This window comes from Anaerobiospirillum sp. NML120448 (genome assembly GCF_023050945.1).
Taxonomy (GTDB): domain Bacteria; phylum Pseudomonadota; class Gammaproteobacteria; order Enterobacterales; family Succinivibrionaceae; genus Anaerobiospirillum.
This window is the reverse complement of record NZ_JALKIM010000008.1, coordinates 1-88,816: the sequence shown is the minus strand read 5'-3', so window position 1 is coordinate 88,816 and position 88,816 is coordinate 1. Positions and strand designations below refer to the sequence as shown.

Sequence of the window (88,816 nt, the reverse complement as noted above, 5' to 3'; positions counted from 1 at the left end):
GCTCTAAAGCTATAGAGAATGGTTTTTCACTATAAAAAAGTGCATTTTTGTTAAACTTTTTTTAAATGTTAAAAATAAGATAAAAAAGCCAGTTATGAGTGGTTTTTAGTCTTTTCCCAGGAAAAAATTTAAAAAAAAGTTAAAAATTTAGAAAAAAAGTGTTGACTGTGATTTTAGATTCGCTATAATGAGCGCCGTTGTCACGACGACAACAACTCTTAAGAAAGTTGATTAGGGGTATAGCCAAGTGGTAAGGCAACGGGTTTTGATCCCGTCACGCCCTGGTTCGAGCCCAGGTACCCCTGCCAATCAACCTTAAGAACTTGGGGTATAGCCAAGCGGTAAGGCAGCGGATTCTGATTCCGCCATTTCCAAGGTTCGAATCCTTGTACCCCAGCCATTGGCAGGTGTGGCTATGTAGCTCAGTTGGTTAGAGCGCGGCACTCATAATGCTGAGGTCACTGGTTCAATTCCAGTCATAGCTACCATACACCATCAAATAACACCAAGAGATTAACTCTTCGGTGTTTTTTTTGTTTTTGGGCTATACAAAATTTCTTGTTAGAAAAATCAACGAGCCCTACCTTTCCTCTCTACTTTTCCCTGATCTCCCATTCACCATACAGCCAGCCAAACAGCTCCAGCTACAGTTCCAGTTCTCGCTACAGCTCAAATCTCAGCATCTGCATCAGTGTCAGCATTGCTATCAAAACTTATTTCTTCTAGCTCTGCTAGCAGTCAATCATTGCAGTCATTCACACTACAAGGGCCTATCGCTTATATTGCTTGGTTAACCAAAGCATACGTAGCTTCTTATTATCAGCACTACAAGTGCCTTTCCAAGTGCTCCAGCGCATGCAGTAAAGGCTGCAATGCTATGTAGGGCAAGCTAGAGCTATGTTGGGAGCTGGCTTTGCCATTACTCGTTTAATGGACGCTGTAGGCTCATGATTAATTTAGTAGCTAAAGAGGTTGGCAACAAATGGCTAATAGCTATTGGTACTACACGAGTTCTTGCTTTTGATTATGGGGGCGCATTCATATTAGGTGCTAGGAAGTCTTGAGCGTGATGAGCATGAAGGCGCACGGCTAAGCTTGATTGCCACAAGCAGTTGCTGCTATGACTTTGGAGTTGAGGTTGGAATTGGGGCTGTGGTTGGGGCTGGGATCTGGGGAAATGGTTTGCCTGGAGGAATGTAGGGTGGCAGGGCAGGAAGGCTGAGCCATTAAAAAGACCCAAAGGTTTTGACTCCTTTGGGTCTTTTGTTTTTTAGCAATCGATGTAGGCACGATAGTGACTACTGTAGTGCTAGCGATTGCGAATAGAGCGCTCCATGCTCTGAATTACGTATTCGGTATTGGCTGCGTGACGCTCTAAGTTACCAATACGGTTATCAAAATTGGTTAATTCTTGTTGTAAGAATTGATAATCATTGCCTGTCTTGCCTACAACGTTTTGCATAGCGCTAACTTCAGCGTTGAGACGACCATACTCAGCACGTAAAGTCTCAAGCTCACGTGACATATCAAGTAAGTTATTTTCCATATTAACCATACGGTTTTGCATGGAATGAACATCAGTGGCGGTAGAGTAGGTGTGAAGAGAGTCTTTTTGAGCCTTAACGTTAATTGATAAGAAAACCAATTGAATAGCAATAACGATAATAGCTAATGTCAATGCGCCTGAAATAATGATTAAAGGCTTGTTACTTTTAAAATCCATATTACACTCTCATGCCAAAAAATATGTCGAAAAGAAAACTGAGCTGATCTGCTAAAACATAGGCCCATAGAAAATTAAAGCAATTAATACATAGCAAAAAGCTTTAATTGGTAAAACTAATAATACCTAAGTAGATATGAAAGCAGGCGTGCTTATATCACAGTTTAATATATCTAGGAAATACTTAAACTAAAATCCTGCAAATGTTAATTGTTATCAGACAGTGCACAACATAATAACGGCTTATTATATTATGCTCTCTTGAATTTGTGATTAAACCTACATCATAAAAGGGCTAAATTTACTCAAAATTAGTAATAAATCACAGTTTTAGCACACAGTTTAGTCACTATAGTGCTGTTAGACCATGGATCTGAAAATATTCTAGGTGCTCAATAAGAGAGCAAAATTAAGCCTCAAATGCCTGCCTCTAGCAATAAGTATTTAATGAAAATTTAGTCTAAAGACTCCTTAAATAGATTACGCATGTGGGCAAAATTTAAATAAGTACATGTACCTTGTCCAAGGTCAAAGCAACATATTGAGTCTTAGGTTTTTTTTAAGGATAAGGGCAGTAAATTTGTAGATTACCTACTCAGCTAATGTCTAAAGTTGAGGGGATTTAGTTCAAGGGGCATTAGGGCGTAAAAGAATGATTAAGTATTTGAGTTACTAATTTTGTGCTAAGGAAAAATACGCTAAGTTAACTTGTTTTTTTTAAAAGTAGGGCAAACTTAGGGGGTTTTGGGCATTGTTTGGCAATAAAAGCTTTATTTCATCATGTTTTGCTTAAGTTTTGTCGTTTGGTCAGGTAGTTTAATTTTGTGTATATCTGCTCATAAGAAGTTAAGGGTGCAGAAGCTGTAATAATTGAAAATTTAAAAATTTTTAAAAATTATTTTAAAGATTAAAGATGGCTTTCGATTGCTACTTAGCACCATTATTGATAGTAAATTATCAATATAAATAGATTCATTGAGGCACATTGCTAAGTATTAGCTAAGTAGAAGATATTTAAATATAACCATACCAAGCAACGAACCTAGCAAGATAGATTGCTTCCTTAATATGTGAGTTTATATGTGATAAAAGGAGTGGTTCGTAATTTAAGTTAAAGTTTTTAAAAGGGAGTGCTGTCCTATGAATAAGTTAGCTGTTATCGTTAGTGCTAGTGCCTTAGCCTTAGCTTCCTCTGTTGCTTTTGCTGCTCCAAATGCCCCAGCTGGTTTTGGTGCGCAACAAGCACAACCATCTAATCCTGTTGGTTTTGCAGCCCCAGGTAGCACTGTAACCACAGTACAAGATGTTATTCAGAACAGCTATGACGATCAATATGTATCTTTAACTGGTAAGCTCACTAACTACTTAGGTTATGACAAGTATGAGTTTGCAGACAGCACTGGCAAAATCGCTGTAGAGTTAGATGATGACCGCAATTGGTCTCACATTGGTAAGGATCAGCTTATTACCATTTATGCAAAGGTAGATCGTGATCTTAACTCCGTTGAGCTCGAAGTAAAAGAAGCCACCCCAGCTAAGTAATTATTGCTTTACTTAAAATTTACTAACAACAATTAAACAAATACTAACACCCTTGTCTTAAATAATTATGAGGGGCTTAGGAGAAAGAATTATGAAACTTTTAAATGCTTTACTTGTAACTGCTGCTTTAGGTGTAAGTGCTGCTGCTTTTGCTGGTCATGGTCCACATCCATCAGGCCCACAAGGTTTTGATAATCCAAACGTTGGCACTGTAGCCGCTGTTTCTAAGAATGCATATGATGATCAATGGGTAACTTTACGTGGTCGTTTAACCAACTACTTAGGCCACGAGCGTTACGAGTTTACCGATGCTACTGGCTCTATTGAGGTTGAGTTAGATGATGATCGCGATTGGTCATTTGTTTCCAAGGGTCAATTAATTGATATCGTGGGTAAGGTTGATAAAGACTTTTTAAGCACTACTATCGAAGTTAAGAAGATTGTTCCTATTGAGCGTGGTGGTGCACAAGCTCCAGCTCCACGTGGCCCACAAGGTATGTAAAATTTAGAATTTTTTCCTTGTACAGACGTATTACAAAAGCCTTTCTATATTGACTGTAGAGGGGCTTTTTTTATGGCTAAAATATCTTTGGTCTATTTTAGTGCAATACATGGTAAGTTAGCTGTAACTGTGCCTTAAAATTGAGCAAAATCGTAAAAAAGTCGCAATGAAAAAGACTGTCTGTAATTGACTATATAATGAAGATCCTTAGCTTTTAAGCTTAAAGATTTTAGTGTTTGGTCTTTGCTAATCTGTAAGTAAAGTCTTATTCTATTAGCTCTTTTTAATCCAGCTCAAAACATAATAGGCTCTTTTTTATGACTTTAATTATTCCTAGAGTTGCTAATTTAGATAAGGTTGAAGCCAATTACGCCAAATTTTTACAAGCCTTGGCTGACCATGGTTTTAAAGGTGAAATTGAAGATCGTTATGCTGCTCGCTTATTAGTAGCTACTGATAATTCTGTCTATCAAAAAATGCCTCAGGCTGTGGTGTTTCCTCGTGATAAGCATGATGTAGTCACCATTTTTAAAACAGCTAATGATCCTCAATTTAAATCTATTGTGCTTACTCCTCGTGGTGGCGGTACAGGCACCAATGGCCAATCATTAAGTAGGGGCGTGATTATTGATATGTCCCGTCATATGAAGGGTGTATCTGACTTTGATCCTGCAAACCGTACTATTTGGGTACAAAGTGGCGTAATTAAAGATGAGCTTAATGAATTAGTAGGCAAAGAGCAGCTATTTTTCTCTCCTGAGCTCTCTACTTCATCACGTGCCACCATTGGCGGTATGATTGCTAATGATGCTGCTGGACAAGGTTCATTAAAATATGGCCGTACCTCTGAGCATATCTTAGAGGTTGAGGTGGTATTGCGTGATGGTAGTTTATGTACCTTTAAGCCAGTTAATAAAGATGAGCTTAAAGAGTGCCTCAATCGCCCTGGTTTAGAAGGTGAGATTTACCAAAAGTGTTATGCCTTATTAAAAGAGCATGCTGATGAGGTTAAACAAAACTTTCCTAAGCTCAATCGCTTCTTAACAGGTTATGACTTATTCCACGCTTACGATAAGAGCACAGATACTTTAAATTTAGCCCGCTTGATTTGTGGTGCTGAGGGTACTTTAGCTACTTTAGTAGGGGCTAAGATTGACCTTACTTTAAAGCCAAGCTACCGTGCTTTATGTGTGGTCAAGTATGAAAACTTCGACTCTGCTTTACGTCATGCCAATGTCTTGATTAAGGCTGGTGCTTTTTCAGTAGAAACTGTAGATTCTAGAGTTTTAAATTTAGCCAAAAAAGATCCTGTATGGCTCACAGTACAAAACTACATTACTGAGGTGCCTGATGCCACTATTAGTGGTGTAAATATTGTTGAGTTTAACGGCTACGATGTCGAAGCTGATAAGGCTCTGATGGTTAAGCTTTTTGAGAAAACTCAAAAAGAAGCTAAAAAGCGCCATATGGGTATTTTAGGTGCTCAAATTGTTGATACCAAAGAGGGTATTGCTGCTGTTTATGGCATGCGTAAAAAGGCAGTAGGTCTATTAGGATCAGCTGCTGGTGCTAAAAAGCTGGTAGCCTTTACTGAGGATACAGTAGTTCCTCCTGAGAACTTAGCTGATTATATTTTAGAATTTCGTGCGCTATTAGATAGTATGAATGTGACTTACGGTATGTTTGGTCACGTTGATACAGGCTTAATGCACGTAAGACCAGCATTGGATTTAACTACTGATGAAGATAAGCAAAAATTAGTAGCTATTTCTAATGGTGTAGTTGAACTGGTTAAAAAGTATGGTGGCCAGATGTGGGGCGAGCATGGCCGAGGCTATCGCTCCTGCTATGGCGAGGTCTTCTTTGGCAAGCTTTACCCTGTAGCACGTCAAATTAAAGCTATTTTTGACCCTAATAATATCTTAAACCCTGGCAAGATTTGTGTTCCTTGGGGCAATGAAAAAGATAAGCTCGTAGCGCTAGATGACCCTATGCGTGGCGACTTTGACCGCAAGATCGATATTAAGGTGCGTACTTCTTTTGAGGGTGCTTTAAACTGTAATGGTAATGGTCAATGCTTTAGCTATCAAAGAGCTTCTTTAATGTGCCCAAGCTATCGCTACTCTAAAGATCATGTCAAATCCCCTAAGGGCTATTCAGGACTGATGAGAGAGTGGTTACGCTTGATGGAGGAGCGTAAGGTTGATATTAATGCCATTGAGGAGCAATTATTAAGCTCAGCTACTCAAGACAACGCCTCTTTAGGAGCTAAGTTTGCCAACTCTTGTTCCTATTTGGGCAATTTAGTTAAGCGTACCTACAATACTATCTTTGATAAGGAAGATTTTAATCATGAGTATTTAGGACATGTTGCTACTTGTTTATCTTGTAAGTCTTGTAAGACTCAATGTCCTGCTCATGTTAACTCAGCTGAGCTTAACTCACGCTTCTTAAACTTCTATTACAGTCGCTATTTACGTCCAAGCATGGACTTTTTGTGCATGAATGCTGAGCGTACTAATCCATGGTTAGCTTTACGTCCAAAGTTTGCCAATGCTATTTTGCAATCTTCTTTAAATAAGCTCATTATGGATAAGCTCTTTAAATTTGTGGATTTACCTAAATTTAATGAGCGTACCTTAAAGCAGCAGGCCAATGATGAGGCTATTGCTGTTTTGAGCATTAAAGAGGCGCAAGCAAAGGCTGCTCATTATGATGTTATTGTGGTAGCCAATGCCTTTACTGGTTCGTATGAAGCTGATGGTCTGGTTGATTTGGCCAAATTAATTAGACTAATGGGCTTTAGGGTAGCTATTTTAAAGCCATACACCAATGGCAAGTTATTAGTGATCCGTGGTGCCCGTGCTGCCTTTATCAAAGAGGGCCGCAAGCAAGCTGAGCGCTTAGCTAGTCTATATAGCAAGGGCTTAACCTTAGTAGGTTTTGATCCTGCTTTAACCATTTGCTATCGTGATGAGTATCCAAGCTTAATTCCTAATTGCCCTGAATTTAAGGTGCTCTTACCAGAGGAGTGGCTCAAAGAGGCTTTAGTAAGTGAGCAGTTTAAGCGTAAAGAGCAAATGTTTATTAACGAGCTTAATAACATTATTGCTCAAGCTAAGTCTCCTGCTGCCAAGGAGCGTTTAGCTTTTAGCCAAGCTCACACCCAAAGTGAGGATATTGCTCCTTGCGACTATAGCTCTGACTTTTATTTATTCTGTCACTGTACTGAGCAAGCCTTAGTGCCTCTATCAGTAAAAATGTGGCAAGAGGTTTTAGCTCACTTTAATTTACGCTTATTGCCTATTCCTGTTGCTTGTTGTGGTATGGCTGGTCTGTTTGGTCATATGAAGGCTAATCAAGATGAAAGCCGTGTGGTATATGAGCAAAATTGGCAAGAGCACTTTAAGAGCCGTCCTTTTGCTCAATGTTTGGTAACAGGCTTCTCTTGCCGCTCTCAAGTGCACAGAATGGAAAACCAGCGTGCTAACCACCCAATCCATGTCTTAGCCCAACTCTTAGAACAAGCAACTAAGCAAGCTAAGGCCAGACGCTAAGCTGCATCGCTAAGCCCAAGCTTATAGCTTGGCTTAGCGCCAAGCCTAAGCTTAGCGCTGGGCTATAGCTCCAGCCCAAGCTTGCCTTGTAAGGATAGCTTGGGACTTAGTCTAAGATAAAATATTAAGCCCTGCCTTGGCTTTTTTAAGCTCAAGTTGCGGGGCTTTCTCATTTGTGTTTAATAATGAGTCGGTGCTGTTAAACTATTGGTAAGATTCAAATAATTTGGTCATAGCCAAAATTTGTTTAGGATGGATAGAAAAGAAAAAAGCTTAAGGAGTGAGTTTAGATGTTTAGTTTTAGAGAAAAAGCAATTTATGCTTTAGGATTCTTTGCTTTTATTTTCGTTGGCCCCACCATAATGTATTTAATTGCCACGTATTTTCCTATGACTTTCTTAGTTGAGGATAGCACTACTTTGTATTTAGGTGGTTTAACCTCAGCTGTAGGTTTATTCTTTGCGGTATGGTCTAATTATGAATTAGTACATAAAGGCGAAGGTGGTGCTGGCAATTTAGGTCCAGTTAAAATGATGAAGGAAACCAAGCATTTAGTAACTACTGGCCCTTATGCTATTTGTCGTAATCCTATGCATGTAGGTGTATTCTTGTACTATATGGGTTTTGCCTGTGCTCTTAATTCATTGAGCTCTCTGGTATTACCATTTGGTATTATGCTATTTGCTTACTTTGCTGCTGTGGTATTGGATGAGCCTCGTTTAAAGAAAGAATTTCCTGAGGAGTTTGCACAGTACTCAAGTCGTGTGCCGCGCTTCTTTCCTCGTATTTGGGGGCGCAAATAAGCGTTTTTTATATTATTTTTTAACTAATTTTGGATGGAGATATTCCAATGGCAGATCTTGATAAGGCTGCGTTATTAAAGCAAGTTAATGAGCTTTATAATGCTGATGACTTTATTGGCATTATTGAATTGCTTAGCCCTATGGTAGAGAACTTAGATTATGATTTAGCTCTAGAGTTAGCTCGTGCCTACATCAATACTGCTAATACTCAGGATAGTACTAATACCAATACCTTATGTACTAATGAGGAATTGTATTTAAGCGCTAATGCTCTTTTAGATAAATATGCTTTATCTGGTAAAGATCATGCTACTTATCTTTTCTATAAGGGCTATGCTTTATTTAAGTTAGGATTAACTAATGATGCTTTATTGCGTCTGCAAAGAGCCTTAAAGTTTATTAAGTTTGGCACTGAGGATAAGTTATTACCAACTATCCAGCGCATGATTTCTTTATGTGAATCCTTTGATCCTGATAATAACGACTTATCCTTAAGTAAGGATGATGAGATCACCTTAGATGAACACATTCGTTTAAACTTTGGTAAGTATCAAATCATTTTTAAGACTGATCGTTATGAGCTTATCAATGTACCACCAACTGAGGAGCGCCCATTCAACTTAATTTTAACTAAGGGCTTAGCTGGTAAGAAAATTAAAGTTCCAGCAGGAGTAGATGAGCTTACTAATAGCCGTATCGAGCTTGCTTTATGTTTGCCAAAAGAGTGGGAGTTTTCCAATAGCGAGTCTTACAACTTATGGCCAATTAATACTTTATGTGAGTTAATTAACTACATTTTAACTACTGATGAGTTTATTGGCTTTGGTTATTCTTTTGCTAAGGGTAAGCCTCTGCACCCAAGTACCGATTTTAGTGGTGGTATCTTAACTGCCTTAGGTGCTTTTGATAAGAAGGCTCAGGAGCTGACATTATCAGATAACTCCTTAGTACGTTTCTTTGAGTTAATCTTCTTATTCCCATCTGAGCTTGAGTATCGCTCTAAGCACTCAGCCTCAGAGCTATTAGAGCTCTTCCAATTAAAGAAGGTTATCCCAAGTCCAGTTCGTAAGAGAATGGATGTTTGTATTCAGGTAGTACCTGCAAACAAGATCTAGTTCCTGTAATTACAAAAAAGGCGCTGCTTAATTACTTAAGTCAGCGCTTTTTTTTGTTTTAAGCCTCAAGCCCCTTCTGCGGCTTGGGCCTTTGATATTGGGCCTTGGGCCTAGTCTTGTCCTTAAGCAGTAGCCTCAGTAGCTGATGGCTCATTAGGCTCTTCTGTAGCTTGAGCTGTAGCTGTAGCTAGAGCTTGAGACTGAGACTGAGATTCTGGTGCTAGCTCTTGCTCTTGGCTAGGAACTAGGGCAGGGTCTAAAACTGGGGCCTGGGTAGGCTCTACAGCAAGTGCTTGCTCTGTAGCTGGGACTGCTTCTTGCTCTGGAGCTGGCTCAGTTGCAGGCTCTGCTTTCTTAGCCTTGGTTTTGCGAGTACGAGTGGTTTTGGCTCGTGGCTTTTGGGTCTCGCTGTCATCGCTAGCGCTAGTGGTGCTAGCACTGCTAGTGTCTGGGGCCTCAAGGGTGGTGGAGGCAGGGTCTACAATGATTTCGTTAACTAAAATTTTATTGGACTCTGAGTTAGGCTTAAACTCTAATAAGACGTTTTGGCTTAGAGCTGGGGCATCTTTGGCAAAGTCAGAGAGCATCTTTTGTAAATTGCCCTTGCCTTGGCACAATGAGGTGGCCATGCCATCAATGTTCTTATTGAGGCTGTCTCTAATCTTTAAGAGGCCTTCAAAATCGTTGCAGATTTTAGAGCACTTTTGGTAAATCAAATCAGCTCGTTTAACAATCTCTTTATACTTATTGCCTTGATTAGCTAAAGCCCATAAGTTTCCTACAATGCGTAAAGCAGGAAGTAGGGATGATGGGGAGACTAAGTAGACATTGAGCTCTTGAGCGTAACTGTAAAGTTTGTCATTAGAGCGCAAAGCCAAAGCTAAAGCATGGTCGATAGGCACAAACATAAAGACAAAGTTTGGACTGCCATAGCGTTCAAACTCAGGATATTTCTTTTTGCTAAGCTCATCAATGTGCTTTTTAATGGAATCAATATGGCGTGATAATGCCTGATCATAGGTTTTTTGATCATTGTCATTTTGCGCATTACATAATTCGGTATAAGCAGTAAGGGAGCATTTAGCATCAATGACTAGACCACGATTTTGTGGCAGTACAATTAATACATCAGCTCTACCTTTATCGCCTTGATCATTAGTAGCAAAGCACTCTTTTATGTAGTTTTGCTCGCTGGATAGACCAGATGCTTGTAGCAAGAGCTCTAATTGTTGTTCACCCCAAATACCTTGGCTCTTGCTGCCTTGTAGCAGAGCTTTAGATAGATTTTGGGCCTGTAGACCTAAGTTTTGTTGCGCCTCATGGAGGTGCTTAAGCTCATTTTGTAAAATGCCTGCCTGCTCAGAATTGGCTTTTTGAGTGTTAGCAATTAAATTTCTAAAAGTATTAAGCTCATTTTGCAAAGGATTAATAATTTGCACCATGCTTTCATTATTAACCTTTTGTAATGATTCGCTACGCTCTTTTAAGATCTTCTCACTCATAGTATTAAGACGATGCTCAAGCTCATTTTGAGCCTGCTCAAAACGCTTTTGATCTTCTTGTCTTAATAGTTCTAAAGTGGAATTCTGGCTTTTAAGCTCGGTTTGCTCTACTACGCTATCTTGAAGGCGTTCGTTGATCTTTTTAATTTCAACGTCTTTGCCTACTAAATCAATTTCCAGCTTCTTAATATTTTCCTTGAGGGTGCTAGTTTGGGCTGCATAACCTTCTTTAAGTTCTTTAATAGTATTGTCATGCATGCTTTTAGTTTCATTTAAAGCCTTATTATGCTGCTCTTGTAAGGTATGAATATACTCTTCACGCTCAGTAAGCTTTTCTTTGAGATTTTGGCATTCAGTTTGAAGATTGGAGATCTCTTTTACCAAGGAGAGCTTTTCGCTAGTGGCATTTTCCTTATGTACTGTATATTGATGCTCGATAGAATCAAGTTCAGCCTTGAGATCTTCTACTTGCTCTTGTAAAGATTTAGATAAAGTTGCCTGTTCAATGATATTAATATCAAGCTCACTACTGCCAGACTGAATCTTAGATGCTTTTTCTTTTAAAGATAAATAACGATTAACAAATACAGCAGCTATAGCGCAAGCTATGATAGCGACTACTAGTAAAACCAAGGAAGAGGAACTGTCAAACATGAAAAATACCCATGCAAAGAAAAATAATTGTGGTTGTAGCTAAAAAAAGCAATTTAGTGGCAAATTTTAGCGCAAATTACTAATGGGATCGACAGAGAAATATGTCTTTATTGGCAGGACGCAAGCTGCGTTTTAGATAGGATTTCCCAAGCCAAGCCAAGCCAAGCCAAGCTAAGCAAAGCAAAGCAAAGCCAAGCCTTGCACAGCATGACCTGCTGTTGAGTTCTGACGTGGCATTGCCTGACATGGGACTAGTTGAATGCATGTTGCTACATGCAGCAGGGCTCAAGTTGGCAGGAGCATGGACAGAAGAGCCATGGACGGCAGTGCCATGAACGGCAGGGGCTGGGGTAGTTTGGGATTAGAGGTGCAGGTTAGTGTGGTGAGTGTTGCTGTTTGGGCATAAAAAAATCCCTGACTAAAGCTTGATGTTTAGCAGGGATTTTTTTATATGGGACTAAAGCTTATAGACTATTGCTATTTGGTTGGAATAAGAGTGTCTTTAGCTGGAGCTTTTTTAGTTGCGGCAGCGGCTTTAGCAGGGGCTGCTTTCTTAGCTGTGGTCTTAGCAGTATCAAGCTTAGTTTGGAGCTGTTGCTGTTTGAGCTCTTCGCTAAGCTTAGTCTCAACACTGCTTAAGTAGCGGTGAATCTCGATTTGAGAGCGGATCTTTGGTGAGTCTGGGTTATAAGGAACATACTCATTAGTCTGATCAGCATCAATAATACGAGATTTTTGATTATCACTTTCTTGGATCTTGAAAATGGTACGAATACGCTCACGAAGGGCAGGATCCAATACAGGGGCACCAACCTCAATACGGTAATCAAGGTTACGAGTCATCCAGTCAGCAGAGGAAATGTAAAGCTCCTCATTATTGTTATTGCAGAAAATCATAACACGTGGGTGCTCTAAGAAGCGATCTACAATGGAAGTAATGTAGATATTCTCAGATAAACCTGGAACGCCTGGACGTAAGCTACACATGCCTCTAATAATGGCACGAATCTTAACACCAGCTTGAGAGGCCTTATAAAGACGCTCAATTAAGCCTTCATCAACCAAGTTATTAACCTTGAGGTTGATATAGGATGGAAGACCCATAGAGGCATTCTCAATTTCACGATCAATCATGGCGTAAATACGCTGACGAGCGTTAATTGGGGATACTAAGAGCTTATCAAAACGTGGGCGAGTATATGGGTACTCAATAAAGTCAAATACGTTATGAACCTCTTGAGTGAGGGTTTCATTCTTAGTAAAGAGAGCAAAGTCGGTGTAAATCTTAGCTGTCTTTTCGTTAAAGTTGCCAGTACCAATATGGGCATAGCGTACAGTCTTATCACCCTCTTTACGGGAGATAATGCAGAGCTTAGAGTGAATCTTTAAGGTTGGTAGACCGAAGAGAACTTTTACGCCAGCATCAGTTAAGTGGGAAGCCCAACGAATGTTGTTAGCCTCATCAAAACGAGCCTTTAACTCCACTACTACAGTAACACGCTTACCATTATTAGCAGCATCAATTAAAGAGTCGATTACACGGCTATTACGAGCTACACGATAAATGTTGATCTTAATGGCAGTAACCTTAGGATCATAGGAAGCTTGACGTAAAAACTCAGTAAAGTACTCAAAAGAGTAGTATGGATAATAAAGGAGAATATCGCTCTTAGAAATAGCATCAAAAGCATTGATGTGATTATCAAAGGCGGTAGATAAAATAGGTGATAAAGAAGGATTCTCGAAGCTATCTGGGCCAACACTTGGGAAGGATAAAAAGTCCTTAAAGTTGTGATAGCGATTGCCAGGCATACAGGAGTCAATGTCTGACAAATGGAGCTCCTCAGTCATAAAGGCAACCATGTCCTTAGGCATAGCTCTGTCGTAAGCAAAGCGTACAGGCATAGCGTTTAAACGCTGCTTTAGAGAATTAGACATATTCTCTAACACGGACATATCAACATTACCTAATAAATCGTACTCAGCATCACGATTCATCTTAATGGAGTAGGCTTCGATAGTGTCGTAATCAAAGAAGCCCTTGAAAATGTCATCCAAACCAATACGAATAACATTATCCAAGAACATTAAGGTGGTCTCACCCTCTTGAGTAGGCATACTAATAAAGCGTGGCACTACATCAGATGGGATCTCTAATAAAGCGTGATGCACTTCCTTGCCTGTCATACGAATAAGCAAGTAAGTGTACTGGTCACGTAAGAATTGAACTAAATCAATCTTATTCTTAAAGATAATAGGATTGATGTGCTTGAGCACATGGCGCTTAAAGTAGTTACGAACCCAAGCTTTTTGATTCTCGGTAACTTCAGTTTCATCTCTTAAATAAATCTTGTTATCGGCCAACTCTTGCATAAGGGCACGATAAATACGATTCAGGTCGCTTTGGTAGCGAGATACTAAGGTTTGAACTTCCTTTAAGAGCTTAACTGCCTCAGTCTCATTACCTTCCTCTTTGTTGATAATGATTTGACGCTTAAGGTTAGCTACACGCACCTTAAAGAACTCATCTTGGTTATTAGAGTAAATGCCTAAAAAGCGAATCTTTTCAATTAGAGGAACTGACTGATCAGCAGCTTCTTGTAGTACACGACCATTAAAAGAAAGCCAGCTAATTTCCTTTGGTACTAAATCAATTTTCTTGATATCAGACATAACCAAGACCTTTAAGAAAAAAATAAAGAGATAAGTTAACGAGCTTTAAGTAGAGCTCAAACACACAAAAACTCAATAAGTGAGCTAGGTGGTATGCTACAAACAAACAGTAATAGTGTAAGAAAGCAACTTTAAAGACCAGTGTTATACAAATTATGATGTACTTAGCATCAGCGCACTTAAGGCTTAAGGCTGTAGATTATTAGGATTATGCCTGAGTGCAAGTAAGTGTTAATTAGTTTAGCTAAGAAAGTAATATAAGCTCTGGAAGTTTCAATCTCTAGCTTAACTAAGTAGCAAGATTATAAAGGGACAAAATTAAATCTGTGTTAAGAGAAATATCTCAAAACAAAAGTATAGATTAGCACTATTGTCATTACTTAGTTAAAGCCTGCCTGCTTTTGGCCATAAATAGGCTCATAATTGTGCTCTAGTGCACAAAAGTAAATCCTCTGCCCATATTCTTTTACCACCAGCATACAGCCTCTATATTTTGCCTCCTAAACACTTAGTGCCAGCCTTAATTGCTAAAGCTTAGTCCTTAGCTAAAGCCTTAGCCAAGGCCATGGCTAAGAACGTAGCTTAGACTGTCGCACTTGCCGTGCGCACCTTGCTGTGCGCATCTTGCTAAGCAGTGCCATGCAGCATGCTTAGCTGTGGCTGGCAGGGCTAAGCAGTGTAGTGCTGGGGGCTATATGACAGCCATTAAAATGGTGGTTAGGTTTAAAGTGGCCAAGGATGAGTAAGTGGTGGTTGCTTGCCCCGTGGCTGTAATGTTAGGGGCAAGCTAGCTCTTACTTGCTAAGGCAAGAGCTTAAGGCTCAGATGGAGTGGTCTTACCTTGAGAGTTGGTAGCCTCTTGAGCTTTCTTTTGAGCAGCCTGGCTGGCCTCAAGGGCTTTTTGCTCTAGGGACTTAAGCTTGGCTTCACGGTCTTTGGCTCTTTGTTCGCCAAAGCGGGCCTTAATAATGCTGCCATCAGCTGTAGCTTTTTCTTCTTGCTGCTTTAGTGATTGTTGGTGGCTTTCATGGTCTTGCTCATAGAGCTCAAGCGGCATATCCAACTCTGGATCTGGAGATTCTAGGGCGCTGATAGTGGCCTCGGTTGAGTTCAGTAAGCTTGCATTTTGCTCTTGGCTGTTAACAGAGGTAGTAGCATCTTGGAGCTGATTATTGGCTTTGATAGCTGTTTCGGTATAGCCAAGGCCCATATTTTTAGGCTGAGCTAAGGAATCTAAAGAGTTTTTTTGCTTGTTGGCACTTTGCTCTTGGCTCTGGCTATTGTAAAGGGAAATTTGACCGCCTTGCACTTCCTCAATTTTAGATTTGCTATTAACCTCGCTATCAGTAAGCGGCAGGGCACTGTTAAAGAGTACAGCATTGTCCTCATCATCTAAGATAGGCTGGGATTTAGCTTGGCTATTTTTGACTGGGATTGCGCTCTTAGCAAGGCTTTGGCCGTTGGCGTGGCCTTTGCCGTTGGCGTGGCCAGGAGCCTGGCCTTTGGCCTGATCCTGGTCGGGGTCGTCAACTTGGGAGTCAAAATGGTCGATGGCTTCTGCTGATTGATCGTCTTCGTCTTCATGTAGGCTATTTTTAGTTAGCTGTTGGTAATAAACTGAGCCTGGGTTCATTAATCCCATAAGCATTTGGCGAGCATTACGATTGCCTAAACGGGCTGATTGTTCTAACAAACGCACACCTATGCCAATAGTTCTAATATCCTGAATAAAGACTCTACCTGCTACTTCAAGACCATCCATTTCACCTTTAACATTAATAATGCGTTGTAGCCAGAAGGCACCTTGAGTAGGTTTATTAGTAGCATAGAAATAGCGAGCGGTGCGGGCGATTTTGCCTTGGCGAATAAACATGGCATTAAAGGCCCTATTATCACCTAAAAGCATAGCCTTTTGGGCACAGCGCTCAAAAGCTAGGGTAGGGGTAATCTTTTGATATAAGAAAGCACCTTTAGGATAGTTAGTCTTTGGGGTAAAAGAGCTTTGATAAGTAGCAACAATTTCATCAAGCTTACTTAGGTCGCCTAAAATACACTCAGAGCACAAATTGATAAAACGCTGGGTTTTAGTTTTAGGTTTTGGGTTAATAAGCTCTTGTCTTTGTACTTTAATTTCTTGTGAGGTTTCATCTTTAATTGAGCAGCCACTAAGTACAATAGTGGAGCTTAAAATCAAAGCTAAAGTTAATTTCAATTGGTATAACATTAACCTTTCTCCCAAGAAATTGGTCTTAATAAACAAAAAGCTTGTAGGAAATCCCACAAGCTTTTGGTTGTGTAATAAGTGGGCTACTGTTCTTGTAAGAGCCGCTTAATGAAAATAGTTAATACTATTATTCTTGAGTATTATCTACGCCATCTTGAACCACTGTTTGGTTAATAGTTGGGTAGGTAGTAGCAACATGCTCCATATCAGCAAAATCAATTTTCTGAATACTTTCATTGCCGCTATAGAAGTTATCAGGCTTTTTAAAATCGCCTTCGATATCTTTTAAGACACGACCTTCAAAAACTAACACTAAGTTAGCAATATCAGGGCGTGTCCAGCCACGACGATCAAAGTGAACATAGTACCAACGGGTATTATCAAAAGCGTCAGTGAGCATAGGGGTGCCTAAAATATAGCGCACCTGCTCAGCTGTCATGCCTTGACGTAATTGGTTCACTGCATCTTGTTCAACAAAGTTGCCTTGCTTTAAATCAACACGATAAGCACAACCTGTAAAAACAGTGCTTGCTAGTGTAATAGCGCAGATAGATAAAATTTTTTTACTAAATTTCATGAAAAATACACTCCGCGAGGAAACATGCGACTTTGTTCGCCTGAGGAATCGCGGCCAACTCCTCTTGTACGTTCAGGGAAAATATAATATTACAACCTATCTCCTAAATGAGGAGTTAGAGTAGTGCTCTCTAGGTCAATATAATAAAGTATTTAACTTAGAGAAAAATTTGAATTTTCTTTTTCTAGCTAAGAAAAATTTAGCTCATTGTACCAAAAAGCAAAAGTTTTTTATTATTTGGCTTGAAATTGCTAGGCATAGTCCCCATATGAGCTATTATTCAGTGCTGTTTTTTCCTCAGCATTGCCTAGCCTTATTGATAAGCAAGAGTTGTTGAGGAAAAAGTAGCACTAAAATTATTATTTTTTGCAAGTTAATTTGTGCAGGAACATTTCGATGTCAGATTTAGAGAAACAACAAAGCGTTGAAGATGCTATTTCTACTTTAGAGGCTAGCAAGGGTAATAGCCAAGAGCAAACTGACTATGCTGCTCGTATGGCTCAAACTTATGCTCAAAACCAAGCTGCATTTAATGCTAATGGTAATCCAGATGAGCAAAATGTCAGCACCAATGTGGATCCAAAAGAGCTAGAGGATCATGATAACAACGTTGAGTTTGTTGAGGCTGAGCCTTGCCAGGATGAGAGCGAATTACTTCGTCAAGAGTTAAGCCAGCTTCAAGGTGAAGTTGAGGTTTTAAAGCAGACTGTAGCATCTGAGCATGACAAAATGGTTCGTGCTGTAGCTGAGGCAGATAATGTTCGTAAGCGTGCTGCCCAAGATGTTGAGCGTGAGCGTAAGTTTGCTTTAGAGAAGTTTGTGAAGTCTTTAATGCCTGTTTACGATGCACTTGAGAAGGCTTTAGAGTTCTCTGATCGCAACAATGAGGCTACCAAGGCTACTATTGATGGTGTTGAGAATACCTTAACCTTATTCTTAAAAGAGTTGTCTTCTTTTGGTGTGGAGCGTATCGATCCAACTGGTCAGCCATTTGATCCAAACTTCCATCAGGCTATTTCTATGGTGCCATCTACTGAGGTGCCTAATAACCATGTTTTATCTACTATGCAAAAAGGTTTTACCTTAAATGGCCGAGTAGTGCGTCCTGCTATGGTTATTGTAGCTAAAGTTTAAATTTAGTTTTTTTTGAAAACTTTAAAGCCCAGATGATCATTCATCTGGGTTTTTTAATGAAAAGTTAAAAAAAATTGAAAAAAATTTTGCTGTATAAATGGCTTAAGAATAGTGATCTATGGGGTTGAGAGCTTAATTTTTTAAATTTTTTTGTGATCTGTACTTGAAAACGAAAGTCATGACCCCCAATTGATTAAACAGTTAGAGAAAAGAATTTTTTTAGAACCAATGCACTGTGAGCCTAAAGCAAGATGCCAAGACTTACAGCTTGCGCACCAAAGGCTCTAACTAGAATGTGACTGTTCTGATGTGAGATGAAATTACAACAGTCAACAGTGCTTGAGCGATTAGCAAAGCAGAAAAGTGTAAGACTTAACTAATGGCTGTTGGTTCTTAATACAGGTTTGATAGCGGAGAATTTATCATGGGAAAAATTATTGGTATTGACTTAGGTACTACTAACTCTTGCGTTAGTGTTTTAGATGGTGACAAGGTTCGTGTATTAGAGAACTCTGAAGGTCGTCGTACTACTCCATCTATCGTAGCTTACGCTGATGACGGTGAGATTTTAGTAGGCGATGCTGCTAAGCGTCAGGCTGTTACCAACCCAGAGAAGACCTTATTTGCCATCAAGCGTTTAATTGGTCGTCGTTACGATGACGTTGAAGTTCAACGTGATATTAGCATTATGCCTTTCAAGATTGTTAAGGCTGATAACGGCGATGCTTGGGTTGATGTTAATGGCCAGAAGTTAGCTCCTCCACAGATTTCTGCTGAAGTCTTAAAGAAGATGAAGAAGACTGCTGAGGACATCTTAGGTGAGGAAGTTACTGAGGCTGTTATTACCTGCCCTGCTTACTTCAATGATTCTCAAAGACAGGCTACTAAGGATGCTGGCCGTATCGCTGGCTTAGAGGTAAAGCGTATCATTAACGAGCCTACCGCAGCTGCTATTGCTTACGGTGAGGACAAGGCTAAGGGTGAGCAGAAGATTGCTGTTTACGACTTAGGTGGTGGTACCTTTGATATCTCCATTATTGATATCGATGAGATCGACGGCGAGAAGACCTTTGAAGTATTAGCTACTAATGGTGATACCCACTTAGGTGGTGAGGACTTCGATAACCGTATCATTAACTACTTAGTTGAAGAGTTCAAGAACCAGCAGAACATTGATTTACGTAAGGATCAATTAGCTTTACAACGTTTAAAGGAAGCTGCTGAAAAGGCTAAGATTGAGCTTTCTTCCTCTTCACAGACCGATGTAAACTTACCTTACATCACTGCTGATGCTACTGGTCCTAAGCACATGAATCTTAAGATTACTCGTGCTAAGTTAGAGGCCTTAGTTGAGGATTTAGTACAGAAGACCTTAGAGCCAGTTAAGACTGCTTTAAATGATGCTAACTTATCCGTATCTGAGATTAACGATGTTATCTTAGTTGGTGGCCAGACCCGTATGCCAATGGTTCAGAAGTTAGTAGCTGACTTCTTTGGCAAGGAGCCTCGTAAGGACGTAAACCCAGATGAGGCTGTTGCTATGGGTGCTGCTATTCAGGGCGGCGTATTATCTGGTGCCAAGAATGACGTGCTCTTACTTGACGTAACTCCATTATCCTTAGGTATTGAGACCTTAGGCGGTGTTATGACTACCTTAATTCCTAAGAACACCACCATTCCAGCTAAGAAGTCTCAGGTATTCTCAACTGCTGAGGACAACCAGCCAGCTGTTACTATTCACGTTCTCCAAGGTGAGCGTAAGCGTGCCTCTGACAACAAGTCCTTAGGTCAGTTCAACTTAGAGGGTATTGATCCAGCTCCACGTGGCATGCCACAAATTGAGGTAAGCTTCGATATTGATGCTGACGGCTTAATCCACGTATCTGCTAAGGATAAGAAGACCAACAAAGAGCAGAAGATTACCATTCAGTCCTCCTCTGGTCTTTCTGAGGAAGATATCGATCGTATGGTTCGTGAGGCTGAGCAGCACTCTGCTGAGGATAAGAAGTTTGAAGAGCTTGCAAGTGCTCGTAACCGTGCTGACAACACCATTCACATGGCTCGTAAGGAGTTAAATGAGAAGAATGTTGGCAACGAGGACAAGGCTGAGGTTGAGCGTGCTATCAATGCCTTAGAGTTAGCTGTTCGTGGCGACAATAAGGATGACATTGAGAATGCCGAGAAGAAGGTTTTAGAGTCCTTACAGGCAATCTTAGCTAAGCAGCAGCAAGCTCAAGGCAACCCAGGTGCTAATGCTTACCAGCAAGCTGACCAAGGTCAGGCTTCATCTGGCGCTGCTAAGGATGACAATGTTGTTGATGCTGAGTTCGAAGAAGTTAAAGACAACAAATAATCTTTAATTTATCTTCATAGCCTAATTAAGATAGTCCCGTTAAGTTACTTAGCGGGGCTATCTTATAGGATAGCGTCAAGAAGTTAAGACTATTTAAGTCTAATTTGCTAAGGCGGTTGGGGGCTTTTTTAAGAGCTCAAGCATTATTACTTGAGATTGTGCTTAAGAGTCGCCTTCCGCTTTTTAGTCTTTAGTGCTCAATATAGCTCACTCTTATATAGAGTGCTAAAGCCTAATAATGCACTATTAGTTTTTTGGTAAATACTAGTTATTTACCCTTAAGGTATCGAGATAAGCATGGCAACAAAGCGTGATTATTATGAGGTGCTAGGCGTACAAAAAGGCGCTACTGATGATGAAATCAAGCGTGCTTTCAAACGTTTAGCTATGAAGTATCACCCAGATCGTAATAAAGATCCTGATGCTGGTGATAAATTCAGAGAAATTAACGAGGCTTATCAGGTACTTAGTGACCCTCAAAAGCGTTCTGCTTATGATGCAGGTGGTTTTGATGCAGTAAATAACAATGGTCCACAAGGCTTCGACTTTGGTAACGCAGGTGATTTTGGCGATATTTTCGAAAGTATTTTCGGATCTGCCATGGGTGGTGGCCGCCGCCAGCGTCGTCCAACTGGCCCTGTAAGAACTAGAGGCCGTGATCTTCGTATTGTAGTGACCCTTACCTTAGAGGAAGCTGTAAAAGGCTTAACTAAGGAAGTTAAGATTAATGCTCTAACTACTTGCCCTGATTGTCATGGCGAGGGTACTAAGGATCCAAAGAGCCGCAAACCATGTCCTGTATGTCATGGACAGGGTGTTACTATTAGCACTAATGGCTTCTTTAGCGTACAAAAGACCTGTGAGCACTGTCATGGTGAGGGCTATGTAGTTACTGACCCTTGCAAGCGTTGTAACGGTCAAGGCCGTATTAGCCAGCCTAAAAACGTTAAGATTGAAATCCCTGGTGGTTTAGATACTGGTCAGTCTGTAATTGTTGATGGTGCTGGTGAGTCTGGATTACATGGTGGTCCAAACGGAGATGTTATTGCAGTAATTCAAGTTAAAGAGCACGACCTCTTTAAGCGTGATGGCGATAACTTGTATTGCGAAGTACCAATTACTTTCACCACTGCTGCTTTAGGTGGTAAGGTTACTGTACCTACTTTAGATGGCAAGCTAGCGATCACTGTAGAGCCAGGCACTCAAACTGGAACCACTTATCGCTTAGCTGGAAAGGGTATTAAGGCTACTTATACTAACCGTCCACGTGGTAATTTATACTGCACTGTAGTAGTTGAAACTCCAGTTAACTTAAATGACTACCAAAAGGACTTATTACATAAGTTAGAGCAGTCTTTTGAAAATGATGATAAACAAGACAGCAAGGTAGTTAACAGTAGCTCTAGTGCTAGTCAAAAACCTTTAAATGACTCTTTTGCTGATAAGGTTAAAAAATTCTTTAAAGAGATAGGCAAATAGTCTCTTTGAGAAGAGTCAAAAAAATTCATTAAGCTCTGCTAGTATATTGTGGTATTAGTAGAGCTTTTTTCTTAAATATTTTAGCTAGATTAATACATGCTATAATTTTGCTTGTATTAAGTTTTTATGACGCTTGGTGCTACTGATAGCATTAGGCGTTTTGTTTTTTATTAAACCGCATCTTTACGCCCTTAATATCAATGCTGTATGGAGCGCTACTTAAAGTGCAAGTAGTTAATGTCTAAAGGGCCAACGGTTAAACTATATTTGAGGTTATCATGGAACAGACCCCTATGACTGCACGTGGTGAGCAGCTTTTACGCGATGAATTAGAGCGTCTTAAGACTCAAGAGCGCCCACGTATTACCGCTGCTATTGCTGAGGCTCGTAGTCACGGTGATTTGAGTGAAAATGCTGAGTATGACGCAGCAAAAGAAGAGCAAGGCTTATGCGAGGCCCGTATTAAGGATATTGAAGGCAAGCTTGCCTCAGCTAATATTATTGATGTTACTAAGCTAGCTAAGAGCGATCCATTAAAGGTAGTATTTGGCTGCACAGTAACCTTATTGGACGTAGACAGCGATGATGAAATCACTTATAAGATTGTAGGTGAGGACGAGGCTGATATTGAGAATAACTTAATGTCTTATAAGACCCCAATTGCTAAGGGCTTATTAGGCAAGTTTGAAGGCGACGAAGTTGCTATTAAGATTCCTAAGGGCACAGTAACCTATGAGATTACTGAAGTTCAGTACATTGCCTAGGAATTTTTAATACAAAAAAAGCTTAGACACTACGGTAGTGACTAAGCTTTTTTTCTTTTAATTTAGCGAGGTAAGATGTAGCGGCTATCTTGCTTACGTTGTCTAAATAAGATAGCAATACGACCTACTACGTTAACAAGCTGAGCACCAACTGCATCGGCAGCCTGTTGAGCCTGTTCTTTACGACCCTCGCCAGCATTCAATTTAACCTTAATGAGTTCGTGGTGCTCAATAGAGCTATCAATCTCTTTAATAACGTTCTGGGAAAGACCTTCGTTACCGAGCAACACAACTGGATTTAAGGAATGAGCCTCAGCCTTTAAAAACTGACGCTGCTTTGCATTTAAAGCCATAAAAAATTCCTAAAAATAATCAGGGTTAACCCTAAATTGTCGCATATTGTAGCAAAACCAAGCTAAATTATCTAAAAAAATTCATTAGATTCTGCATTGGGTTTCTGTGCTTGATTAATCAGGTATGAGAAAATTTTTTCCAATTTAAGCGATCTTTTCTTTACTTGTGCAAAAGTATAAATGCGCATGTATAATGAAAGCTTTTATTATACTATCTAGGTAATTTCAGCTGGGAAGCTAATTTTTGGAAGGTAGACATGCCTGTACGTAAAAGAAGTGCCAGTTCAACTCGATGGCTTAAAGAGCACTTTGATGATCCATTTGTAAAAGAGGCTCATAAGCGTGGCTTACGTTCACGTGCCACCTTTAAGCTCGAAGAACTGCAGAAAAAAGATCGCCTCATTAAGATTGGACATGTGGTAGTTGATTTAGGTGCAGCTCCTGGTGGCTGGTCTGAGTACGCTGTTAAATGCGTAGGTGATACTGGTCGTATTGTAGCGTGCGACATTTTGCCTATGAGACCTATTCGTAATGTTGACTTTTTACAAGGCGACTTTAGAGAAAATGAGGTCTTTATGAAGCTTTACGACATGATTGGTGGTGGTGCTGACGTGGTAATGTCAGATATGGCCCCTAACATGTCTGGTAATAAGGCTATTGATCAACCTCGAGCAATGTTATTGACCGAACTTGCTTTGGATATGGCCCGTCGTGTATTAAAAGAGGGCGGTAGCTTTGTAGTAAAGGTCTTTACAGGTTCTGGCTCTCAAGAATTTTTAGCAGAGCTTAAAAAGGACTTCACTACCGTAAGAGTACGTAAGCCTGAGGCCTCTCGTGATCGTTCATCAGAGGTTTATATGGTAGCTACTGGCTTTAAGGGTCATGAGCTTTCAGGTGTAGCACCTGAGTTTAGTGACGACTTATAGAAAGTTTTTAATAACTTTTGTCACTAAAATAGAGCAATCAAGAAAATTAGCTAAGTTTATACAAAGCTTTTTTAGCTATAATTTCAAGGTTATTCAGAATTTTTTAACAAGAGTGATCTATTAGGTAATGCTTGTACTTAAGCATGTCCTGATAAGAGCGCAAAATGAGGAAGGAATGGCAAAAAACTTAATATTATGGCTAGTAATAGCGATTATTTTAATGTCGCTGTTTGAGTCATTTAATAGCTCTGATAACAATGGTCGTAGCATTGACTACACCAGCTTTGTAGCTTCAGTGCAAAATGACCAAGTTCAAGAGGTTATTTTTGATGGTGCAGTGATTAACGGCTCCAAGCGCAATGGCGAGCAGTTTACTACTGTGATGCCAATCCACGATAGCGCCCTTTTAGATACCTTGTTAAATCACAATGTACGCACCTCTGGCACCCGTCCTGAGGAGCCAAGCTTATTAACCTCCATTTTTGTCTCTTGGATGCCAATGATTATCTTGATTGGCGTATGGATTTTCTTCATGCGTCAAATGCAAGGTGGTTCAAAGGGTAATCCTTTATCTTTTGGTAAGAGCAAAGCTAAGCTTTTATCCGAAAACCAAGTTAAGACCACCTTTGCTGATGTGGCTGGCTGTGATGAGGCAAAAGAGGACGTAGTAGAGTTAGTAGACTTCTTACGTGATCCATCTAAGTATCAAAAGCTTGGTGGTCGTATTCCTCGTGGTGTCTTAATGGTAGGCCCTCCAGGTACTGGTAAGACCTTATTAGCTCGTGCTATTGCTGGTGAGGCTAAGGTTCCATTCTTCTCCATCTCTGGTTCTGACTTTGTGGAAATGTTCGTTGGTGTGGGTGCATCACGTGTACGTGATATGTTCGCTCAGGCTAAGAAGAACGCTCCATGTATCGTGTTTATTGACGAAATCGATGCTGTAGGCCGTAAAAGAGGCGTAGGCATGGGTGGTGGTCACGATGAGCGTGAGCAGACCTTAAACCAGTTATTGGTTGAAATGGATGGCTTTGAGGGCTTCGAGGCAGTAATTGTAATTGCTGCAACTAACCGTCCTGATGTTTTAGATCCAGCTTTATTACGTCCAGGTCGTTTTGACCGTCAAGTTACTGTAGGTTTACCTGATGTTCGTGGCCGTGAGCAAATCTTAAAGGTACATATGAAGAAAGTACCTTTAGCTGAGGATGTTAATGCTGCGCTATTAGCTCGTGGTACTCCTGGTTTCTCTGGTGCAGAGCTTGCTAACTTAGTTAATGAGGCTGCCTTATCAGCTGCTCGTGCTAACAAGCGTACTGTAAGTATGCTTGAGTTTGAGCAAGCTAAAGATAAGTTATTAATGGGTGCTGAGCGTCGTAGCTTAATTATGAACGATCATGAAAAGGCTAATACTGCTTATCACGAAGCTGGTCACGCTATTGTGGGTAAGTTAGTGCCTGATCATGACCCTGTTTATAAGGTTTCCATTATCCCAAGAGGTCGTGCTTTAGGTGTAACTTCTTACCTCCCAGAGCAAGATCGCTACAGCCAATCAAAGCAATATTTACTTTCTCGTATTAGTGCCTTATTTGCAGGCCGTATTGCTGAGGAGTTGGCTTTTGGTGAGGATGCCGTAACCACTGGTGCCTCTAATGATATTGAGCGTGCTACTGATATTGCCCGTCGCATGGTAACCCGTTGGGGCTTCTCTAAGCGCCTACCACCAATGCAGTTTGATCAAGACCAAGATCAATCTCAATACTTAGGTGGTGGTCATGTAGCTACTCTGCCAGTTTCAGACAAGACTACTTTAATTATTGATGAGGAAGTAAGCTCTATCATTAATTACTGCTACGATCGTGCTAAGACCATGCTCACTGAGAATAGAGATATTCTTGAGGCCATGAAAGATGCACTATTAAAGTATGAAACTATTGATGCTGCCCAAATCGATGATCTTATGAATCGTCGCCCATGCCGTGCACCATCAGAGGGTAATAGCTCATCAGGCTCCCATGGCCAGTCCCAGTCTCAAGGCTCTAATGGTTCTGACAGCTCCAATAGCAACTCAAGCTCCGAGCAGGCCAAGCCACAGCAGAGCCAAAATAGCTCTGCCAATGAGCAAGAGACTAAGGCTTCTGCCGATAAAGCAGCCCAGGCGACCCAAGCTGCTCCTGAGACAGCAGCTCCTGCTGCTGAGGGCGCAGACGCTAAGGCTCAAGAGCCTGAACAGGCTCAGGCTCCAGCTTCCGAGCAAGCAAAGGATGCTCCTGCTCAGGACAATGCCAGTGAGCAGAATAAGGGTTGGCCATTTAATACTCCAAGTGGCAACAAAGTTGATGATAAGAATGAAAAGAAATAATTAGCTTTTGTTCTTATGAAAAAAGGCCTAGTAGAAAATACTAGGCCTTTTTTCTTTTGGGCAGCTGCAAATTATGGCAAGCACTTTAAAAGTGCTTAGATATGTAAAATTTGAGCGCTCTCGCAACTGTAGGAGCTTTTTGCACCTAAATAGGTATTTATATTCTAGGATAGAGTAGTATTATTACTAAGTCTAGCTAATGCTAATAGTCAGGGTTTCAGGGGGATGATCGTGCGTTTACATCTAAAAGATTCTACCATTGAGCTATCAAGCACCATGATTATGGGAAATATCGACCTTAATACTGATGCTCCTCTGTCATTAGATGATATTTATGATATTGCTGAAGACTACAAGGAGTCTGGTGCTACTTTTTTAGAGTTCAGTGTTAATAAGTACGAGCAAAGGGATTGTTCTGTTGATGGGCAATTAGATATGTTGTGCGCTGCTATTGAAGCTGTAAATGATTGTGAGCTTATAGTTGGCGTTTATACCTCTAATCCTGAGATCATGACCAAAGTAGCTCAATGCGGTGCGCAATTTATTGTTGACCCTAATGCTTTACGAGCTCCAGGAGCTATTGAGGCTATATCATCAACAGGCTTAGCTGTATGCATGCTTTATGACCAACAATGCTCATTTAAAGAAGAGGATGATAGCGATCCTTGCGCTGCAGTATCTGAGTTTTTCTATGAGCGCTTAGATGCTTGCATGAATGCTGGTATTGACCGTCAAAAGATCATTTTAGAGCCTATGATTGGTGTTCATACCTCAGTTGAGTATCGTTTAAAAATCTTTGGTCGCCTTAAGACTTTTGTAAGCTTTGGTCTGCCACTTAGCTGCTCTTTACCTCGCTTAGTAGCTAATGAGAGCGAAAGTAATCCTAATGAACAAAATATGTCCATTGTCACGACAGTAGCTTTATTTGCCGAGCAACAAGGCATACGTATTATTCGTACTAAGCAAGTCTATGACATTGCCGTAGCCATTAATAGCTGGCATGCCCTTCATCAAAGTGCACGACCATTTAAGCTAACTCGTGCCATAGGTGCAAAGCTAAAAAATTTAGCTCAGGGCAAGCGTAAAGGAAATGCTAACAAATAGACTAATTGATTGTCATTAATACTAAAAAAGGCCTACAAAATTAAGTTTGTAGGCTTTTTTATGGTCAAAATTCACACCGCACCTCCCCATCATCCCCATCATCCCCACCTTAAGAAAAATAAGCCACTTGCCAAAGCAGGCCTCTGGCCAAAATAAGCAGCTAGTAAAACTAGGCAAATAGCCAACTTAGGCGCACTTTCTTAACATTCACATCTGGCATCCTTAATATCCTAGAGTATCCAATGCTATTGCATACTATATTAGTGACTACCTTAGTATTAAAGGTAGGGACAGGTGTTCTGGGGAGCTAGAGCATACTTTAACAAGATCGAAGCAGTAGATAACTTAGAGCTGGGATTGGAGCTAATAGACTTTATTAGATAATTGCGTTTTGTATGGTGTACAATTTTAGGCTATAAAAATTTATAGTGTGTGTTGCTTAGCTTTTAGCTAAGAGATAACAAGCAGTGCTTTTGAAAAAGAAAGTTTGTTGGTACAAGCATGAAATAAGCAGAGGATTAGTGATGCAAAGTTCAATTAAGCGTAAATACTTTGGTACAGATGGTGTACGTGGTCGTGTTGGTCAATTTCCTATTACTCCAGATTTTGTTATGAAATTGGGCATGGCTGCTGGCAAAGTATTGCTTAAAAATGATCAAGGCCGAGTAATTATTGGAAAGGATACTCGTCTTTCTGGCTATATGCTTGAGGCTGCACTTGAGGCTGGTTTTAGTGCCTCTGGTGTGTCTACAGTATTATTAGGCCCTATGCCTACTCCTGCTGTTTCTTATTTAACCAAAGCTTTTAGAGCTGATTTAGGCGTAGTAATTTCAGCATCGCATAATCCTTTTTATGACAATGGCATTAAGTTTTTCTCCAGCGAAGGCACTAAGCTACCTGATGAGGTAGAGGCTGCTATCGAGGAGGCTTTAGAGCATGAGCTTGCTATGGCTGAGCCTGCCTTTTTTGGCCGTGCTTATCGCCAAAGCGATGCCCCAGGACGCTATGTAGAGTTTTGTAAGTCTACCTTTGACACTCATATGAGCTTAGATGGTCTAAATATCGTTTTGGACTGCGCTAATGGTGCTACTTATCATGTAGCTCCTTTAGTATTTAAAGAGTTAGGTGCTAACGTAACTTGTATGGGCGTATCACCTAATGGCATCAATATTAATGATGGTGTTGGTTCTACTCACGTTGATAGCTTAGCTGAAAAAGTATTAGCTAATAATGCAGATTTAGGTATTGCTTTTGATGGTGACGGTGATCGTGTCATTATGGTGGATAAGCAGGGCCGTATTTTAGACGGTGATGCTTTACTTTATATCATTGCCCTAGACCGTAAATTACGCAATCGCATGAGCGGAGGTGTGGTAGGTACTCAAATGTCTAATTTAGGCTTTGAGCTAGCTTTGCAAAGACTAGGTGTAGACTTTGTTCGTAGCGCCGTTGGTGACCGTTATGTAATGGAAGAGCTATTAAAGCGTGATTGGCGCTTAGGTGGCGAAAACAGCGGTCATATTATTTGTCTAGACTATACCTCAACAGGTGATGGTATTATTTCTGCTCTACAGGTATTAAAGGCTTGTATCCGTCATAACAAGAGCTTAGAGGAGCTTACTCAAGATTTAGTAATGTTCCCTCAGGAGCTAATTAATATTCGTCTATCTACCGCTTTTGATGCTTTAAATGATGAGAAGGTTAAAGCTGAGGTTAAGGCAGTAGAAGAAATTTTACAAGGCAAGGGTCGTGTCTTATTACGTAAGAGCGGTACTGAGCCTCTTATCCGTGTCATGGTTGAGGGTGAGGATAGCTCTGTGGTTCATAATATGGCAGTACGTATTGCTGATTGTATTAGAGCTCAAACTGAATAGTTAATTACTGTGCTTTAACAGCAAAAGGCCTAGCTAAAATAGCTAGGCTTTTTTAATGAAATGGCTTTACTGCCATCAATATCTTAAAAAAGGTAATTTATCTATTCTTTGCACTTTGATTTATTGCTTATTAAAGCTTATTATATAAGATTCGCAAAACTGCTATTGTAATTTAATTACGCCTTTTGTGTGGGGACTAGTTTAAGAGCAATAGCGGTTTTGTTCGATAATCTAAGCTGTGTAGGGCTCAAAATAAGGCATGTTTGCTTTTTATTGGCAAGATAAATTTGTTCTAAAAGTGCTTTAGGTCTTGATAATTGCGGCTTTGATAGGTATTATTGCACAGCTAAAATTATCCATTTTATCTTTATGGTTTTGCTATGTACGAGATTGTAATTGTATTACTACTTTTAGTATCCATTGCTATTGTTGCTTTAATCTTAGTTCAACAAGGTAAGGGTGCTGGCATGGGCGCTTCTTTTGGTGCAGGCGCTTCTAATACCGTATTCGGTGCTGCTGGTTCAGGTAACTTCTTAACCCGCTCTACCTGGATTTTAGCTCTTGTATTCTTTGGCCTTTGTTTATTAATTGGCTACTTACAAAAGCAAGACACCAACAAAGCAGGTGACTTTACTAATATTGGTGAGGCTGCTCAAGTTGAAGAGAGCCCAGCTGATGTTCCTTCTTTAGGCGGTGATGTTCCTTTATTACCACCAACTGATACTGAAGTACCAACTTTAGAGTCTACTGATGTTCCAGCTATGGAGAGCACTGACGCTCCAGCTGTAGAGAACACTGATACTGTAGCTGCTGAGAATGCTCAGGCTGAAGATAATGCATCAGCTGAGGCTCAAGAAGGTGAGAGCGTTGTTAATGACGACACCGTAGCTACTGACGAGGAAGTTAAAGAGGCCGTAGAAAGCTCTAATAATGAAGAGCCAGAGGCTGAGGCTGAGGCAACTGACGCTCAGTAAAAAATTCTTTTTGTTAGCTAAATGTACGTAGCTAAAAGCCAACGCAGCTAACTAAAAAACTCATGAAAAAGGAGCCTTAGGGCTCCTTTTTTCGTGTCTAATATTTTTTAGAAAAAATATAGTGTTTAGTTGGCGTAATGATTTCGTCTAAAGGCATATCCCAATGCTGACCTTTTAATTCTGGGATCAACTGAAAATCATAGGCTAAACCTAAGATTAAACAATTGGCAGATACCTTTTTGAGCATACGATCGTAATAACCTCCACCCATGCCTAGGCGATCGCCTTTGTCATTAAAGCCTACTAAAGGCACTAAGATTACTTCTAAGCAGTCTGGTCTTACATAATGATTTTCATCTTTAATCGGCTCTAAGATTTTAAAGTTATTAAGGACTAATTGCTTTTCGTCATCATAACTATAAAAATCCATAATGCCTTTTAATTCAGGATTAATAATAGGCAGGCATATTTGGTGGGATTGAGCCTTTAATCTCTGATTGATAGCTATAGTATCAATCTCTCCAGAAAAGCTCATATAAGAGGCAATAGTTCTAGGTGCATTTAAGAAAGGATGGCTCATTAAGCTATCAAGTACTTTCTCAGAGCTAGTTAAGACTTCTTGTTGGTCTAAAGCCTTTCTTTGTGCACGAATTTCATTTCTTTTTTGCTTACGCCACTCTTTATACTCGCAATTGCCCGCCATAAACTTCAACCTAAAGAAAATAAAACTAAGTAAAAACAGATACTGCTATCTTACCAAAGCTTCCCCCAGTTCGCCCTAGCTTGCGCTAGTGCGCCTCTCCCTTGCGCCTGGCACGGCCAGGCCTGCGCCAGCACGTCCTGCCCTGCGTGCGCCTGTGACGCTAGCTTACGCCAGGCACAGCCTGGCCTGCATCAGGCACGGACTATCTTGCGCCTATGGCACTCCCTTGCGCCAGCTTGCCTTAGTTAGGCAGGCTTTGGCAAGAGCAAGATAGGGTAAAAGTTAAGAGGTAGTAAGGTACTTTGCTAAGACGACTATTTTTAACTGATGATGGCTCTTATAGGCCATCATATAAATGATATCAGCTTAAAGTAAAATTATAAGAGGAAAGACAAGATAGATCTTAAGAGTCAATGTTATTAAGATTACGCTTGATTCTGTGGATCAAGTTTAAAGCTTGTTCTTGGAAAGGAGTAGAGGTATCTAAGTAGCGCTGTAGTTGACTTTGGCTTTCAATGGCCGCAAGTAATGAGGCCTGCTGAGGAGTCAAGCTTGGATTGTCACGTAAGATCTTAGCAGTGATTTCTTGGATCTTGCCAACAGCACGCTGTAAAGAGTCAGCTTGGCTTTTATGGCAGCGCAAGTTAAAACTTTCACCTAGCAAAGAAACTGTTACTATCTTGATCTCATCTTTATCCATAATAATGCCACTAAAGAACTGCAACCTATCAGCGGATGTGTTTAATGGCAGCATCCTACTTATTTGTATGACTAAGATGGTGTTGCTCGAAGTCTAGCTGATGCTAGTTAAACACGTTAAAAACTAGAACTACTAAGCACTTGATTAAGAAAAGCAATTAGGCCTTCAAGAGCTGTAGTGAAAAGTAAGTGAACCTTATAGCGCTGATATTTCCCATAAAAAAGGAAATCAGGCGTTAAAACTCTGTATTGTACTGATTTTAGCTATTCTTGGCTAGCTTAATCATGAAGCAACATTATTAAGCTCACAACATATTTTATCATTTGGCTTTCATCATTAATTATTGTTGTTCACCAAGGCGCTATTTATGGGACTGGCAGGATATTTTTTTGTTAAAAACCGCTTTTCAATGTATGGCTGTGGCATAATGGAGATTTAATTGCCATTTCTTTTACTAAGCAAGAAACACATTAATTTGTTTAGTATCTTTATGCACCACCAAGCTTAGGTAAGTTTCAACCTAAGATTCTAACAGGAGCTTAAGATCGCTCCTATGATTAATTAAAGCTTTATAAGGTGAGTGGACACTCTTTATTCTATTAGAAGGTCAATAAGAGTGAGCGCTATAGATAAATAGCGTAGTAATTTTCTAATGGCATGATGCAAGCTCAATTTTCAAGAAGGGATTCTTTAAGATGCAGAAAAAGGCAGGAATGGGTCGCAATAAGGTAACACATGCAAAAGATAGCGCACGCAAGTGGCGTGATGCTTCTAGTGCTAAAAAAGGCAAAGACCCTCGCCAATCATCAGCTAACTCACGTTTTGCTCGTAGCTCTGATACTAAAGGCTCATTAGGCTATGCTGAGAAAAAGACTAAGGAGCGTGCCGAAGCTGCTAAGCGTCACGAAAAGGCTAAGATTGCAGCAGCAATTAATGGTACTGATGATGAGCGTGTAAGTGGAGTTAAACTCCATAAACTTCTTGCTAATGCAGGTATTGGTTCTCGTCGTTCTTTAGAATCTTTGATCGAAGAGGGCTTGGTTGAGGTTAATGGTAAGGTAGTCAACTTAGGCTTCCGTACTGATGATGAAAACATCACCGTTAAAATTAATGGCAAGATTGTGTACTCTCCAAAGAGCCGCAAGCTTGAGAATCGCTGCTTGATGTATTACAAGCCAGAAGGTGAAATTTCATCATTATCTGACCCACAAAATCGTCCTACTGTTTTTGACCACTTACCTCGTTTAGATATTGGTAAATGGATTAATGTAGGCCGTCTAGATTTAAATACTTCTGGCTTATTGTTATTTACTACCGATGGTGACTTAGCTCATGCTCTGATGCACCCTCGTTATGGCATTGAACGTGTATATGCTGTACGTGTTTATGGTGATGTAAGTGAGGAGCAATTAGAGCAATTACGTAATGGTGTGCTCTTAGAAGATGGTATTGGTAAGTTCGATGCCATTGAGTATCGTGGTGGTGATAATAGAAACCATTGGTTCCATGTTTCTTTACGTGAAGGTCGTAACCGTGAGGTACGCCGCTTGTGGGAAGCTGTTGGTTTACAGGTAAGCCGCTTGATTCGTATTTCCTATGCTGGATTTGATTTAGATCCACGTATGAAGTCTGGTCAGTATCGTGAGTTAACCTTAGCTGAGGTTAACCAATTGCGCTCTAAGGCCCAGTTACGTGCCTTAAAACCTGAGGAGTATGCTACTACTCCATTACGAGTCAGCGCTAGCTTAAATAAGCAGCGTAAGAACGTTTCTGCTCGTCCTAAAGATCGTGATGAGAGCCAAGAGCAAACTACTGTTGCTACTGCTAAGTTAAATCCTAAAGTGGGCAATAGCTATGGCCGTGCTGCTTTTAAAGAAAAGAAGGCTTTTAAGCTTTCTTATAGCTCTAAAGGTCGTGATGATAAGTCATCACGTGGTGGCAAGGGCTCAGCTAAGGGTTCCCAATCTAAGGGCTCCTCTGCTAAGCCTATGAGCAAGGGCCGCAAGGTTGAGTTTGGAGCTCGACCAAAGCGCTAGTAATAATTTTATTTTGATTTGTTTGCATAAAGGGCCATTAGGCCCTTTTTGTGCAATTATTTAGAGCATTTTGCTAACTTGTTAAGTGCATCTAATACTTTGCTAATTTTCAGCTCATTTTAGCTTGCTATGCTAGATATGCTTATTAGCAATTTTGGTAAGATAATTAATCTTACATAAGGTGGCAAAGAGCTTTTGATTCTTTGCTGAAAATTAAATTAAATTTTGGAATCTGTTCACTAAGTTTAGAGCTGGTATTGCTGTTTAATTTAAACTCTAATGCCATATACCTAAACTTTCTTATTAAGGTAAATATTTATGGACCCTACGGCAGTGCATCAAGTCATGTTCGATATGGCTTGGGTGTCTGATCCTACCGCATGGCTTGGTCTTTTGACCTTGGTCGTAATCGAAATTGTTCTTGGTATTGATAACCTAGTCTTCATTGCCATTCTTACTGCCAAACTACCTGAAAAGCAAAGAGATATGGCCCGCTATATTGGTTTAGCTGGAGCCTTGGGCATTCGTCTGGTAATGCTTGCCTGTATCTCGTTGATTGTGAACATGATTGAGCCTTTATTTTATATTGGCTCTAAGGGTATTACAGGTAGAGATATCATCCTGCTTATAGGTGGTGTCTTCTTGCTCTACAAGGCTGTACATGAATTGCACTCTAAGCTCGAGGGCTTTGATGAGGAGCTTAGCGTATCTAAAGCTGCTGGCTCAGCCATGTACTTAGTAATCTTACAGATTATGGTCTTGGACGCTGTTTTCTCTCTAGATTCTATTATCACAGCTGTGGGCATGGTTGATCATGTATTTATCATGATGTTTGCCGTAATTATTGCTATGTCAATAATGACCATGGCTTCACGCTTTATCACTGAGTTTGTATCCCATCACCCAACCTTAGTTATTCTGTGCTTAGGCTTCTTATTGCTCATTGGCTTTAGCTTAATTGTTGAAGCTTTAGGCTTCCATGTACCTAAGGGTTATTTATACGCTGCTATTGGCTTCTCCATTTTGATGGAAATCTTTAATCAAATCGCTCGTAAAAATACTCTTAAGCTTGGTGATGGCAACGGTAAGATTGCAATGCAAAGCCGTGAGATTGCCGCTAACTTAGTATTACGCTTATTAGGTTCTAATCAGAACCAAGTACATACTTTAAAAGAGGCTATTGTTTCTCGTACTGGTTCTGAGGTGTTTAACAACACTGAAAAAGAAATGGTCTCTCGTGTATTGCAGATTAGCTCTTTACCTATTAGAGCGGTTATGACCTCTCGTACTGATGTTAATTGCGTTGATATCTCTGACAATATTGATGAGATTATTGAAAGCTTAAAGACTATGCCAAGCTCTCGTTTGGTGGCTTATAAAGACAACCAAAGAGAAGTGCCATTAGGTTACTTAAAGCGTGATGAAATCTTAGCTACTAAGCTCTATATGGATAGTGGCGTAGTGGTACTCTCCAGTCGACAAAATACCACTCCAGAGGCTAAAGAAGCAGCTAACGCTTTAGCTCAAAGTATGGATAGAACCAATAGCGAAGCTTTATTAGAAAGTAAGATTCGTGAGCCTTTATATCTTCCTGAGACTGTATCAGTTACTAAGGCTTTAGAAGAGTTTAGAAAGTCTAAGAAAAATTTTGCTTTTGTTTTCGATGAGTTCGGTAACTTTGAAGGTATCGTAACCTTACATGACATCATGGAAGAGATTGCGGGCGAATTGCCAGATCAAACTGAGGTACCAGAGTTAGTTCGTATGAGCCCTGGTGTCTTTAAGATTGATGGTGGTGCTATTTTAAAGGACGTATCACGCTTAACTGGCTTTACCGTTCCAACCTCAGATACATACCATACTATTGCTGGCTTTATTCTTGATTACTTACAAAGAATGCCACAAGCTGGTGAGGTAATTGCTCTTACTAAGTGGAAGCTGGAAATCTTAAAGGTAGAGGAAAACACTATTGAGTCCGTTATGCTGACCAATATTGCCAAGGCCAAAGAAAACGAAAAATCTCTAGCCAAGTCCTCAAATACCACTCCTGCCAGCGCTAACCCTCCATCCCAAAGTTAGCGCCCCACCCAAGCGTAAGCTTACGCTTGCTTAAGCTAAAAAAGGCTCAGCCCCAACAGGCTGAGCCTTTTGTCGTTTTATGGCCCAAGCTAAGCTCGTACGGCTTCTTCAAGCATATTTAAAGGAGCTACCTAAGAGCACGATTGCCCAAACCATCAAAAGTATTGGTCTTAATCCTTAGCTTTGCGAGTACGCTTGGCTTTCTGTGGCTTTTCTTTAGCCACATCCTGCTCTTTCTTGATTAAGGCCTCATACATCTCAAAGAGCTTAGCAACAATATCAGACTCACTAAAGTCCTTAGTTGGGAAGCCATAGGCCTCCAATACAGCCTTATCATTAGCCAGGTGAGCCTTACGAAGCTCAATAGGCATTACAGTATCATCATACAAGTCAGCTAAAGATGAATCAGGATAAAGAGCACGGGCATCCAAAATACCTTGCGCAGTCTTTTCAATCTTAGCCTTTTGCCCCTCAGTAGGCTCTGGCCAAGGGAAATTGTTGTACACAACTTTTCCACTATAGCGATAACTATTTCCAAACCGACCACATACAGTTTTAATCCATGCTAAGTGCAATGAAGAAGTTAAAATACCAAAATGGTAAATAGTTCCTTTAGGAATTATTTGAACTAAATCACTACATAACACATCAGGTGAAAGAAATCCCATAGGAATCCATAACCTACTTTCAGGTGTTAATTTTGGAATAAGGATATAGTCATCTTTCGGCATGTTTTCAACATGGAACCTAGTCGGTTTTTCTGCTATCTTGCGTGTACTTTCACTCGTACTTTGTAATCTAAAATTACGAACAGAATTAACTCGCTCTAAGCATAGTGGCATTTTACGTAATTGAGCAGGAGAGCACTCTCCTAACCAAAGACAATATCTTGGTTTATTATTAATAAACTCTTGCGTACCATACCAAGGTTTAAAAAATTCTTGAGATAATGGCTCTTTTGCAACAAAATCATCCATTTCTTCTTTAGAAAAAAGATAATTGCCATCATCAATGGGCTTATTGCCTATACCTATTCTTGGAACATTGCATAAAGGTTTATTGGTGCTTTCTACAAAGGTGTCACTAGCATCAATTAGGTAAGCATTAATATGCTTTACCTCATTAACAACTCCTTGATCAAAAATAAACTTGTTTGCCTTTGCAGCCTCATCATCACTAAAGCCAACAATAATACAATGTACATGAGCTTTTATGTTTGCTTCACTATCCCATTGGAATGTTCTATGAGCAAAATTTATGCATAGACCAGAGGTCATTAATGGTTGCCATAAATTAGCTACTGATTCTCCTTGGCAAATAGAGTTGGTTGATACAAGGGCAGCCTGAATTGAGGTGCCTTTTATTAGGTCAAAGGTCTTTTTATACCAACCAGAGACATAGTCTAAATTTCCTGCATTTTTCCAGTATTTACCAAAAAGATTTAAAAGATCTTGCTTTTGCTCTTTTGACATAACTCTGGCACCCAAAAATGGAGGGTTGCCAATGATGTAGTTAAGCTCGGAAGGGGCAATGACTTGCGCCCAATCTAAGTGTAGGGCATTACCTTCTACAATGTGCGAGTAGTTTTTGAGAGGCAAAAAGTCGAGATCTCTTTGTACGATTTTCTCGGTTTCAGCCATCATTTGAGACTCAGCAATCCATAGGGCTGTTTTAGCAACAGTAACAGCAAAGTCGTTGATTTCAATGCCATAGAATTGGTGAATGCCTACTTTAATAGGATTGCTAAAGTCACCCAGCATGGCTTTAAAGTCAAACTCTTCTTTAATAGCCTCGTTTTCTAAGCGTCTTAAAGATAGGTAGGTTTCGGTTAGGAAGTTACCAGAGCCACAAGCAGGATCAAGGAATCTTAATCTGGCTAGTTTCTCTCTAAACTCAGATAGCTTTTGCTTACGAGGGCGAGTAGCTTTGGTATTGAGAATGGTCTTAAACTCGTCTTTGAGGTCATTCAAAAATAAAGGATCAATAACCTTGTGAATATTCTCAATAGAGGTATAGTGCATGCCTCCTTGTCTACGAGTTTCAGGGTTTAAGGTACTCTCAAAAATAGCACCAAAGATAGTTGGAGAAATTTCACTCCAGTCAAAATCATCACTGGCCTTACTTAATAAGGTGGTCTTAAGATCCTCTGTAAAATTAGGAATCTCAATGTTCTCATTAGCAAAGAGACCACCATTTACATATGGGAAGGAAGATAACTCAGCCTCCATATAAGGATCACGCTTATCATAAGGAGTATTGAGCACTCTAAACAACTCAATTAAGCTTTTACGAATTTTTGATGACTCAATAGGCGCTAAGTAGTCATGGAACATATTAGGCTTGCCAAAGATACCTGCATCTTCGGCATACATACAGAACACTATGCGAACACATAAAACATTTAAGCTTTTGAGAGTTTCTGGAGACTCAGGATTAATGTACTCTTTTAAGAGACTGTCGTAGATTAATCCCACTAAGTCGCCTGCTTTAACCGAGACCTCAAGCTCTTTTTTGATCTTGGCATTATGATCGTCAACTAAAAACTGTAGACGCTTATAATCTTTAGCAAGGTCTTTAAGTAAGATTTCCTCTGGCTCACCACTAGGGTTTTCCATGTCATACACTAAAAATGACTTGAAGTTGCTAACCACAACCCATCTTGGTCTTTTAGAGTAAGGAAGTTCACTGGCATAGCGCTTTGCTTGCTGATATGGAGTAAGAGAAGAGCCATCACTTTGCTTAATAGGTTTAAGCAAATCTTTATCCAGACTCTTTTGCTCAATAAGAACATGAGTCTTATCGATAAAGCCATCAATAAAACTAGTGTTAGATAGCTTAACTTGGTTTTCAAAGGAGATAAATTGGGCGGCGTGTTCAATACCAAAAACATTGGTAAGCAAGTCTAGCCAAAAAGGTTGAGACTCTCCTTTTTCGTATCCTTTGCCTTCCCAATTAGCTGCAAACTCAGCAGCGGCAGCCTTTTGTTGTTTGTCTGTAAGCATAAGAATGAATCTTCCTAAATCCTTTAGGCTTATTTAACAGTAAGAGCTTAATCAACAAACGCTCATAAGATAAATAAGTCGAAATTATGCCAGCTAAAGGTTAAAGCTAGAAACTACTAGCTACAGAATTATGATAGCAAATCTATACATAGATATCTTAGTTTAAGTTTAATTTTTCCGCCTAAATCACTAAATAGGCTAGCAGATAAGTAAGAGGTTAAGATGTATCTTTTGAGCTGCTGGGGGGTGTATTGAATTTATAAAGGCACATTAGCTTTGCAGTGTGGTAGCTGGTGCGGGCGCAGAAGAAGCTTAAGCGTAAGCAGGAGCTGGAGTAGGTCGGCGCTTGATTGAGCTGGCGCTGGAGTGGGATGGGAATGAAAAAAGCCTACTACGGTTAGGTGGTAGTAGGCTTTAGGAGATGTTTTTTTTGGTTGGGCCCAGAGCTGCTTTAAGTAGGGACTCTTAACTAAACAAGTGATGAGATAGGGCTATTGTCTATCTTGTGTGTGCTTTGCTTTTAGGGTGTGGCTAAAAGTACTTGTTAATAGTTGGTGTGCTTAGTATCTCTGGGCTCATAGCATGCTATTTAACGTTGAAGTTGAAATAGCGATTGGTGTTGTTAAAGGAAATATCTTCAACAATCTGGCCTAAGAACTCCATATCCTTTGGATACATGCCCTTTTCAACGAGGTTGCCGATTAAGTTACACATAATACGACGGAAGTACTCATGGCGGGTATAAGATAAGAAGCTACGTGAGTCAGTAAGCATACCAACAAAGTTGCCTAATACAGAGAGGTTAGCAAGAGAGGTCATTTGGTCAACCATGCCCTGATAGGTGTCATTAAACCACCATGCAGAACCTTGCTGAATCTTACCTTGAGCCTCTGGGCCTTGGAAAGAACCAATAGCAGTAGCAATAGCGGCATTATCAGATGGGTTTAAGGAGTACCAAATCATCTTAGGTAAGGCATCAGCCTCATTTAAAGCATTCATAAGAGCAGAGATGCCACGAGCACAAGCACGGTTATCAACGCAATCAAAGCCAGTGTCAGCGCCTAAGATCTTAAACATCTTGGTGTTAGGATCACGAATAGCACCATAGTGCATTTGCATTACCCAACCATACTTAGCATAACCCTTAGCTAAGTGAATTAAGATCATGGACTTATAAGCTTCAATCTCGTCTTCAGTTAAGCACTCGTTATTTAAGCCCTTTTGGAAGATCTGCTCTAAAACGCCTTGATCAACAATGCGGCAGTAAGCATAATCAACACCGTGATCAGATGCCTTACAACCCATTTGATTAAAGAACTCCATACGCTCATCTAAAGCAGCAAAGAACTCTTCACAGGTCTTGATAGTGCGATTGGTAAGCTTAGCAATGTGCTCTACATAGTCCTTAAAGCCATCATTTTCAATCTTCATGGCCTTATCAGGACGCCATGCTGGAACGACTTCACAAGAGCAAGGATTTTGGGCAATCTTTTGGTGCCACTCTAAGCTATCACCTGGATCATCAGTGGTAGCTACCAGCTTAACATTAGAACGCTTGATAATGCCTTGTACACGGAAGTCCTCTTGAGCAAGCTTAGCGTTACACTCTTCCCAAATTTCTTTGCAGGTCTTCTCGCTTAAGGTCTTGGTAATGCCAAAATAGCGCTGTAACTCAAGGTGAGTCCAGTGGTAAAGTGGGTTGCCAATGGCACGTGGTAAAGTCTTAGCAAATTGTTCAAACTTCTCGTAATCAGAGCTTTCCTTGCCAGTAATTAAGCTCTCTGGAACACCATTAGAGCGGATCATACGCCACTTATAGTGATCGCCACCTAACCATGCCTCAGTAATGTTCTTAAACTGGTGGTTAAGAGCGATTTGTGCTGGGTTGATGTGACAGTGATAGTCAATAATTGGCATCTTAGCAGCGTGATCGTGGAATAATTCTTTGGCAGTTTCTGTTTCTAATAAGAAATCCTGATCCATAAAAGCTTTCATAAAAGTTCCCTGTCTGTAACGTTAACTAAAAGTTAAGGCTCTTAGTCGTTAAAAATAACTTGTTATGACCTTGGCAAACTCAGACACACACAGATTTTGTCAACTAGTTTGCTTTTCTTAGTAAGTATTGGAAAGGTTTTTTGTTTAGCACTAAGGTTAATTTTAGTGCTCTATGTTTAAGAGCCAGTCACTGGCTTTTGTTAACTTGTGACTGGCCGTTAGGGATAGTTAAAAGGGTACTACTTTAAAGTTGCCTCATAACCTGCAAGCTCTGGAATAAAGCTTGAAACAGTTGGGAAGTAAGTACAAATTAAAAGTACAGCGATAATTACAAAGTAGTAAGGTAGTAATGGCTTAATTACCTTCTCAATAGTGGTCTTAGCAACCTTAACACCTACGAAGAGAATGTTACCTACTGGAGGGGTAATGGTACCGATACATAAGTTGTAAACAATCACGATACCGAACTCTACAGGGGATAAACCACACTGCATAGCAATAGGTAAGAAGATAGGGGTGAAAATTAAGATTGCTGGGGTAGTATCAAGGAAGGTACCAACAAACAATAAGAAAATGTTAATAATAAGTAAGATAACAATCTTATTGGAAGAAATACCATTTAAAAGCTCGCCTACTGCTGCTGGGATATTTACGAAAGAAATAACCCAAGACATGATAGAAGATACACCAATCAAGAGCACGATAATGCCAGTCATGGCAGCTGAATCAGCATAGATCTTCTTTAAATCAGCCCAAGTAATAGATCTGTAGAGTACAGAAAGAATTAAAGAGTAAACTACAGCTACTACAGCACCCTCAGTTGCAGTGAATGCACCAGCAACAATACCACCGATTACGATAGCAATTAAGAGTAAGGATGGTAAAGCTTCGATAGTAATCTTAGTAGCTAAAGCTAAGGTAATCTTCTGGCTATCGCCCTTGTAACCTAAACGCTTGGCAGCAATAAAGCCAACAATCATACAGCCTAAGCCCCATAAGATACCTGGAACGTAGCCAGCTAAGAACAATGCAGCTACGGAAGTACCGCCAGATACTAAGGAGTAGGTAATTAAAACGTTTGAAGGTGGAATTAAAAGACCAGTTGGTGCTGAGGCAATATTGATAACGGCCATGTAATTCTTAGAATAGCCTTCCTTTTCAGCGATAGGGCCAATAATGGTACCCATAGCAGAGGCAGCAGCTACACCAGAACCAGAGATAGCACCGAACATCATATTAGCCATGGTGTTGGTATGAGCAAAGGAGCCAGGAACCTTACCTACTAATAAACGTGCAAAGTTCATTAGACGTATAGCAATTCCTCCTCGGTTCATAATATTACCTGCAAGGATGAAGAATGGAATTGCAATTAAGGTGAATACGGAAATACCAGAGAATGTTCTTTGAGCGCCAGTTTGCAACATCATATTAAAATCAAGAGCTGCAGCACCTGCACATACAGAGGAAATGGCAATGGAAATACAAATTGGTACGCCCAAGACTAATAGGGCAACCAAGACTAATGCCATAGTTAGGCCAACGGTAATTGTCATAGTGATGCTCTCCTATTACTGCTCTTCAGTCTCAACGCCATAAGAGGCAAGATCTGGATCTTTGAGCTTCTTAACCATGTCTGCAAAATTTAAAATGCCGTAAACAAGGATAATCACGCCAGATAAAGGCAATACAGCATACATAAGACCCATGTTTACACCTAAAGAGGCAGTAAGCTGAGACATGTTTTGTGCTGCCATTACATAACCACCGTAGATTAATAAGAGAACAGCAGTGATAATTACCAATATCTCGGAGAACATGTCTAAATAGACACGCTTAGCACCTGTAAACTTGCTATATACGAAAGCCATACAGAGGTGGCCACGCTGACCAAATACGTAAGAGGCTGACAAAATAGATAGCCAAGTAAAGCTATAGGTGATTAACTCTTCAGAAATGGTAGATGGAGAGTTAAAGAAATAACGGGTAATAATCTGATAAGAGCCAATGACAGTCATCATCATAAATAAGAAGACGCAGAATGACATAATGGACTTATCGAGTACTTTGCGCAGAGCCTGCATAAGAGATCTCCTCTTAGTGAGCACATACTGACCTTACTATCTTTCATATTAAAGACTAATTGCCATAGTAATTAATAAGCTCCATAAAGATAGTAAAACTTCAAACACTCAAACTTAAACAACACAACACCAATAATTAGTAAAAACTGATAAATAAGCCCTAGAAGTTAATAATTTTTTTTGATTTTGCTAATTTTGAGCTGCACTAAAGTTAGGCCTACGAAAATTCGTAACCTATAGTTAAAATCAGAATTAGAAAAATCAGAAAATAAGATTAGGCAGGGGCCGATTGCTATTAGTTGTTACTATTTAATTGTTGCAAGTCTACTTTTAAGGTAGCCAAATAAGATGATTAATATTTGGCTACCGAATGCTAGCTTTCCAAGCTCGGCTAAAACCTATTAAGAAGCTAGCTTATTAAGCTTAAAGCTTAAAAATACTACTTGGCAGCAGCAGCGTTAGCAGCAGATGCCTCGTCATATAACTTCTTGAGGTCTGGAGTTTCGCCTAAGATCTGCTCGTGTAAAGGTAAGACTTTGTTACGGAACTCGTTAACATCAACCTCAATGAATTGAACGCCCATCTCTTGAGCCTTAGCCTTGGCCTTAGCAATAGAGTCGTGCCATGCAGCAAACTCAGCCTTTTGAGCAGCCTGAGCGGCCTCGTCAAAGACCTTGCGCTCGTCTGCACTTAACTTGGTTAAGAATGCATTAGAGGCTACTAACATGTCAGGGCACATCTGGTGCATATCGTAAGAGAAGAACTTGGTAATTTCACCGTGCTTCTGGTCAGTTAAAGCAAGCTCATTGTTCTCAGCGCCATCGATAACTGATTGTTGTAAAGCGGAGTAAACTTCACCGAAGCTCATTGGGGTAGCAGCAGCGCCGAAAGCTTGCATCATAGCTACGTTTACAGGGCCAGCTTGTACACGGAACTTCTTACCTTTTAAGTCAGCTACGCTCTTAATTGGGGTCTTAGAGTAGAAGTTACGAGTACCAGCAGTAAAGGCGGCAACAGGCTCGAAACCAGTCTTAGCGCTGTTAACACTTAATTGCTCTAAGATAGCTGGATCAGTAATGAACTTCTCGAAAGCAGATTCGGAGGTGAATAAATATGGGATGGAGAAAATAGCGTATAACTTGTCGAAAGACTCAATGTTAGCTGTGGATACTACTAAGTACTGAACAGAGCCTTGCTTAATTAACTCTAGAACCTTTTCGTTAGCGCCTAAAGTTGCATTAGGGAAAATTTGAACCTCAAACTTATCGCCTAACTTGCTCTCAACAACTTGCTTAAATGCTAAAGCACCTAAGTGGTCTGGATGGGTCTCAATCTGAGAGTGAGAAAGACGGATTACTTGCTTGGACTCGCCACCACAGCCAGTCATTAAAAGAGAAGCAACAGCAATTGCAAGAGCAGAACCAATGATCTTCTTCATACTTAAACTACATCCTCTGATAAGCAGGCTTACACAGCCTGACTAACTAAATAGCACTTGATTTTAGTTGAGTCACGCTTAGCAAAAGGATGTTTCCTCCATTATTTCAAAACAACTTATTGATATTCTTAGAATAACAATACCTAACCACAGTTGTATGCACACTACCAAATAGTAGAGTGTGACCTTTTATAAGAAAATATCTAATTTTAAGGGCACTTCCATACAAGAATATTAGCAATATGAATGGAAAAATCATTTTGCAATATATGCATTTTAAAACCATTTATAGTTATCTGTTAATTAGCTAATTTTCAAAACGTTAGCGATATCACAAAACTAGATTAATCGCGGTTTTTAGCATTACTTGTATACTAGACATCTAGTATGTATAAATTAATTATCACTAGGGTCTTAACGTCAATATTGGAGCCACTGTAGAAAAATTTTTTCAATCTCTATAGATACATACTTTTGCTATCGCTAAACAAATTGTACATGTCGAATTTTGTCAAAAAAAAATTGCAGGAATCGATAATAATCGATATTAGTAAAAACACCATCATTATCGCTCACTTTATGTTTAGGGGCGGGCGTAAGTTCGCCTTTTTACTTTTTAAAGGCTGCTAAGCTGCTAGCAAAGAAGGGAGATGTTTAGAAGAATGAATGTGGCATAAAAAAACCTTTGTCTTGCGTTTTGGGACAAAGGTTTTTTATGGTTAGCCTATTGAGGCTGTTCGTGGCAGCTTCCAGCTTTCAGCTTTGTTGCCTTTAGCCCTGGGTAGGCTTGCTAGCGGCAGGGGCTGGAGCTGGGGCCTTGGAGCAGTCCATGGAGTTGAGGGCAGCACGGCCTGAGATGAAGTATGGGATATTCTCAATCATGCGGTCAATAAAGGAGAGCATGGAAATGGTACAGCCTTTTCTGATAGAGCGAATATCTTGCTTGCTGTAGAACACACTATCATCAATACGCATATCAATGATGGCACCATCTGAAACGCTGGTTACAAAGAAAGAGTTAGTAGTTGGGTCAAAGCCAGTGGCGCTTACAGGAATATTGGTAAAGACAATAGGTAGTTTTTTAAACTCGCCAATGAGGTCATTGAGGCTCTTTTGATTGAGCATATCTTGTAATTGCTGGTAGGAAATATAAAGACCGCCTTCACTTGAAAAGTGAGCTTTCTTATTAAAGAAAATACGATCCTTACCAGTATTGTAGTTAGCAATAGTAAGTACACCTAAGATAGGGGTATTAATTTTGCCTGTCATACCAGGAGAACCAGCAGGGAATACTACGGTAGTAGATTGATAAAGCTTGTTAAGACGATTTTGAGTTTGAATTTCTCCAGTAATACCAGATTGAGTAGGGCCGTCTAAGGTTTCTCCTTCTTCTAGTACTACCTGGTTAATAGCATAATGATCACTCTTGAAAACAGTCTTAATTTCATAGGCTTGAGCAGCTTGTGTGCAAGATAATAAACCTACACATAGGGTGCTGGCAGCTAGCAGTGACTTAATAGCACTGGCAAATTTATTCTTTTTCATAAAAAAAATCCTTGACCAATCACGGCACAAGCCGTCTAAACCATTATAGACATTATCGTTTGCCTATAATATTAGTGCAAGCGTTGGATTAATAAGATAAGAGCGATGCCTAAAATTCCTTTATTTAAAGACAATATTTTAAGTTTATGAGATAATTAATATTGAGGCTTTATAAGGCTCTGCTGTGTGCTTATGTGAGTACACAGCAGAGCCTATTTTAATTTTACTAAGCTTTCGTCAAAGCCCTTAGTGCCGATTAAAAGCCTATAATAAGAAGTTTTTTTAACCGAGCTAAGAAAGGAGCATGGTGCGCCTTTAAGTAAGGAGGCACCTGAGATTTGTTATGACCAATACTAAGGTTTTATTACCATGTGAAGTCGATATCGATAAGTGTATCGCTTTAAATTCGTCTTTTAATGGTGCTCGTCTTGATTTAGATAAACTTTCCCGTTTACAAGAAAGCTGTGTTGCTATTAATGGTGATGTCTTAGCAACAGTAAATTTTGCTCAAGATGCTAATGGTTTGCGTATTGTTAAAGGTACATGTGAGGCCGACTTAGTATTAATTTGCCAACGTTGTGGTGAGCAATATGTTGAGCATGTGATCTCAAAGTTTAACTTCACTCCTGATTATGAAAAGGCAAAGGCTTGCAATATTGAGCAAAAATATGACTTTATTGATCTAGAAAATGGTATGGTCAATCTCTATGATTTAATTGAAGATGGACTAATTTTAGAGATCCCAACCGTACCTAAACATGACGAAGATGATGAGGCATGCACACGTCATGGCGATCAATGGGAGTATGGTGAACTTGATAAAGAAGCCACTACCAATCCATTTGCTGCTCTGGCCTCATTAAAAGAGTCCTTAGCAAATAAGCAGTAGTTAATTTAGCAAAATAAGATAATGATCAAATTATTATTGAAAAATTAGCTTTTTATCACTATAATACTGCGTCCGTGATCATGGCTTGGGAAAGCCTATTGTTCACGAGATTTTAAATTTTTGATCAAAAAAACATGCATAGAAACTCCTTTTAAATTGTTTAAAAGCAGTTTTTATAGCTCTTTATAGTATTTAGGAGACTATAATGGCCGTTCCACAGAACCACCAGTCCCGTTCACGTCGTGACAAGCGTCGTACTCATGATGCTTTATCTGCTCGTCAATTATCTGTTGATGCTCAGACTCAAGAGACCCACATTCGTCACCACGTAACCGAGAGCGGTTATTACCGTGGTAAGAAGGTTATCTTCAAGTAAGCCTATTTTAGGCATGCTTTAGCGCTAAAGCATAGCAGTCACTTTAGAACTGCAACAGCGGGGCATCATGGGCCCCGTTTGTCATTTTAGGGGTTTAATTAAGTTTTAATTAAACTTGATTAAGCTCCTAAACTAGCGCAATATCATTTCTTTATAAGCCTTTCTTATCCTCTCTTATCTTGATCCATCCTTTTGACAAATAAAGTTTTAGTGCTCTGTTTTTCTGAGTATATTTTGCATGCGTACTTAAGAAATTGAGCCTTGGCACACAAAGTAAGAGCAACTTTTGTTAAGCTTATTATTTATAGGACAAAAGAGCGTGGATTATAATCACCTAGGTTTGTATTTGTAATTTACCCATAGTTGCGCTCTGACTATCTTTGTCTAGATATGTCAGTTTAGGGCTGCTAAAACTTGTTTCTATTGGTTTTAAAGCTTAGTGATGCTGTTGTTTAAGATAACTTAGCCTAACTAAGTCGGTTTTTTTTATTGAGACTAGAGATGTGTCTGGCATGACACAAAAGAGTATTTTTTGCTCTGTAATATGTCAGATGTATAGCTCTCTTACATTAGAGCTTTGTGGTTTTTTATGGCAATTCAACAAGAGAGTAGCTCTGCTGAGCGTACAGTGGTAGCTTTAGATGGCACAGGTGGCGATAACAAGGATACTCGCCCTGTAGTAGATGCAGTGCGCTTTGCTAAAGCTATGTATCCTGGCTTATATTTAATTATTTTTGGCTCTACTCAGCTGAAAAATGATTTACAAAAAGCTCAGGTAGACCCTTCTTTTTATGAATTTCGCTTAGCTCAACAGGTTATTCCTCAAGATGAGGAGCCACGCTCGGTTATTAAGAACTATAGTAATTCAGCTATGGTAAAAGCCATCGAGTGTGTAAAAAACAAAGAGGCCGACTCTATGATATCAAGTGGCGGCTCTGGTCCTTTAGTTGCTCTTGCTCGCCATATTTTAGGGCTTCAAAAACTAAGCGACACTAGAATTAAGTTTAAAAATCGCCATGGTATGGTATCACGTTTAGGACAAGTAAGACCTTGTTTTGCTGCTAGAATTCCTATTGGCTCTAATCGTTTTGCCTTAATGATGGATTTAGGCGCTAATGCTAATTGTCAGGCTCAAGATCTGTTTGATTTTGCATGTTTAGGTAGTGCTTTTGCTAAAATATCGCTGGAACTTGATGCTCCTCGTATTGCTCTATTAAATGTTGGCACCGAAATGGGTAAAGGCTCGACTATGGTAAAGCTGGCCAAACAATACCTAGAGCAAGATAGAAATCTACATTTTACGGGATTTATTGAGGCTAATAGAATTTTCTGTGACGATGCTGATGTCATTATTACCGATGGTTTTACAGGAAATGTAGCCTTAAAAGCAGCCGAGGGCGTAGCTGATTTATATGCCAACGCAACGGGCTTAAAGAAATTCTTTGGTAAGATGGCTCGTCCTGAATGGTTATTGCCATGGCAATATAATGGCTCAGTGCTTTTAGGAGTAAATGGCTTAGTGATTAAATCACATGCCAGCGCAGGCAAAGAGGCTTTAGCTGTAGCTGTAGTAGAGGCAGCCCGAGCAGCTCATGCGTCTTTGGCTGATAAAGTTCAAGAAGAGCTGCTAATGATTAAATAATTTCATTGGTGTATTGTTAAGTTTTGTTAAGGGCTCTATTGTACTATGTGTAATTTGAGCCCGTAGTTTAATGCTCAGTGCTATGATAATTTTTCGTTATGGCCTACCATAATTGTAAGTTTAATGGCAAAATGTGCGATTTAGACTTTTAAACTTTCTTTTCCCCAGCAGAGAGTGGTGAAGCATTTGTATAGCAGAATTTTAGGTACTGGCGGTTATTTACCTGTCCAAGTTAGAACTAACGCCGATTTAGAGCAGATGGTTGAAACCTCCGATACATGGATTGTTGAGCGTACTGGCATTCATGAAAGACGTGTAGCCTCTGCTCAAGAGACTGCTGCCTTTATGGGTATTGAGGCGGCCAAAAAAGCATTGCAAGCTGCATCCTTAGAGGCTAGTGCCATTGATGCTATTGTGTGTGCTACTACTTCATCTCAAAATGCTTTCCCTTCTACCGCTTGTGAAGTTGCTTTGGGACTAGGCATTCAGGGTGCTATTGCTTTTGACGTAGCAGCTGCTTGTGCTGGTTTTAGCTATGCCTATAGCGTAGCTCACAATATGATTATCACAGGTCAGGCCAAGAATGTTTTAGTAATTGGCTCTGATACTTTATCTCGTGCTTGTGATCCACAAGATCGTTCTACCATCATTTTATTTGGTGATGGTGCAGGTGCCATTGTATTAGGCGCATCTGAGGAGCAAGGCACTTTAGCTGTTAAGTTATCCTCTGATCCTACTTGTGGCGACTTATTACGTCTTCCTTATCCAAAGAGAGGCACTAGCGTTAACGATGATGCTTATCTCTTTATGAAGGGTAATGAGGTGTTTAAGCATGCTGTTACTATGTTAGCTAACTTGGTAAAAGATACCCTTGATCTGGCTAATATTAGCGAGGATGAGCTTGACTTTTTAGTTCCTCATCAGGCTAATTTAAGAATTATTAGCGCTACTGCACGCAAGCTTAAGCTTGATATGTCTCAAGTAATTGTGACTTTAGATAAGCATGGTAATACCTCTGCTGCCTCAGTGCCTTTAGCTTTAGATGAGGGCGTTCGTCAGGGCCGTATTCAACGTGGTCAGACCATTTTATTAGAGTCTTTTGGTGGCGGTTTTGTTTGGGGCTCTGCTTTAGTCCGTTACTAAAATTCACCTATCAGTATTTTCTTATCTAAAAACGGCTGTACTCTCCTTAAAGTTTATTTTTATAGGAGAGTAAGCAGCCTTAAACTATTCATACTAAATCCATCCTGATATATTCCTTTGTTTTCCTATCTTGTGTGATTAAGCTGTCAATTTTAGGCAAGAACTCATATGTTCTTATTAAGATAGTGATTTAATGAAGGTGGATTAAAATAGATTTTTTAACATCGACAGGAGTCAGGTAAGCATGCGCTTGCCTGAATGAATTTATGAAGTCATTTGCAGTTGTTTTTCCAGGTCAAGGTTCTCAGTCCGTTGGCATGTTTGAGTCTTTTATGGCTAATGATATTGTAGCCAAGACTTTTGAAGAGGCTAACGACGCTTTAGGCTATGACTTAAAGAAGATTGTATTAACAGGCCCAGAGAGTGAGTTAAATAAGACTGAAATTACTCAACCAGCTATTTTAACCGCCTCAGTTGCTGCTTACCGTGCCTTAGGTAAGGCTTTGGGTGACAATTTACCTGTAGCTTGTGCTGGTCACTCTTTAGGTGAGTATTCAGCTTTAGTAGCTGCTAATGCTATTTCTTTTTATGATGCTGTGCGCTTAGTGCGTTTACGTGGTCAGGCTATGCAAGAGGCTGTTCCTGCTGGCGTTGGTGCCATGATGGCTATTTTAGGCCTTGATGACGATGTCATTGTTAATGGCTGTGCTGCTGTAAGTAAAGAGGGTGAGGCTGTTTGGGCTGCAAACTTCAATACTCCAGGTCAGGTAGTTATTTCTGGCGCTAAAGAGGCAGTGGCTCGTGCTGGTGAGTACTTTGCTCAAAACGGTGCCCGTCGTTGTGTTGCCCTTCCTGTAAGTGTTCCATCCCATTGTCCTATGATGCAAGGCGCTGCTGATAAGTTAGCTGCTGCTTTAGCTGATATTAATATTGCTCCAGCTTCCATGCCTGTTTATGCCAACGTATTGGCAGCCCCAGTAACTGAGCCTGCTGCTATTATTGATTGCTTAGTTAAGCAATTAATTGGTTCTGTTCGTTGGGTAGAAACAGTACAAAATATGAAGGCTAATGGCATTGAGGCTGTTATCGAAGTTGGTCCAAATAAGGTTCTTTGTGGTTTAAATCGCAAGATTGATAAGACCTTAATTACTGGCAATATTGCTAGCGACGAGGATATTGCTAAGGTTTTACAGAGCCTTGAGGCTTAATTTAGCACTGTAGTGGTAAGTTAGTTTAGGATTTTTTAATTATGAATTTAGACTTTTCTGGCAAGGTAGTTTTAGTAACTGGTGCTAGCCGTGGTATTGGTCAGGCTATTGCTCAGGCTTTTGCACAATTAAATGCTACTGTAATTGGCACTGCTACCTCACAAGGTGGTGCTGATAATATTACTGCTTACTTAAACGGTAAGGGCTATGGCTTAGTTTTAAACTCTTTAGAGCCAGAGACTTTTGCTGACTTCTTAAAGAGCGTAGAAGAGAAGGCTGGTGGTAGCGTTGATGTGTTAGTAAATAACGCTGGTATCACTCGTGATAATCTTTTTATGCGTATGAAAGATGAAGAGTGGAATCAAGTTATTGCTTGCAACTTAACTGCCGTATCTAAGCTTTGCCAATTAGTAATGCGTGGCATGATGAAGAAGCGCAATGGTCGCATTATTAATATCACCTCAGTAGTTGGTGAGACTGGTAATGCTGGCCAATGTAATTATGCTGCTGCTAAGGCTGGTTTAATTGGCTTCTCTAAGTCTTTAGCTAAAGAGTTAGCTCCACGCAATGTAACAGTAAACTGTGTTGCCCCAGGCTTTATCACTACTGATATGACCGCTGTATTATCCGATGAGATCAAGGAGAACTTATTAAAGGCTGTTCCTCTTGGTTGTATGGGTGCAGCTGAGGATATTGCTAATGCTGTAGTATTCTTAGCATCTGATGGTGGTAAGTACATCACTGGTACCACTTTAGATGTTAATGGCGGTATGTACTGCGTTTAATAGTTTTTTGGTAGTCTAGTTTTTTATCTAGGTAAGTATTGCCTTTGCTTGCTCTATAAGGCCTAATGAACATTACAAAAATGATACTATTAATTTGTGAACCTGAACAAATTAATAGAAATTTAGGCCTATTTTACTCTGCCTAGGCTACCAATAAGGGCAGTAATTGTATATAATCAGCCTCGAACTGTTCTTGTTGTCAATAACAGAACCGTTTGATGCTTTGCGTAATTTAGGCGATGTTGCTCTAGTAGTTGCTTTGAGATGACAATAGCTTAAAATAAGCGCTTAAACAGGGCAGGACGTGCCCTAAGAGCTTGTTTGGTGAATAGCATTAGCGTTCAGCAGCAAGACCCCGCCGACACAAGCCCATATTTTTATTGGGACTAGTAGGATTCCTAGGTTTTGCTAATAGGAATACGTCCAATATTGAGGTGGTGTTAAGTTTTTTACTTGGACCACTACGTTATTTTTTTTGCCAACTAAGGTTGGTTAACTTTAACTAAAGGACAGAAGTGCTAGCGCACTCTGACGGGTTAGAAATGAGCGATATGACCATTGAAGAACGCGTAAAGAAGATTATTGTTGACATGTTAGGTGTAAATCCAGAGGATGTAGTTCCAAGTGCATCTTTTGTCAATGACCTTGGCGCTGACTCTTTAGATACTGTAGAGCTCGTAATGGCTTTAGAAGAAGAGTTCGAGACTGAGATCCCTGATGAGGAAGCCGAGCAAATCAATACTGTTCAGGCTGCTATTGACTACATCAAGTCACACCAAGAGTAATACAAGTAGCGGTGTAAGCCGTTTTATACTTGTGTGAACCCAGCGGCGGAGCTTTTATAAGCCGAGCCGTTGGTAATTTGCAAAAGTATTAATCTTGACCTCCCATGGGACAATTTTAGTTCCTTATAAAATAGCAAGCCTTGGCTTGCTTATTTTGTTTATAGCTAAGCAAAAATTTTTTGATTGACTATAAATTGTCGTTTGTAGATCACTAATAAGTGTGATAATGTTGGTTGGTTGATTTATTGCTAAAGATTAACGCCCAAAACCGCTATGTTAAGGACAATTAGATAGTGGTGATGGTTAATCTTTATTAAACATGAGATCTAATACAAATCATATTAGATCTAGTGATTGAGACTGATAATACCATGCTAAAAGGCGTGTCCTTTTAAGAAGCATCCATCAGTCTAAGAGTGTTAAGCACAATTTTTATTTTTTTGGAGGCATTAACGGTGCAAAAGCGCAGGGTAGTAGTGACCGGTCTTGGCATGTTAAGTCCAGTGGGCAATACCGCAGAAGATTCATGGAAGGCCTTACTCGCTGGTAAGAGCGGCATTTCCACCATTGAGCATTTCGACACCAGCGCCTTTAGCGTAAAAATCGCTGGCCTAGTTAAGGATTTTAAGCCTGAAGACTGGGGTATTACTCGCAAAGACGAGCGCAAGATGGATCCGTTCATTCAGTACGGCATTGCTGCTGGATTAATGGCTTTTGAAGATTCAAAGCTACAAATCACTGAAGAGAACGCCGAGCGTTGTGGTGTTATGATTGGTTCTGGTATCGGTGGCTTAGGTCTTATCGAGCAGAACATCAATGGTTTAGCCCAAAAGGGCACTAAGGGCATTAGCCCATTCTTCGTACCTTCAACCATTATCAACATGGTTTCAGGTCATTTATCTATTCTTAAAGGCTTAAAGGGCCCTAACTTAGCCTCTGTAACAGCTTGTGCCTCAGGTACTCATGCTATTGGTTTATCTGCTCGTTTAATTGCAGCAGGTGATGCTGATGTAATGTTAGCTGGTGGTGCAGAAAAGGCCTCTACCCCAATGGGTATCGGTGGCTTTAGTGCGCTAAAGGCTCTTTCTACTCGCAATGATGAGCCAGAGAAGGCCTCCCGTCCATGGGATGAGGGCCGTGATGGCTTCGTATTAGGCGATGGTGCTGGTGTCTTAGTATTAGAAGAGTATGAGCATGCTAAGGCTCGTGGCGCTAAGATCTACGCTGAGTTAGTAGGCTTTGGTATGTCTGGCGATGCTTACCACATGACTGCTACCCCAGAGGATGGCGATGGTGCCCGTCGTGCTATGCAAAATGCAATTAAAGATGCTGGTATTGAGCCTTGTCAGATTGGTTACATCAATGCTCACGGTACCTCAACTCACGTAGGTGATATTTCTGAGTTACGTGCTGCTAAGGCTATTTTTGGTGATGCTCCTAAGAACACTGTAATGAGCTCTACCAAGTCTATGACTGGCCACTTATTAGGTGCAGCAGGCGCTATTGAGGCTATTATCACTGTATTAGCTGTACGTGATCAAATTTGTCCTCCAACCATCAACTTAGAGAATCCTGCTGAGGAAGTTGGTGACTTTAACTTAGTTCCAAACGTTGCCCTCAAGCATGACATTGAGTACGCCATTTCCAACAGCTTCGGCTTTGGTGGCACCAATGGCTCTTTAATTTTCAAGCGTATGGACTAATTACTTATTAGTTAGTTCCAAACTAAAAAAGGCTCTATGTTGTTAACAACATAGAGCCTTTTGCTTACCTAACTTATAGAAAATTAAAGACTATCGTCCTCTTGGCTAGCTCTCTTGCTCATAGCTTGCAAGGAGTCAAAAGTAAACCAATCCTTGTATTTTTGAACAATGGTTTGATGAACATTGATAATTTGGTGAAGGTGAGTAGTAATTGCCTTTTGGCAGTTTTCGATATCACGCTCTTTTAAGTAGTTATAAATTTCTTCGTGATCATCAGTAATGCCATCAACTGGTGAAACACCCTCTAAAGATAAAAAGCGAATACGATCCATTTGGCCTTTAATGCTTTGAATAGTTTTCCATGGCATATCTGACATAGAAAAAGAGCATAGACATTGGTGGAAACGATCATCTAAATTTAGATAGTTAGCACGCAAGTTATCATCATGAGCAATATTACGTTGCTGATCTAAGATCTTTTTTAATTGTCCTAAGCGGTTATTAATAACCTTTTCTTCTAAGTTTACGATATTACCAACACATTCCTTTTCAATAGCGCCACGAATAAAAGAGGTATATTCAAGCTCTTTAATACAAATGCGCTCTACTACTGAGCCACGTTGCGGCAAAATTGAGAGTAGTCCTTCATAGCTAAGGCGCATCAAGGCTTCACGTACTGGTTGACGTGACACATTAAACTGCTCGGAAAGAGCATTTTCTGAAAGAGTAGTGCCTGGCACAATAGTAGTTTCAGTAATGTGTTTTCTTAAAAAATCATAAATTTGTGGACTAATAGATTTTTGAGAAGAAATGCGAATTTTCGGTAACACAACCGTACATGCAACGGACATAAAGATCCCTTTCCTTGTCTAGATAATAGAGCTTTGCATGATCCTGACACAAAGAAAATTTAATAAAAAGTAACTTTCTTCTCTATGTCTGGATGGCCGCTAGGTAAGCTTAATATAGTATAAAAAAACGTAGCTATTATATTATAGATCTTGTTTTTATGGGCTATTTAACCACAAGCGCGCCAAAGCAAAGCTAAAATTAGCTCTTGCCATCACCAGATCAAATCACGACCAATTAGCTCCTGCCCAAGCTTGCCAATAGCTAAAAGCGTGGGCTAAGACTTGCGCAAAGCGTAGGGAGCTAGGTGCTAAGCGCAGGTAACCTAAGCGTAGGGCGCAATGCGCATGACGCAATGCGCATGACGCAATGCGCAGAGCGCAGGCCGCACTGGAGCTTAGGGGCTTGAGAGCTAAAAAAAATAGCCAGCGCAATAATGGAGGATATACACGCTGGCTATAAGTTTAAGTGCTAAAAATATATATGCTTTTTAATAACCGAACCATGAAGCTGGAGCGGTAATAATAGCTGGGAATAATAAGCAGACAATTAAGAATAAGAACTCGGCGATTAAGAATGGACCAATACCTCTTACAATCTGACCCATCTTTAAGTTACTTACTGAGCAGCCAATGTAAAGCACGGTACCAACAGGAGGTGTTAGTAAGCCTAAACATAAGTTAATAATCATGATGACAGCAAAGTAGTAAACGTCGATACCAGCAGCCTCAACGAGAGGGAATAATACTGGGGTGAAGATTAAGGTAATTGGGGTAATATCCATTACCATGCCTAAGGCTAATAACAGAATATTAAGAACAATTAACAATAAGATCTTGTGCTCAACTAAGCCTGACATGAGCTCAACTAATTGAGCTGGTACGTCAGCCATAGTAATCATCCAGCCAACAGCGCTAGCGCCGCCTACGATGAACATAACCACGCCAGTAGAGCGCATAGCATCGTAGCAAAGCTGAGGGATCATAGAGAGCTTTAATTGACGGTTAATTAAAGTAGAAACTAAGAAAGCATAAACGCAAGCTACAGCACCACCCTCGGTTGGAGTAAAGGCACCCATACGAATACCTACAATAATAATGATAGGTAACATGATGGCTGGGAGGGCCTTAATGGTGATAGGTAAAATTTCCTTAGCTGGTACCTTAACAACATCAGTAATACCGTCACGGCGTACCATAATGAACCAAGCAATCATAATGGACATACCTAATAAGATGCCTGGAACAATACCCATCACAAAGAGCTTACCAATAGAGAGGCCAGCGGTAACACCTAAAATAATCATAGGTAGTGATGGTGGAATAATAGGAGCGGTCAATGCTGAGGAGCATACTAAACCAGTAGCACGTGACTTATCATAGCCAGCTGCCACCATCATAGGGATTAACATACCGCCTAAAGCAGATACGTCAGCAATAGCAACACCAGAAAGACCAGCAAAGAGCATACAAGCTAAGATGGTAACGTAGCCTAAACCACCTCTAAATCTACCTACAATAGCTTGAGCAAATTCAATTAATTGCTTAGAAATACCACCATGCTTCATAATTTCACCAGCTAAGATGAAGAAAGGCACAGTGATTAAAATGTAGTTATCAGTTCCGCTCACTACTTGGAAAGAGAGCTGATATGGAAGATCGCCCATATCTAAGAACCATAATAGGATTAAGCAACAAATAAAGAGCACAATGGCAATAGGCATACCTGTAAACAAGAGAGTAAACAGTGAGCCTAAGAAAATAAATAATTCCATGGAACCTTACCTCTTATTTATCAGAGTCTGATGGCTTGTTTTGGGCAGCAGCTTCTGCCTTGCTAATGTTTTCTTGATCAGCACTATCAGCAGTTAGGGCGTTGGCTTCTTTAGCTAAGCGCTCTAAAGTGGCATCGTCATGCTTTAATAAAGCTAAGTCCTGCTTAATATGAGCAACGCTAATTACAGAGCAAGCGAAAGTACCAATAAGGACAGCTAAAATCATTACTGAATAAGGGATACCAGTTACCTGACCTACGGTAGTAGTATCGATGTAGTATAAATAAGAGCCATAGCTTAAGGTTAATAACACAATAAGGGAGACAACTTCGAATACTACAGAGAAGTAAATGGCTTGTCTTGGAGTTAAGCGATCGGTCACTGTGGTAACACGAATATGGCCACGAGTAAACCAAACAGACACAATACCTAAATAGATGGCCCATAAGAACAAGTATCTAACAAGCTCTTCTGTGATAATGATGCCTGAATTAAAGAAATAGCGTAGGGCGGTATTGGCAAATACAAAGCCCACCATGGTTAGAAGCAAGGCACAGCACAATCCTTTGTTGATGGTACTGGCAATTTTGATCAGATTTTCCATAAACAAATACCTATACAATTGTGGCAAAAAGTTGGGAAAATTAGTTCAGCTAACTTAATAAGATACGGTTGCTTGTGTAAATGCGGGCTTTAAGTACTTTTTGTGATAATTATGTGCTCGAGCACTTTATAAATTTTGGGCGTAGTAATCCCAAGGTAAGAAAAACTTACTTAGAATAAAAGCTTATAAAATGGAGATTTAATTATCAGAAAAAATGCTTTTAGCCGAGGTGCTAACCAAAAGAGCTAAGCTAATTGTCTTTTTAAATGTGTACGAGCACTTTATAAAATTAAAAAAAAGAGCTCTGTTGATTAATACTTTTGAGTGTCTGCGGTGAGCTTTGGTCTGAATCAAGCTCTTGATTAAAAGAAAATTAGCGCTTAAGTTGCTTGAAACTTGTTACTTAAGCTAGGCGCAGGGGCCTAGCTTAAGGGCTAGGACTAGTGCCTAGCCTTTAAATAAATTGAAGCTAAAAGTTATTATTTCTTAGCTGGATCTACGCTAGCGCAGTAGTCACGGATAGCCTTAGAGCCTGGAACCTCAGCGTCAAACCAATCCCATGCAGGTTGAGCTGCCTTAACCATTTGATCCTTAAACTCTGCACTTGGAATAGTGATAGTTACGCCATTTTGCTTGAAGAAAGCAACAGTATCAGCCTCATCCTTCTCTGAGATTTCCCAGTTGTACTTAACAGCGTTGTCCATTGCAGTATCGAACCAAGCCTTAGCTTGATCGTCTAACTTGCCGTACCACTTGTCGTTAACTAACACGAAGGTTGGGGAGAAAATGTGGCGGCTTTCAAGCATGTACTTGTTAACTTCCCACCAGCCCATGGACTTAACCATTGAGTATGGGTTATCTTGGCCATCTACAACCTTGGTCTCTAAAGCAGTGTAGAGCTCAGTAGCTGGGAGAGGAGTTGGGTTAGTGCCTAAAGCCTTGAATAATTGTACGAATACTTCATTTAATGGAGTACGGATCTTCATCTTACCGAGTTCTTTCATGTTGGTTACAGGGAAAGAAGAAGAAATCTGACGGAAGCCATTTACAATTACGCCAGCAATACGAGCGCCTGAGTTAGCGGTGTAGTCACCCTCAAATTGCTTCATGCCACCAGATAAGAATACTTCACGTGCGTGATCCCAACCATTAATAACAAATGGCTGCTCCCAAGCACCAATCATTGGCTCATCATTCTTAATTAAGCCACCAACTTGTGCAATCTGGATAGTGCCTCTCTTGCACAATTCCATGATCTTCTCTTCACCGCCAGCTTCGTTATTTGGCTTTAAGGTAACCTTAAATTGGCCGTCGGATACTTGCTCGAGCTCATTTTTGAAGTGCTCCATCATTCTGGAGTTTGGATGATCAGGACCAAAGTAACCTGCAAAAATAACACGATAGCTCTTAGCTTGAGCAGCACTTAAAGGGGTAGCAGCTAAAACAGCGGCAGCACCTACAGCTAAAAGAGACTTTAATAACTTCATGCGACAATCCTCAAATCACAATAATAAGCACCGCTATCCAACGATCAAATAGTGGGATCCCAATCTTTTTGGGATGTGTAAAGAATATCCAAAATACAGACATATGTTTGAGGGGTGCATCACACTTTGCACTATTTGCTAAAAATAACTTGCAAAAAATAGGGGGTAGATATTGCCGATTTTTGGCATAAGAATGCATCATAGCGGCATCTTGTATACAAGGATTCAAGATTGTTTGATTTGTTAAGTAGATCACAGTTTTGTGCGTATTGCTTAACTAATAACTTTTATCCCTATATAGCGATAAAGCCCTTATTTAAAGCCATTCATAAACAGTTTACTTTTATGCGCTATTATTTAGATAACTTGCTCAAAATGAATATTTCTTTTAAATTATGTGACAGACAATCAATTATTACTTAGTCATTGTATTGTAGGATCCAAGTTAACAAGTTTAATGCAGTTAATATGTTGAGTACGCTTAACTTTCTTTGGCGTTATCAGTACATAAAGTGAGGTTTTTCATGAAAGCATGTGTTCTCCATGGTAAGGGTGATATTCGTTTTGAAGATATTCCAGAGCCAGTTATCAAGGAAGCTGATGAGGTTAAAGTTAAAATTTTAGCTGGCGGTATTTGCGGTTCTGATCAGCACTACTATACCGAAGGCGGCATTGGTACAGCTATTGTTGTCCGTGAGCCTATTGTTATGGGTCATGAAGGCTGCGGTATCGTTGAGGAAGTTGGCGCTAATGTCGAGGGCTTAAAGGCTGGCGACATGGTAATTTTACGTCCTGCTCGTCCATGTTTTGATTGTGAGTACTGTAAAGTAGGCAAGTATTCTTATTGCTTAAATATGCGTCACTTAGGCTCTGCTGCTACCTTCCCTCATGTACAAGGCTTATTCTCTGAAAAGGTAGTAGTACACAAGGCCCAATGCCGTGTAGTTAAGAACATGAAGCCTGAGGTGGCTGCTTTTGCTGAGCCTTTAGGTATTGCTTACAACGGTGTACATTGTTTAGGTGATGTGATTGGTAAAAATGTTTTAGTAATGGGTGCAGGCCCAATCGGCTGCTTATGTGCTGCCGCTGCTAAGACCTTAGGTGCTGATCGTGTAACTGTAGTAGACATTAGAGATCAAGTATTAGACATTGCTCTTAAGATGGGTGCTGATGAGGTATGCAATTCTAAGAGCAATCCAGAGCAAATTGAGAAGTGGTGTGAGAACAAGGGCCACTTTGATTGCTGTATTGAAGCCACTGGTAATGGTTTTGCTGCTACTCAAGCTATGAAGATGACTCGCCCTGAGGGTGTAGTATCTCAAGTAGGTATGTATGGTTCTGGCCACCAGCCAACTGACTTTGGCGCATTTGCAGTTAAGGGCTTAAAGTGGGTATCAGTATTCCGTTTCTATGAGGAATTTGGTCCATGCGTAAGTGCCTTAGAGCGTGGCTTAATTGATCCTCTTCCTTTATTAAGTGCTTCTTATGAGGCCAAGGACATCCAAAAGGCTATGGATGCTGCCTTATCCCCAGAGACCATGAAGGTTCAAATCCACTTCTAAGAAGCAAAGAACAGCTAAGCAAAGCAGAGCCCAGCTGAGCAAAACAAAGCTAAGCTAAGCTAAGCTGGGCACAGCGCAGCACTGTCTTGCTAAGCTATAGCCAGGCTATGCTAAATAAAATAATTTCATGCGATAAGAGAAATCATATTTTAGGCACCTTAGTAATTTTTATTGCGGGTGCCTAATTTATTAGTAGTTATCTATAGTTTTTGCGGACTTAACATCGTGGGTAAAAAAGCAGAGCAATTCATAACAAAGCTCAAAGCTCAATGGTGTCACAATGGTTCAAGCTCGTAGATGGAGTAACTTGGATCCAAGGATCCAGTATTAATTTCACCGCTATTTAAGCTTATTTAACGAGAAAGAATTAACTTTGGTAGTTTAAAAAGCTCACATTCTTAAGCTTTGATAGTTTTGTTTTATTTAAAAAAAGCGTATGCTAACTATAAAACTAAGTTACAACTGGGCTACTAGTGTCCTTGAGCCTATATGCGCTATGGTTAGTATGAAAAAAATTTGATGAGAGTTGCCGCCTACAGCTCTATATTTCACTTACTTAAATTTACGGAGGATGCGCCTCAATTAGTCTTTTATGGGTTAATAGGGTGCTTTGATATTATGGAACTGCCAAGACTACGCTTATCTACCAAGTCCACCATATCTGCACAAATTTATGTGTTTTTACGATATCAGATCACCTCTGCCAATATTCGTCCTGGCTCTACTATTTCTGAAAACGAATTATCTGCTCATTTTAAAGTGTCTCGTCAGCCTGTGCGTGAGGCTTTAAACTCTTTAGAGCATGATGGTTTAATTTCTGTGATCCCACAAAAAGGCACTGTAGTTAAGAAGATTTCTGTTAGTGATTTAAAGCAAGTAGTGTTTATTCGCTCCTCATTGGAGTGTTCTAGTATTGATAACATTGCTAAGTTATCAGTAGGTAAATACACCAAAATCCTTAATAAGCTCAAAGACAATTTAGAAGAGCAAAAGAATAAGAGCGATCCTAATAATTTAGCAGGCTCATTTTTGCCTTTGGATGATAAATTCCATGAGCTTATTTGTTCTTTTTCTGACTGTGCTATGACCTGGCAGGTAGTGCAATCATGTAAGGGACAGCTTGATCGTATTCGTTATTTATCTATGGGTGTAGAGTCGCCTTTAGAGGGCTTAATTAGCGATCATGAGGCTATTTTAAAGTGTATTGAGAACTATGACTTTGAAAAAGCTAAAGAGCTGTTAAATAGCCATTTGCATGAGGTTATGATTACTCATAAACCCATTAAGAAGAAATATGCTGAATGGTTTGAAAGTGATGACAATTAGACTTTAAAATAAAGCCCCTAATTAAAGTAATTAGGGGCTTTATTTTTATTAATCATCAGAAAAAGAGCTGCTGCCATCGCTAAACCAATCGCTGTAACGCTTCATAATTGGTTTGTGAGTCTTAATAATTTGGCTTAAATGCTCAGTTAGGAGCTCTAAGGTGCCATCAATATCATTGGCCTTTAGACGCTCAAAGATCTCATCGTGCTCATGGGTAACACCATCGGCATGACCTTCTGTTTCAAAGGATAAGAAACGGATACGATCCATTTGTCCTTTAATACTTTGAATAGTATTCCAGGCCATTGGAGCATTGGATAAAGCACAAAGACGCTCATGGAATAAATCATCTAAGCTTAAGTAATTAGACTTTAAATTATCGTCATGGCTAATATTGTGCTGTTGGTCAAGCACCTTTTCAATTTGATTGAGACAATGTCTCTTAGTGCGCTCATCAAGTTTAGTAATGTTAAGTACACATTCCTTTTCAATAGCAGTACGCACAAAGACAGTTTGCACTAATTCACTTACTGAAATGCGTTCAACAATAGAGCCTCTTTGAGGTAATACTGATAATAAGCCCTCATAGCTTAGGCGCATTAAAGCTTCACGAACTGGTTGGCGTGAGACATTAAAATGAACTGATAAAGAGTTCTCTGAAAGTAGAGTGCCTGGCTTAATGGTGGTCTCAGTAATGTGCTTACGTAAAAAGTCGTAGATTTGCGGGCTGATGACCTTTTTAGGATAAAGCCTAAGTTTAGGAAGGTTTACAGTGTTAGCAACTGACATAAATAGGATTCCTCGAAAAAAGTGATCATCGATAAAGCGTTGGTAAGGATAAGCAAGGGAAGAACTGTTGCAAAATGTATCCAAACAATAAGTAAAGCTCTAGTTATTGTAAACTAACCAGCTAGTACTAAACACTAGTGTACTAGTTGCTAGTTATGTTTGTTATTTGATATTTACATTGAAAATATAGCTAATAACCTTATTATAGTATATGACTAAAAACTAGTATGCTAGTAGGGAATGTTTTTTTAATTACAAATCTGTTTGTTAGCTCACAAAAGCTAGGCAAAAGATAGGCAAAAGCACCAGCCCTCAAGAGCCTATCTAGCCCAAAAAGCGCCAGTCTAAGCGTCAATGTTAGCTCAAACTACTAACAGCATAAGTATATTGAGCAAACAGTAACACATAGCCTGCAAAGAGCAATCTGCAAAGAGCAATCTGCGTCCATCTTCCACCTTCAGCCTACTGATGTGCAGTTTATTAGCCAGGCTTTTTTGCTGATTCACATTGCTTATAATTTAGTGCCCTAGCATGAGCTTGAATGACATATAGGGTAGACGTGGTAGTAGTGGCTATAAAGGCCCATAGGAGCCACAGTAGGACTTAGAAGCCCATAGTAGTGATGATAGGAGAGATAGCCAATGTGGTCATGGTAGTTATGGTAGGTTTTAGTGGAGTTTAGTTATGAAAAAAGCCTAGCTTAATACAGCTAGGCTTTTTTAGATTAATCTTAATCTATTTCTTTTTAATTAGAAGTCGGCATTGCGTGGGGTACGTGGGAATGGAATAGCATCACGTACGTTGCCTACACCAGTAATATAGACAATTAAACGCTCAAAGCCTAAACCGAAGCCTGAGTGAGGTACGGAGCCATAACGACGTAAATCACGGTACCAGTAGTAGGAGTCCTTGTTTAAGCCCATTTCTTCCATGCGCTTATCTAAGAGCTCAAGACGATCCTCACGCTGGGAACCACCAATGATCTCACCAATGCCTGGGGCTAATACGTCCATGGCAGCTACAGTTTTACCATCGTCGTTTTGACGCATGTAGAAGGCCTTAATGTCCTTTGGATAGTTCTTAACTACTACAGGAGACTTAAAGTGCTCTTCAGCTAAGTAACGCTCGTGCTCGGACTGAAGGTCGATGCCCCACTTAACTGGGTTTTCAAACTTCTTGCCACACTTTTGTAAAATCTCAATGGCATCAGTATAGTCAACCTGAGCAAAGTCAGCCTTAATGAAGTCCTCTAAACGAGTGATAGCATTCTTATCTACTCTTTCAGCAATAAAGGCCATATCATCAGCACGCTCGGTTAAGATGCGCTTAAATACGTACTTAAGCATATCCTCAGCTACAGCTGCGCAACCATCAAGGTCGGTAAAGGCCATCTCAGGCTCTAACATCCAGAACTCGGCTAAGTGACGAGTAGTATTGGAGTTTTCAGCACGGAAAGTTGGGCCAAAGGTATAAACCTTAGAGTAAGCACAAGCATAGGTCTCAACGTTTAACTGACCAGATACGGTTAAGTAAGCATGCTTGCCAAAGAAGTCCTCACTGTAGTCAACCTTGCCCTGATCATTCTTAGGGAGATTTTCTAAGTCAAAGTTAGTGACAGTAAACATTTCACCTGCACCCTCACAGTCAGATGCAGTAATGATAGGGGTAGAAACCCACATAAAGCCACGCTCTTGGAAGAAAGAGTGTAAAGCGTAGGCTAAGGAGTTGCGGATACGCATTACAGCGCCAATTAAATTAGTGCGTGGACGTAAGTGAGCATACTCACGTAAGTATTCTACAGAGTGGCGCTTAGCAGACATTGGGTAGGTATCAGGATCTTCAACAAAACCTAATACTTGTACCTTAGTAGCCTTAAGCTCAACATCCTGGCCCTGACCTTGAGACTCAACTAACTGACCTTCAACCATTACTGAGCATGAGGTAGTAAGTTTTAATACTTCGCTCTCGTAATTGCTCAAATCAGAGGAAACTACGACCTGAAGATTATTGAAGCAGGAGCCATCATTTACAGCCAAGAAAGAAAAGCCAGCCTTAGAATCACGGCGGGTACGGATCCAACCGCCAACAGTGATGGTATCACCTACAGTGCACTGATGGTTTAATACATCTTTGATAGAAACAAGAGACATTGAACTGCTCCAAATTAATAATAGCTAGGTTAGACACATGCTCTATTGCTGCTAACCTTTAAATGATGCTCTTAATGCGCTTATTTAATTATGCGCTTTGCAAAAAACGATCTTAAGATCCTAAGATAGCTAAGCTAAGTATGCAAGCGCAAAAATAAAAGATTTTTGATTATAAAACAAAAAGCGAACCTAAAGGTTCGCTTTTGTAAAATAGTATTATTCCATAAGTAAGTAGCATCAAAATGATGCTCTTACTTGATTATTTGTTAGCTTGAGACTGTTCTTGAGCGTTGCTCTTACCCTGCTCAAATGGCTTATCTTGCTCACCTTGACAAGCAGTTGCTTGTGCCTCGGCCTCGGCCTCTTCGGCCTTGGCAGTGCCAGTAGCGGCTGCGTCAGTAGCTGCATCAGCAGCTGCGCTAGCAGCGGTAGCTGCTGTTGCGGCTTTGGCATCTTGGGCTGCTTGTAAGGCATCAAACTCTTGCTCAAGCTCTTTGGCCTTTTGAGCTGCTGCTTCTTTTTGCTCTTGTAAGATTAAGGATTCTTCAACTAAGTGGCCATTTTTGCACTTAACAGTGAACATACCACGTGGACGATTGCTCTTAACACCTACAATTAAAGCTGGTAGTTTGTTTTGATTGTGCTCTTTCATATAGCGATTGATTTCGTGAGCTGGAGCCTCACCAACTAAACGAGATTCAATATGAATAAGACCAAACTCAGGGACATCAATAACGCCTTTAATTACAGTAATGCCTCTTACTGGCTCACAAGAGTCAACCTCAGCCTCAATATAAGTACCATTATTTAATAGGCTTTTAATGCGGCTGGCAATAAAGAAAGACTTAACAGCCATGATAGCAAACAAGACAGCCATAAACATTTGTAAATAGCCATCTTGACCCTCAGAGCGTACATAAAAAGCCAATGAAAGTGCAATTAAAGTAATTAAAACGTAAATCACGCCAAAGACAAATTGAGCTGTGCCTACACGTGGCTCAAAAGATTGGCTAGAACGAACATGAAAAGCCATAGTAAATACCTAAAATACTAAACAAAACTCATAATATTAATTTAGAAAGAAAAATTAATTCTGTAGTTAGCGCAATACACTCACTAAGCCAGAGTAGCTATTGCTTGGATGGAATGAAACCAACTCTTCATCTTCAGTAAAGTGGACGGTTAAAGCGCAAGAACCTTGTAGTACTAACAAAGAATTGTTGGTCATAGAGTCAATGCTGGCATCGCCTACTAAGTTTACTGGAACCTCTAAAGATAGTTGTTGCTTTTCATTAGGGGCAATATTTTCATTAGTGATCTTTTTACTTAAAGTAGCCACTTTGACATTATTTAAGAACACATCAGCATCGATAGCCTTAATTGGCAAAGCACTTTGAGACTTATGCTCAATAGTGTAGCTAATTACGAATTTAGGCTGATCGTCTTGATTAGAAAGGCTCAGACCTTCAACTTTAAGCTTAGGGGTGCTAGCACCTTCTGGTAAAGATGAAGCACAAGATGTTAAAAACAGCGCAGTAAGAGCTAAGAGTACATACTTAAATGATGAGATGAATTTAGCCATGGTATTAAAAACAAAATAATAGCAACTAAACAGATACTGTTTAGCTAAAAGGGCATCCTCGTAAGCTTAATTTGTAATTTAGGATAGTAAGGGCAGCAAAGGCAAGGATAGGATTCATAGCAAAGGTTTGATTAGTGCTTACAACTAAGCTTAGGTGAGCTTTGCTTAAAAAAACTCGAACCGTAATCATGACAGTCTATCCCAAGGCTAGTATTAACAAGCCACTGTAAGTTTACGGTTCGAAGTTTTATTTTAGCATTAATGAAATATTTTGTGATGAGGGCTGATTTAAAGAAAGAGCCTATTTTAGGCTTTAAATGATAATAAGTATTATTTTACAAGCGTAAGCCAACAAAAGTTGTGGTAGTGGAGAGTTTAGCTTTGGGACTTTGCTGCTTTGGTGATTTGTTTCTTTGGCAATGAACAAGTTCTTAGAGGTAGCTGTGAAATTGCTGTAGGGGTAATGGTTTGGTGGGGCGAGGAGAGATTTTGGGCGCAATAGGGGCGCAATAGGGGCGCAATGATAGAGTTAATGGTAGATAATAAGCAAAACTAACGATCGTCTTTAAAGCATGTGCAGATACAGTTTTATTAGGATGCCAGCCACCCCTATGCAAGATGACTGGCGACATTGTAGTTGTTAGTATGTTTTTTAATCTAAATTCAGTAAAAATACAATAGGGTTGGAAAAATTACTTAACTGTAGCTATTCATGTTCATGAAACTAACCATTAAGTGGAACTGACTCTTATCGTATTTAGAACAGTTTTCATCCTAGTATTTTTTCTTAACTTGTACCTATCACCTAGACTTGAGTGATAGGCACCGTTTAGCCTTTAGATTTTTTTCCTAAGTTAAATAAATAACTGAGGAATGTACAAGGATAGGAAGTAACCACCGACTAGTAACCAAACAAAGAGTAGTAAAGCTAGTACAAATGGTTTGGCTCCTGCGGCCTTAAACTTGTCGATACTGGTTTCAATACCCAAAGCTGTCATAGCCATGGTAAGAAGGAAAGTATCGAGATATTCAATAGTGCTATTGAAAGGTATATCTTTAACATTAGTTACACCTACATATTCTCCAATTAAAGTATTGAGAGCAATAATCACGATAAAACCAATGGCAAAATATGGAATAGTGATTTTAGTGCGCTCTTTTACCGCATTGTTGCCGTCAGTGTTTGAGGCTTTATTACGTTGATATGAAAGGGCAATAGCCATTACTACAAGCACTGGTGCCAAGAGCATGACGCGAATCATCTTAGTAATAGTAGCTGTGCCTGCAATACCTAAAGTATCTGTAGGATCCATAGCATTGCCAGCTGCGGCTACGTGTGCCACCTCATGTAAAGTAGCGCCAGTATAGATAGCTGTTCCAATATCGCCTAAGTCATTTAACCAGCCAGAGTGATACATAACTGGATATAAGAACATCGCAATAGTTCCGAAAATTACCACTGTTGAAACTGCAACAGCGGTGGTATGACTAGGGCATTTAACTACTGATTCTGCGCCTAATACAGCAGCTGCACCACAGATAGCACTACCAGTTGATGTCATTAGTGTAGTTTGGCTATCCATTTTTAACAATTTGCCCAGGGCCATACCAATGCCCAGTGTGCCGATGACTATAATAAGGTCTACCACAATGGCAGGAAGTCCTACAGCATAAACATCCGATAAAGTTAGTCTAAAACCATAAAGCACAATACCTGTACGCAACACTTGCTTTGTACAGAATTTAATTCCTGGAACCCATTCTTGAGGTAACTTACTTCTTAAAGTATTCGCATAAAGAGTTCCTAAGAGGATACCTACAATTAAAGGACTTAAGGATAAGCTTTTAACTACTTGCAGTTGAGAAATGTAAAAAGCTGCCAATGAAAATAAAGCGACCAATAACACACCATTAAGGGTGTTTGCACGATGTCCTTTTTTAAACATTTGTTTCCTACTAATAAAGAATTAAAAATGCATAGTAAAGTGAGTACTTAGCTCATCTTTAAGATGTGGTTGTAAGATACGCTAACTTTGCCTAATGATCTAATGATATTTAACTATCTCTCATAACAAAAAGTTATAATGACTACTGATTTTTACTTGCAATGATTTTCCGCAAACGTTAACGATTAGCTAAAATAAAACATTTTTTTACAAACAGTTAATATTAAAATGTTTGTTAAAATTCAAACTGTTAATGTAAAAATTAATTTTTCAAATACCACTATCTAAGGCCATTTATTTATACTTTATTTACAAAAATCGGACTCTTGTCAGTATGTGAGCCAAGGGCATTTTTCTCTGATGTAAATAATTTTATTAGTCAGGAGGGCTAACAATTTATTAAGCTCTCTCCCCTACGTCTTAGTTATCATGTAGATGATAGAATGTGCTCGTGTTAAAAGTATGAGGGCTAACAATTTAACTGGGACTACAAATTTTGTTAAAAAAATTTTTGATGCTTGTTCTTTAAAGTCTGTAATTGCGACGGTAGGGGCGGGGCGGGCGTAGAAAAAGAGAATATGTAGGTTCTTTAGAAGGGATGTCCATTGCCAACTTTACAGGGGTTGCTATGTTAGTTGGCAATTAATTAGGACTTATTTTTTTTAGAAAGTAATAGGGGTGGCTTTGAGGGCCTCTTTTTTGACATAGTCCATAAAACGAAGAGCAAGAGCTTGTTGAGGGCCTGGGGCCTGAACAAAGCATAAGGAGCGAGTGAATTTTAAGCCTGGGACACGTAAAGGTCTTAAGAGGCCTTGATTAACTTCTTTGGTTACGGCATGTTTAGATAAAATACATAAGCTTTCAGAGTTTTGAGTAAAGAGTTTAATAGCTTCGGTATTACCTAAATAAATGCGAATATTAAGCTCAGTTAGTTTAATGCCATGTTCTAAGAGGCGTTGTTCAATAGCATCTAAGGTTCCAGAGCCACGCTCTCTTAACACTAAAGGTAGTCGTTTAAACTCCTCAATGTAGAGGTTGCCATTAGTTCCAATTTTATTTTTGGCCGCAGTTAGAATGGTCAACTCATCTTCTAAAAAGGGCGTATAAGTAAACATAGGAAGACGGGTAATACCCTCAATTAAGCCCAAATCGATAGTTCTTTCATCTAAAGAGCGCTCAATAAATCTGGAGTTACCATTGAGCATGGAAATGTCGGCGTGTGGAAAGTCCTCAACAAAAGTAGCTAAGTAAGGTGGTAGTACATATTGAGCAATAGTAGTACTAGCTCCCATACGCAATTGTCCTACATGATCATTATGTAGTAAGTGCATTTCATATTGTAAGGAGTGATACTCTTGTAAAATGCGCTCAGCATGATGCAATAGTAAGTCGCCAGCCTCAGTTAATACCAACTTATTGCCTTGACGCTCAAATAGTAGTGCTTGGTATTGATCTTCTAAGTTTTTGATATGGCGAGTAACGGCAGGCTGACTAATAAACAGATCTTGAGCAGCCTTAGTAAAAGAAAGGTTTTTAGCGGCAGAGTAAAAGACTTTTAGTCGAAAGTCAGGCATAAAATGCTCTCCTACTAACAATCAATAGGCATAGATCTAACCAAGAGAGGCAAAAGCATAATATAAGGTATCTTTCTCTCACAAAAGTTTCAGGACAATGAGGTTTTGTCCTTGTCTCTTGTACGTTAGGCAAGTTTAACCTGTATAGGAAGTGGTATTTGCTAATCTTGCTAAGGCTAAAATTGTAGCCTACAAGAACTACCAGAGTCTTACCCTTAGGTCTTGAATCTAAAAATAGCTACATATAAAAAAGCATAGCATAATCATAATTAATATTTGGAATAATTTTTTGTGAGCTTGCTTGGTATTTTGGCGATTCAAGTAGCGGTTGTCAGATCATAAAGAGTCAAAATCAAGGCTTAATCAATTGCCCAAACGAGGCTTTTTTTCTTGATTTTGCTTGCATTATTAGCATTATTTTGGTATAAATTGAGCCACTTTAGTTAGTCGCAACAATAGCATTAAGCGCTATTAAAGAATGGTAGCTAATATGGTTTTTTAGTTTTAAAGTTCATCAAAAAAATCATTGCTACTACGTCATCGCCCGATGGCGTGCAAGTTTAATTTGCACTCTCATAGAATTACAGAGTGTTCAAGTTGCACTTGCGAAAAAGGTGCAACTTTTAAAAGAAGCCCCCTTATCGGGGCTTTTTTGTTTCTTGAATTTACCTGTCAAAGGCTTTTGGCCACTCTTTTCATCCCAAAATACATCCATAATAGGCATATGAATTAAAGTTTGCTCTAGTGCTTATCCATAGTTCATAAAGCATATTTATGCACAGATTTCATGATGAAATACAGGTAAAAAAGATTACTTGGTTTGTCCTTTTGTTTATGAGGTATTAATGGCTGGAAGTTTAGAGCAAAAGCTTCAAGAGCTCATTGAGCCGATTGTTCAATCCTATGGCATGGAGCTGTGGGGCTTACGTTATAGAGTAGGCAAGAACACTGCTCATTTACAAATTTTTGTAGAAGGTGAAAATGGTGTTGATGCTGATGCATGTGGCGAAATTACCAACACTTTATCCCCAATGTTAGATAGTGCTGATCTTATCGATCCAGCCTATATTCTTGAGGTTTCCTCTCCAGGCTTAGATCGCATTTTATTCACCAAGGAACATTTAGCTAAGAGCGTCGGTGAGCAAGTGAGCGTGTCATTAAAAATTGCCTCAGAAGGACGCCGTAAGCTAGAGGGTAAACTTATCAAAGTAGAGGATGATGGTTCTTTTACTGTTTTAGATAAGAACGCTCAAAGTGAATTTGTGGTCGCGTTTGAGAATGTATCTTTAGCGCGCATTGTGCCAGATTTTTCGGCATTAATTTAGGAGAGATGCTAAGGCATCATTAAAGAGGTTATACCAAATGGGTAAGGAAATCATTGCGATAGCCGAGGCGCTCTCCAATGAGAGAGCTATTCCAAAGGAGAAAATTTTCGAGGCTTTGGAAACAGCTTTAGCTACTGCTACTAAGAAAAAGTACACTGTTGATATCGACGTACGTGTTGAGATTGACCCTAAAGAGGGTAATTACACCACTTATCGTCGCTGGGTAGTTGTGGATACTGATGGTCCACTACCAAATCCAGTACAAGAAATTTCTTTAGCAGCTGCACGTGAAGAATATCCAAACATTGCTGAGGGTGACATCATTGAAGATGAGATTCCTTCAGTAACTTTTGACCGCATTACCATTCAAACTGCTAAGCAAGTTTTATCTCAGAAGGTAAAGAATGCTGAGCGTGAGCAGTTAATTGCTGAGCAGCGTGAGCGTTTAGGTCATGTAGTAAATGCCACTGTTAAGCGTCCTGGCCGTGAGTTCATGATTTTGGACTTAGGTAATGGTGCAGATGGTTTATTACGCCGTGATCAAATGATTCCTCATGAGACTTTTGGTCGTGGTGATCGTATTCGTGTCTTATTAATTGATATTAAGCCTGAAGGTAAGGGCCCTCAATTAATTTGCTCTCGTACTGCCCCAGAGTTCTTAGCTGAACTATTTAGAATTGAAGTACCAGAGATTGGCCAAGATGTTATTGAGATTATGGGTGTATCCCGTGATCCTGGTTCTCGTGCCAAGATTTCTGTACGTTCTAAGGATAAGAGAGTTGACCCACGTGGTGCTTGCATTGGTATGCGTGGTGCTCGTGTTATGGCAGTATCCAATGAGCTTGGTGGCGAGCGCATTGATGTAGTCTTATGGGACGAAAATTTAGCACAGTACGTTACTAATGCTATGGAGCCAGCTGAGGTTTCACGTATTGTTATTAATGATGAAAAACACAGCATTGATTTAGCTGTTGCCGATGAAAACTTAGCTTTAGCTATTGGTCGCAACGGTCAAAATGTTCGTTTAGCATCTCAAGTCTTAGGTTGGAACCTCCAAGTTAAGGCTGAGAGTGAAATGGATAAGGAATTAGCTCAAGAGGCTGCTCAAATTGTTAAGTTCTTTGTTGAGAACTTAGATATTGATGAGGACTTTGCTCAGGTATTAGCTGATGCAGGCTTCCACACTTTAGAGGAAGTAGCCTACGTTCCTGCTGAAGAATTTTTAGAGATTGAAGGCTTAGACGAAGAGTTAGTTAAGGCCTTACAAGAGAATGCTAAGAAGGCTCTTGCTGCTCATGAAGATGCCCTTAAGAAGCAGGGCGCTGAAGAGCTTATGAAGATTCAGTCTATTGATACCGAACTTGCTATGCAGTTAGTTGCTAATGGTATTAAGACTTTAGAGGATCTAGCAGAGCAAGCAACTGATGATCTCTTAGATTTAGGTATTGATGAGCAACGTGCAAGCGACATTATTATGGCCGCTCGTAATTTAACCTGGTTTGCCCAAGAAGATGGCGCTCAAGACAATGCTGCCGCTTCTGCGCAAGACAATGCAGCTCAACAGTAAAGAGGAAAAGTATACATGGTAGATGAGTCTAAGAATAATGAGGATAAGTCTTCTCGCTTATCTTTAAATCGTTCTGCCCATTCCACTGTTAAGGTGCAGGATTCAACAGGCAAACGCAAAATGGTTCAAGTTGTTCACAAGAAGAAGTTAAACTTCGATCCAAAACAAGCTGAAGCTGCTCGTAGAGAGCAAGAGGAAAAAGAACGTGCTGAGGCAGAGGCATTAGCAAAGGCTAAGGCACAAGCAGAGGCCAAAGCTAAAGCCGAAGCAGAAGCTAAAGCTAAGGCAGAAAAGGCTAAAGCAGAGGCAGAGGCCAAGGCTAAAGCTAAGGCTGAGGCTAAAGCTAAGGCTGAGGCTCAAGCCAAGGCTGCTCAAGCTGCCAAGTCTAAGGCCGAAGAAGATGCTGAAAACGAAAAGTTAAAGCGTGCCCAGGAAGAAGAGCGTGCTCGTAAGTTACAAGAAGAGACTGCTCGTCAAGCTGAAGAGGCTCGCCGCTTAGCTGAAGAAAATGAGGCCCGTTGGGCAGCTGAGGAAGAAGAGCGTCGTCGCATTAACGAGTCTGACAGCTTATCTAACGCCTCTGTTTATGTTCGTGAGGCTGAGGCCCGTCAAGAGCGTGAAGAAGAGAACCGTGGTCGTCACCGCAATAGCGATCGCAACAAGACTGTTGCTAAGAAGCGTGAGGAGAGCGAGACTCAAAACTTCGGTAATAACCGCAATCGCCCTGGCAAGAAGGCTCAAGCTCGCAATCAACGTGGTGGCAATGGTGCAGCTAAGGCTAACCAGCAACAGCACGGCTTTAACCGTCCAGTAGCTCCAGTATCTCGTGAAGTAGTTTTAGGTGAAACTATCACTGTAGCTGAGCTTGCACAAAAGATGGCCGTTAAGGGTGCTGAGGTTATTAAGTGCTTAATGAAGCTTGGCGAAATGGTTAATATTAACCAGGTTATCGATCAAGCTACTGCTCAGATCGTTGTTGAGGAAATGGGTCACAAGGCTGTTTTACGTAAGGAAAACGAGCTTGAAGAGTCCATTTTAGCTGACCGTCAGGTTGATGCTAAGGCATTACCACGTGCTCCAGTAGTTACCATTATGGGTCACGTAGACCATGGTAAGACCTCTTTATTAGACTTTATCCGTAAGTCTAAGGTTGCAGCTGGTGAAGCTGGTGGTATTACTCAGCGTATCGGTGCTTATCACGTAGATACTCGTGGTTCTGGTATTACCTTCTTAGATACCCCAGGTCACGCCGCCTTTACTGCAATGCGTGCTCGTGGTGCTCAGGTAACTGATATCGTTGTTCTTGTAGTAGCTGCTGATGACGGTGTAATGCCTCAAACTTTAGAAGCTATTCAACACGCTAACGCCGCTAAGGTACCTTTAATTGTGGCTATCAATAAGATTGATAAGCCAGGTGCTGATCCAATGCGCGTTACTAATGAATTAATCCAACATGGCGTTATTCCTGAGTCCATGGGTGGTGAGGTTCAGTTCGTTGAAGTTTCTGCCAAGACTGGTCAGGGTGTTGACGAATTATTAGAGGCTATCTTGTTACAATCAGAAGTTCTTGAGCTTACTGCTGTAGCTGAGGGCTTAGCTTCTGGTGTTGTTATTGAGTCCCGCCTTGATAAGGGTCGTGGCCCAGTAGCCTCCATTTTAGTACGTGAGGGTACTCTCCATAAGGGTGATGTGGTTCTTTGTGGTCTCGAGTATGGCCGTGTTCGTTCCTTACGTAATGAAAAGGGTCAGAACTTAAATGAAGCAGGCCCATCTTTCCCAGTTGAGATCTTCGGCTTATCTGGTGTGCCAGATGCTGGTGATGAGGTAACTGTAGTACGTGATGAGAAGAAGGCACGTGAAGTTGCTTTATTCCGTCAAGGTAAGTTCCGTGAGCTTAAGATTGCTAAGCAGCAAAAGGCCAAGCTTGAGAACATGTTCAAGGACAATCAAGCTTCAGAGCTTAATGTGGTACTTAAGGCTGATACTCAGGGCTCTGTTGAGGCTATTTCTGATGCTCTTAACAAGTTGGCAACTGATGAGGTTAAGGTCAACATTATTGGCTCTGGCGTAGGTGGTATTACTGAAACCGATGCAACCTTAGCTACTGCTTCTTCTGCCATTATTGTAGGCTTCAACGTACGTGCTGATGCCCCAGCTCGTCGTGTTATCGAAACTGAGGGTGTTGACTTACACTACTATAGCGTTATTTACGATCTTATCGATGACGTTAAGAGTGCTATGTCTGGTATGCTTAAGGCTGAAGTACAACAACGTATTATCGGCTTGGCTGATGTTCGTGAAGTATTCCGTCATCCTAAGTTTGGCTTCATTGCTGGCTGTATGGTTACTGAGGGTATTGTTAAGCGCTCAGCTCCAATTCGTGTATTACGTGATAACGTGGTTATTTACGAAGGTGAGCTTGATTCTTTACGTCGCTTCAAGGATGACGTTAAGGAAGTACCAAATGGTAACGAGTGCGGTATCTGCGTGAAGAACTATCAAGACGTACGTGTAGGCGATCAGATCGAAGTCTTCGAGAACGTTGAAGTTAAGCGTACTTTATAGTCCTGTGACTTAATAAGACTCTTAAAGCTGTTGCTTTAAGGGCCTTAAAATCAATAAGCTAAGGCCTTTTGTTTGACAAAAGGCTTTAGAGATATAAAAGGCTTCAGACTTAAGATAAGTATGGAGCTTTTTTATTATCAAGAGCCGCTATGATGCTAATACTCTACAGTATAAAAGCAATAGCATGGTTAACTACTTACAAACTAACGTAGGATTACGTGGGTTGTGGGAGAAAGATTTATGCCTAAAAGTTATGGTCGTAATGAGCGCATTGCCGCTTCACTGCGTAGAGAGGCTGCTCGTATTTTATCTACAGAAATTAAAGATCCACGTGTTAGCTTAGCTACTGTGACTGAGGTTAATGTAGCTCCTGATTTACGCAATGCAACTATCTTTGTTTCTTTCATTGATGATGATGAGACCAAAGTAAAAGAGGCTATGCAGGTATTAGATAAAGCCTCAGGCTTTGTGCGCTCTACCATGGCATCTCGTTTAAAGATGCGCTACATGCCAAATATCAAATTTGAATTTGATAGCTTAGTAAAAGAAAGCATGAAATTAGATGCTTTAATTGCTAAGGGCTTAGGTAGCAGTGATGAATAGTTAAACTTAGAGCTCATCTTTGAAAAAAGATGAGCTTTTTTTATGTCATAGCCACAGGCCATGCCTATGCCCTTACCCTAACCCAAGCGTCAACTTAATCAAAGCAAGCTAGCTAGCTAGCTAGCTAGCTTGCTTGTTTGCTGTCTTAGAGCAGATAGTGGACTTGCTAGTTTGCTAACCATAAGTGATGCTGCTACAGCTACAGCTATATCCATGCCTATGCCTATGGCTCTGGCCTATGCCTATGTAAATGCTAATGCCATAGCGCTGCGCTAACGCTAATGCTAGCGTCCAGTGTCTGCTATTGAGGTGGTGGTAGATTGAGGAGAGGCTAAGAGAGAATAGGGAGGCGTTGTTTAGATTGGTTGTATCTAGTTAAAAGGCAAAAAATAAAAGGCCTAAGCCTTTTTATTTTTTCATCCCTGATGGCGGATGGAGTGAGATTCGAACTCACGGAGGACGTCAATCCTCGACGGTTTTCAAGACCGTTGCATTCAACCGCTCTGCCATCCATCCGCATCGGTTTGTGCGCACATTATACCTAACTTTTTTTAGTATGCAAGAGTTTTATGAAAATTAATCGAACACTAAGGCGCTTAGTTTGAGTTTCAGTTAAGTTTTTGTAGAAAGTTTTGCATTGAGCATGAGATATTTTTACTTTGGTATTGATATTCATCAAAGTTAATTAATCATTTTGGAACACGTCTAGAGATTTTTTACAGATTTTTGAGTGACATGCATCACAGAACGCTTAAATCTGTGCACTATTTTTGAAATGGGATTTTGAGTTGTTTTAGAGACAAAATAGAGCAATGTGTCTTTAAAAATTTAGTTATCTTTCTGCGTAAAAGGCTTAAATGTCGTATTTATATAAAAAATCACTAGCTAGAATAGAGATGTTTTTCTCCAAAATTTTCTTAAAAATAGCGCACTTTTATAGTGCTATAAAACGCTATTATGGTGCTATAAAAATGAATTTTAGGTGATTTGATAGATTTTTATTGATCCAAAAAGTGTGGATGCGTAAATTATCACCATCAACTTCAATCTTTCATCTACTTTTAGGAGAAAATCCATGTCTTATTCACAACAGGTTTTTGAAGAGCTTTCCTCCCGTTATGCATACCAGCCAGAGTTCCTTCAGGCTGTTCAAGAGGTATTAGGCACTTTACAGCCAGCTTTAGATAAGAACCCTGCTTATCAAAAGAATAAGATCTTAGAGCGTATCACCGAGCCAGAGCGCGTTATCCACTTCTTAGTACAGTGGGTTGACGATAAGGGTGAGGTACAGGTAAACCGTGGTTACCGTGTACAGTTCAACTCTGCTATTGGCCCATACAAAGGTGGTTTACGTTTCCACCCAACTGTAAATGAGGGTGTATTAAAGTTCTTAGGCTTCGAGCAGATCTTTAAGAACTCCTTAACTGGTACCCCTATCGGTGGTGGTAAGGGTGGCTCTGATTTTGATCCTAAAGGTAAGTCTGATAACGAAATCATGCGTTTCTGCCAGGCCTTTATGGTTCAACTTCACCGTTACATTGGTGCAACTGTTGACGTACCAGCTGGTGATATCGGTGTTGGCGGTCGTGAGATTGGTTACCTCTACGGTGCTTACAAGCGTCTTACCACCTCTTACGAGGGTGTTTTAACCGGTAAGGGCTTAAACTACGGTGGTTCTTTAGCTCGTACTGAGGCTACTGGTTACGGTACCGTTTATTTTGCTCAAGAGATGTTAAAGGATCGTGGTGATTCTTTAGAGGGCAAGGTTTGTGCTGTATCAGGCGCTGGTAACGTAGCTATCTACTGTTGTGAGAAGTTATACCAAGTTGGTGCTAAGCCAGTTACCGTATCTGACTCTCGTGGTAGCATTTATGACACCAATGGTATTAATGTAGAGATCTTAAAGCAGGTTAAAGAGGTTGAGCGTGCTTCCTTAACTCGCTATGCTGAGCTTGTTCCAACTGCTAAGTACGTACCAGTAAATGAGTACCCAGAGGGCAAGCACTTTGTATGGACTGTTCCATGTGATGCAGCTTTCCCATGTGCTACCCAAAACGAGCTCTTCTTAGAGGATGCTAAGACCTTATTAGCTAATGGCTGTATCTGCGTTGCTGAGGGTGCTAACATGCCTTCAACCATCGAAGCTATCAATGCTTTCTTAGCTGCTAAGATTGCTTATGGCCCAGCTAAGGCTGCTAACGCTGGTGGTGTAGCTACCTCTCAATTAGAGATGGAGCAAAATGCCTCTATGTGTTCTTGGACCTTTGACGAGGTTGATAGCAAGTTACACAACATCATGGTTAACATCTACAAGAATTCTGCTGAAACTGCTCGTGAGTTCGGTCAGGAAGGCAACTTAGTATTAGGTGCTAACATCGCTGGCTTCCGTAAGGTTGCTGATGCTATGATTGCTCAGGGTGTAATCTAAGCCTAAAAGATAAGAACAAATTTTCTAACCAAGAATAATTTGTCCTAAAAAAGATTGAAGCAGGAGCTCTAGCTTTGCATAAACAGTGCAATCTAGGGCTCTTAGCTTTTTGACCTTCCTAATTCCCTCCAAATACTCATCCCCATTCGTTTCACTTCATTTTCACTATCAACTAAAAAAACAAGTTTACCTTCCCTCTTTTTATTTTCATTTTATAGTGCCCTGCGCCTAGTGAAAGTTTGCAAAAGTTCATTTACAACCATGATCTGACTAAAGGCCTGAAATTATCTAGGATTATTATGTTTAACCAGTAAACGAACTTTCAGTAACTTTCACTAGCGCTTGCGTCTGCGTATGCGTATGCGTATGCGCCAATGCAAGTGTAAGGGAGTGCCTGCGCCAGAGTCTACGCCAGAGTCTACGCCAGAGTCTACGCCAGAAGCTGCGCCAGAACTTGCGTTTGCGCCATGGTATGGGATAGCGCAATTGCCAGAGTTGCAAGTGCCTGCACTTGCTTTACTTGGTGTTGGCTGTACTTGGCTTGGGCATGGCGTTTAGATAACTTGGCGTTATGAAGTGCTAAAAAAATTCATTTAGTGTATTTATACAAATCAATAAGAGTTTTCTTAAGGTCAGCTCAAGGATAGATATTAGTTAAAGAAACTTTTGTGCTTTTTTAATATGTTTGAGTTCTAATATTTTGCTTAAAAATCCTAAACTTTGGTCAAGAGTGCAAGTAATTTTATGGTTCTATTGCCATATGAAAATCGTATATTTTGTGATTCAAGATCGTAATTTAAATTTAATCCTCTTAAGAATATGGATTTAATCATAACTTGATGTTATAACTATGAAACAAAATATATCTTCTAAATTATTTTACTATCCAAAGATCAAGCAAAGTGCGTTGGGCTAAATGATTCTATTTAGCGTGCTTGTTATCTTTACTCTTAGTTAAACAAATTTTAGGCACTTCCTATTACTGAAGTACTTTAAGAGGTTTTATTTATATTGCCATGCTTGTACTTAAAAGTTCTTAGAGTTTTTTTTGTTCTGACATTAAAAGTTGTAGTGCGACGTACTTGCTTATAGTGTATGAGAGTTATACCAATCAAACATATGCATTATCGAGCAAGAATTGTGAGCTTATTAGCAGGAATGTTTTATCTTTAAGGCTAAAGTTTTTTGGTGAGCTTTGGTCAAGCAATTCTTTTGTTTTTTTACAGGTTACTTTGAATCATAGGTAGGGTTTACGCCTACTTTCCATGTATTAGTACTACTTGCCATTTATAGGACTATTAAAAATGGGTTGGTATTATAAACTTCCAATTAAAGTCAAACTTTTATTGAGTTTTAGCGCTCTTATTGTAATGACCTTATTTATTGCAGTCTCTGCTGTGGTTTCTATGAAACAATCGCAAGATGTGGCATCTTATGTTCATTGGACTTTAGAAGAGAGATATCAACGTATTGAGCGTGTTTCTGAGGCTGGTCGTAAGCTGCAAAATATGATTTTCGTTTATGCTAGCAATGGTGATTTTGGCTCTGAGACTATCTCTCATGCCACTGTTTCTGATGCTGCTAACGATTTTAGACGCTATGCCAATGCTCTTGTTCCTGGTAATTTCCCTAATGAAATTAGAGAAATTAAAGCTGGTGCTAATCAGGTATTAGATATTTTAGAGAAAAAAATCACCCCATTTGTTGAGCAAGGTAACTCTATTGAAGCTCTTGCTTCTTATGCTAGCGACATCATTCCTCTTTATGGCTCCATGTTCATTAAGTTTAACTATGTCAGTAATAATATGATTAAAGAGGTGTTTGCTCAGGTAGACTCTGTTGCTGATACCCGTCCTATGTATGTAGTCATTGCTATTACTTTAGCAGCTATTATTTTCTCCTTAATTATTGCTGTTATTACTTCTGCTTACATTAAGGGCGCTGTATTCCACACCATTACTAATTTACGTATTATTGAAAATCAAGATTTCTCTCAGTCTTGCAAGAGCCATTATAGTGATGAGTTTGGTGATCTCTCTAATGTACTTGAAAATGTACGTACTAAACTCTCCAGCGTTCTTAAGACCTTAATTTCTTTAGCTGATAATTTAGGCACTGAAATGCAGCATGCTCATGCTTTAGTAGAGCGCTTAGAGCATCATGCTGCTGATAGTGAGAATAGAACTATTACTGTAGCTGCTGCAGCCAACCAAATGGTTTCTACTACTCAAGAAATTGCTAAGAACTGCGAAATGGCTGCTAACATTGCCCAGTCCTCCACTGATAAAACCAATGAAGGTATGCTCAAGGCTAAAGAGTCTATTAGCGCTATTTATGATCAGGCCGAACAAACTAAGGCTAATGGCCAGCAAATTGAGGCTATGGTTAACCAGTCACGTAGCATTAATAGTATTGTTAACACCATTGATGAGATTGCTGCCCAAACTAACTTACTAGCATTAAACGCTGCTATTGAGGCTGCTCGTGCAGGTGAGGCAGGTCGTGGTTTTGCTGTGGTTGCTGATGAGGTTCGAGCTTTAGCAAGTCGTACTAGCTCCTCTACTAGCGAGATTACTGATAAGGTTGAGCGCATGGTTGATGTTGCTAATCAGGCCAATGATTCTATGGCCAAGTCAGTAAGTGGTATTGCCTCTTTAGCTGATGATACTTCCTTATTAGATAGTGTTCTTACTGAAGTTCTCAATCATGTACAGGACGTTAATACTCAAATTACCCAAATTGCTGCTGCTGCCGAAGAGCAAACCAATGCCTCTAATGAAATCTCACACAGCATGCAAGAACTTACTGATATTACCAGAGATGTAGCTGGTATTGCTGAGGAAACCAGCGCTGTGGTTAATAACTCCTTTAACCAAATTGGCATCCTAAACGACAATATTCGTAAGTTTAAGATTTAATACTTATCCCAAACAAAGATTTTAAACTTTCACCTAAAGCAAGAAGCTCATTTGCCAAAAAATGGGCTTCTTTTTTGAAAGTTAGCTCTCTCAATACAAGCAATCACAAGGATACAAGCCTGTTCTAAGCCTGTTAAGCAGCAAGCAAGCTTTTTAAATACTGCCATGAGATAGCGCTTGTCAGGCTGCAATCATGTATCAGGCAAGCTTGCAAACGAGCTGCGCAGGTGGTCTTGGTAAGCCTTGCTAATGTATGGTAATGCTTTGGTAGTAAAAATAAGGCCCAATTTTCCTTGGGGTGAAAACTGGGCCTATTAAATTTTGGGTTTTGGTTTTAGTGCAAGTATTAGATACGATTGAGCTCTAATACTTCTTTCATGCTGTAAAGACCTGGCTTTTTGGTAGCTAACCATAAAGCAGCACGTAAAGCGCCACGAGCAAAGGTAGCACGAGAGGTTGCAATATGCTCAATACCAACACGCTCACCATCGGTTAAGAATAAAGCCTGGTGCTCACCTACAACATCGCCGCCACGAATAGAGCTAATACCAATAGTACCGTATTGACGCTCACCTGTAATGCCATTGCGGCCTGCAACCATAACATCCTTGAGCTTAACACCACGAGCCTCAGCTGCAGCCTGCCCCATAGCTAAAGCAGTGCCAGATGGTGCATCTACCTTATAGCGGTGGTGAGCTTCAATAATTTCAATATCAGCATCCTGCATGATAGCAGAGGTCTTCTTAATGAGGGCTAACATAACATTAACACCAACAGAGAAGTTAGCTGCAAAAACAATTGGTACGCTTGCAGAGGTGCTAACAATTTTAGAGTGCTCGTCTTCACTAAAACCAGTAGTGCCTAAAACCACATGGCTACCATGCTCTTTAGCATAGCTTAAAACCTTTAAGGAACACTCTGGGCGGGAGAAATCAATGAAAACATCTGGGGCACTAGAGAGTTTCTCAACAGAGTCTACAAGTTCGCCATTAAAGCCTAATGGTAATTGAGTATCATTTTTAGAAATACCTGAGACTACTTTAAAGCCATCAATGCCTTGGCAGCAATCAAAAATGGCATGTCCCATACGGCCAGAAATACCTACAATGCAGACTTTTAGCATGAGGAATACTCCTTTACTAATATATGTAAATGGTGGAATTTTTTGTTTGTTAGTTTAAAGCCTAGCTGGTTATAGAAGCGTAATCCTATTCTATTGTATGGCTCTACATAGAGCTTAGTGCTAGGGCAAAATCGGCGGGCAAAGATCTTTTCACAAAAGTTAATTAATGCAGAACCAATACCGTGACGATAGTATTGAGGGTCTATATAGATAGCGTGGATATAGGCTTCTTTATTACTATGAGCTTGTATTGAAATAAAGCCATAAACTCGAGCGCTATTCTCAACAGAGCAGGCAACAAAAATTTCATATTCCTTTTTTTCTATACGTCTTTGCCATACATGTAACAGCTGGTTTAAGGTCATCCCTAAGGGAACCATACGATTTTCATCTTTAACTGCTTTAAGCTCTACTATAGAAATAGCTGCTGCATCATCCAATACAGCTGGACGTATGGTAAAGAAGCTTTTTCTTATCTCATGACCAGTGTTGGAAGTGATGATTGTTGTCATTAAAAAAACACCTTAATCTACTAGAGCTAAGTGGTTAACTATCGAAAAGCGAAATAATAAGTAGGTAAAGACTGAGCAAAAATAGGTGAAATTTGAGCTCAATAATATTGCTGTAGGAATTTTAATAGAATTTTCACTAAAAAGGGTCACCAGTCTTAACCTTTTGTATTTAAGGGCAATAATGGTGCAAAAATCTGTTTTTATGCCATCAAAAATAGGCAGTAAAGACAAATTTGAGCCTGCAAGAGCGCAACAGTGCTAGCAGCTAAGAGAGCTTGGGGCTACTTTAGTATCCTGTTTACTTAACAACTACATGGCCCAGTTAAGATTTAAGCAAGAGAAAGCTAACTCAATGAGCAAGGAGCCACTCCCCTGTAGCGCATCATTGCTAAGCCAGCGCAGCACTTGCGACAGCACAGAGCCAGCACTGGTGTCAGCGCAGAGCAGCACTTGCGATAGCGTAGCGTCATTACAGGTCAGAGTAAGTGTGTGCCAGCGCAATGGCAAGCGATAGCGTGCGCATAAGCGTAACTACGTAGAATGAAGCAGGGTAGATTTAAATTGGCTACGCCATGAAGCTAACGCTATCATCGTATGATTTGGCAGGAGTAATTCACGAGACTGAAAGTGCCAGAGGAATACATGGGTAATGGGACATTGTGGGAAAATGGTAGATAGTTTGATGGCCAAGTTGATAATGTCCTAATGGGGTAGCAAGGCAAGGCTTAGTAGAGCTGTGCCGTGTAGGAAAAGTCAAGGATGTGTAGGACTGGGTAGAGCAGTTTAGGGCTGTGATGAGCTGGGTTAAGGTTATATCTTTTGGCCTGGTGGCCAAAAGATGTAGGGTGGGATGGATTTGCTTGGTTAGTTAGTTAGTTAAATATCATGCAAGAGTTCGTAGGCGCTCTTACGAGTAGTTTCAGTAATGATGGAACCACCAATCATACGGGAGATTTCCTCTACTCGGCCCTCATTATTAAGCATAGCTATAGTAGAGTTTACTCCACCTTGTTCGTTGCTCTTTGAGACTACAAATTGGCTATGGGCCTTGGCTGCTACTTGAGGTAAGTGGGTAACAGTAATTACTTGTACGTATTGGCCTAGTTCATGTAATAAAGAACCTACAGCAGAGGCAGTTCGTCCTGAAATACCTGTATCAACCTCATCAAAAATTAAGGTTGGGGTAGATTTAACCGAGGCGGTTAAGACCTCAATAGTAAGAGCTAATCTTGAGAGCTCACCACCAGAGGCTACTGCTGCTAGTGGTCTTAGGTCTTGTCCTAAGTTGGCTGAAAACATAAAGCATAGCTCATCACGGCCATTAAGGCGTGGACGACACTCTTCATCTCTATGGATAGTAATATCAAAACGAGCATCAGGCATAGCTAAAGAGGTGATCTTTTGGGCAATTTTTAAAGCCAAATCACGGGCAACCTCAACACGAGCCTCAGAGAGCTTTTTAGCTTGCTCCTCATAGAGATTACGGGCGCTCTTAACTTCTTGAGTGAGCTTATTAATAGTGTCTTTTAAGCCCAAAAATTCATTGACCTTGCGTTCAATGCGATCAGACATTAAGTAGAGCTCTTTAGGTAAACAAGAGAAGCGTCTAGCTAGTTCGTGAGCTTTACTCATTTTGCCTTCAAGCTCAGTGGTGCTCATTTGTAAAGTTTGATTGCTCAAATCATCAGCTAAATTGGAGCCCTCATCCAGGTGCAAAATAGCAGCCTCAATGTTTTCCATAATCTTGCTGATATTAGGATCAAAAGCTTTTACTTTGTCTAATTCCATTAAGCGCTCACGCAAAATAGAAATAACATTAGAATCGCCACCCTCAACTACATTTCTAAAGTTAGCTAAAATGTAGCTAAATTGAGCTTGATTCATAGCACGATCAAACATGGCCTCAAGTTCTTCATAGTCGCCTTCTTGGAAAGCAAGACGATTGAGTTCCTCTAAGTCATAGCGATCTTGTTTATAAGTGCTAGCACCTTGCTTTTGTAAATCTGAAATTCTAAATAGCTCTTGGCGTAAAGAACTATAGTTGTTAAAAGCTTGATTAACCTCATTTACCAAAGGCTTTAACTTACCATAGTTATCTACTATTTCTAGCTGGTGCTTTTCATCCATGAGCTTGACGCTGGCATGTTGGCCATGAATAGCAACCAAATATTCACCTAACTCTCTTAGCTGAGTTAAGGTAGCCATGTGACCATTAATATAGGCCTTAGACTTACCATCGCAAGTAACAATACGGCGTAAAACTAAATCTTGCTCTTCATGTGTGTAATTTTCCATACCTACAGCTTGGCCGTCAGCTACTACCCCAGTATCAACTTGGCTATAGTCATAAGAGCTATCAATACTTTCTATAGGAGATTGATATTGGGTGTTGCCATTGTAGTTATGGGCATGTGCTGCTGAGTCTTGTTCAAAACGCTCATCAGTAAAGCCGTATTCTTGAAGTAATTCATTGACCTTAGGATTGTCTTTAATGGAGAATAAACCTGAAACTTCAAGTTGTTTTTCGCCTTGACGCACCATATTAGCATCAGCCTTAGCACCTAAAACTAATCCTAAAGCATCTACCACTAAAGACTTACCTGCGCCTGTTTCGCCAGTAATACAAATCATGCCAGCTGTAAAATCAACTTCAGCCTGAACTGATAAGGCAAGATTGTTTAATTTTAGTTGTTCTAACATGACGGCTCCAAGCTTTGGTCTTAATCAAGATTTGAGCAAGTTTAAGAAATGAAATTATTGTAAATATTGCTAATTCTAGCAAACTTTTAAGACATCTTTACATACAAGACACTAATTTTGTCTTATTTAAAATAGTAGAAATCTTAATAAAAAGCAAAAAAGCTTTATAGAGGGCTAATTAACCAGAAATTATTTTGTTGCTATTTTACATGTTATATAGATTTTCATAAATGAAACCTATAAAGGCCCATCTGCGTAACAAAAGTCTTAATACAATTGTATTACTTAATCTACGTAATTTTTTCTAAAAGTTTAATGTAAATTTGGCTCTTAATTAAAATCAGACTCCCCAAGAGCTCCCTTGGAACTACATAAGAGCTTACTAATAGGGGATATTAGGTCTAGCCTTCAAGCTAGCTTAGTTTTCCCTCAGATTATTTTAGGTCAGGGTTAGGAGCAAAGATGGGCTTAAGAGGTTTATAAGGCTACTGTAGAGCCTACTGAGGCTGATGAGAGAGAGAAAAAAAGCCAAACTCTAATGAAGCTTGGCTTTAATAATAGATTTTTAGTTATTTTTGGGATGATTACTTATTTTCTTTGAAAAAGAATTGAGCAGGTAAGGAGCCATCACTTTGGCGTTTTGGTACTTCACCTTTAGTGTGATGGTTGACCCTATAGCCTTGAGTGTCCTTATTTGGAGTTAATAAGAAGCTATTGTTGTTCTCAATATTGCCATTAACTACATCGCCATAAATACCATCAGTACTTCTTAGAGAAAGGTTGTTAGTAAAATGACCTTGTTCTTGAGGTGATTTTACAAAAGGTCCATGGCGGAAAATGTAATTGAAGCGCTGATTATCAATGGAGACATTATTGCTAACAGCAATTGCGCCTGGATTAAAGTTGTCGGTAAAGCCGTCCATACCATTTCGATAAGCAATGCTGCCATCAATGCTATGGGCCACAGGTAAGCCCTCACCGCCTAGCTTAAAGCCATTATTGTTGTTAAACATGGCAACAGAGTCTTCGATTTTAACTGCGCCATTAGGGCCATCTTCAATCTTATTAAAGAGATCATAGCCATCATCGGCATTACCCCAAGAAAGAGCTCTTACAATTCGGTTGCCATCACCTACACGCATTTTCACTGCAAAGCCGTCAGCATTAATATTGCCTGGATCTTGGTTCTCATGAGAGGTGCAGTCCTCAATAAGATTATGGCTAGCCCATAAGGCTCGACCTACCTCTTTAGGGGACGCTACCCAAATACCTGTATCATCACAAGCATAGGCGTTAATAAAAGAAAGGTGGTTGTAAGAGCCTGAAACATTAAGTGGTTTAGTAGTGACGTTAAAGCCTGTAAGTTTTAGATAGCTAGCAGCTACATTAAGACCATGGAAAACTACCTTATTAGAGCCTTGTAAGGTCTTTAGACCAGCAGGGGAACCTGAGCATTGTGAGTCTAAAGTAGTTAAGTCATATTGACCATCTAAAAGGTAAACTACGCCGCCATCTTTAACTAGTTTTAAAGCAGTAGCTACATCTAAAGGACTATTTTTAGTGCCATTACCTTGAGCGTTGCCATGGGCAGAGGCGTAAAGAGTAGCACTGCCTAATAAGTCATTATCTGTTAGGTTGAACTTGCCCTTTAGAGCTTTTTGCTCAGGATTGTTAGGAGTAAAGGTATAGCTAATAGTGCGCTCAGAGTTGTTTAGAGGTAGCTTTATATTGATGAGCTCTCCTGCTTTTACTGCAATTGGGGGCTCTTGTGAGCTAAGAGCTAATAAACCATCGCTATTCGTGCGGGCGCTAAAAGTGTATTGTTGATCGTTGTTATTAATAATAGGGGCGCTATTAAGCTCAAGGTAGGTCTCTTCACTAGGTGCTTGGTAGTTTAGATCTAACAGGTTAGCATCACTGGTGGTTAGTGTTGCATCCAATACTGTCATACGAGCATTACGTGAGGAAAAGAAGCCTACATAGTATTTGTCATTATCAAGCTTTTGTACTCTTTGAGGGTAAGAGGTATTAAGGCTGATAAATTCTTTAGAACCTTGAGGTGCATAGCTTGATACAAAGCCTTCATTAGTACGTTCAAGATGTAAAATAAAAGTATTATTCTGTTCTAAATTGATATTTTGAGCGACATTACGTCTTTGCATGGCAATATTTTGGTTGCCCCAAGGATAGAGTACGCCATTGCGGTCTAACTGCATAATGTCGACATTAGTATGATTGCTCTTATCATGGGTCATGACAGCTGTCATTACCATATTAGAGGAAGCTGGAAACTCTTCAATGCCTGGAACTACTTGTTCATTACGAGCAGGGCCTAATATATCTCTTACTAATAGACCACAGCCCTCTTGAGCTGCTGGCTTGGCTCCATTTTCAGGGCCGAATTGATCAATACGAACTAAAGCTTCTAGAACAAAGTTTTTGCTGCTATCAATAGTTGTGTAGTAGTAAGTAAGGCCATCGTGGCTATTACCAATCTTACCGCCACGGCTTTCTACAGTAATAGGAAATGCTAATGGTTGTGCTTGTTGAGGCAGTGCTTTTAATCCAGATGGTAAGTAGGTGAAGTTAACTCCTACCTTATCCTTAAGCACGTTGGTAGCAAAGTTGGCATCGGTCGATTGACCAAAGGTAATACTCTGCCAATCAGAGCTATGAGTGATGGTTTCTTGGTGAGTGCTACAAGCACTAGTTGCTAAAGCTAAAGCTAAAGCCAAGCTTAAGCATGATAGAGTTACTTTTTTCATAGAAAATCCCAGGGCAGAATTACTAGCTTGATACCTAGCCTGCTTATTAGTTAACAGCAGGCCAGATAATGGGCTACACGCTTAGTAAGATTGGTGTAGAGAGTGAGGGGGCTTATTAGTAGTTGTACTTGATACCTACACGCAAACGTGTTTGACGGTCATCGCTAGTAGAATCAACTTTGACATTGCCAATCTGAGCAAAAGGAGCCCAATGATTATCAATCTGGTAAGCTACTTTAAACCTAAAAGTTAGCGAATAGTGTCATGCAAGAAGTATCCTTGTCAGGAACACTAAGATTCGATTAAACCAATATGCTGAAAAAACATCTTGTCACGCTTGGTCATTTCTGGAGTGAATCTTGCGCAAG

Annotated in this window: 58 protein-coding genes, 4 tRNA genes and 2 pseudogenes; 35 read left to right on the top strand and 29 right to left on the bottom strand. The window is 40.0% G+C overall.

The window, feature by feature from the left end; translation table 11 throughout:
- The first annotated feature begins 233 nt into the window (after positions 1-233).
- From MXE38_RS02870 to MXE38_RS02860, 3 genes are all read left to right on the top strand, one after another.
- Positions 234-308, top strand: a tRNA-Gln gene (locus MXE38_RS02870).
- Positions 309-324: 16 nt separating this feature from the next.
- Positions 325-400: transfer RNA gene (locus MXE38_RS02865), tRNA-Gln, on the top strand.
- 11 nt (positions 401-411) lie between these two features.
- Positions 412-488, top strand: a tRNA-Met gene (locus MXE38_RS02860).
- Positions 489-1,309: 821 nt separating this feature from the next.
- On the opposite strand, the gene MXE38_RS02855 is transcribed toward MXE38_RS02860, so the two are convergent.
- A complete protein-coding gene (locus tag MXE38_RS02855; protein ID WP_246911092.1) occupies positions 1,310-1,723 on the bottom strand; it encodes a hypothetical protein in 414 nt (137 codons plus the stop codon).
- Between the two features lie 1,140 nt (positions 1,724-2,863).
- Between MXE38_RS02855 and MXE38_RS02850 the strand changes: the two genes are divergently transcribed.
- The 5 genes from MXE38_RS02850 (at position 2,864) to MXE38_RS02830 (ending at position 9,242) form a co-directional block, all read left to right on the top strand.
- Positions 2,864-3,265 (top strand): NirD/YgiW/YdeI family stress tolerance protein, encoded by a 402-nt coding sequence (locus tag MXE38_RS02850; protein WP_246911091.1) that lies wholly within the window; start codon positions 2,864-2,866, stop codon positions 3,263-3,265.
- A gap of 91 nt (positions 3,266-3,356) precedes the next feature.
- Complete coding sequence (locus MXE38_RS02845) at positions 3,357-3,767, top strand: NirD/YgiW/YdeI family stress tolerance protein (RefSeq protein ID WP_246911090.1); 411 nt, start codon at positions 3,357-3,359, stop codon at positions 3,765-3,767.
- 317 nt (positions 3,768-4,084) lie between these two features.
- The gene (locus MXE38_RS02840) at positions 4,085-7,324 is read left to right on the top strand and encodes an FAD-binding and (Fe-S)-binding domain-containing protein (protein WP_246911088.1); all 3,240 of its coding nucleotides are present in this window, start codon (positions 4,085-4,087) and stop codon (positions 7,322-7,324) included.
- A 290-nt stretch (positions 7,325-7,614) separates the two neighbouring features.
- Positions 7,615-8,127 carry an isoprenylcysteine carboxylmethyltransferase family protein gene (locus MXE38_RS02835; RefSeq protein ID WP_246911086.1) on the top strand — a complete coding sequence of 171 codons (513 nt, stop codon included), beginning with the start codon at positions 7,615-7,617 and terminating at the stop codon, positions 8,125-8,127.
- Between the two features lie 47 nt (positions 8,128-8,174).
- The gene (locus tag MXE38_RS02830; protein WP_246911084.1) at positions 8,175-9,242 is read left to right on the top strand and encodes a suppressor of fused domain protein; all 1,068 of its coding nucleotides are present in this window, start codon (positions 8,175-8,177) and stop codon (positions 9,240-9,242) included.
- A gap of 122 nt (positions 9,243-9,364) precedes the next feature.
- Here the strand turns inward: MXE38_RS02830 and rmuC are convergent, their stop codons facing one another.
- From rmuC to bamE, 4 genes are all read right to left on the bottom strand, one after another.
- Positions 9,365-11,398 carry a DNA recombination protein RmuC gene (gene rmuC / locus MXE38_RS02825; RefSeq protein ID WP_246911082.1) on the bottom strand — a complete coding sequence of 678 codons (2,034 nt, stop codon included), beginning with the start codon at positions 11,396-11,398 and terminating at the stop codon, positions 9,365-9,367.
- Positions 11,399-11,875: 477 nt separating this feature from the next.
- Positions 11,876-14,071: a polyphosphate kinase 1 gene (gene ppk1, locus MXE38_RS02820; RefSeq protein WP_246911078.1), complete on the bottom strand. Its 2,196-nt coding sequence runs from the start codon at positions 14,069-14,071 to the stop codon at positions 11,876-11,878.
- Between the two features lie 814 nt (positions 14,072-14,885).
- A complete protein-coding gene (locus MXE38_RS02815; protein WP_246911077.1) occupies positions 14,886-16,295 on the bottom strand; it encodes a hypothetical protein in 1,410 nt (469 codons plus the stop codon).
- A 127-nt stretch (positions 16,296-16,422) separates the two neighbouring features.
- On the bottom strand, positions 16,423-16,872 hold the full coding sequence (gene bamE, locus MXE38_RS02810) for an outer membrane protein assembly factor BamE (RefSeq protein ID WP_246911076.1): 450 nt from the start codon (positions 16,870-16,872) through the stop codon (positions 16,423-16,425).
- Between the two features lie 396 nt (positions 16,873-17,268).
- Between bamE and grpE the strand changes: the two genes are divergently transcribed.
- The 4 genes from grpE to greA all read left to right on the top strand — a co-directional run bounded on the left by grpE (position 17,269) and on the right by greA (position 22,602).
- A complete protein-coding gene (grpE, locus tag MXE38_RS02805; RefSeq protein WP_246911075.1) occupies positions 17,269-18,006 on the top strand; it encodes a nucleotide exchange factor GrpE in 738 nt (245 codons plus the stop codon).
- 424 nt (positions 18,007-18,430) lie between these two features.
- Entirely contained in the window at positions 18,431-20,359 is a 1,929-nt protein-coding gene (gene dnaK, locus MXE38_RS02800) for a molecular chaperone DnaK (protein WP_246911070.1), read from the top strand.
- 297 nt (positions 20,360-20,656) lie between these two features.
- Positions 20,657-21,838: a molecular chaperone DnaJ gene (gene dnaJ, locus MXE38_RS02795; RefSeq protein WP_246911069.1), complete on the top strand. Its 1,182-nt coding sequence runs from the start codon at positions 20,657-20,659 to the stop codon at positions 21,836-21,838.
- Between the two features lie 278 nt (positions 21,839-22,116).
- Complete coding sequence (greA, locus tag MXE38_RS02790) at positions 22,117-22,602, top strand: transcription elongation factor GreA (protein ID WP_246911068.1); 486 nt, start codon at positions 22,117-22,119, stop codon at positions 22,600-22,602.
- A gap of 62 nt (positions 22,603-22,664) precedes the next feature.
- Here the strand turns inward: greA and yhbY are convergent, their stop codons facing one another.
- Positions 22,665-22,955, bottom strand: coding sequence for a ribosome assembly RNA-binding protein YhbY (gene yhbY, locus MXE38_RS02785; protein ID WP_246911067.1), 291 nt, complete (start codon positions 22,953-22,955; stop codon positions 22,665-22,667).
- A gap of 257 nt (positions 22,956-23,212) precedes the next feature.
- Here yhbY and rlmE point away from each other — a divergent pair, with 257 nt between their 5' ends.
- The 5 genes and pseudogenes from rlmE to secG all read left to right on the top strand — a co-directional run.
- Positions 23,213-23,881, top strand: a complete 669-nt coding sequence (rlmE, locus tag MXE38_RS02780; protein ID WP_246911066.1) for a 23S rRNA (uridine(2552)-2'-O)-methyltransferase RlmE — start codon at positions 23,213-23,215, stop codon at positions 23,879-23,881.
- Between the two features lie 175 nt (positions 23,882-24,056).
- Positions 24,057-25,961: pseudogene (ftsH, locus tag MXE38_RS02775) on the top strand (ATP-dependent zinc metalloprotease FtsH); the annotation flags it as partial.
- 507 nt (positions 25,962-26,468) lie between these two features.
- Positions 26,469-27,341 carry a dihydropteroate synthase gene (locus MXE38_RS02770; RefSeq protein ID WP_246911062.1) on the top strand — a complete coding sequence of 291 codons (873 nt, stop codon included), beginning with the start codon at positions 26,469-26,471 and terminating at the stop codon, positions 27,339-27,341.
- Between the two features lie 536 nt (positions 27,342-27,877).
- Positions 27,878-29,215 carry a phosphoglucosamine mutase gene (glmM, locus tag MXE38_RS02765; RefSeq protein ID WP_246911093.1) on the top strand — a complete coding sequence of 446 codons (1,338 nt, stop codon included), beginning with the start codon at positions 27,878-27,880 and terminating at the stop codon, positions 29,213-29,215.
- A gap of 380 nt (positions 29,216-29,595) precedes the next feature.
- A pseudogene (secG, locus tag MXE38_RS02760) lies at positions 29,596-29,814 on the top strand (preprotein translocase subunit SecG); the annotation flags it as partial.
- A gap of 472 nt (positions 29,815-30,286) precedes the next feature.
- Here the strand turns inward: secG and MXE38_RS02755 are convergent.
- Both MXE38_RS02755 and MXE38_RS02750 read right to left on the bottom strand, forming a co-directional pair.
- Positions 30,287-30,892: a 5-formyltetrahydrofolate cyclo-ligase gene (locus tag MXE38_RS02755; RefSeq protein ID WP_246911059.1), complete on the bottom strand. Its 606-nt coding sequence runs from the start codon at positions 30,890-30,892 to the stop codon at positions 30,287-30,289.
- Positions 30,893-31,295: 403 nt separating this feature from the next.
- A complete protein-coding gene (locus MXE38_RS02750; protein WP_246911058.1) occupies positions 31,296-31,646 on the bottom strand; it encodes a cell division protein ZapA in 351 nt (116 codons plus the stop codon).
- A 641-nt stretch (positions 31,647-32,287) separates the two neighbouring features.
- Between MXE38_RS02750 and rluB the strand changes: the two genes are divergently transcribed.
- A complete protein-coding gene (rluB, locus tag MXE38_RS02745; protein ID WP_246911056.1) occupies positions 32,288-33,628 on the top strand; it encodes a 23S rRNA pseudouridine(2605) synthase RluB in 1,341 nt (446 codons plus the stop codon).
- A 318-nt stretch (positions 33,629-33,946) separates the two neighbouring features.
- Positions 33,947-35,707, top strand: a complete 1,761-nt coding sequence (locus MXE38_RS02740) for a transporter associated domain-containing protein (RefSeq protein WP_246911054.1) — start codon at positions 33,947-33,949, stop codon at positions 35,705-35,707.
- A 170-nt stretch (positions 35,708-35,877) separates the two neighbouring features.
- Here MXE38_RS02740 and MXE38_RS02735 read toward each other — a convergent pair whose 3' ends face one another.
- From MXE38_RS02735 to MXE38_RS02710, 6 genes are all read right to left on the bottom strand, one after another.
- Positions 35,878-38,709, bottom strand: coding sequence for a DNA methyltransferase (locus MXE38_RS02735; protein ID WP_246911051.1), 2,832 nt, complete (start codon positions 38,707-38,709; stop codon positions 35,878-35,880).
- A 585-nt stretch (positions 38,710-39,294) separates the two neighbouring features.
- Entirely contained in the window at positions 39,295-40,704 is a 1,410-nt protein-coding gene (gene uxaC, locus MXE38_RS02730) for a glucuronate isomerase (RefSeq protein WP_246911046.1), read from the bottom strand.
- A gap of 239 nt (positions 40,705-40,943) precedes the next feature.
- A complete protein-coding gene (locus tag MXE38_RS02725) occupies positions 40,944-42,257 on the bottom strand; it encodes a TRAP transporter large permease (RefSeq protein WP_246911044.1) in 1,314 nt (437 codons plus the stop codon).
- 15 nt (positions 42,258-42,272) lie between these two features.
- Entirely contained in the window at positions 42,273-42,785 is a 513-nt protein-coding gene (locus MXE38_RS02720; protein WP_246911036.1) for a TRAP transporter small permease, read from the bottom strand.
- Between the two features lie 439 nt (positions 42,786-43,224).
- Positions 43,225-44,223: a TRAP transporter substrate-binding protein gene (locus MXE38_RS02715; protein ID WP_246911027.1), complete on the bottom strand. Its 999-nt coding sequence runs from the start codon at positions 44,221-44,223 to the stop codon at positions 43,225-43,227.
- A gap of 771 nt (positions 44,224-44,994) precedes the next feature.
- The gene (locus MXE38_RS02710) at positions 44,995-45,768 is read right to left on the bottom strand and encodes a hypothetical protein (protein ID WP_246911018.1); all 774 of its coding nucleotides are present in this window, start codon (positions 45,766-45,768) and stop codon (positions 44,995-44,997) included.
- Between the two features lie 343 nt (positions 45,769-46,111).
- Here MXE38_RS02710 and MXE38_RS02705 point away from each other — a divergent pair, with 343 nt between their 5' ends.
- From MXE38_RS02705 to fabF, 8 genes are all read left to right on the top strand, one after another.
- Positions 46,112-46,657, top strand: coding sequence for a YceD family protein (locus tag MXE38_RS02705; protein ID WP_246911016.1), 546 nt, complete (start codon positions 46,112-46,114; stop codon positions 46,655-46,657).
- A gap of 205 nt (positions 46,658-46,862) precedes the next feature.
- Entirely contained in the window at positions 46,863-47,033 is a 171-nt protein-coding gene (rpmF, locus tag MXE38_RS02700; RefSeq protein WP_246910993.1) for a 50S ribosomal protein L32, read from the top strand.
- A gap of 589 nt (positions 47,034-47,622) precedes the next feature.
- Positions 47,623-48,675, top strand: coding sequence for a hypothetical protein (locus MXE38_RS02695; protein WP_246910989.1), 1,053 nt, complete (start codon positions 47,623-47,625; stop codon positions 48,673-48,675).
- A gap of 186 nt (positions 48,676-48,861) precedes the next feature.
- Positions 48,862-49,818, top strand: coding sequence for a beta-ketoacyl-ACP synthase III (locus MXE38_RS02690; RefSeq protein WP_246910986.1), 957 nt, complete (start codon positions 48,862-48,864; stop codon positions 49,816-49,818).
- 266 nt (positions 49,819-50,084) lie between these two features.
- Positions 50,085-51,026 carry an ACP S-malonyltransferase gene (gene fabD / locus MXE38_RS02685; RefSeq protein WP_246910982.1) on the top strand — a complete coding sequence of 314 codons (942 nt, stop codon included), beginning with the start codon at positions 50,085-50,087 and terminating at the stop codon, positions 51,024-51,026.
- A gap of 41 nt (positions 51,027-51,067) precedes the next feature.
- Positions 51,068-51,811, top strand: a complete 744-nt coding sequence (gene fabG, locus MXE38_RS02680; RefSeq protein WP_246910973.1) for a 3-oxoacyl-ACP reductase FabG — start codon at positions 51,068-51,070, stop codon at positions 51,809-51,811.
- A gap of 542 nt (positions 51,812-52,353) precedes the next feature.
- Positions 52,354-52,596 (top strand): acyl carrier protein, encoded by a 243-nt coding sequence (acpP, locus tag MXE38_RS02675; protein ID WP_246910969.1) that lies wholly within the window; start codon positions 52,354-52,356, stop codon positions 52,594-52,596.
- A 455-nt stretch (positions 52,597-53,051) separates the two neighbouring features.
- Positions 53,052-54,299 (top strand): beta-ketoacyl-ACP synthase II, encoded by a 1,248-nt coding sequence (gene fabF / locus MXE38_RS02670; protein ID WP_246910961.1) that lies wholly within the window; start codon positions 53,052-53,054, stop codon positions 54,297-54,299.
- An 83-nt stretch (positions 54,300-54,382) separates the two neighbouring features.
- Here fabF and MXE38_RS02665 read toward each other — a convergent pair whose 3' ends face one another.
- The 4 genes from MXE38_RS02665 to MXE38_RS02650 form a co-directional block, all read right to left on the bottom strand.
- Entirely contained in the window at positions 54,383-55,129 is a 747-nt protein-coding gene (locus MXE38_RS02665) for a GntR family transcriptional regulator (RefSeq protein WP_246910958.1), read from the bottom strand.
- A 509-nt stretch (positions 55,130-55,638) separates the two neighbouring features.
- Positions 55,639-56,922, bottom strand: a complete 1,284-nt coding sequence (locus MXE38_RS02660; RefSeq protein ID WP_246910953.1) for a TRAP transporter large permease — start codon at positions 56,920-56,922, stop codon at positions 55,639-55,641.
- Positions 56,923-56,935: 13 nt separating this feature from the next.
- Positions 56,936-57,526 (bottom strand): TRAP transporter small permease, encoded by a 591-nt coding sequence (locus tag MXE38_RS02655; protein WP_246910951.1) that lies wholly within the window; start codon positions 57,524-57,526, stop codon positions 56,936-56,938.
- 479 nt (positions 57,527-58,005) lie between these two features.
- A complete protein-coding gene (locus MXE38_RS02650; protein WP_246910940.1) occupies positions 58,006-59,013 on the bottom strand; it encodes a TRAP transporter substrate-binding protein in 1,008 nt (335 codons plus the stop codon).
- Between the two features lie 524 nt (positions 59,014-59,537).
- On the opposite strand from MXE38_RS02650, the gene MXE38_RS02645 reads away from it, so the two are divergent.
- Together MXE38_RS02645 and MXE38_RS02640 are read left to right on the top strand one after the other, a co-directional pair.
- Positions 59,538-60,575, top strand: a complete 1,038-nt coding sequence (locus MXE38_RS02645; RefSeq protein ID WP_246910937.1) for an L-idonate 5-dehydrogenase — start codon at positions 59,538-59,540, stop codon at positions 60,573-60,575.
- 618 nt (positions 60,576-61,193) lie between these two features.
- A complete protein-coding gene (locus MXE38_RS02640) occupies positions 61,194-61,901 on the top strand; it encodes a GntR family transcriptional regulator (RefSeq protein ID WP_246910935.1) in 708 nt (235 codons plus the stop codon).
- A 48-nt stretch (positions 61,902-61,949) separates the two neighbouring features.
- On the opposite strand, the gene MXE38_RS02635 is transcribed toward MXE38_RS02640, so the two are convergent.
- The 6 genes from MXE38_RS02635 to MXE38_RS02610 all read right to left on the bottom strand — a co-directional run bounded on the left by MXE38_RS02635 (position 61,950) and on the right by MXE38_RS02610 (position 69,942).
- Entirely contained in the window at positions 61,950-62,690 is a 741-nt protein-coding gene (locus MXE38_RS02635; protein ID WP_246910932.1) for a GntR family transcriptional regulator, read from the bottom strand.
- Between the two features lie 749 nt (positions 62,691-63,439).
- Complete coding sequence (gene asnS / locus MXE38_RS02630) at positions 63,440-64,840, bottom strand: asparagine--tRNA ligase (protein ID WP_246910929.1); 1,401 nt, start codon at positions 64,838-64,840, stop codon at positions 63,440-63,442.
- Positions 64,841-65,099: 259 nt separating this feature from the next.
- Positions 65,100-65,873 carry a hypothetical protein gene (locus MXE38_RS02625; RefSeq protein WP_246910926.1) on the bottom strand — a complete coding sequence of 258 codons (774 nt, stop codon included), beginning with the start codon at positions 65,871-65,873 and terminating at the stop codon, positions 65,100-65,102.
- Between the two features lie 66 nt (positions 65,874-65,939).
- A complete protein-coding gene (locus MXE38_RS02620) occupies positions 65,940-66,422 on the bottom strand; it encodes a hypothetical protein (RefSeq protein WP_246910925.1) in 483 nt (160 codons plus the stop codon).
- A gap of 854 nt (positions 66,423-67,276) precedes the next feature.
- On the bottom strand, positions 67,277-68,368 hold the full coding sequence (locus MXE38_RS02615) for a YeiH family protein (protein ID WP_246910922.1): 1,092 nt from the start codon (positions 68,366-68,368) through the stop codon (positions 67,277-67,279).
- 662 nt (positions 68,369-69,030) lie between these two features.
- Positions 69,031-69,942 (bottom strand): LysR family transcriptional regulator, encoded by a 912-nt coding sequence (locus MXE38_RS02610; protein ID WP_246910919.1) that lies wholly within the window; start codon positions 69,940-69,942, stop codon positions 69,031-69,033.
- An 845-nt stretch (positions 69,943-70,787) separates the two neighbouring features.
- Between MXE38_RS02610 and rimP the strand changes: the two genes are divergently transcribed.
- The 4 genes from rimP (at position 70,788) to rbfA (ending at position 76,002) form a co-directional block, all read left to right on the top strand.
- Entirely contained in the window at positions 70,788-71,267 is a 480-nt protein-coding gene (rimP, locus tag MXE38_RS02605) for a ribosome maturation factor RimP (protein WP_246910917.1), read from the top strand.
- A gap of 37 nt (positions 71,268-71,304) precedes the next feature.
- Positions 71,305-72,834 (top strand): transcription termination factor NusA, encoded by a 1,530-nt coding sequence (nusA, locus tag MXE38_RS02600; RefSeq protein WP_246910912.1) that lies wholly within the window; start codon positions 71,305-71,307, stop codon positions 72,832-72,834.
- 15 nt (positions 72,835-72,849) lie between these two features.
- A complete protein-coding gene (infB, locus tag MXE38_RS02595; protein ID WP_246910908.1) occupies positions 72,850-75,399 on the top strand; it encodes a translation initiation factor IF-2 in 2,550 nt (849 codons plus the stop codon).
- Positions 75,400-75,639: 240 nt separating this feature from the next.
- Positions 75,640-76,002 carry a 30S ribosome-binding factor RbfA gene (rbfA, locus tag MXE38_RS02590; RefSeq protein ID WP_246910899.1) on the top strand — a complete coding sequence of 121 codons (363 nt, stop codon included), beginning with the start codon at positions 75,640-75,642 and terminating at the stop codon, positions 76,000-76,002.
- Between the two features lie 426 nt (positions 76,003-76,428).
- On the opposite strand, the gene MXE38_RS02585 is transcribed toward rbfA, so the two are convergent.
- A tRNA-Ser gene (locus MXE38_RS02585) sits at positions 76,429-76,518 on the bottom strand.
- A 559-nt stretch (positions 76,519-77,077) separates the two neighbouring features.
- On the opposite strand from MXE38_RS02585, the gene gdhA reads away from it, so the two are divergent.
- Both gdhA and MXE38_RS02575 read left to right on the top strand, forming a co-directional pair.
- Positions 77,078-78,430, top strand: a complete 1,353-nt coding sequence (gdhA, locus tag MXE38_RS02580; RefSeq protein ID WP_246910895.1) for an NADP-specific glutamate dehydrogenase — start codon at positions 77,078-77,080, stop codon at positions 78,428-78,430.
- 1,304 nt (positions 78,431-79,734) lie between these two features.
- On the top strand, positions 79,735-81,348 hold the full coding sequence (locus MXE38_RS02575) for a methyl-accepting chemotaxis protein (RefSeq protein WP_246910893.1): 1,614 nt from the start codon (positions 79,735-79,737) through the stop codon (positions 81,346-81,348).
- A gap of 346 nt (positions 81,349-81,694) precedes the next feature.
- Here MXE38_RS02575 and dapB read toward each other — a convergent pair whose 3' ends face one another.
- The 4 genes from dapB to MXE38_RS02555 form a co-directional block, all read right to left on the bottom strand.
- Positions 81,695-82,471, bottom strand: coding sequence for a 4-hydroxy-tetrahydrodipicolinate reductase (gene dapB, locus MXE38_RS02570; protein WP_246910891.1), 777 nt, complete (start codon positions 82,469-82,471; stop codon positions 81,695-81,697).
- Positions 82,465-82,983: an N-acetyltransferase gene (locus tag MXE38_RS02565; protein WP_246910884.1), complete on the bottom strand. Its 519-nt coding sequence runs from the start codon at positions 82,981-82,983 to the stop codon at positions 82,465-82,467. The genes dapB and MXE38_RS02565 overlap by 7 nt, the downstream gene beginning before the upstream one ends.
- An 876-nt stretch (positions 82,984-83,859) precedes the next feature.
- Positions 83,860-85,683, bottom strand: coding sequence for a DNA repair protein RecN (locus tag MXE38_RS02560; protein ID WP_246910882.1), 1,824 nt, complete (start codon positions 85,681-85,683; stop codon positions 83,860-83,862).
- Between the two features lie 584 nt (positions 85,684-86,267).
- A complete protein-coding gene (locus MXE38_RS02555; RefSeq protein WP_246910880.1) occupies positions 86,268-88,448 on the bottom strand; it encodes a hypothetical protein in 2,181 nt (726 codons plus the stop codon).
- Positions 88,449-88,816 lie beyond the last annotated feature (368 nt).

Bases quoted from the DNA above. Each gene is read 5' to 3' on its own strand.
- MXE38_RS02855 (WP_246911092.1), bottom strand. From the start codon at position 1,723: ATGGATTTTAAAAGTAACAAGCCTTTAATCATTATTTCAGGCGCATTG.
- MXE38_RS02850 (WP_246911091.1), top strand. From the start codon at position 2,864: ATGAATAAGTTAGCTGTTATCGTTAGTGCTAGTGCCTTAGCCTTAGCT.
- MXE38_RS02845 (WP_246911090.1), top strand. From the start codon at position 3,357: ATGAAACTTTTAAATGCTTTACTTGTAACTGCTGCTTTAGGTGTAAGT.
- MXE38_RS02840 (WP_246911088.1), top strand. From the start codon at position 4,085: ATGACTTTAATTATTCCTAGAGTTGCTAATTTAGATAAGGTTGAAGCC.
- MXE38_RS02835 (WP_246911086.1), top strand. From the start codon at position 7,615: ATGTTTAGTTTTAGAGAAAAAGCAATTTATGCTTTAGGATTCTTTGCT.
- MXE38_RS02830 (WP_246911084.1), top strand. From the start codon at position 8,175: ATGGCAGATCTTGATAAGGCTGCGTTATTAAAGCAAGTTAATGAGCTT.
- rmuC (WP_246911082.1), bottom strand. From the start codon at position 11,398: ATGTTTGACAGTTCCTCTTCCTTGGTTTTACTAGTAGTCGCTATCATA.
- ppk1 (WP_246911078.1), bottom strand. From the start codon at position 14,071: ATGTCTGATATCAAGAAAATTGATTTAGTACCAAAGGAAATTAGCTGG.
- MXE38_RS02815 (WP_246911077.1), bottom strand. From the start codon at position 16,295: ATGTTATACCAATTGAAATTAACTTTAGCTTTGATTTTAAGCTCCACT.
- bamE (WP_246911076.1), bottom strand. From the start codon at position 16,872: ATGAAATTTAGTAAAAAAATTTTATCTATCTGCGCTATTACACTAGCA.
- grpE (WP_246911075.1), top strand. From the start codon at position 17,269: ATGTCAGATTTAGAGAAACAACAAAGCGTTGAAGATGCTATTTCTACT.
- dnaK (WP_246911070.1), top strand. From the start codon at position 18,431: ATGGGAAAAATTATTGGTATTGACTTAGGTACTACTAACTCTTGCGTT.
- dnaJ (WP_246911069.1), top strand. From the start codon at position 20,657: ATGGCAACAAAGCGTGATTATTATGAGGTGCTAGGCGTACAAAAAGGC.
- greA (WP_246911068.1), top strand. From the start codon at position 22,117: ATGGAACAGACCCCTATGACTGCACGTGGTGAGCAGCTTTTACGCGAT.
- yhbY (WP_246911067.1), bottom strand. From the start codon at position 22,955: ATGGCTTTAAATGCAAAGCAGCGTCAGTTTTTAAAGGCTGAGGCTCAT.
- rlmE (WP_246911066.1), top strand. From the start codon at position 23,213: ATGCCTGTACGTAAAAGAAGTGCCAGTTCAACTCGATGGCTTAAAGAG.
- MXE38_RS02755 (WP_246911059.1), bottom strand. From the start codon at position 30,892: ATGGCGGGCAATTGCGAGTATAAAGAGTGGCGTAAGCAAAAAAGAAAT.
- MXE38_RS02750 (WP_246911058.1), bottom strand. From the start codon at position 31,646: ATGCTGCCATTAAACACATCCGCTGATAGGTTGCAGTTCTTTAGTGGC.
- rluB (WP_246911056.1), top strand. From the start codon at position 32,288: ATGCAGAAAAAGGCAGGAATGGGTCGCAATAAGGTAACACATGCAAAA.
- MXE38_RS02740 (WP_246911054.1), top strand. From the start codon at position 33,947: ATGGACCCTACGGCAGTGCATCAAGTCATGTTCGATATGGCTTGGGTG.
- MXE38_RS02735 (WP_246911051.1), bottom strand. From the start codon at position 38,709: ATGCTTACAGACAAACAACAAAAGGCTGCCGCTGCTGAGTTTGCAGCT.
- uxaC (WP_246911046.1), bottom strand. From the start codon at position 40,704: ATGAAAGCTTTTATGGATCAGGATTTCTTATTAGAAACAGAAACTGCC.
- MXE38_RS02725 (WP_246911044.1), bottom strand. From the start codon at position 42,257: ATGACAATTACCGTTGGCCTAACTATGGCATTAGTCTTGGTTGCCCTA.
- MXE38_RS02720 (WP_246911036.1), bottom strand. From the start codon at position 42,785: ATGCAGGCTCTGCGCAAAGTACTCGATAAGTCCATTATGTCATTCTGC.
- MXE38_RS02715 (WP_246911027.1), bottom strand. From the start codon at position 44,223: ATGAAGAAGATCATTGGTTCTGCTCTTGCAATTGCTGTTGCTTCTCTT.
- MXE38_RS02710 (WP_246911018.1), bottom strand. From the start codon at position 45,768: ATGAAAAAGAATAAATTTGCCAGTGCTATTAAGTCACTGCTAGCTGCC.
- MXE38_RS02705 (WP_246911016.1), top strand. From the start codon at position 46,112: ATGACCAATACTAAGGTTTTATTACCATGTGAAGTCGATATCGATAAG.
- rpmF (WP_246910993.1), top strand. From the start codon at position 46,863: ATGGCCGTTCCACAGAACCACCAGTCCCGTTCACGTCGTGACAAGCGT.
- MXE38_RS02695 (WP_246910989.1), top strand. From the start codon at position 47,623: ATGGCAATTCAACAAGAGAGTAGCTCTGCTGAGCGTACAGTGGTAGCT.
- fabD (WP_246910982.1), top strand. From the start codon at position 50,085: ATGAAGTCATTTGCAGTTGTTTTTCCAGGTCAAGGTTCTCAGTCCGTT.
- fabG (WP_246910973.1), top strand. From the start codon at position 51,068: ATGAATTTAGACTTTTCTGGCAAGGTAGTTTTAGTAACTGGTGCTAGC.
- acpP (WP_246910969.1), top strand. From the start codon at position 52,354: ATGAGCGATATGACCATTGAAGAACGCGTAAAGAAGATTATTGTTGAC.
- MXE38_RS02660 (WP_246910953.1), bottom strand. From the start codon at position 56,922: ATGGAATTATTTATTTTCTTAGGCTCACTGTTTACTCTCTTGTTTACA.
- MXE38_RS02655 (WP_246910951.1), bottom strand. From the start codon at position 57,526: ATGGAAAATCTGATCAAAATTGCCAGTACCATCAACAAAGGATTGTGC.
- MXE38_RS02650 (WP_246910940.1), bottom strand. From the start codon at position 59,013: ATGAAGTTATTAAAGTCTCTTTTAGCTGTAGGTGCTGCCGCTGTTTTA.
- MXE38_RS02645 (WP_246910937.1), top strand. From the start codon at position 59,538: ATGAAAGCATGTGTTCTCCATGGTAAGGGTGATATTCGTTTTGAAGAT.
- MXE38_RS02640 (WP_246910935.1), top strand. From the start codon at position 61,194: ATGGAACTGCCAAGACTACGCTTATCTACCAAGTCCACCATATCTGCA.
- MXE38_RS02635 (WP_246910932.1), bottom strand. From the start codon at position 62,690: ATGTCAGTTGCTAACACTGTAAACCTTCCTAAACTTAGGCTTTATCCT.
- asnS (WP_246910929.1), bottom strand. From the start codon at position 64,840: ATGTCTCTTGTTTCTATCAAAGATGTATTAAACCATCAGTGCACTGTA.
- MXE38_RS02625 (WP_246910926.1), bottom strand. From the start codon at position 65,873: ATGGCTTTTCATGTTCGTTCTAGCCAATCTTTTGAGCCACGTGTAGGC.
- MXE38_RS02620 (WP_246910925.1), bottom strand. From the start codon at position 66,422: ATGGCTAAATTCATCTCATCATTTAAGTATGTACTCTTAGCTCTTACT.
- MXE38_RS02615 (WP_246910922.1), bottom strand. From the start codon at position 68,368: ATGTTTAAAAAAGGACATCGTGCAAACACCCTTAATGGTGTGTTATTG.
- MXE38_RS02610 (WP_246910919.1), bottom strand. From the start codon at position 69,942: ATGCCTGACTTTCGACTAAAAGTCTTTTACTCTGCCGCTAAAAACCTT.
- rimP (WP_246910917.1), top strand. From the start codon at position 70,788: ATGGCTGGAAGTTTAGAGCAAAAGCTTCAAGAGCTCATTGAGCCGATT.
- nusA (WP_246910912.1), top strand. From the start codon at position 71,305: ATGGGTAAGGAAATCATTGCGATAGCCGAGGCGCTCTCCAATGAGAGA.
- infB (WP_246910908.1), top strand. From the start codon at position 72,850: ATGGTAGATGAGTCTAAGAATAATGAGGATAAGTCTTCTCGCTTATCT.
- rbfA (WP_246910899.1), top strand. From the start codon at position 75,640: ATGCCTAAAAGTTATGGTCGTAATGAGCGCATTGCCGCTTCACTGCGT.
- gdhA (WP_246910895.1), top strand. From the start codon at position 77,078: ATGTCTTATTCACAACAGGTTTTTGAAGAGCTTTCCTCCCGTTATGCA.
- MXE38_RS02575 (WP_246910893.1), top strand. From the start codon at position 79,735: ATGGGTTGGTATTATAAACTTCCAATTAAAGTCAAACTTTTATTGAGT.
- dapB (WP_246910891.1), bottom strand. From the start codon at position 82,471: ATGCTAAAAGTCTGCATTGTAGGTATTTCTGGCCGTATGGGACATGCC.
- MXE38_RS02565 (WP_246910884.1), bottom strand. From the start codon at position 82,983: ATGACAACAATCATCACTTCCAACACTGGTCATGAGATAAGAAAAAGC.
- MXE38_RS02560 (WP_246910882.1), bottom strand. From the start codon at position 85,683: ATGTTAGAACAACTAAAATTAAACAATCTTGCCTTATCAGTTCAGGCT.
- MXE38_RS02555 (WP_246910880.1), bottom strand. From the start codon at position 88,448: ATGAAAAAAGTAACTCTATCATGCTTAAGCTTGGCTTTAGCTTTAGCT.